We start from the raw sequence: 113,692 nt of genomic DNA, 5'->3' as shown, positions 1-113,692 counted from the left end.
TCAGCCTGGGGCGCGACAGCAGCGCCGCGGAACTGCGTCGTTTCGTCGAAACGCTGGCCGCACAGGCGCAGGAACTCAGGAATCTGGCCGCGCTGGCGGCCTGAAGCAACAACACGAACGATCTGCGGAGAAACGCAATGCTCAAGTTCCCCATCTACCTCGACTACTCGGCGACCACGCCGGTCGATCCGCGTGTGGCGGCGAAGATGATCCCCTGGCTGACCGAGCATTTCGGCAATCCGGCGAGCCGCTCGCATGCCTATGGCTGGGAGGCCGAAAAGGCCGTCGAGGAGGCGCGCGAGCAGGTTGCCGCGCTGGTCAATGCCGACCCCAAGGAGATCATCTGGACCTCCGGCGCCACCGAGTCGAACAACCTCGCCATCAAGGGCGCGGCGCAGTTCTACAAGGGCAAGGGCAAGCACATCATCACCCTCAAGACCGAACACAAGGCGGTACTCGACACCGTGCGCGAACTCGAGCGCCAGGGCTTCGAGGCCACCTATCTCGACGTCCAGGAAAACGGCCTGGTCGATCTGCAGGTGCTGAAGGCGGCGATCCGGCCCGACACCATCGTCATCTCGGTGATGTACGTGAACAACGAGGTCGGCGTCATCCAGCCGATCGCCGAGATCGGCGAGCTGTGCCGCGAGAAGGGCATCGTCTTCCACGTCGACGCGGCCCAGGCCACCGGCAAGGTGGAGATCGATCTGGCCACGCTGAAGGTGGACCTGATGTCCTTCTCGGCGCACAAGACCTACGGGCCCAAGGGCATCGGTGCGCTCTACGTGCGGCGCAAACCGCGGGTGCGCCTGGAGGCGCAGATGCACGGCGGCGGCCATGAGCGCGGCCTGCGCTCGGGCACCCTGGCCACCCACCAGATCATCGGCATGGGCGAGGCCTTCCGTATCGCCCGCGAGGAGATGGCGGCGGAGAACGGCCGCATCCGTGCGCTGCGCGACAAGCTGCTGAAGGGCCTGCAGGACATCGAGGCGACCTATGTGAACGGCGACGTCGAGCAGCGCGTGCCGCACAACCTCAACATCTCCTTCGCCTACGTCGAAGGCGAATCGCTGATCATGGCGATCAAGGATGTCGCCGTCTCCAGCGGTTCGGCATGCACCTCGGCGAGCCTGGAACCGTCCTACGTGCTGCGCGCGCTGGGGCGCAACGATGAGCTCGCCCACAGTTCGATCCGTTTCACCATCGGGCGCTTCACCACCGAGGAAGAGATCGATTACACCATCGCCCTGCTGCACAGGAAGATCGGCAAGCTGCGCGAACTGTCGCCGCTGTGGGAAATGGTGCAGGAAGGCGTCGATCTGGATACCGTGCAGTGGGCCGCGCACTGAGCGCCCAGTAACAGGAGCAAGCAAAAATGGCATACAGCGAAAAGGTCCTCGACCACTACGAGAATCCCCGCAACGTCGGTTCCTTCGCCAAGGAAGAGGAAGGCGTCGCCACCGGCATGGTGGGCGCCCCTGCCTGTGGCGACGTGATGAAGCTGCAGATCAAGGTTGGCAAGGACGGCGTCATCGAGGACGCCAAGTTCAAGACCTACGGCTGCGGCTCGGCGATCGCTTCCAGCTCGCTGGTCACCGAATGGGTGAAGGGCAAGACCATCGATCAGGCGCTGGAGATCAAGAACACCCAGATCGCCGAGGAACTGGCACTGCCGCCGGTGAAGATCCACTGCTCGATCCTCGCCGAAGACGCGATCAAGGCGGCGGTGGCCGATTACAAGAAGAAGCACGAAGGCTGACAACGGAGGTCTGCATCATGGCTGTGACGCTGAGCGAAAGCGCTGCCCGCCACGTCTCCAACTTCATTGCCAAGCGTGGCAAGGGCTACGGCATCCGTCTCGGGGTGCGTACCTCGGGTTGTTCGGGAATGGCCTACAAGCTCGAGTTCGTCGACGCCACCGAAGACCAGGACCTGGTCTTCGAGAGCCATGGCGTGAAGGTAGTGGTGGATCCCAAGAGCCTGCCCTACATCGACGGCACCGAGCTCGACTTCGTCCGCGAAGGGCTCAACGAGGGCTTCAAGTTCAACAACCCCAACGTCAAGGATGCCTGCGGCTGCGGCGAGAGCTTCAACGTCTGAGCCCGGCCTGCACAACACCTTATGAGCATTGACCTGCAGCAGGACTACTTCGCCCTGTTTGGCCTGCCGCGCCGCTTCGACATCGACGAGGGGGCGCTGGAGGCGGCTTTCCACGCCCTGCAGGGTGAGGTGCACCCGGATCGCCACGCCCACCTGCCCGACGCCGACCGCCGCCGCGCGATGCAGTGGGCGACGCGGGTCAACGAAGCCTTCCGTACCCTGCGCAAGCCGCTTGCGCGTGCCCTCTACCTGCTTGAAGTGCGCGGTGTGGACAGCGGCCTGGAGACCAATACCGCGATGTCGGCGGCCTTCCTGATGGAACAGATGGAATGGCGCGAGGCGGTGGAGGAGGCGCGCGCCGGTGGCGAAGTCGGCGAGCTCGAGCACCTTCACCAGCGCCTGCGCCAGCATGGTCGCAGCGTGCTCGCCGAACTGCAGGCGCAGTTCGCTGCCGACGACCTGCAGGCCGCGGCCGATACGGCGCGGCGGATGATGTTCATCGAAAAACTGCAGAACGACATTGACGAGGCCCTGGAGGCACTGGAAAGCTGATGGCACTGTTGCAGATCGCCGAACCCGGCATGTCCGCCGAACCGCACAAGCATCGTCTTGCCGCCGGTATCGACCTGGGTACGACGAATTCCCTGGTGGCCACCGTGCGCAACGGCATCGCCGTCTGCCTCGCCGACGAGGAAGGGCGCACCATGCTGCCCTCTGTGGTCCGTTACCATGCCGACGGCCGTATCGAATGCGGGTGTGCCGCCATGCAGGCGCAGGCACGCGACCCCAAGAACACCATCGTCTCGGTGAAGCGTTTCATGGGCCGCGGGCTGAAGGACGTCGCCCACGTCGAATCCAGCCCCTATGACTTCATCGACGCTCCGGGCATGGTGCGCCTGCGCACGGTGCAGGGGGTGAAGAGTCCGGTGGAAGTCTCGGCGGAGATCCTCAGGGCCTTGCGCCGGCGAGCCGAAGCCTCGCTGGGCGGCGAGCTCACCGGGGTGGTGATCACCGTGCCGGCCTATTTCGACGATGCCCAGCGGCAGGCCACCAAGGATGCGGCCACCCTTGCCGGGCTGAATGTCCTGCGGCTGCTCAACGAACCCACCGCGGCAGCGGTGGCCTATGGCCTCGACAATGCCTCCGAGGGTGTCTATGCGGTGTATGACCTCGGCGGCGGCACCTTCGATCTTTCCATCCTCAAGCTCTCGCGCGGCATCTTCGAGGTGCTGGCCACCAACGGCGATGCCGCCCTCGGTGGGGACGACTTCGATCATCGCCTGTTCTGCTGGATCCTCGATCAGGCCTGCATCGAGCCGCCGTCCTCGGAGGACGCCCGCCTGCTGCAGATGAAGGCCCGCGAAACCAAGGAGCTGCTCACCTCCTGTGCCGAGGCGCCGATTCACGTGCGTCTGGGCAGCGGTGAGGAGATCAGCCTCAGCATCAGCCGTGAGCAGTTCGAGGACATCACCGCACATCTGGTACGCAAGACCCTGGCGCCGATGCGCAAGGCGCTGCGCGATGCCGGACTCGACGCCGAAGCGGTGAAGGGCGTGGTGATGGTCGGCGGCGCCACCCGCATGCCGCAGATCCAGCGCTCGGTGGCGGAGTTCTTCGGCCAGGAGCCGCTCACCAACCTCGACCCCGACAAGGTGGTGGCGCTCGGCGCGGCCATCCAGGCCAACGTGCTGGCCGGCAACCGCAAGGACGAGGACGACTGGCTGCTGCTCGACGTCATCCCGCTGTCGCTCGGTCTGGAAACCATGGGCGGGCTGACCGAGAAGCTGGTGCCGCGCAATTCCACCCTGCCGATCGCCCGTGCGCAGGAGTTCACCACCTTCAAGGATGGGCAGACGGCGATGGCCTTCCATGTCGTCCAGGGCGAGCGCGAGCTGGTGTCCGACTGCCGCTCGCTGGCGCGCTTCGAACTGCGCGGCATCCCGCCGATGGTGGCCGGCGCGGCGCGCATCCGGGTGACCTTCCAGGTCGATGCCGATGGCCTGCTGTCGGTGTCGGCGCGCGAGATGTCCTCGGGCGTGGAGGCCAGCGTACTGGTCAAGCCGTCCTACGGTCTCACCGACGACGAGATTGCCGGCATGCTGCGTGCTGGCGTGGATCATGCCAACGACGACATGCGCGCCCGTGCGCTGCGCGAACAGCAGGTCGAAGGTCAGCGCCTGATCGAGGCCACCGAACACGCGCTGGGCGAGGACGGCGACCTCCTCGACGGCGAGGAGCGCGCGGCGATTGCCGCCGCCATCAACGAACTGCGCGCGGCCTGCGGTGCCAGCGATCACCACCGCATCCGCCGCCTGATCGACGAGCTCGCGCGCGCTACTGCAGATTTCGCCGCGCGGCGCATGGACCGCAGCGTGCGGGCCGCACTGGCCGGCCACAAGGTAGACGAGATTCCGCTATGACCCAGGTTATCGTGCTTCCCCACGTCGAACTGTGCCCGGAAGGCACGGTGATCGACGCCCGTCCCGGCGACTCGCTGTGCGACGCGCTGCTCGCCAGCGGCATCGAGATCGAGCATGCGTGCGAGAAGTCGTGCGCGTGCACGACCTGCCACGTCATCGTCCGCGAGGGTTTCGACAGTCTTGGCGAGGCCAGCGAGGACGAGGAAGACCTTCTCGACAAGGCCTGGGGCCTGGAGCCGCAGTCACGTCTGTCCTGTCAGACGGTGGTCGGCAGCACGCCGCTGGTGGTCGAGATTCCGCGCTACACCATCAACATGGCCCGGGAGGGCAAGCACTGATGAAGTGGACAGAAGTCGAGGAGATCGCCATCCAGCTCAGCGACGCCCACCCGGACGTTGACCCGCTGAAGGTCAATTTCGTCGATCTGATGCGCTGGGTGATGGCCTTGCCGGAATTCGACGACGACCCTGCGCGCTGCGGCGAGCGCATCCTCGAAGCCATCCAGCAGGCCTGGATCGACGAGGTCGCCTGAGCCCGCGCTCAGTAGCCGTAGGCGCCGTGCTCCGCGGCTTCGTTGAGCGACAGCCAGTACACGCCGAGCTGGCCGACCGCTTCGATGAAGCGTTCGAAATCCACCGGTTTGCGGATGTAGCTGTTGGCGCCGAGGCGGTAGGCCTCGCGGATGTCCTGCACCTCGCGTGAAGTGGTCAGCACCACCACGGGAATCAGCTCGGTACGTTCGTCGGCGCGGATGCGACGCAAGACCTCAAGGCCATCGATGCGCGGCAGCTTGAGATCGAGCAGGATCACAGCCGGCATCTGCGAGGTGTCGCGGCCCTGGTGGCCACCGGTGCCGAACAGGTAGTCGATCGCTTCCACGCCGTCGTGCGCCACGACGACGCGATTCTGGATGTGATTCTTGCCGAAGGCCCGCAGGGTGAGGGCTTCATCGTCGGGATTGTCCTCGACGAGCAGGATCGGGCGACCGTCTGCCATGCGCTCAGCTCCTTCAGTTGAGATCTTCCCGGCGCACCACGAAGACCATGTCCTCACCGCCGCGGGTGGACAGCCAGGTCAGTGGCAGGTTGGGGAAGGCTTCTTCGACCAGGGCACGGTTGTGCCCCACCTCTACGGCCAGTATACCGCCAGGATTGAGATGTTCGCGCGCTTCGGCGAGCAGCCTGCGCACCACGTCGAGGCCGTCTTCACCGGCACCCAGGGCCATCTGCGGCTCGTGGAGGTATTCGGCGGGCAGGGCGGCCACCGCCGCCGCGGTGACATAGGGCGGGTTGCTGATGATGAGGTCGAAGCGTCGCCCCGCGAGACCTCCGAAGACGTCGCTGCGCACCAGCTCGATGCGCTCGTCGAGGCCGTAGTCGGCGACGTTGCGAGCAGCCACCTCAAGGGCATCGGTGGAGAGGTCGGCGGCGACGATTCCGGCCTGCGGGAAGGCATGGGCCATCAGCACTGCCAGGCAGCCCGATCCGGTACACAGGTCGAGCGCGCTGCCGACGGCTTCGGGATCATCGACCCAGGGGGCAAAGCCGTCTTCGAGCAGTTCGGCGAAGAAGGAGCGCGGTACGATGACGCGCTCGTCGACATAGAAGCGGAATTCGCCCAGCCAGGCCTCATTGACCAGGTAGGCGGTGGGGACGCGTTCATCGACGCGGCGGTTGATGCGGGCGAAGAGCTCGTCGCGCTCCTCGGAGGTGATGCAGGCGTCGAGGAAGGGTTCGAGACGCTCCAGGGGCAGCGCCAGGGTGGCCATCAGCAGCCAGGCGGCCTCGTCGTAGGCGTCCGTGCAACCATGGCCGAAGAACACGCCGCCGCGGTTGAAGCGCGTCACCGCGTAGCGCAGCCAGTCGCGCAGGGTGACCAGCTCGGCGAGCGGGCCGTGCTCGTGTTCATGCTCATCGTGGTGTTCGTTGACGTCGTTCATCGTGGGCTCAGGCGGGCGTGTCCAGCAGAAGGTTTTCCAGGGTGCGGCGGTAGATTTCGGCGAGCGCTTCGACGGCATCCACCGCGACGCACTCGTTGACCTTGTGGATGGTGGCATTGACCGGCCCGCATTCGACCACTTCGGCGCAGATGTCGGCGATGAAGCGGCCATCGGAGGTGCCCCCGGTGGTCGACAGCTCGGTGTCCACGCCCGTGGTGCTGCGGATCGCCGCGCTCACCGCGGCGACCAGACGGCCGCGCCCGGTGATGAAGGGCTTGCCGGAGAGCTGCCAGTCGAGCTGGTAGTCGAGGCCGTGGCGGTCGAGCACGGCATGGGTACGCGCCTTCAGCTCGTCGGCAGTGCTCGCCGAGGAGAAGCGGAAGTTGAACAGCACCTCGCACTCGCCGGGGATGATGTTGGTGGCCCCGGTGCCGCCGCGGATGTTGGAGACCTGCAAGGTGGTGGGCGGGAAGAACTCGTTGCCCTCGTCCCAGCGCGTGGCGGCCAGTTCGGCGAGGGCCGGGGCGAGCTCATGAATGGGGTTGCGCGCCAGCTGCGGATAGGCGACATGGCCCTGTATGCCGCGCACCCGCAGGGTGCCGGAAAGCGAGCCGCGGCGGCCGTTCTTGATCATGTCGCCAAGGGTGTTGACCGAGGTCGGCTCGCCGACCACGCACCAGTCGAGGCGCTCGCCGCGTGCGGCGAGGGTTTCGACTACCTTCACGGTGCCATCGGTGGCCGGGCCTTCCTCGTCGGAGGTCAGCAGCACGGCGATGGAGCCGGGATGGTCGGGGTGGGCGGCGACGAAGGTCTCGATGGCGGTGACGAAGGCGGCCAGTGAGGTCTTCATGTCGGCGGCGCCGCGACCGTAGAGGAAGCCGTCGCGCAGCGCGGGAATGAAGGGCTGGCTGTTCCAGGCCTCCAGCGGTCCGGTGGGGACGACGTCGGTGTGGCCGGCGAAGCACAGCACCGGGGCGCTGCGCCCGCGGCGCGCCCACAGGTTGCTGACGCCCTTGCTGTCGATGCGTTCGAGCTCGAAGCCGAGCGGGGCGAGGCGTGCGCCGATCAGCTCAAGGCAGCCGGCATCTTCGGGGGTCACGGAGGGGCGGGCGATGAGCTCGCTCGCCAGCGCCAGGGTGGGGGTGGTGCTGGGGGTCGACATGAAAATCCGGTGAAAGGTGGTGCCCAGGGCGCGCCGGCGGCTCAGTTGCCGCTGTCGTCGTCCATGTGCAGGGTGAATTCGCGGAACGAGGTGCCGTCGGGCTGGGTGCGTTCGAAGTCGATGACCGGATCGGGGCCTTTCTGGCGTGCCTGTTGCGCGGGCGTGCTTTCGAACTGGGCGTTGTTGATCATCCAGTGCAGGTTGGTCGGCGAGTCGGCGTTGGCCAGTGCCTCGTCGAGGGTGATGACCTTCTCGTGATAGAGGCGGAAGAGGTCATGCTCGAAGGTCTGCGAGCCGGGCGCGAGGCTCTGCTCCATGGCCTCCTTGACCGCGTTGAGTTCGCCGCGCTCGACCAGTTCGGCGACGTGGCGGGTGTTCATAAGCATTTCCACCGCCGGGATGCGCTTGCCGTCGGGCTTGCGCACCAGACGCTGGGAAATGACGCACCTGAGCGCCACCGCCAGATCGAGATAGAGCAGCGGGCGGTTTTCCAGCGGGAAGAAGTTAACGATGCGGTTCAGCGCATGGTAGGCGTTGTTGGCGTGCAGCGTGGCCAGGCACAGGTGGCCGGTCTGCGAATAGGCCAGCGCGGCCTGCATGGTCTCGCGGTCGCGGATCTCGCCGATCAGGATGCAGTCCGGCGCCTGTCGCATGGCGTTGCGCAGCGCTTCGTGCCAGCTGTGGGTGTCGATGCCCACTTCACGCTGGTTGACGACCGACTTGCGGTGCTTGAAGAGATACTCGATGGGGTCTTCGACGGTGAGGATGTGCCCGGACTTGTTGCGGTTGCGGTGGTCGATCATCGACGCCAGCGTGGTCGACTTGCCCGAACCGGTGGCGCCGACGACGAGGATCAGGCCACGTTTCTCCATCACCACGTCGGCCAGCGTATTGGGCAGGCCGAGCAGATCGAGGGTGGGGATGTCGCCCTGGATGTAGCGCACCACGATGCCGACGCTGTTGCGCTGCCAGAACACGTTGACGCGGAAGTTGCCCAGATCGCGGCGTCCGAAGGAGAGGTTGAGCTCCTTGTCGCGCTCGAAGCGTTCGATCTGCTCCGGGTTCATCATCTCGTACACCATGCGCTTGATCATGGGTGGCTCCATGACCTGCTGGTTGATCGGCATGGTGTGGCCCTGGATCTTGATGTGGATGGGCGCACCCGCCGAGATGAAGATGTCTGAGGCCTGCTTGTCGGCCATCAGCTGAAACAGCTTGTCGAACATCATCGGCGGGGGCTCCGGTTCAGGGCAGGGCAGGGGCGGGGCAGCGCTCAGGCGCCGCGCAGCAGGTCGTTGATGGCGGTCTTGGCGCGCGTCTGGGCGTCCACCTTCTTGACGATCACCGCGCAGTACAGGCTGTACTTGCCGTCGGCCGAGGGCAGGCTGCCCGGCACCACCACCGAGCCGGCGGGTACGCGGCCGTAGTGGACCTCGCCGGTCTCGCGGTCGTAGATCTTGGTGCTCATGCCGATGTACACGCCCATCGACAGCACCGCGTTCTCTTCGATGATGACGCCTTCCACGACTTCCGAGCGCGCACCGACGAAGACGTTGTCCTCGATGATCACCGGACCGGCCTGCACCGGCTCCAGCACGCCACCGATGCCCACGCCACCGGAGAGGTGCACGTTCTTGCCGATCTGCGCGCAGGAGCCCACGGTGGCCCAGGTGTCGACCATGCTGCCTTCATCCACATAGGCGCCGATGTTCACGTAGGACGGCATCAGCACCACGTTCCTGGCGATGAAGCTGCCCTTGCGCGCCACCGCCGGCGGCACCACGCGGAAGCCACCCTGCTGGAACTGCTCCGGGGTGTAGTCGCCGAACTTGGTCGGCACCTTGTCGAAGAAGTTCAGGCTGCCGGCGTTCATCACCTCGTTGTCGCGCAGGCGGAAGGAGATCAGCACCGCCTTCTTGATCCATTGATTGACCACCCACTGGCCGTCCTTCTTCTCGGCCACCCGCAGGGTGCCGGCGTCCAGCCCGGCGATCACCTCGGCGACCGCGTCGCGCACCTCGGCAGGGGCGGCGGCGGGCGACAGGCTGGCACGGTTTTCGAAGGCGTCGTCGATGATCTTTTGCAATGCGTGCATGGGGAGGTATCCGTTGTTCAGAGTTTTTGACAGAAGGCGGCGATGCGCTCGGCCGCTTCCAGGCATTCACCGGGTTCGGCCACCAGCGCGATGCGCACGTAGCGCTCGCCGGGGTTGATGCCGGCGGCCTCGCGGGCGAGGAAGCTGCCGGGCAGGACGGTCACATTATATTCAGCCTGCAGCCGGCGGGCGAACTCGGTGTCGGCGATGGGCGTGCGTGCCCACAGGTAGAAGCCCGCGTCGGGGCGTTCGACTTCCAGCCAGGGGGCGAGCAGCGGGGTGATGCGGGCAAACTTCTCGCGGTACAGGCGGCGGTTTTCCAGCACGTGCGCTTCATCGTTCCACGCCGCCACCGAAGCGGCCTGCACCGCCGGACTCATCGCGCAACCGTGGTAGGTGCGGTAGCGCAGGAAGTCCTTCAGCACCGCCGCATCGCCGGCGACGAAGCCCGAGCGCATGCCCGGCACGTTGGAACGCTTGGACAGGCTGGAGAACATCACGATGTTGCGGAAGTCGCCGCGCCCCAACTGCTGCGCAGCCTGCAGGGCGCCGAGCGGCGGGGCGGTCTCGTCGAAGTAGATCTCCGAATAGCACTCGTCGGCGGCGATCACGAAGCCGTGGCGGTCGGACAGATCGAAGAGCTGGCGCCACTCCTCCAGGGTCAGTACGCGGCCGGTGGGATTGCCCGGCGAACACACGAACACCAGTTGCACGTCGCGCCACACGGATTCCGGCAGGCTGTCGAAGTTCGGTCCGAAGCGGTCGCCGGCAGCGGTGTTGTTGAGGAACACCGGTTCGGCACCGCCCAGCAGGGCGGCCCCTTCATAGATCTGGTAGAAGGGGTTGGGCGACACCACCTTTGCGCCCGGCTTGCTGCCATCGAGCACGCACTGGGCGAAGGCGAACAGCGCCTCGCGCGAACCATTCACCGGCAGCACCTGGCTGGCTGCATCGATCGCCGGCAGGGCGTAGCGGCGCATCAGCCAGCCGGCGATGGCCTCGCGCAGCGCATCGCTGCCCTGCGTGGTGGGGTAGGTGGCCATGCCGCCGAGATTGTCGGCGAGCGCCTGCAGGATGAAGGCCGGGGTGGTGTGCTGCGGCTCGCCGATCGACAGGCGGATCGGCTTCAGCCCGGCGGGCGCCTCGATGCCCTGGAAGAGGGTGCGCAGTTTTTCGAACGGGTAGGGATGCAGACGGGAGAGATTCGGATTCACGGCGATGTTCGCTTGCGATGCTGATCGGGCGCCAGGGGCAGGCAGGGCGTCGGCGGAGCCGGCATTCCGCGCAGGGCGGAAGGGCGAAGATGTTATCATGGCGCGCCCTTGGCCGATGCCCGGCACCACCTCCGCAACGCCTGCTGCAGCCGTAACCGACCCTGACCCGACGTGCGTCTTTCCAAGCTCAAACTCTCCGGTTTCAAGACCTTCGTCGATCCGACCACCGTGCTCACCCCGGGCAATCTGGTCGGCGTGGTCGGCCCCAACGGCTGCGGCAAGTCCAACATCATCGATGCGGTGCGCTGGGTGCTGGGCGAGACGCGTGCATCCGCCTTGCGCGGCGAGTCGATGCAGGACGTCATCTTCAACGGCTCCACCACCCGCAAGGCGGTATCGCGCGCCAGCGTCGAACTGGTCTTCGACAACGCCGAGGGCAAGGCCGCCGGCCAGTGGTCGCGCTACGCGGAGATCTCGGTCAAGCGCGTGCTTGACCGCAGCGGCGAGTCCACCTACTACCTCAACAACGTCCATGTGCGCCGCAAGGACGTCATCGACCTCTTCCTCGGCACCGGCCTGGGGCCACGCGCCTACGCGATCATCGAGCAGGGCATGATCTCGCGCATCATCGAGGCACGCCCCGAGGAGGTGCGCGGCTTTCTCGAAGAGGCCGCGGGGGTTACCAAGTACCGCGAGCGCCGCAAGGAAACCGAGGGACGTCTGGCCGACGCGCGCGACAACCTTACCCGTCTCGAAGACATCCGCATGGAGCTGGGCGAGCGCATCGAGCGCCTGCGCGTGCAGGCCGAGATCGCTGAGCGCTACCGCGCCCTGAATGCCGCCCATGTGCAGAAGCAGCAACTGCTGTGGCTGCTCAAGCGCAACGAGGCGCGTGCCGAGCACGCGCGCGTGGGCGAGGCGCTCAACGAAGCGAGTCGCCGCATCGAATCCGACAGCGCCCGCCTGCAGGAGCTGGAAAGCGCCGTGGAGGACGCCCGCACGGCGCAGTCGGCAGCTTCCGAAGCCGTTCATCAGGCGCAGACCGACCTTTTCACGGTGAGTGCGGAGGTCAGCCGCCTGGAAGCGGAACTGCAGCATCTGGGCGACACCCGCAAGCGTCTTGAGGCGCGTCTCGTCCAGCTCGACAGCGATCACGCCCACTGGCTGCAGCGCCGCGAAGCGCTTGCCGCGGAGCGCGAGCGCTGGTCGGAATTGCAGGACAATGCCGCGATGCGTGCGGAGCAGGCCGAGGCGCGCCACGAAGAGGTTGCCGGGCGCCTGCCGGAGGCCGAGTCCGCCCGTCAGGCGGCGGACGCCACGGTATCCGCGGTGCGCCGCGAGCTCGCCCAGGCCGAGCAGCAGTTGCGCGTCCAGGAAGCCAACCGCAGCAGCGCCAACCGCGCCCTCGAAGGTCTGGCGCAGCGCCGGGTCCGCCTCGAAGGGGAGGGCGCCGCCATCCAGGGCCCCGACGAGGGCGCGCTGGCCGAAGGCGAGGCGCGCCTCGAGACCCTGCGCGAAGCCCTCGCCGCCCTCGAACAGGAGCTGCATGCCGTACAAGCGGCGCAGCCTGCGGCGCAGGCCGCGCTGAAGGCCGCACTCGATCACGAACGCCAGACCCAGCGCCAGCTTACCGAACTGCGCGCGCGCCGCGACGCCCTTGTTCAGTTGCAGGCGCGGGTGCAGTCGCAGGGTGAGCTCGGCGACTGGCTGCGTCGCCATGGCCTTGCCGATGCGGCGCCGCTGTGGCGCGCCCTGCGCGTCGACGCGGGCTGGGAGACTGCCGTCGAAGCAGTGCTGCGCGAGCGGCTGGCTGCCCTCGGCGGCCTCTCTGCCACCGACGCCCGCATCATGCTGGATACACCACCGCCGGGCTCGCTCGCGATGGTGCTCGCGGCACCGCCGGCAGCCAGCGCCGCCGCCGCACTGCCTGCCGGGCTGGTTGCGCTCGCCACCCATGTCGAACTTGTCGATCCGGCGCTGGCCGCCATTGTCGGCGAGTGGCTGGGCGGCTGCGCCGCCGTTGATGATCTTGCCGCATGGTTGCCGCGTCACGCCGAACTGCCCGCGGGGGTGATGCTGGTGTCGCGCGACGGGCAAGTGCTGAGCCGTGACTGCCTGACCCATTACAGCCCGGACAACCGCACCCACGGGGTAATGGAGCGCCAGCGCGAGATCGACGAACTGAGTGCGCGCCAGCAGACGCTCGACGACGATGCGCGGATGGCCCACGATGCCTTGCTGACCGCCGAGGCGCGCGCCGCGGAACTGCACGAGCGCAGCGGCCACCTGCGCCGCGAGGTGCAGAACCTGCAGAACCAGGTTCACGGCGTGCAGGTCGAGGTTCTCAAGCTCACCCAGGCGCGCAGTCGTGCCGAGGAGCGGCGCCAGCAGATCGAGCGCGATCTGGCCGACGTGCTGCGCCTGGAAGAGAGCGAGCGCGAACACCTCGCCCGTGCCGATCTCGAATATGGCCGTGCCGCCGAACTCGCTGAACTGCAGCACCAGCGCCTCGATGCGGCCATGGAGGTGCTCGACGAGCGCGACCAGAGCCTGCGCAATACCCGTGCGCTGGAGCAGGCCACCGCACGCGAACTGCAGGAGGCGCGTTTCTCCGCGCGCGAGTGTGTCGGCAAGCTCGATGACCTGGCGCGCAACCTGCAACTCGCCGCCGAACAGCTCGAACGCATCGCCGCCGAACAGCAGCAGCGCACGCAGGAGCTCGAAGCCACCGCCACCGTCCGCAGTGCCGCCGCACTGCAGGATGCGCTGGCGCTGCGCAGCGCCCGCGAGACCGCACTGGGCGGGCGTCGCGATGCCCTCGAAGAGGCCAGTGCGGTGCTGCGCCAGCGCGAGGAGATGCGTCTGCGCACCGAACAGGAGGCGGCGCCGCTGCGCGAGCGGGTCGCCGAGCTGCGCCTGGCGGTGCAGGCCGCGGAGCTGGCCTGCGCGCAGTTCGACGAACGCCTGCGCGAGGCCGCTGCCGACGAGGATGCGCTGGCCCCGCTGCTCACCGCCGAGCTGCGCGAGACCGCGCTGCAGCGTGAAGTGGCGCGACTGGCGCGCGAGATCGCCGAGCTTGGCGCGGTCAACCTCGCCGCGCTCGACGAACTCCGCAGCGCAGACGAACGCAAGGGCTATCTCGACGCCCAGGCCGACGACCTCAATCAGGCCATTGACACGCTCGAGGATGCCATCCGGCGCATCGACCGCGAGACCCGCGAGCAGCTGCAGGACACCTACAACACCGTCAACGGGCATTTCGGCACGCTTTTTCCGCAGCTCTTCGGCGGAGGACAGGCACGCCTCGAACTCACCGGCGAGGAAATCCTCGATGCCGGCATCCAGATCGTCGCCCAGCCACCGGGCAAGAAGAACAGCTCCATCCACCTGCTTTCCGGCGGCGAGAAGGCGCTCACCGCGATCGCGCTGGTGTTCTCCATGTTCCAGCTCAACCCGGCACCGTTCTGCATGCTTGACGAGGTTGATGCGCCGCTTGACGATACCAACACCGAACGTTACGGTCGGATGGTCAAACGCATGTCATCGCAGACGCAGTTCATCTTCATCACCCACAGCAAGATCACCATGGAGATCGCCCAGCAGCTGGTGGGGGTGACGATGCAGGAACAGGGCGCCTCGCGCGTGGTCGAGGTGGATATCGACGAAGCCATGCGCATGGCCGAGAGCGTGGTGGCCTGAGTCGTATACAGTATTGGACGGCGTGCCGCTGCCGGCACACCCAGCTCTACAACGGGACGGTTTATGGACAGCGAACTTCAGATCGGATTGATTGCCGCGGGTGCCGCGGTGGTGGTGCTCATCCTCGCCTACAACAAATGGCAGGAGCGCAAGCACAGCAGCAAGGTCGACAAGGCCTTCCGTTCCGAGCACCGCGACGTCCTGCTGGAGCCCCGCGACGGCTCCGCGAGCACGGATGACGAGCCCGCCGAACTGCCCGAGACCCTGACCCCGCCCCCTGAACCGGTGCCGGCTGCGCGCGCGGTCAGCGAGGGCGCCAGCCGTCGCGCCACCCCCGAGGCACCCGATACGGTCGATGCGCGGGCCGACTGCATCGTGCGCATCGAGTCCTTCGAGCTGCTCGACGTGCCGCGCCTGTGGAGCGCCCAGCACGCCATCCTGCAGGACTTCGGGCGCAGCGTGCGCTGGTTTGCCTTCGACGACGGCCGCAACCTGTGGCGGGAAATCGGCCCCAACAGCGCCGGCGCCCACCACTGGTTCTGCGCCGCGCTGCAGCTGGTGGATCGCCGCGGCCCCATCGGCGAGGCCGACTACAGCCGCTTCGCCGACGGTGTGCAGCAGGTTGCCGAACAGTTCCTCGCCGTCCCCGCCGGCCTTCCCGCACGCGCCGAAACCCTGGCCCGGGCGGCCGAACTCGACCGCTTCTGCGCCGAGGTGGACGTGCAGATCGGCGTCAACGTGATCAGCCAGAACCAGCCCTTTGTCGGCACCAAGCTGCGCGGCCTGGCCGAAGCCCAGGGCCTGGTGCTTGGCGACGATGGCAGCTTCCATGCCCAGGACGATGATGGCAACACGCTGTTTACGCTGGGTAATCTGGAACCGACGCTGTTCTCCGCGGAGTCCCTGCGCAGCCTGCAGAGTGCCGGCATCACCCTGGTCATCGACGTCCCGCGCGTGCTCAACGGTGCGCAGGCCTTTGATCGCATGATGCAGTGTGCCAACCTGCTTGCCGATGCCCTCGGTGGGGTGGTCGTGGACGACAACCGTCACCCCTTTGGCAGCGAGGCGGCGAGCATGATCCGCAGCCAGATTGCCCAGTTCCATGCCCACATGGGCAAACATGAGATTCCTGCCGGCGGTGCGCTGGCACTGCGCCTGTTCTCCGCCTGATGACTGCACAGCAAGACCCCGCCGGGCGCATTGCCCGGCTGCAGGCGGAAATCCGCCGCCACGATCACGCCTACTACGTTCTCGACGCCCCCACCGTACCGGATGCCGAGTACGACCGTCTGTTCCGCGAACTGCAGGCCCTCGAAGCCGCCCATCCCGAACTCGCCAGCGCCGATTCGCCGACGCGCCGTGTCGGCGGTGCTGCACTGCCCGAGCTCGCCGCGGTACGCCACGCGGTGCCAATGCTGTCCATCCGCACCGAAACTGACACCACCACGCAGGGCGTGCGCAACTTCGATGCACGGGTGCGCAACGCGCTCGGCCTGGATCTCGCCGATGCGCCGGTGGAGTACCTCGGCGAACTGAAGTTCGACGGCCTGGCGATCAGCCTGCGCTATGAGCACGGCGCGCTGGTGCGCGCCGCGACGCGCGGCGACGGTGAAACCGGCGAGGACGTCACCCACAACGTGCGCACCATCCGCCAGATTCCCCTGCAGCTCACCGGCGCTGCACCCGCGGTGCTGGAAGTGCGCGGCGAGATCTACATGCGCCGCGACGACTTCGAGGCCCTAAACGCCCGCCAGCGCGCAGCAGCCGAGAAAGTCTTCGTCAATCCGCGCAATGCCGCGGCCGGCGCGGTGCGCCAGCTCGACCCGCGCATCGCCGCCCGCCGTCCGCTGTCCTTCTTCGCCTACGGCATCGGCGAGCATGTGGGTTTCGCGCTGCCGGAGACCCAGGCCGGCCTGCTCGAGTGCCTCGCCGCCTTCGGCGTGCCGGTGTGCGAGCACCGTTGCGTGTCGGCCGGCCCGGACGGCCTGATCGCCTTCCATGCGCACATCGCCGCCTTGCGCGACACGCTGCCCTACGACATCGACGGCGTGGTGTACAAGGTCAATCGCGCGGATCTGCAGCGCGAACTGGGCTTCGTCACCCGCGAGCCGCGCTGGGCGGTGGCGCACAAGTACCCCGCGCAGGAGGAAATCACCCGCCTGCTGGCCATCGACGTGCAGGTTGGCCGTACCGGTGCGCTGACTCCGGTGGCCCGCCTGGAGCCAGTGTTCGTCGGCGGCGTCACGGTGACCAACGCCACCCTGCACAACCAGGACGAGATCGACCGCAAGGACGTGCGCATCGGCGACTGGGTCATCGTGCGCAGGGCAGGGGACGTGATCCCCGAGGTGGTCGGCCCGGTGCTCGAACGTCGCGAGGGCGAGCTGCCGCGCTACGACCTGCTGGCGGCCTACCCCAGCTGTCCGGTGTGCGGCTCGCATGTGGTGCGCGGTGAGGACGAGGCGGTGGCGCGCTGCACCGGCGGGCTGTTCTGCCCGGCGCAGCGCAAGCAGGCCCTGCTGCATTTCGCCGGCCGCCGGGCGATGGACATCGAGGGCCTGGGCGACAAACTGGTCGATCAGCTGGTCGATGCGGCCATCGTCAAGAGCCCGGTGGATCTCTACCGTCTCGGTCTGCTCGCGCTCGCCAATCTGGAGCGCATGGGCGAGAAGTCGGCGCAGAACCTGCTGGCGGCGATCGACAAGAGCCGTAACACCACGCTGGCACGCTTCATCTTTGCGCTCGGCATCCGCAACGTCGGCGAGGCCACTGCACGCGATCTGGCACGCCACTTCGGCCAGCTCGACGCGCTGCTGGCTGCCGACCTGGAGGCCCTGCAGCAGGTGCCGGACGTCGGTCCGGTGGTGGCGCAGTGCATCGTCGACTTCCTCGCCGAGCCGCATAACCGCGAGGTCATCGAACAGCTGCGCGCAGCCGGCGTGCGCTGGGAGGAGGGCGAGCCAGCCGCACCCGCGGGCCATCTGCTCGGCAAGACCTTCGTGCTCACCGGCACCTTGCCGAACCTGAGCCGTGATGAAGCGAAGGCGCTGATCGAGGCGGCCGGCGGCAAGGTCAGCGGCTCGGTATCGAAGAAGACCGACTGGGTGGTGGCCGGCGCCGAGGCCGGTTCGAAGCTCGACAAGGCCCAGGCGCTGGGCGTGGACATCGTCGACGAGGAAGGCCTGCGTCGGCTGCTGGAACAGGGGCAGGGCCCCGCAATGGATACAGGAGAGGAACAGGCATGAAGAAGGTCACCAAGGCAGTATTCCCGGTCGCCGGCATGGGCACCCGTTTCCTGCCCGCCACCAAGGCGAGCCCGAAGGAGATGCTGCCCATCGTGGACAAGCCCTTGATCCAGTATGCGGTGGAAGAGGCGGTGGCCGCCGGCGTCACCGACCTGATCTTCATCACCGGGCGCACCAAGCGCTCGATCGAGGACCACTTCGACAAGGCCTACGAGCTGGAAACCGAGCTTGAGGCACGCGGCAAGACTGCCTTGCTGGAGCTGGTGCGCAAGACTGTGCCCCAGGGCGTGAACTGCGTCTATATCCGCCAGCCCGAGGCGTTGGGCCTGGGACATGCGGTGCTGTGCGCCTCGCATGTGATCGGCGACGAGGCCTTTGCGGTGATGCTCGCCGACGACCTGCTCGACAACCCGGGGGCGACCCCGGTGATGAAGCAGATGGTGGATGTGTTCAATTATCATCGCTGCTCGGTGCTCGGCACCATGAACGTGCCGCGCGAGGAAACCCGCAGCTACGGTATCGTCAGCACCGAGGGCGACTCCGGCAAGGTGCAGCGCATGACCGGCATCGTCGAAAAGCCCAGGCCCGAGGATGCACCGTCCACCCAGGCGGTGGTCGGGCGTTACATCCTCACTCCGCGCATCTTCGACCACATCCGCGCGCTCAGGCCCGGCGCCGGTGGCGAGCTGCAACTGACCGACGCCATTGCCTCGCTGCTCAAGGAGGAAGCGGTACTGTCCTACCAGTACGACGGCGTGCGCTTCGATTGCGGCTCCAAGCTCGGCTATCTGAAGGCCACGGTGGAGCTCGCCCTGCGCCATCCGGAAGTGGCCGAGGAGTTCTCCGCCTGGCTGGCCGGGCGCAACGGATAAGCGCGAGTGAGTGTGTCCATGCTTGGAAAACCTGTTGCACCCGCCCCGAAGAGGCGTGGCAAGAAGGCAGGCACAGCACGCCTGTCGCCCCGCAGGGTGCCGGAAGGCATGCAAGCCGAGGAATGGCAACGCCAGCTGCGGCGCCAGTTCGGGCGCGAACAGGACTTTGCACTGGAAAACCTGGGGGACGACCCCCTGTTTTCCGAGTTCAGGGTCGCCAATGCGGCATCGGGACGCGCCTATCGAGTGCTGATCCGCGGCACCGCGCCGGGCGACAACCGCTGCACCTGCCCGGATTTCGCCACCAACGAGTTGGGAACCTGCAAGCACATCGAGTTCGTGCTCGCCAGGCTGGAGCGCAAACGCGGCGCGAAGGCGGCTCTCAGGCGCGGTTTTCAGCCCGCCGGCAGCGAGCTCGTCCTTCACCCGGGCAATCCGCGCACCCTGCGCTTTCGGCCGGGCAGCGACGCCCCGGAGGGAGTGATCGACCTCGCGCGCGGGATCTTCCGCGTCGAGACCGACAAGGACGGGACGCGCTACGTCCTCAAACCGCACAAGTTCGGACGCATCGAGACCCTGATCAAGGGCTGCGCCCACTTCGACCACCCCTTGCATATCGACGACGCCGCGCGCGACCACCTGGCGAGCCTGCGCGATGCCGAGCGCCGCCGCGAGACCCTCGAGAAAGCGTTTCCCGACGGTGCAAGCAGCCCGACCCTGGCCCAACTCGTCAAGGTTCCTCTCTACCCCTATCAGGCGGAAGGGGCCTTGTTTGCAGTGCATGCCGGCCGTGCCTTGATCGGCGACGACATGGGGCTCGGCAAGACCATCCAGGCGATTACCGCGGCCGAGATCTTCGCCCGATACTTCGGCGTGAGGCGGGTGCTGGTGATTTGCCCGACCTCGCTCAAGTATCAATGGCAGCGCGAGATCGCGCGCTTCGCCGGGCGCGAGGCACGGGTGGTCGAGGGCGGGCGCCCCGCGCGGCGCGACATCTTCGCCGCCGACGACTTCTGCAAGATCACCAACTACGAGAAGCTGCGTAGCGACCTCGACCTGATCCAGGAGTGGGCGCCGGAGCTGGTCATCGTCGATGAGGCCCAGCGCGTCAAGAACTGGAACACCATTGCCGCGCGCGCCATCAAGCGCATCGACAGCCCTTACGCCATCGTGCTCACCGGCACGCCGCTGGAGAACAAGCTTGAGGAGCTCATCTCCATCGTCCAGTTCGTAGACCAGCACCGCCTGGGGCCCACCTGGAAGCTGCTGCACGAGCACAGCCAGCGCGACGACAGCGGGCGGGTCACCGGCTACGTCGGCCTCGACCGTATCGGACAAACGCTCGCGCCCATCCTGATCCGGCGCCGCAAGGCGCAGGTGCTGACCCAGTTGCCGGCGCGCACCGACCAGCAGGTGCTGGTGCCGATGACAGAGCTGCAGGCCGCGCTGCACGAAGACAACGCCCAGGTCGCCGCGCGCATCGTGCAGCGCTGGCGGGCGAGCGGCTTTTTGTCCGACACCGACCAGCGGCGGCTCACCTGCGCACTGCAGAACATGCGCATGGCCTGCGACAGCAGCTACCTGCTCGACCAGGAGAGCGACCACGGCGTGAAGGCGGACGAACTCGCCGCCCTGCTCGACGAACTGTTCGCCGATCCTGACGAGAAGGTGGTGATCTTCAGCCAGTGGCTGCGCATGCACGAAGTGCTGATCCGGCGTTTCGAGGCGCGCGGCTGGGGCTACGTGCTGTTCCACGGCAGCGTGCCCTCGAACAAGCGCCAGGCGCTGGTCGACCGCTTCCGCGACGACCCGGCGTGTCGGCTCTTTCTTGCCACCGACGCCGGCAGCACCGGCCTCAACCTGCAGCACGCCGCCACGCTGGTGAACATGGACCTGCCGTGGAACCCCGCGGTGCTCGAGCAACGCGTCGCGCGCATCCACCGCCTCGGCCAGCAGCGTCCGATCCGGGTGGTGAACTTCGTCGCCCGCGGCACCATCGAGGAGGGCATGCTGTCAGTGCTGGCGTTCAAGCGCTCGCTCGCGGCGGGCATTCTCGACGGCGGCGGCGCCGACATCTCGCTCGAGGGCACCCGTCTGTCGCGCTTCATGAAGGAGGTCGAGGCAGTTACTGGCGCAGTCGCACCGGGCGAACCGATCACCCCCACCGAAGAGGCACCGGCCACCCAGACCGACGATCCCGAGCGCGATACGGAGAGCCCCCCACGGGAAGACGGTGAGGCCCAAGGCGAGCCCGCCGGGCGCGCACCGGCTTCATCCAGTCCCGCTCACGACGGCGATCGGGATGGCGACCCGTGGGCCGCACTGCTCGGCGTCGGCACCCAGCTCGTCGAGGCACTGGCGGTTGCCAGCCAGCCCCAGGGCACCGGGGCAAAGCACCCGTGGGTAGTACGCGACGAAACCACCGGGCAGTCCCACCTCAAGCTGCCGCTGCCGGAACCCGAGACGGTTGGCCGCATCGCCGGCGTGCTCGCCGGCCTGGCCAGCGCGCTCGCCAAGCGCCGCTGAGCATCACCGATGGCGCTCGACTACGCCACCGCGCCGTCACCATCCGGCGTGGCTGCTGCTGCTCGCCGACTCCGCGCCGCTGGTGGCGAGCTTTCTCGCCCGCGTGTTCGTGCGTCATGGCGCAGGTCGACCTGGTCGAGGCGCTGGAAGGCGAGGGATACCGCGAGGAAAAGCGCGCCTATACACAGGCGGCGACGATGGGTGCGTGAAAGCGCCGGGCTTGACTTTTCCTGTCGGCGGGCTAGCATACGCCGTATGACAACCCTTGCCGCAGGAGTGCACCATGCGGATCAACGCCCGACTCGACGATAGCTACGCCGAAAAGCTGGAGTTCCTGCAGTCGGCCACCCGTTTGTCGCTCTCCGACATCGTGCGCGACTCGGTCGACCGCTATTACGAAGCCGTGCTCGCCGAGCAAAAGCGCAAGCGCGCCAGCCTCGACAAACTCGTCGGCGCCTTTTCCGGCGGCCCGCCCGACGGCTCGACCCGCTACAAGCAAGACGTGCTCGACCACGTCGCTGGCAAGCACGCGTGATCATTGCCGACGCGGGCTTCTGGATCGCCTTGCTGCATCGCGACGACCGCTGGCACCCCCGCGCCCGCACGTGCTACGAGGCGCTGACCGAGCGCCTGATCACCACCTGGCCGGTGCTCACCGAAGCCTGTCACTTTCTCCAGCGCCGCGTTGGTGAAGCCGCCAAGCAGGGGCTACTCGATGCGCTGGGCGACGGCGCCTACGAGGTCTTCCAGCTCGAAGCCCGGCACGCGCCACACGTGGTGGAGTTGATGCGCCGCTACACCGCCTTGCCGATGGATCTGGCCGATGCTTCGCTGGTGGTGCTGGCCGAACACCTTGGACACGGCCGCATCCTGTCCACCGACCTGCGCGACTTCGGTACCTACCGCTGGAAGAACCGCGAACCCTTCAGCAATCTCCTGATGCCGGAGTGAGAATCGGGGGCCAAGGCCTGCTTGAAGCTGCAGGATCAAACATCTGAATTGGCGCATGGGGGAACTCAGCCGTACGGGAGCGCTGTGTCAAGTGGGCAAGCAGCTGACTGCGAGACGCGGCTCCCAGGAGTCAAGTAGATGCGACCGCCAAAAGCCAGATGGCGCCCCTGAGGGCGCCATCTGCATTGATCAACCGGGCACAAACAGGGGGCGGGGCGGCGATCAGGCCGCGTCGGCCTTGGCCGCGCGCTTGCGGTCGGTTTCCTTCAGGTGACGCTTGCGCAGGCGGATGTTCTTCGGGGTGATCTCCACCAGCTCGTCGTCGGCGATGAACTCGATGGCGGATTCCAGGGTGAGCTGGATCGGCGGGGTGAGGCGGACCGCCTCGTCGGTACCGGAAGCGCGCACGTTGGTGAGCTGCTTGCCCTTGATCGGGTTCACCACCAGATCGTTGTCGCGGGTGTGGATGCCGATGATCATGCCTTCGTACAGCGCTTCGCCCGGGCTGACGAACATGCGGCCGCGGTCCTGCAGGTTCCACAGCGCGTAGGCCACGGCCTCGCCGTCGTTCTGCGAGATCAGCACGCCGTTGCGGCGTTCGGCCATCGTGCCGGCCATCGGGCCGTAGTCGTCGAACACGTGGGAGGCCAGGCCGGTCCCGCGGGTCATGGTGAGGAACTCGCCCTGGAAGCCGATCAGGCCACGCGCCGGAATGCGGTATTCCAGGCGCACGCGGCCCTTGCCGTCGGGCTGCATGTCCTGCAGCTCGCCGCGGCGGCGGCCGAGTTCTTCCATCACGCCGCCCTGGTGGTCTTCCTCGACGTCCACGGTGAGCATTTCGTAGGGCTCGCACTTCACCCCGTCGATTTCCTTGAACACCACGCGCGGACGGCCGACGGCCAGCTCATAGCCTTCGCGACGCATGTTTTCCAGCAGGATGGTGAGGTGCAGTTCGCCACGGCCGGAGACTTCGAAAGTGTCCGAGTCGCTGGTGAAGTTCACCCGCAGGGCGACGTTCTTCAGCAGTTCCTTTTCCAGGCGCTCGCGGATCTGGCGGCTGGTGACGAACTTGCCTTCGCGCCCGGCCAGCGGGGAGGTGTTGACCATGAAGTTCATGGTCAGCGTCGGTTCGTCCACGGCGATCGGCTTCATGCCCTCGAGGCATTCCGGGTCGCACAGGGTGACGCCGATGTTGACCTGCTGGATGCCGGCGATCAGCACGATGTCGCCCGCTTCCGCGAACTCGGCGGGGGAGCGCTCGAGGCCCTTGAAGGTCAGCACCTGGCTGACCTTGCCCTTGCCACGGTTCTCTTCGCCGTACATCACCACCACTTCCTGGTTGGGCTTGACGCGACCGCGCTTGATGCGGCCGATGCCCATCTGGCCCATGTAGGTGGAGTAGTCGAGCGAGCAGACCTGCATCTGCAGCGGGCCGTCGGCATCCACTTCGGGCGCCGGCACGTGCTTGAGGATGGCTTCGAACAGCGGGCGCATGTCCTTGCGCTCGTCTTCCAGGTTTTCCATCGCGAAGCCGTTCAGGCCGGAGGCGTAGATCACCGGGAAATCGAGCTGCTCGTCGGTGGCGCCGAGCTTGTCGAAGAGGTCGAAGGTGTGGTTGATCACCCAGTCCGGACGGGCGCCGGGGCGGTCGATCTTGTTCACCACCACGATGGGCTTCAGGCCCAGGGCCAGCGCCTTGCGGGTGACGAAGCGGGTCTGCGGCATCGGGCCTTCCTGCGCATCGACCAGCAGCAGCACGCTGTCGACCATGGACAGTACGCGCTCGACCTCGCCGCCGAAGTCGGCGTGTCCCGGGGTGTCCACGATGTTGATGTGGGTGTCGCCGTACTGAATCGCACAGTTCTTCGACAGGATGGTGATGCCGCGTTCCTTCTCGATGTCGCCCGAGTCCATGATGCGTTCGGCAACCTGCTGGTTTTCGCGGAAGGTGCCGGACTGGCGGAGAAGTTGGTCAACCAGGGTGGTCTTGCCGTGGTCGACGTGGGCGATGATGGCGATGTTGCGGATGGCGCGGGACATGGGGAGGCCGGAAGTCTTTGAAAAGGCGCGGATTCTAACACGCACTGCGGCGGCGCAGCATGAAAAACTGCAGGGCAGGGTGGTGGTGGGGCACGGCGCCGGGGGGCTGCGGGGCTGCATGCTAGAATCGGCGCCGATTCACAAAGGAGAAAGGCAGCATGCTGGCAATCATCGGCGGTAGCGGACTCACTCAGTTGTCCACCCTGGAGATCGTGCGCAGGGAGGTCGCCCGCACCCCGTACGGCGAACCGTCGGGGGCGCTGACCTTTGGCGAACTGTGCGGCACGCCGGTGGTTTTCCTTGCCCGTCACGGTTACGGCCATACCATTGCGCCGCACCAGGTCAATTACCGCGCCAACCTCTGGGCGCTCAAGCAGGCACGCGCCAGCGCGGTGATTTCCGTGGCCTCGGTCGGCGGCATACGTGCGGACTTCGCGCCAGGCACGCTGGTCGTACCCGATCAGATCATCGATTACACCTGGGGGCGCAAGAGCACCTTCTTCGAGGGGGCCGACGAAGTGGTGCATCACATCGATTTCACCGAACCCTACGATCAGGCCTTGCGGGAGCGCTTGCTGGCGGCCGCGAAGGCGGCCGGCCATGCAGTGTTCGATGGTGGTGTCTACGCCGCCACGCAGGGGCCGAGGCTGGAAACCGCTGCCGAGGTGCTGCGCATGGAACGTGACGGCGCCGACCTCGTCGGCATGACCGGCATGCCTGAGGCTGCGCTGGCCCGCGAACTCGATCTGCCGTACGCAGCCATCAACGTCGTCGCCAACCACGCCGCCGGCAAGGCATCGAGTGCGCGCAGCATCCGCTTCGACAGCATAGAGGAAGTACTTCAGGAGGCGATGATCCGCGTGAGGGGTGTCCTGGAGCAGTTGTGCAGGCAGACCGGAGCGTAAGCCACCTTGGGCTTGAGAGCCGCGCAGGTCAGGAAGGGGCCGATGGGGCCCCTTCATCTTCATCGTAGAAATAGCCATAATTTGTATTATGTAAACATCGATACTCATGCATGCGTCCGGATACCCCGCTCAGCGCGGATCCATCTCTGCACACGCCAGTTCCGACAGCCTCGCCTTGGTGTTGCGCCGTTGTTCCGTGAGGCTGGCGGTCGAGCGCAGGCGGGCCTGGGCATCGATGTGGCGGATGCGTTGGCGCAGGCCCGCGCATGAAGGGTGTTCGCGCGCCGGTGCGGGCTCCGCGGCGCGTGATGCGGGCGTAACGCCCCTTGCCGTGGGGGCCGGCGGTTGCTTCCCTGCATAAACCGATACCCGGTCCTCGATTGCCCGGGACTGGGCGGGATCGCTGCACGGACGCTGCTGATAGATGGTCCTGCCCTCATGCTCGCAGCGATACACCTGGGCTTGGGCTGCGCCGATGGCTGCGGCGCACAGGCAGGTGGCGGCAAGAGCCTGTTTCATCCGTCGAGCTCACGCACGCGGTCGAGGGCCTCCTCGATGCGGTCCACGGCGATCACCTGCAGGCCGTCGATGTCTTGCCGCGGTGCGTTGGCGCGCGGCACGATGGCCACCGTGAAGCCGAGCTTGGCGGCTTCCTTGAGGCGCTCCTGGCCGCGCGGTGCCGGACGGATCTCGCCGGCGAGACCGACTTCGCCGAAGACGGCGAGTTCGCGCGGCAGTGCCCTGCTGCGCAGCGATGAGACGATGGCGAGCAGGACGGCCAGGTCGGCGGCCGGTTCGGTGATCTTGACGCCGCCGACGGCATTGACGAAAACGTCCTGATCGAAGCAGGCGACGCCGGCATGGCGGTGGGCGACCGCCAGCAGCATCGCCAGGCGGTTCTGTTCCAGGCCTACCGAAAGGCGCCGGGGATTGGGACTGTGGCTGCTGTCCACCAGGGCCTGGATCTCCACCAGCAACGGCCGCGTGCCTTCCTGGGTGACCAGCACGCAACTGCCGGAAACCTGCTGGGGGTGCTGGGAGAGGAAGATCGCCGAGGGGTTGCTGACGCCCTTCAGCCCGCGGTCGGTCATTGCGAACACGCCAAGTTCATTGACGGCGCCGAAGCGGTTCTTGAAGGCGCGCACGAGGCGGAAGCTGGAATGCGTGTCGCCCTCGAAATAGAGGACGGTGTCGACGATGTGTTCGAGCACGCGTGGCCCGGCCAGGGTGCCGTCCTTGGTGACGTGGCCGACGACGATCAGCGCCGTACCGCTCTGCTTGGCGTAGCGCGTGAGCTGCGCGGCGCATTCGCGCACCTGGGCGACCGAACCGGGGGCCGACTGCAGGGCTTCGGAGTACACCGTCTGGATGGAGTCGATGACGACGATCTTCGGCTGTGCGTCCTTGAGAGTGGCGAGGATGCGTTCGAGATTGATCTCGGCGAGCAGTTGCAGCGGCGTGCTGCCCAGTTGCAGGCGCTGCGCACGCAATGCCACCTGTTCGCCGGACTCTTCGCCGCTGACATAGACCGCGGCATGGCTGACCGCGAGCTGGGAGAGGGCCTGCAGCAGCAAGGTGGATTTGCCGATGCCGGGGTCGCCGCCGATCAGCACCACGCCACCGGCAACCAGGCCGCCACCCAGCACGCGGTCGAACTCGCCCATGCCGGTGGGGATGCGCGGCTGCTCGCGCGCTTCCAGCGCCGCCAACGGTTGCAGACGGCTGCTCTGCCCGGCCAGTGCGGCAAAACGGCTGGTGGCCGCCCCGCCCTGCTCCACGACCGTTTCGACCAGCGTGTTCCACGCCGAGCATTGCGGGCACTGGCCCTGCCAGCGCAGGCTTTGCGCACCGCATTCGGTGCAGATGTAGGCGGTCCTGGTCTTGGCCATCAGTGCTGTCTGAGCGGTGTGGTAGCCATGCGCGCAAGCGCATCGGTGGCGAAATCGGCGAAGGTGGTGATCAGGCGCGAGCGGAACTTGTCACGCGGCAGGATCACTTCCAGCGGGGTGTATAGCGGCGGATCGAGCGGCACGCCGACCAGCCGCCCTTCGCGCAGGTCGCGACGGATCGCGGCGCTGGAGGCAATGGCGTAACCCAGCCCTTCGGCGGCGAGATGCTTGACGGTGGCCAGGCTGCCCAGCTCCGCACATACTGGAATCTCGTCGAGTCCGACGCCGCCGGCATGCAGGAACTGGTCGGCGAGGACGCGGATGGCGTTGCCGGGATCACGGGTGATGAAGGGGTGGCCGGCGAGATCCTGGGCTTTCAGCGCCTTGGCCCGGGCCAGCGGGTGCGCAGGGTGACAGATCACCAGCAGCTCGTCGCGGGCGGCGCTGCGCCGCTCGATGGCCGGCTGGTCGGAGACGATCTCGATCAATGCGACATCGAGTTCGCGGGCGACGACGCGGTCTTCGGTGAGCTGGGAGTTGCCCACCACTACCCGCGGCACCACCCGCGGATAGCGGCGCTTGAACCCTTCCAGAAGCTGCGGCAGCCAGTAGGCGGCGATGGTGGTGCTGGTGCCGATGCTGATCACCCCGGTGAGTTCGTCGGTGAGCTCGGCGACGCGTGCTTCGAGTTCGTCGCTGAGCCCGAGGATGCGCTCGGCGTAGGCGAAGACGATCTCTCCTGCCGCCGTCAGTGCAACCTTGCCGTGGCCGCGATCGAGCAGACGGGTGTTGAAGTGCTCCTCAAGCTGCTTGATCTGGAAGGTCACCGCTGGCTGCGTCATGAACAGATGTTCGGCAGCGCGGGTGAACGAGCCGTGACGGGCTACGGCGTGAAAGACCTGGAGTCTGCGGTCGGCCATGATTCCGATAAATAATACTTATCTGGGCAATTACAGCACAAATTTCCTCTGCCGGGTGGTGCCGGCGACTGCCCGCTGGGGACTCTGTAACGAAAGTCTTCGCTTCGTGATATAAACCGCACTCCTCCCTGTCGCGATGGCGCCCCGTACGATGCCGCTCGGCTTCTACATCATCATGGCGGCGCAGTTCTTTTCTGCGCTGGCCGACAATGCCCTGCTCATCATCGCCATCGCGCTGCTGCGCGACATGTCCGCCCCGCCGGAATTCGAGCCGCTGCTGAAGCTGGTATTCACCGTGTCCTACGTGGCGCTGGCGGCCTTCGTCGGCGCCTTTGCCGACTCCATGCCGAAATGGCGGGTGATGCTGATCAGCAACACCATCAAGATCGGCGGCTGCCTGATGCTCTTCCTCGGCAGTCATCCCCTGCTCGCCTACGCGGTGATCGGACTCGGCGCCGCGGCCTACTCGCCGGCCAAGTACGGCATCCTCACCGAGTACCTGCCGCACCGCCTGCTGGTGGTGGCCAATGGCTGGATCGAAGGCCTCACCGTCGGCGCAATCATCCTCGGCACCCTCATCGGCGGCCTGCTGATCCGCCCCGACGTTGCCGGCTGGTTCATCGACCTCGGTGTTCCGGCGGTCGATACCGCGCTCGAGGCCACCATCCTGGTGGTCGGCACCCTCTACCTGCTGGCGGCGCTGTTCAACCTCTACATCCCCGATACCGGGGTCGACCACAAGCCGCTGAAGAACAACCCGCTCTACCTCTTTCACGACTTCAACCACTGTCTGAAGCTGCTCTGGCGCGACAAGCTGGGGCAGATCTCGCTGGCGGTGACCACGCTGTTCTGGGGGGCGGGTGCCACCCTCCAGTTCATCGTCATCAAGTGGGCGGAGTACAACCTCGGCTTCGATCTCTCGCAGGCTTCGATGCTTCAGGGGGTGGTGGCGATCGGCATCGCCGCCGGCTCGGTGATGGCCGCACGGATGGTCACCCTGCGCGGCTCGGTGCGGGTGATTCCGCTGGGCATTGCGATGGGGCTGGTGGTGCTGCTGATGACCGTCGTGCGCGAAACCTGGGTGGCGATGGTGCTGATGGTGCTGGTGGGCGGACTGGCGGGTTTCTTCGTCGTGCCGATGAACGCCCTCCTCCAGCACCGCGGTCACATCCTGATGGGCGCAGGCCACTCCATAGCGGTGCAGAACTTCAACGAGAACCTCTCCATCCTGGTGATGACCGGACTCTACGCCCTGCTGATCATGAGTGGCATGTCGATCAACACGGTGATCATGCTGTTCGGACTATTCGTCGCGGTCACCATGGTCTTCGTGCGCATCCGCCACCAGCAGAACCAGCGCGAGTTCGACAACGTCGCGCTCCTTGATGACCGCCGCCACTGAGCGCAGCAGCAGTCCTCAGTCGTTTCCGCTGCGGCTCTCGAGGGCGCGTTGCGCCAGGCAGAGGTCTTCCCAGGCCTTGGCCTTGTCGGCGAGGTTGCGCAGCAGGTAGGCGGGGTGGTAGGTGACCACGACAGGCAACTCGCCATGTGCGTGCAGGCGGCCGCGTGCCGCGCCGATGCGCACTTCGCCGCCGAGCAGGGCCTGCGCCGCCGGGCGGCCAAGGGCTACCGCCAGGCGGGGTTGCAGGAGGGCGATCTGGCGTTCGAGAAAGGGCAGGCAGGCGGCGATCTCGTCCGCTTCGGGGGTGCGGTTGTGCGGTGGCCGGCATTTCACCGCATTGGCGATGTAGACCCCTTCGCCACGCTTCAGGCCGATGGCCGCCAGCATGTTGTCGAGCAGACGTCCGGCGGCACCGACGAAAGGTTCGCCGCGCTGGTCTTCTTCTGCCCCCGGACCTTCGCCGACGAACAGCCACTGCGCGCGGCGGTCGCCGACCCCGGGTACCGCCTGCTTGCGTTTCTCGCACAGGCGGCAGGCCCGGCAGCTGCGGATTTCAGCTTCCAGCGCGTCCCAGTCCAGCGTGGCGATGCGTGCCAGGCGCGCAGGATCGACCGCTTGCGGTGAGGCGCTGTGCGCCGGGGGCGCCGGTGGCACGGGCGGAGCGGGCTCGGTCGTGCGTGGGGAGGGCACGGTGGCAGTGGCTGGCGGGCGTCGTTCAGGACGAGAGGTGACGGGGGCGGTGGACGCAGAGGGCGGCTGCGCAGCGGGCAGCGGTGCCCGATCGAGGACGGCTGCGCCACCCTCTTCTTCCCGGGATTGCGTGCGTGCACGGGCTCGCAGCTGCCACAACGGCCCCAGGCCCATTTCGCGCAGGATGGCGTCGCGGCGGGTATCGATCACAGCGGCAGGCTCATTACGATGGCGTCCTCGCGCCCTTCGAGTGCGGGGTAGTAGCCTTTGCGGCGGCCGATCTCGGCAAAGCCGGCACGGCGGTACAAGGCCAGCGCAGCGGTGTTGGAGGGGCGCACTTCGAGGAACATCTGCGTCGCTCCTGCGGCGCGTGCGCGCTCGCACAGGTGATCGAGCAGCGCCCGCCCGCAGCCACGGTTCTGCGCGCTGCGTACGACGCTGAGATCGAGCAGGTGGGCTTCATCGACGACCAGCAGCATCAGCGCGTAGGCGCAGGGCTGCTCGCCGTCGTACTGCAGCCAGGCGGAGTACCCGGCCTGCAGGGCGTCGCTGAAGTTGCCCGCGGTCCACGGAAAAAGGTGCAGCTCGCGTTCCTGCTCTGCCACCCAGGCGATGTCACCCTCGCGCATCGGCCGATAGGCGAGCCCCGACACCGTTGCGGCGCCAGCGGCGCTCATGCGCGCCCGCCACGCGCCAGGCGCTCTGCAGTGGTCAGGGCGACCTTGTCGCGCACGTACAGGGGGGCGGCGAGCTCGGCAGGCAGCAGTCGCCCCGCGCGGACCTGGTGGCGTGCCAGCAGGGCGACCTGAGCAGCGCGTGGCACGGCATCGGCATCCCAGCCGGCAAGCTTGGGAGCGAAGCGCTCGATGAGTGCGGGATACGCCCTCAGCGCAGAACCGAGGACCCGCCAGGGGCCGCCCGCGACTGGCAGCTCGAGGGCTTCCGGGGGAACGCAGTGCGGTGCGGCGACTTCCACCAGGGCGTTCTCGGTACGCCGGTAGGCTGCGCCATAGACTTCGCCCATGCGCGCGTCGGTGGCCGCCAGCAGCCATTCGCCCTCCCCTTGCTCGGCGAGAGCGGCAAGGCTGCATACCGGCGCCACACCGAGGCCACTGCCGAGCGCCAGCCCCTGGGCCACGGCGCAGGCCAGGCGCAGGCCGGTGAAGGCGCCCGGACCGCTGCCGAAGGCGATCGCATCGAGTCCGCGCAGCTTCATGCCGCCTTCGGCAAGCAGGGCGCGAATCTCGCCGAGCAGACGTTCGGAATGGGCGCCCTGCCCTTCGAGGGTGCGCTGACGCACACATTCGTCGGCCAGCAGCGCCACACTGGCGTGTTCGCAGGAGGTTTCGATGGCGAGGATCTTCATGGCCGCACCATTTTACCGGCTGCGGCGGCCGCACAGGAAATCGCCGCGTCAGTGCGGGGCGTCGCCGTCGCTGCCGTAGGCACTGCGCAGGGCGCGGCGCAACTCCAGATGCAATGCCGAACGCTCCTCGGCGCTGAGCTGGCGGCGTTGCGGGCGGCTGTCGAAAAGGTCGTCGTCGGCGAGCAGTGCGCGCCTGACTTCAAGCTGCCGCGGAGGTGCCGGTGTCTGGGGGTACTCGAGCACCACTTCCTCTTCCTGAAGCGGAATCTCGGCGCTCTCCTCCTCCGCCCACGCCGGCATCGCCAGCACTGCGCACAGCGCCGCTGCGGCGCAACTGCGCAGCACGGAGAGCCTGGCGGAGAAAGTACAGGGCTGGAGCGTCATGGACGGAATTATATTTGGCGAAGCGGATCGCAGGGCACGCCTGCATGCTCAAGATAGCCCCTAATCGCCTTCTTGCGTGGATTGCGTCACGCTTCCGGGAACCGTTTTGTAAGGGGATATTGCCCCGGCGGGGGTGCCTTACGAAGCGTTACCGGGGCCGTCGTCGATGCACCGCCGGGTGCTGGCTTTCGGCCTATGCCTCGCGTTAGGATGCCGCACATGAATACCAAGATCCGATACCGTGTGTTGCTGGTGGACGACGATGCGCGCCTGCGCGAACTGTTGTCCCGTTACCTGCAGGAACAGGGGTTCACCGTCAAGGCGGTGGTCGATGCGGCGGCGATGGATCGCGCGCTGCACCGCGAGCATTTCGATCTCATGGTGCTCGACCTGATGCTGCCGGGCGAGGATGGCCTGTCGATCTGCCGCCGCCTGCGTGCGGCCGACAACGCCATGCCCATCATCATGCTCACCGCCAAGGGCGATGACGTCGATCGCATCGTCGGCCTGGAAATGGGGGCCGACGACTACCTGCCCAAGCCCTTCAATCCGCGCGAACTGGTCGCCCGCATCCATGCGGTGATGCGGCGGCGCCCGCCGGCGCTGCCCGGTGCGCCGACGACCGAGGACGAAGTGGTGAGCTGCGGCCGCGTGCGGGTGAATCTTGGCACCCGCACCCTGACCCGCGACGGTGAGGAGATACCCCTTACCACTGGCGAATTCTCGCTGCTCAAGGTGCTCCTCCAGCATCCGCGCCAGCCGCTGTCGCGCGACAAGCTGATGGAGCTGGCGCGCGGACGTGAGTACGGTGTCTTCGACCGCGCCATTGATGTGCAGGTCTCGCGCCTGCGCAAGCTGGTCGAGGACGACCCCACCAAGCCGCGCTACATCCAGACCGTGTGGGGCTTCGGCTACGTCTTCGTACCCGACGAACCAAAGGCCGCAGCCGAGGCCTGAGGCGCGCGTGACGCGCTCCACGCTCCGTCTGCTCGCGCGCATGCTGGCACGCTGGCGGCCACGCACGCTGCTATGGCAGACCTTCCTGCTGGTGGCCATGCTGCTCAGCCTGTCGCTGGCGGCGTGGTCGCAGATCTTCCGCTACTTCGAGGAGCCTGCGCGTGCCCGCGACCTGGCGCAGATGGTCGCCAGCGTGGTCAATCTCACCCGCACCGCGCTGCTCAATGCCGAACCGCGCCTGCGCACCGAGATGCTCATCGATCTCGCCGCCCTTGAAGGCATCCGCATCTATCCGGCCGAGCGCAGCGATCCGCTGCTCGATCTTCCCGATACCCGTCCGATGCGCCTGCTGATGCACGAGACCCGCCGCCAGCTTGGCGATCACACCCGCTTTGCGATGCGCTGGAAGACCCTCGACGGCTTCTGGGTGAGCTTCCGCCTGCATCCCGACGACGAGGACGAGTACTGGGTGATGCTGCCGCGCGAGCGCCTGCAGAAGCACCAGGCCCTCGAATGGCTGGCCTGGGGCAGTGCAGCGATGATCGCCGCACTGCTCGGGGCCTTTCTCATCGTCTCGCGCATCAGCGCGCCACTGCGCAGCCTGGCGCGTGCCGCGCGCATGGTGGGCAGCGGTCAGAGCCCGCCGCGACAGGAGGAAAGCGGCCCGCTGGAAATCGCCCTGGTGTCCCACGCCTTCAACCAGATGGCCGGCGACCTGGCGCGTGCCGATGCCGACCGGGCGCTGATCCTCGCCGGCGTCTCGCACGACCTGCGCACGCCGCTGGCCCGTCTGCGCCTCGGAGTGGAGATGTCCGGCGCACCCGACGACGAGGTCACCGCGATGGTCGCCGACATCGAGGAGATGGACCGCATCATCGGCCAGTTCCTCGACTTCGGACGTGGCGACCCGCAGGAGCCCATGCACGACGTCGATGTCGTCGAGCTGGTGGTCGGCCTTGCGGAACCCTACCGCCTGCGCGGCGTCCCAATCGAGTTCGCCCTGCCCGAGAAGCTCGCCGTGCCTGCCCGCGCCCTGCCCCTGCGCCGCGCCATTGCCAATCTCATCGACAATGCCATCCGTTACGCCGGCAGCACCCAGCCCATCCTCATCGCTGCGCGCAGCAATGGCCCGATGGTGGAGATCGAGGTCGCCGATCGCGGTCCGGGCATCCCCGAGAGCGAAACCGAGCGCTTGCGCCGTCCATTTACCCGCCTGGAGAACGCGCGCAGCAACACCAAGGGCGCCGGTCTTGGGCTGGCCATCGTCGACCGCGTGCTGCGCGCCCACAATGGCGCTCTCGAACTGCTGCCGCGCGAGGGAGGCGGCCTGCGCGCCCTGCTGCGCCTGCCGCGTGCGCAGCCGCGCTGAGCAAGGAAGCCGAAGCCGTCATGCCAATTACGTTGTCGTGCTCTAGAATCTGCCCGATTGTCCGTCGGAGAACCGCATGAACATCGTCTTTCGCCAACTGTTCGATGAGCACAGTGCCACCCTCACCTACCTGCTTGCCGATCCGGTGAGCGGCGATGCCGTACTCATCGACACCGTGCGCGAGCATACCGGGCGCTACCTGACCGAACTGCAGGAAATGAACCTGCAACTGCTGTGGGTGCTGGAAACGCACGTCCACGCCGACCACATCACTGGTGCTGCAGGGCTCAGGGAGGTCACCGGCGCGCGCACCGTGACCAGTGCCGCGGCCGGCGCCAGTTGTGCCGACGTGCAGGTCGGCGATGGCGACACCATCGTCTTCGGCAGCGAAGTCATCCGCGTCATTCCCACCCCCGGGCACACCCCGGGTTGCGTCACCTATCAGTGGCGCGACCGCCTGTTTACCGGTGACGCACTGCTCATCGGTGCATGCGGGCGTACCGACTTCCAGGGCGGCGATGCCGGCCGGCTCTACGACAGCGTGACCAGCCGCCTGTTCACGCTGCATGACGAGACCCTGGTCTACCCCGGTCACGACTACAATGGCCGGCGTGTTTCCTGCATCGGCCAGGAGCGTGCCACCAATACCCGCCTGGCGGGGCGCACGCGCGAGGAGTTCATCGCCCTCATGAACAGCCTCGAACTGCCGCCGCCGCGGCGCATCGACGAAGCCCTGCCCGCCAACATGCAATGCGGGCGCGACCCCATCACGGACATCCATGCAGCCTGACGACAACACCCTGCCGGTCCTCACCCCCTATCAGCAGATCGGCGGCGAAGAGGCCGTGCGCGCCCTGGTGCGCCGCTTCTATGCCCTGATGGATAACCTGCCCGAGGCCTGGGACGTGCGCCGCATGCACGGCGAGGATCTCTCCGGTTCGGAAGAGAAACTCTTCCTCTTCCTCTCCGGCTGGTTCGGCGGCCCCAATCTCTACGTCGAGCGCTTCGGACCGCCCTTCCTGCGCGCCCGCCACCTGCCCTTCGCGATTGGCTCGGCCGAACGCGACCAGTGGCTGCTGTGCATGCGCCAGGCGCTCGACGAGCAGGTTGCCGACGAGGACCTGCGCGGCCGCCTGCTGCAGTCCTTTTCCGCACTCGCCGACCACATGCGCAACCGCGCCGATGTGGCCAGCCCAGCCGCCTCCGTTCAACAGCTATAATTCCCGCGCATGAAATTCCTTTTCGATCTCCTTCCGGTCATCCTCTTCTTCGGCGTCTACAAGTTTGCCGGCGCGGACGAGGCCTCCGCCCATGCCTTCGCCTCGCAGTGGCTCGGCGACGGCATCATGCCTTCCCAGGCGCCCATCCTCCTTGCCACCGCAGTGGCCATTCTGGCCACCTTCGGGCAGATCGCCTGGGTTTGGCTGCGCCACCGCAAGGTAGACAGGATGCTGTGGGTCAGCCTGATCATCATCGTGCTCTTCGGTGGTGCCACGCTGGTGTTCCACAACCCCACCTTCATCAAGTGGAAACCCACTGCGCTGTACTGGCTGTTCGCCGCCGTGCTGGCGCTGTCGGCGCTGGTCTTTGGCAAGAACCTGATCCGCAAGATGCTCGAAGCGCAGATCCAGCTTCCCGGTCCGGTGTGGGAGCGCCTCAACCTGGCCTGGGCGGCCTTCTTCGTCCTCATGGGCGTGCTCAACATCTATGTTGCCTACAGCTTCTCCGAAGAGACCTGGGTGAATTTCAAGCTCTTCGGTGGCATGGGCTTGATGCTCGCCTTCGTGCTCGGTCAGGGTTTCTACCTCTCCCGCCACCTCGAAGAGGATCCCCAGCAATGATGTTCTACGCCATGATCGGCGAAGATGCCCCCGATACGCTGGCCGCGCGCATGGCGGCACGGCCGGCCCACCTCGCCCGCCTCGAGGCCCTGCGCGATGCCGGACGTCTGCTGATCGCCGGTCCGATGCCGGCCATCGATGCCCCCGACCCCGGCCCCGCCGGCTTTGCCGGCAGCCTGGTGGTGGCCGAGTTCCCCTCCCTTGCCGACGCCGAGCAGTGGCTGAGCGAAGACCCGTACGTCAAGCAGGGCGTGTTCGCACGTACCACGGTGCACCCCTTCCGCAAGGTTCTGCCGTGAACACTGTCGAGCGCATCCGTACACGCCTGGACGACGCCTTCGCCCCCCTCCGCCTGGACATCGCCGATGACAGCGCGCAGCACGCCGGCCACGCCGGCGCACGCAGCGGCGGTGGGCACTACCGCCTCGACATCGTTGCCGAGGCCTTTGCCGGAAAACCCACGGTGGCCCGCCACCGGATGATTTATGCAGCATTGGACGAGATGATGCGGGGCGAGATCCACGCCCTCGCGATTCGCGCCCGAACGGCCGCCGAGGCCAGTCAACAACCCACCCCTAAGGAAACTCGATGAAAGCATTTCCCAGCCGCCTCGCCCTTTGCCTGATGGCCGGCCTGGCCAGCTTTTCGGTGCACGCCAGCGGCACCACCGCCACCGTCAATGGCAAGGCCATCCCCTCCGCCCGCATGGAGGTGATGATGGCCGAGCAGCGCGCCCAGGGTGCGCCGGAGAGCCCGCAGCTGCGCGAAGCGGTGCGTGAGGAGCTGATCCGCCGCGAGATCCTCGCCCAGGAAGCCGGCAAGCGCGGCCTTGAGCGGCAGGCCGAAGTACAGGCGCAGATGGATCTTGCCCGCCAGGCGATCCTCATCCGTGCCTACCTGCAGGACTGGGTGAAGAGCAACCCGATCAGCGAGGCCGATGTCCGCAAGCAGTACGACGAAATCGTTGCCGGCATGGGTGGCAAGGAATACAACCCCCGCCACATCCTGGTCGAGACCGAGGACGCCGCCAAGGCCATCATCGCCAAGCTGCGCGGTGGTGCGAGCTTCGAATCGCTCGCCAGCGAGTCGCTCGACCCTGGTTCCCGCGACCGTGGCGGCGACCTTGGCTGGAGCAACCCGGGCATGTTCGTGCAGCCTTTCGCCGAAGCCATGGTGAAGCTCGAGAAAGGTCAGTACACCGCTGCCCCGGTGAAGAGCGACTTCGGCTACCACGTCATCCAGATGCAGGATATCCGTCCGCTCACCCCGCCGCCCTTTGCCGAGGTGAAGCCGCAGCTCGAACAGCGCATCCAGCAGGAGCGCGTCGAGGCGCACATCATGGAACTGCGTGGCAAGGCCCGCGTGCAGTAAGCGCCGGCGGACCACAAGACAAAGCCGACCCGCGGGTCGGCTTTGTCGTTCACGCCATCGCTTGCGGACTTTGCGCCCGCAAGCGATGGGGGTCAGAACTGCTCTTCGCTCAGCGCCAGCGCACCCGCCGCACCATTGACCACGGTGTAGGCAAGTCCGGGGGCCTGCGGCAGGACGTGGTCGGCGTAGAAGCGTGCGCTGACGATCTTGCTGCGATAGAAGACCTCGTCGCCACCGCCTTCGCCGAGGCGCTGGCGGGCGATCAGCGCCGCGCGCGCCATCTGCCAGCCGCCTGCGACGATGCCGAAGAGCCTCAGGAAGGGCACCGAGCCGACGTGGGCGGCCTTGATGTCCTGTCCATAGGTAGCGACGATGTACTCCGCGCCTTCCTCCAGCGCCTTGATGCCGCTGTCCAGGCTGCGCGCGATGGCGGCGAAGGCTTCATCCTGCACGCCGCCGACCTCGGCCAGCACCGCACGCATTTCGGCAATCACCGCCTTGATGGTGGCGCCACCTTCGCGGGCGATCTTGCGGCCGATCAGGTCGTTGGCCTGGATCGCCGTGGTGCCCTCGTAGATCGGCGTGATGCGGGCGTCACGCAGATGCTGGGCGGCGCCGGTTTCCTCGATGAAGCCCATGCCGCCGTGCACCTGCACGCCGGTGGAGGCGATGTCCACCGAGTTTTCCGTGCACCAGCCCTTGACCACCGGAATCATCAGATCGACAAAGGCCTGGTTGCGCGCACGCACGGCGTCGTCCGGGTGCAGGTGGGCCATGTCGGTCGCCGCGCCGACGACGTAGGCCAGCGCGCGCATGGCTTCGGTCTGGCTCCTCATGGACATCAGCATGCGACGCACGTCGGGGTGGTGAAGGATGTTCACCTTGGGGCCGCCGCGCACGCCCAGCTCCGTACCCTGGATGCGGTCCTTGGCGTACTGCAGGGCGTGCTGATAGGCACGTTCGGAGAGCGCCAGGCCTTCCATGCCGACGGCGAAGCGGGCCTCGTTCATCATGATGAACATGTACTCGAGGCCGCGGTTCGGTTCGCCGACCAGGGTGCCGATGGCGCCGCCATGGTCACCGAAGGCGAGTACCGCGGTGGGGCTGGCATGGATGCCGAGCTTGTGCTCGATGGACACGCAATGCACGTCGTTGCGCGCGCCCGGGGTGCCGTCGGCGTTGAGAAGGAACTTCGGCACCACGAACAGCGAGATGCCCTTCACCCCTTCCGGCGCGTCCGGCAGGCGGGCCAGCACGAGGTGGATGATGTTGTCGGTGAGGTCGTGCTCGCCATAGGTGATGAAAATCTTCTGGCCGAAGATCCTGTAGGTGCCATCGCCCACCGGTTCGGCGCGCGTGCGCACCGCGGCGAGGTCGGAGCCGGCCTGCGGCTCGGTGAGGTTCATGGTGCCGGTCCATTCGCCGCTCACCATCTTCGGCAGGTACATGTCCTTCTGTTCGTCGGTGCCGCGCAGCATCAGTGCCTCGATGGCACCGGTGGTCAGCATCGGGCACAGCGAGAAGGCCATGTTGGCCGACTTCCACATCTCCATCACCGCGGTGGAGATCAGCTTCGGCAGGCCCTGGCCGCCATACTGCGGATCGCAGGCCAGCGCCGTCCAGCCCGATTCGGCGAACTGGTTGTATGCCTCCTTCCAGCCGCTGGCGGTCGTCACCTCGCCGTTGTTCCACTTCGCCCCTTCCTGGTCGCCCGACCAGTTCAGCGGTGCCAGCACGCCGCCGGCGAACTTGCCGGCTTCTTCGAGGATGGCATCGACGAGGTCGGCGGAAACCTCCTCGCACCCCGGCAGGGCGGCAACGGCGTCGAGACCGGCCAGTTCGCGCATGACGAACTGCATGTCACGGATCGGTGCAATGTATTGACTCATCGGTTTGTTCGCTCCACTTCTTCAGTTGGTTATCACTGCGGCCCCCTGCAGCCGCAGCCGTGCGCCCGGACCACGGACGCCTTCACTTCTTGCCCAGGTAACGGCGGTCGTCGAACCCCATCACCCATTCGGGCCGGTACACCACCATCAAGGTGATCGTTCCCCCGCTGATCCAGCCTTCGGAAAAACCCAGCAGGAGAAAGTACGGCAGATAGTCGCTGGCCAGGTAGGCGGGTTCGTAGGCACCCGCTGCGGCCATCGCCGCAGAGGCCAGCAGCCCTTGCAGCATTACCGTGAACGCCGCACCGAAGAAGCCGGCGACGAACACGAAGACGAAGAAATGCGCCGGCAGCAGGCGCTCGATGAGGCGCTGGATGCGGTGCGCGATGAGCACCGGGACCACCGCCATGAGAATCAGATTGATCGGCCAGGCCTGCCATTCGATGGTGCCGTTGATCATGATGCCGGTGAGCGCGAGGGCCATCGCGATGATCGCGAACTGCGGCCCCAGCGCCAGCGTGGCGGCCATTGCGCCGAGCATGTGGAGGGTGAGGCCGGGCTTGATCCCGGCCTTCAGGCTCCACATCAGCATCAGGCCCACGGCAAAGCCCAGCATCACGTTCAGATGCGGGCCCTCGCGCAGGCGCGCCCATGGCGCGCTGCGCACCACCCAGGCCGCAACGAGCACGCACAGCACCACCGCCAGCCAGTGCCATGACAGGGGAAACAGCGCCGCCGACAGGTTCATCGTGCGCGCCCGGCGTGCTCAGCGGTCCCGTCTCATCCCAGCGCCGCGGTCAGTTCCGGCACGACCTGGAAGAGGTCGGCAACCAGCCCGTAGTCGGCAACCTGGAAGATCGGTGCCTCCGGATCCTTGTTGATCGCCACGATCACCTTGGAGTCCTTCATCCCGGCGAGGTGCTGGATGGCCCCGGAAATGCCCACCGCGATGTAGAGCTGCGGCGCGACGATCTTGCCGGTCTGACCGACCTGGTAGTCGTTGGGCACATAGCCGGCATCCACTGCCGCGCGGCTGGCGCCGAGCGCGGCGCCGAGCTTGTCGGCGAGCGGTTCGAGCAGGGCATGGTAGTTCTCGCCGCTGCCGAGGCCGCGGCCACCGGAGACGATGACCTTGGCGGCGCCCAGTTCGGGACGCTCGGACTTGGTCAGCTCGCGTCCGACCAGCTTGGAGAGGCCCAGATCCGCCGCCGCGGCGATCGCCTCGACCGGCGCGCTGCCACCGCTGCCGACAGCCTCGAAGGCAGTGGTACGCACGGTGATGACCTTCACCGCGTCGGCGCTCTTGACCTTTGCCATGGCGTTGCCGGCATAGATCGGCCGCACGAAGGTATCCGCCGCCTCGACAGCGACGATGTCGGAGATCTGTGCCACGTCGAGCAGCGCGGCGACGCGCGGGAGCACGTTCTTGCCCAGCGAGGTGGCGGGGGCAAGGATGTGGGTGTAGCCGGCGGCGTGGGCCACCACCAGCGCGGCGAGATTCTCCGCGAGCTGGGCTTCATAGTGCGGCGCCGCGGCGCACAGCACCTTGCTGACCCCGGTCAGCGCGGCTGCTGCTGCACAAGCTGCATCGCAGCCGTTGCCGGCAACCAGCACATGGATGTCACCGCCAATCTTCTGCGCGGCGGCAACGGTATTGAGGGTGGCAGCCTTGAGGCTGGCGTTGTCGTGTTCGGCAAGTACCAGGATCGCCATCTCAGATCACCTTTGCAACGTTCTTGAGCTTGTCCATCAGCTGGGCGACGTCCGCCACCCGCTCCCCTGCGCTGCGCTTGGGCGGCTCGGCCACCGAAAGCGTGGTCAGGCGCGGTGCCACATCGACGCCGAGGGCGTCGGGAGTGAGGGTATCGAGCGGCTTCTTCTTCGCCTTCATGATGTTCGGCAGGGTGGCGTAGCGCGGCTCGTTGAGGCGCAGGTCGGTGGTGATCACCGCCGGCAGGCTGAGTTCGAGGGTCTCCAGACCGCCGTCGATCTCGCGCGTCACCGTTGCCTTGCCGTCAGCCAGCGCAACCTTGGAGGCGAAGGTGGCCTGCGGCCAGCCCATCAGCGCGGCGAGCATCTGGCCCGTCTGGTTGGCGTCGTCGTCGATCGCCTGTTTGCCGCAGATCACCGCCTGCGGGCCTTCCTTCTCGCACAGCGCCTTGAGCAGCTTGGCCACCGCCAGCGGCTGCAGCTCGGCATCGGTGTCCACCAGGATGCCGCGGTCGGCACCGATGGCCATCGCCGCGCGCAGGGTTTCCTGGCAGGCCGCAACGCCGCAGCTCACCGCCACCACCTCGGTGGCCACTCCGGCTTCCTTGAGGCGCACGGCCTCTTCCACGGCGATTTCGTCAAAGGGGTTCATCGACATCTTGACGTTGGCGATATCCACCCCGGTACCGTCGCTCTTGACCCGCACCTTGACGTTGTAATCGACCACACGCTTGACTGGCACCAGTATCTTCAAAGCCGCGCTCCTCTCTCGTGCATCGTTGTTTGAACTGCCTTTTCGCGAACGCCCATTATGTCACCGTCGAAAACCGTTTGACACCTGCTGCGCCCGTCCGGAGAATCGTTTCCATACGCTCCGGTATGGTGGCGTACGGTAGCGTATGGTCGGACATTCGTCAATACTACGGCGTATGGAGAAGGAAGCTTTGAAACAACGCGTGCAACTCGACCGCGAAGCCTGGGTGCAATCCGCCATTGAGGTCCTTGCCGAAGAAGGTGTGGCGGGCCTGCGCGTGGAAGTGCTGGCCAAACGCCTGAAGGTCACCAAGGGCAGTTTCTACTGGCACTTCCAGGACCGCCGCGACCTTCTGCTGGCGGTGCTGCATTACTGGAAGGAAGGGCGCATCCGCGACATCGTCAAGCAGACCCGGGCGCAGCCTGGCGAGGAACTGGCGCAGATCTACCACGTCATCGACGTCTATTCCACCACGCGCAGCCGCCGCGGCATGATGATCGAACTGGCGGTGCGCGACTGGGCGCGTCGCGACCCGGAATGCGCTGCCATCGTCGCCGAGGTGGACGACACCCGCCTGCGCTGCGCGCGCGAGCTCTTCCTCGCCTGCGGCGTGCCGATGGAGGAAGCCTCCAGCCGCTGCATGCTGTTGTATGCCTACGTCTTCGGGCTGTCGCTGATGGTGTACGACCGTTTCGACAGCGACACCGCGCGCATCAAGCGCGATATCGCCGAACTCATCGCCCGCTCGGCGGCGATGAAGAGCCAGGCCCCGCCGCCCGCCTGATCCCCCCGGCGCGGCCCTGCCCGGCTATCATCACGCCTTCGCGGCCGCGTGGCCGGACCTCCATTCACCCACGATGAACCTGCTCCGGGCACTCGCCACCGTCAGCGGCATGACGCTCCTGTCGCGCATCCTCGGCTTCGTGCGCGACTTCGTCATTGCCCGCACTTTCGGTGCCGGGATGATGACCGACGCCTTCTTCGTCGCCTTCCGTCTGCCCAACCTGTTGCGCCGCATGTTCGCCGAGGGCGCCTTCTCGCAGGCCTTCGTGCCCATCCTGGCGGAGTACAAGAACCGTCAGGGCGAAGACGCCACCCGCACCCTGATCAACCGCACCGCCACCCTGCTGGCGCTCGCCGTGGCCGTGGTGGCACTGCTGGGCATCATCGCCGCCCCGCTGATCATCTACATCTCGGCCCCCGGCTTCTCGGCGGACGCCGACAAGTTCGCGCTCACCGTCGAACTCACCCGTATCACCTTCCCCTACATCCTCTTCATGGCGCTGGTGGCGCTCGCCGGCGGCATCCTCAACACCTGGAGCCGCTTCGCCATCCCCGCCTTCACCCCGGTGCTGCTCAACCTCAGCTTCATCGGCATGGCGCTGTTCGCCGCACCCTGGTTCGACCCGCCGGTGCTGGCACTGGCCTGGGCGGTGTTTCTCGGCGGCATCCTGCAACTGGCACTGCAACTGCGCCCGCTGAAGAAGCTCGGCATGCTGCCGCGCTTCGACCTCAACCTGCAGGACCCCGGCGTACGGCGCATCCTGAAGCTGATGGCGCCCGCCCTGCTGGGCGTGTCGGTGAGCCAGATCTCGCTGCTGATCAACACCATCTTCGCCTCCTTCCTGCAAAGCGGCAGCGTCTCCTGGCTGTACTACGCCGACCGCCTGATGGAATTCCCCGCCGGCCTGCTCGGCGTGGCGCTGGGCACCATCCTGCTGCCCAGCCTTGCCAAGCTGCACGCCGACGAACGCCGCGAGGACTTCTCCAGCCTGCTCGACTGGGGCCTGCGGCTGACCCTGCTGCTCACCCTGCCCGCCGCGCTGGCGCTGATGCTGCTGGCCGTGCCGCTGGTCGCCACGCTGTTCAACTACGGCGCCTTCACCGCCTCAGACGTGATGCACACCCGCCAGGCCCTGGTGGCCTACAGCGTCGGCCTCACCGGGCTGATCCTGGTGAAGGTGCTCGCACCGGCTTTCTACGCCCGCCAGGACATCCGCACCCCGGTGAAGATCGCCCTCATCACCCTGGCCGCCACCCAGTTGATGAACCTCGCCTTCATCGTGCCGCTCAAGCATGCCGGCCTGGCGCTCTCCATCGGCCTCGCCGCACTGCTCAACGCCGCCCTGCTCTACCGCGGCCTGCGCCGCCGCGGCGTGTACATGCCGCAACCGGGTTGGGCGCGCTTCTTCGTCAAGCTGCTGGTGGCCATGGCGGTGATGGGTGCGGTGCTGTGGTTCGCCGCCGGCAGCGACGCGCTGTGGGTGGAGGAAGGCGGCATCGCCCGCGTGCTGCGCCTGAGCGGCGTGGTCGCCGCTGGCGGCCTGGCCTACTTCGCCACCCTGTTTGCGCTCGGCTTCCGCATCAAGGACTTCCGCCGCCGCGCAGCGGGCTGACGCAGGCTAGAATCTCCTTTCCATACCGATAAAAGGAGACCCGCCGATGAAACTCACCAGCCAGAGCTTTGCCGACGGCGCCCGCATCCCGGGCGAATTCGCCTTCTGCATCCCGGCTGCCGAAGGCCACGTCTGCCTCGGCGCCAACCACAACCCGCATCTGGCCTGGAGCAAGGTGCCGGCCGGCACCAAGTCGTTCGCACTGATCTGCCACGACCCCGACGTCCCCAGCCGCGGCGACGACGTCAACCAGGAAGGCCGCAGCGTGCCGGCCAGTCTGCCGCGGGTGGATTTCTTCCACTGGGTGATGGTGGACCTGCCCGCCGGACTGCGCGAAATCCCCGCGGGCAGCTTCTCGCAGGAAGTGGTGCCGGCCGGCAAGCCCGGGCCCGACACCCTGCACGGCGCCCGCCACGGCATCAACGACTACACCGCCTGGTTTGCCGGCGACGACTCCATGGGCGGCGACTACCACGGCTACGACGGCCCCTGCCCGCCGTGGAACGACGAACTGCTGCACCACTACGTGTTCACGCTGTACGCGCTGGACGTCGAGCGCTGCGCGGTCGAGGGCAAGTTCGGCGGCGCCGACGTGCGCCGCGCCATCGCAGACCATGTGCTGGCGCAGGCCTGCATCACCGCTACCTATACGCTGAATCCGGCGCTCGGCGGCTGAGCGCGGGCAGCAAGGCAGGCTGCCCGGCGCTGCCGGGCAGCGTACCCGCCAGCCCGATACGGTTTACAACCTGAAGCCCGACAGCAGGCGTTCGGTGTTGTCGGCAACCCTGCTCATTTCCAGCAGTGCTGCACGCGCACTCTGCAGGGCCGAGTCGGCGGCATAGAGTCGGGCATTCATCTGTTCGGTGCTTTGTGCCATCACCGTGGTTGCATTGGTCTGTTCGCGGGTCGACAGCGCAATCTCGCCGACACGCTCTATCACCGTGGCGAGTTCGCTCTGGATGCCCCTGATCTGCGCCGCTGCGGCGCGGCTGAGGTCGACGCTGGTGCGCACCTCGGCGGTGGTGGCGCCCATGCCGCGCGCGGCGTTGCCGGTCTCCTCGCGCACTTCGTTGATCGTTCCGGCAATCTCCAGTGTTGCCGAGGAGGTCCGCTCGGCAAGCTTGCGCACTTCGTCGGCAACAACCGCGAAGCCGCGCCCCTGTTCGCCGGCGCGGGCGGCCTCGATGGCCGCATTGAGTGCGAGCAGGTTGGTCTGATCGGCGATTTCCTTGATTACATTGACCACGCCGCTGATCCGTGAGGAGTTCGCCTCCAGGCGTTCGAGAATGGAGGATAGCGCTTCGACCTCGCTCATGGTGCGCTCGGCATTGCTTGCGGCGTTGCCGACACGTGCGGCGCCGTCTTCGGAAAGACGGCCGATCTCGTGCATGAGACGGTCGGCGTCGCCAGCGTTTTCGGCAATATGTGCCACGGCGACGGTAATCTGCTCGATGGTGGCGGCGTTGGCGCTGGAAGTGTCGGACAGTTGTTCCGACTCCGCGGCGATGGTCTGCATCGTACCCTCAAGTTCGCGCACCCCGCCGGCAAGGCGTGCCGCTTCGGCATTCAATGAGCTGAACATCGTGTGCAGGCGCTCGATGAAGGTGTTGAAGGCGCTGGCGACCTGGCCGATCTCGTCTTCGCGGCCGACCGGCAGGCGACTGCTCAGGTCGCCCTTGCCGGCGGCGATCTCGCGCAGGGCGTCGCGCACCCGCATCAGCCCCTGCAGCATGCGCGACAGTACGGCGGAGGCCAGCGTGGCTGCAACGACGATGATCACCGCGATCCCCGCCAGCAGTGCGAGCAGGAGGCTGCGCAGCGGAGCCATCACCACGTCGCGCTGCATCGCCGTGGCAAAGATCCACTCGCTGTCCGCCACCGCACTGGCGACGACGAAGTAGCCTGTGCCATCGATCTCGACCTCGATCATCCTGTTGCCGGCCTCCAGCAGCGTGGTCGCCGCCAGGCCGCTGGAGAGTTCGGTGACCGGCTTGAAGACGAAGCGGCTGTCGGGGTGGGCGAGGATGGTGCCGTCGCGGTGAAGCAGGAAGGCCACACCGTCTCCGGGCACTTGCGCGCGCAGCAGTTCGTCGATGAGCTTGCTCATTGACACGTCGCTGCCGATGACCGCCATCACCCTGCCGCCCTGACGGACTGCCGCGGCCAGGGAGACCACCAGTTCGCCGGAGCCGACATCGACATAGGGTTTGGTGACGAAGGCTCGATCCCCCGCTGCAACCGCGCCTTCGTACCAGGGACGGCGGGTCGGATCGTAATCGGCGGGCAGATTGATCGGCGTGCTGGAGATGAAGCGTCGGTCGGGGTAGCCGATGAACACCAGATCGAAGCCTCCGCCTTCGGCCGCGACCTGCAGCCAGGGCACGACTTCCTCTTCCAGGGCGACGGGCCGCAGCGCCGCGGTCTGGCGCATGCGGGTGCCAAGCCATTCGGCGACCGTCTGCGCATAGCCTTGGACCCGGCCCTTGGCCTCGGCGTGCAGTCCTTCGAGCAGGAGGCTCTTGAGCTGTACGTAGGCCACCCCGCCACAGATGATCGCGGTCAGTACGATGGCCGCCGAGACCAGTGCAATCAGACGTGACTTCAGGCTCTTCATGGCGTCTGCCTCCGTGACGAAGGAAACCTGCGGAGCCGGACAGCCTCGGCCAGGTCAGGCGCGAGGTGCCGTGGCCGAAGCCGGCAAGTTCTTCATTTATAGTACGAAGGAGATATCTTCCAAGAACAACATTACAGCACTTGGCGGGGGTCTCAGTACCCCGCTGCAACGCCCTCGCGGCGCGGATCGGCGGCACCGGTCCAGCCGCCCTGCCCGCTGCGCACGATGAGCGCGAGGCCGCTGGTGAGGTCGCGCAGCACCACATCGTGGCCGAACATCTGCAGACGGCGGGCGAGGTCGTGGCCGGCGGCGGTGTCTTCCACCTCGGTCGGGCCATTGCGGCTGCCGGCGTGGGGGCGGGCAAGGACAAGGTCCGGCGGCAGCTGCCAGTCGAGCACGCCGATCAGGGTGGCGGCAACGTAGTTGATGATTGCACTGCCGCCCGGGGAGCCGAGCACTGCGTGCAGGCTGCCGTCGGCGGCGAACACCAGCGTGGGCGCCATCGAGCTGCGCGGGCGCTTGCCGGGGCCGGCGCGGTTGGGGTGGTGGCCGTGCGCATCCTGCGGCTGGAAGGAGAAATCGGTGAGCTGGTTGTTGAGCAGGAAGCCATGCACCATGCGGCGGCTGCCGAAGGCGTCCTCGATCGACGCGGTGAGCGCGACGGCGTTGCCGGCAGCGTCGACGATGGAGATGTGGGTGGTGGCCGCGCGTTCCGGGTGTTGCGCTGCGACGTGGCTGAGGCTGTCCGCCGGCGTGCCCGCTTCGGCACGGGTCATGCTGCGGCGCAGGTCGATCTGTGCGGCACGCCCGGCCAGATAGTCGCGGCCGAGCAGTTGCTGCGGGGTCAGCGGCATGGCGCGCGGGTCGGCATACCAGGCGTCGCGGTCGGCAAAGGCAAGGCGGCCGGCCTCGGCGAAGAGATGGGTGGCGAAGGCCGAATCCGTGGCCACTTCGGGTAGCGGAAAACCCTGCAGGATACCCAGCATGGCCAGCACCGTGCCGCCCCCCGAACTTGGCGGCGGCATGCCGCAGACGGTCCATTGCCGGTAAGGGGCGCACAAGGCTTCGCGCTTGAGCGGGCGCCAGTCGGCAAGGTCGCGCAGCGACAGGGTGCCCGGATTGGGCGCGCGGGCCACCGCGGCGACGATGTCGGCGGCCAGCGCGCCATGGTAGAAGACCTCTGCGCCCTCCTCCGCGACCGCGCGCAACACGGCGGCCAGGGCCGGGTTGGTGAACCTGGAGCCGACGGCGAGCGCTTCACCGGCGGCGTCGTAGAACAGTGCGCGGGCCGCGGGGTCGGTGTACAGGAAACGGTCGCGGGCAATCAGTGCGTGCAGGCGGGGCGACACGGCAAATCCGCCCTCGGCCAGGTCGATGGCGGGCTGCAGCAGTTGCGCCCATGGCAGGCGGCCGTGCTCGGCATGGACGGCCGCGAGCAGGCGCAGCAAGCCCGGCGCGCCGACCGCGCGACCGCCGACGGCGGCGTCGTGAAAACCCATGCGCTCGCCGTCCTCTTTCAGGAAGAGCGTTTCATCGACCGCCGCCGGCGCGCTTTCGCGTCCGTCCCAGGCCTGCAGGCTGCCCTCGTCCGCGCGGTAGTGGAGCAGGAAGGCGCCTCCACCGATGCCGGAGGATTGCGGCTCGACGACATTGAGCACCAGCACCGCAGCGATGGCCGCGTCACTGGCCGAGCCGCCGGCGCGCAGGATGGCAAGCGCTGCCGCCGTGGCGTGCGGGTTGGCGCTCACCACCATGGCGGTGGGCGCATCAACCGCGGGGCGGGCGACGAAGCCGCTGGCGGCCTCGGGCTGGTGCGGGGTCTGTGCGCTGGCCGGCAGCAGCCAGCAGGCACACAGCAATGCGGCGAAGCGCAGGGAGGCGGACAGGGCGATGACCGGGAGCTGCGTCATGAGGCTGGTGCCTTGCTTGTGGGCATGCCCGCAGTGCTCACTGTGCAGGCAGCTTGCGCGCCAGCGCCGGCAACTGCGGTGTCGGGTAGTAAGGCAGGCCGTTGCGGTAGGGGCGGATCACCTCGCCTTCGACCAGCGGGCGCAGGTAGTCAAGCGCGGCCGGGGTTACGTGGAGGCCGTCGGCGCGGATGAAGTGAGCCGGCACGACACGTTCCAGATTGGCGATCGCATGCACGTCGACGGCGTCCACCGACCAGCGGTAGGGGGCGTCGCCGTCACGGCGGATGGCTGGCATCACCGCGTCGCGCCCGCCGAGGGCGAACTCCACCGCGGCCTGGCCGACAGCGCGTGCCTGGGCAAGATCGGTGGCGGAAACGAGATGGCCGGCAGCACGCTGCAGGTAGTCGGGGATCGCCCAGTGGTGCTTGTAGCCCAGGCGCTCGTGTACCAGACGGGCGATGAACTGCCCTGCCCCGCCAAGCTGCACATGCCCGCGCGCATCGTGATGCTGCTCCATGACCAGGCTGCCGTCGGGACGGCGGATGCCCTCGGAGACGGTGACGGTGCAGTAGCCGAGGCGGTCGACGACAGCCCGCACGCGTTCGAGGAAGGGCTCTTCGACGAAAGGCACCTCGGGCAGCAGGATGAGGTGCGGGGGCTCGTCCTCGCCCTCGCCCGCCAGCGCGGTGGCGGCAGCCAGCCAGCCGGCGTTGCGGCCCATCACCTCCATGACGAAGATGCGCCCGGTACGCCCGGACATGGCGATGAGGTCGAGGCTGGTTTCCAGCATCGCAGTAGCGACGTACTTGGCTGCCGAACCGAAGCCGGGTGAGCAGTCTGTGCCCTCAAGATCGTTGTCCACGGTCTTCGGCACGCCAATGCAGACCAGCGGGTAGCCACGCTGGCGGGCGGCCTGGGAGAGCTTGGCCACCGTGTCCATCGAGCCGTTGCCGCCGTTGTAGAGGAAGTAGCCGATGTCGTGGGCGGCGAAGACGGCGAACAGGCGGTCGTACTGTGCGGGGTTGTCGGCCGGGGCGTCGATGTCGAAACGGCAGGAACCGAAGGCGCCGCCGGGGGTCAGCGCCAGACTGGTGAGCGCGGCGGCATCGAGCGCGGCGGTATCGACGAGGTCCTCGGCAAGAACGCCGAGGATGCCGTGACGGGCACCGTACACCGCGCCAATGCGTTCCGGGTGACGGCGTGCGGTCTCGATGACGGCGGCGGCGGAAGCATTGATGACTGCGGTCACGCCGCCGGATTGTGCGTAGAGCAGATTGCGCCGCGTCATGTGAGCTCCTGATCAAACTGCAAGCGGCCGGTGCCGGGCAATGCCGGCAGCGGCCGCAGGATGATGCCGACGCTGTGTTACTTGAGCGCGTCGAAGGCGCGCGCGGTGATCTCGTTTACGGCACCGAGGCCGGTGATCTTGCGCACCTTGGGGGCGGCGGCGTCGCCGGAGGCTGCCCAGTCAGTGTAGTACTTGACCAGCGGCTTGGTCTGCGAATGATAGACGTCGAGACGCTTCTTGACCGTCTCTTCCTTGTCGTCGTCACGCTGGACGAGGTCTTCGCCGGTGACGTCGTCCTTGCCCGCGACCTTCGGCGGGTTGTACTTGACGTGGTAGGTGCGCCCGGAGGGCAGATGGGCGCGGCGCCCGCTCATGCGTTCGACGATCTCGCTGTCGGGAACGTCGATCTCGAGCACGAAGTCGATCGGTACGCCGGCATCCTTCATCGCGTCCGCCTGCGGGATGGTGCGCGGGAAACCGTCGAACATGTAGCCGGCCTTGCAGTCGTCCTGCTGCAGGCGATCCTTGACCAGGCCGATGATGATCTCGTCGGAGACCAGGCCGCCGGCGTCCATCACCTTCTTCGCTTCCAGACCCAGCGGGGTGCCGGCCTTCACCGCGGCACGCAGCATGTCGCCGGTGGAAATCTGCGGAATGCCGAACTTCTCCTTGATGAAGTTGGCCTGGGTTCCCTTGCCCGCTCCCGGCGGTCCCAACAGAATGAGTCGCATACACCCTCTCCGGTTATCGGCCTGAACGCAGCCGACTAGTTATGAAAAGATCGAACTTACTTGAGCATCCCGGGCGGCGCAAGCCGCCTCAATCGGGCCCGCCGCGGGCGAAGACCTGGCGCACGCGGGCGAGATCTTCCTCGGTATCGACACCGGCCGGCGGCGCTGCGGTGACCTCCAGGACCTGGATGCGATAGCCGTGCCACAGCGCGCGCAGCTGTTCGAGCGCCTCCCAGTGCTCCAGCGGCGAAGGCGCGAGCGCGGCGTAACGGCGCAGGAAGGACACCCGGTAGGCGTAGATGCCGACGTGGCGCAGCACCGGCAGGCCGGCCGGCAGGCTGTCACGGCTGCTGGCAAAGGCGTCGCGTGCCCACGGCAGCGGCGCGCGGGAGAAGTACAGCGCCTGCCCGGCGGCGTTGCACACCACCTTGACGACGTTGGGGTTGAACATCTCCACCGCACTGTGCAGCGCATGCGCCGCAGTGGCGATGGCGGCCTGCGGGTCCTCGCGCAGGGCGTGGGCAACGGCGGAGATCAGCGCGGGGTCGATGAGGGGCTCGTCGCCCTGCACGTTGACGACGATGTCGCTGTCGTCCCAGCCCAGACGCTCGACCACTTCGGCAAGGCGGTCGGTGCCGCTGGGGTGGTCGCTGCGCGTCATCAGCGCCTGGCCGCCGGCAGCGCGCACGGCGTCGAAGACTTCCTGATGGTCGGTGGCGACCCAGATCTCCGGCGCCCCGGCGAGCTCGGCGCGCTCGATCACGCGCACCACCATGGGCTTGCCGCAGATGTCGGCGAGCGGCTTGCCGGGCAGGCGGGTGGAGGCGAAACGGGCGGGAATGACGACTCTGAAGGGATGCATCGTGGATGGTGCCCGCTTCAGCGCAGGGCGTCGGCTTCTTCGGCGCTCAGAGCGGCCGCTTCCTCTTCGAGCATCACCGGGATGCCGTCACGGATCGGAAAGGCCAGCCGGTCGGCCTTGCAGACCAGATCCTGCTTGTCCTTGCGGTAGTCGAGCGGGCCCTTGCACAGCGGGCAGACGAGGATGTCAAGCAGTCGGGCGTCCATGCCTCAGTTTCTCCATGATGTGGGCGGCGGCGGCATCGTCGATGCGCGCCGTCACCGGCAGTTCCCAGAACTCGGCCGATGCGAAAGGCGCGCATTTTACCGCATCCTTGCTGGTCAACAGGCAGGGGGCGTCGCCGGCGACGGAAAAGTCGGCGGCGCTGAAGCGGTGGTGGTCGGCAAAGGGATGACCGACGACGTCCAGCCCGAGCGCGCGCAGGTGGTCGAAGAAGCGCTGCGGGCGGCCGATGCCGGCAAAGGCATGGACCTTGCGCCCGCGCAGCTCGGCGGCGTCGATGCGCCCCCCGGCACCGCCGAGTTGGCGCAGCTCACGCCCTTCGAGCGTCATCGAGTACACCGGGGTGCTGCCCAGCGCCGCGTCCAGTGCCGGCGACAGCGGGCCGTGGGCGAGAACGAGATCGACCTGGCGCAGGCGGCCCAGCCCCTCGCGCAGGGGGCCGGCAGGCAGCAACAGGCGGTTGCCGAGCACACTCTCATCGACCACGGCAACCTCCACCGTGCGCCCCAGGCGGTAGTGCTGGAGGCCGTCGTCACTGATCAGCACGTCGCATTCGGGATGGGCATCCAGCAGTGCCCGGCCAGCCGCCGGGCGGTCCCTGCCGATCGCCAGCGGGCAGCCGGTGAGACGCGCCAGCAGCACCGGTTCGTCGCCGTGGCGGGCGGGGTCGCCGTCGCCGGCGATGACTTCGACGCCTTCCACCCGGCCGCCATAGCCGCGGCTGACTATGCCTGGCCGATGCCCGGCGGCACGCAGCGCATCGGCCAGCCAGGCAACCACCGGTGTCTTGCCGCTGCCGCCGACGGCGATGTTGCCGACCACCACCACCGGCACCGGCAGGGTCTGGCAACGCAGCAGGCGATGGCGGTAAAGCAGGCGGCGTACGCCGGCGACGATGCCGAAGAGCAGCGCCAGCGGCAGCAGGCAGAGGGCGAGCGCCCCGCGCCGGTGCCAGTGTCCGGGCGCCTGCCGGCTCATCGGCGCTGCGGCGAGGCCCCGCCGTTCAATCAGGGCTCCTGCGACTGGATGGCGAAGGTGATGTGGGCGAGGCCGACACGCTGCGCGGCCTGCATGACGTCCACCACGCTCTGGTGTGCGGCGCGCGCGTCGGCGTTGATGATCACCACGCGCTGGCTGCCGTCGGCCGGCGCAGCCTTGCCCAGCGCGGCAGCAATCGCATCCACTTCGCGGGCACCCACCGGCTGACGGTTGACAAGGATGTCGCCGGCGGCGGTGACGGCAACGACGATCTCTTCGGTCTTGCTCTCGGTGGCTCCGCCGGCAGCGGTGGGCAGATTGATCTCCAGTCCGGAAACCTTGGAGAAGGTGGTGGTGAGCATCAGGAAGATGATGATCACCAGCACCACGTCGATCAGCGGGATGAGACTGACTTCGGGCTCCTGCTGGCTGCGGCTGCTGCGGCGGAAATCCATCTCCGCGGCCTCAGGCGACGCGCTCGCCGTGCACCACCTCGACCAGCTCGATGGCCTGCTGCTCCATGTCGATCACGAAACTGTCGATGAGGGCGCGGAAATGGCGCCAGAAAATGGTCGCCGGAATGGCGATGATCAACCCCAGGCCGGTGGTGTACAAGGCAATCGAAATGCCCTGTGCGAGCTGTTGCGGATTGGCGCCGTGGACGCCCTGGGAGGCGAAGATGTCGATCATGCCGATGATGGTGCCGAACAATCCCAGCAGCGGCGAGATCGCGGCAATGGTGCCGAGGGTGGTAAGAAAGCGTTCGAGTTCGTGCAGGACCGCGCGACCGGCGTCCTCGATCGACTCCTTCATCACCTCGCGTGAGCTGGCGACGTTGCGCAGCCCGGCCGCAAGCACACGGCCAAGCGGGGAATGACGGGCGACGCGGGTGATCATTTCGGGCGCTGCACCGTGCGCACGGTAGTCGGCAATGACCTTCTCGAGCAGATCGTAGGGCACCACGCGCGCACGGCGCAGGCTCAGCGAGCGTTCGATGATCAGCGCGACGGCGATGACGGATGCCAGCAACAAAGGCCAGATCGGCCAGCCCACGGCCTGGATGATCGCAAACACGCGCCCGTACTCCCGAATGCTGAAAGGCGTGACTCTAGCGCCCGCGGCCGGTGAGGGCAAGCCATCGCCGCTACCCGCTGTGCATTGCCAGCAGGCACAAGGGCTTGCGCGGAGAATCCACAAAAGCTGTGGATAACTTTGTGGACGAAATGCAGATACGGCGCGCAAGTGGCGTCACTACAGGCGTTGAGGCACTCTGATTAAAAAATGTGCAACAAAATAGTCTCGTAAAAACAATGCTTTGCAAAAGACCATGCATAGACCATGGATAATGCGACAAACCCTTGACAAGCCCGTAAAGCTGTGGATTTCCGCTACAATCCGCGCCCATGAACAGCACCTCAATGCCCTCCTCCGGCGCTGCCGCCCAGGTCGTGCCGGTGTCGGCTCTCAACCGGCTGGCCCGCGAAACCCTGGAACGCAGCTTTCCGCTGATGTGGATAGGCGGAGAGATCTCCAACCTGGTGCGGGCGCCGTCCGGCCATATCTATTTCACCCTCAAGGATGACAGCGCCCAGGTACGCTGCACGATGTGGCGCAACCGTGCTCAGGCACTGGGTTTCCTGCCGGCCAACGGCATGCACGTGGACGTCCGCGCGCTGGTTACGCTGTACGAAGCCAGGGGCGACTTCCAGCTCAACGTCGAGGCCATGCGCGAAGGTGGCGCCGGGCGGCTGTACGAAGCCTTCATGCGACTGCGCGAACGCCTGGCCGCCGAAGGCCTCTTCGATGCCACCGCCAAGCGCCCCCTGCCCCGCTATCCGCGCGCCATCGCGGTGGTTACCTCAACCGCCGCGGCCGCGCTCGGCGACGTGCTGGCGGCCTTGCGTCGGCGCGCGCCTGGCGTGCCGGTGGTGATCTATCCGGCTGCCGTGCAGGGCGCCGAGGCTGCGGCGGCGCTGTGCGCGGCGATCGACACCGCCGCGCGGCGGCAGCAGCAGGACGGTAGCGATCTGCTTCTGCTGGTACGTGGCGGGGGCAGCATGGAAGATCTCTGGCCCTTCAACGACGAGACTCTCGCCCGGCGCATCCGTGCCTGCCCGATTCCTGTGGTCAGCGGCGTCGGCCACGAGACCGACGTCACCATCGCCGATTTCGCCGCCGACGTGCGTGCCGCCACCCCCACCGCCGCAGCCGAACTGGCCAGTGCCGGCTATCATGCGGCCAGCGAGGCCCTCGCAGGCAGCGCCTTGCGCCTGCAGCGCGCCATGGCGCAGATGCACGGGGCCTGGACGCAGCGCGTGGATCGCGCCGCGCTGCGCCTGGTACACCCCCGTCAGCGCCTGGCGACGGCAGGCGAGCAGCTCGGCGTCCGAGGCCAGCGCCTGCAGGGCGCGTGGCAAAAGCAACTGGAGCGCCATCAGCAGCAGCTGGAAAAGCTTGCGCTGCGCCTGCACGCCGCCCGCCCCGCGCTGCGTCCGGCCCGTGAGCGTGTCGATGGCACTGCTCACGCCCTGCAACGCGCCATGCACGCCCAACTGCAGCGCTGTGGAGACCGCCTCGACACCCTTGGCGGCCACCTGCGCCATCTGGACCCGCAGGCCGTGCTGCAGCGCGGTTACGGCATCGTCCGCGATGCCCGCGGGCAGATCCTGCGCGACAGCGTCCAGGCTCCTGCCGGCAGCGCCATCGTCGTGCAACTCGCCCGTGGTACGCTGAGCGCCGAGGTCACCGCTGCCGACAGCGGCGCTCCGCCGTTGCGCGGGCCGGCCATTCCCGACTAGAATAGTCGGGCTTTGTTCCCCAACATTATATCTGCCATCAGCAAGGAGAGACACATGGAACACACCCTGCCGCAACTGCCGTACGCCAAGGACGCCCTCGCCCCGCACATCTCCGCCGAGACGCTGGAGTTCCACCACGGCAAGCACCACCAGGCCTACGTCACCAACCTCAACAACCTGATCAAGGGCACCGAGTTCGAGAATCTCGACCTCGAAGCCATCGTCAAGAAGGCGCCGGCCGGCGGCGTGTACAACAACGCTGCGCAGGTGTGGAACCACACCTTCTTCTGGAGCAGCATGAAGCCCAACGGTGGCGGCGAGCCGAATGGCACCCTGGGTGAGGCGATCAAGGCCAAGTGGGGATCCTTCGAGGACTTCAAGAAGGCCTTTCAGGCTTCCGCCGTGGGCAACTTCGGTTCGGGCTGGACCTGGCTGGTGAAGAAGGCCGACGGCAGCGTCGACATCGTCAACATGGGCGCCGCAGGCACCCCGCTGACCACCGGCGACACCGCCCTGCTCTGTGTCGACGTGTGGGAGCACGCCTATTACATCGACTACCGCAACCGTCGTCCGGACTTCGTTGCCACCTTCCTCGACAAGCTGGCCAACTGGGACTTCGCTGCAGCCAATTTTGCGGCCTGAACCCTGGCGGCGCTGAGCCGCGCGTGAGTTTAAAAGGCACCTGCGGGTGCCTTTTTTCATTGCCATCGCCAACCATCCGGCACTTTCCGCAAGACTGCCGCTCTCATACTGCTAAAGTCTGAGTCAGCATTTCCGTTGAAGAACGAGTGTCCCGTGCGCGGGACAGCAGTCAGAGATGGACCAACCGGGGGGTAGGAAGATGGGTATCGTCGATAATCTGAGCATGCGGGCCAAGCTGTTCTGTTTCTCGGCCCTGTCGGGTGGCGTGCTGCTGCTGGCGGTGGCCTATACCCTCTACGAGGTCCGGGTGATCGGCAACGACGCCGCCTTCATGGCCGAGCAAGGTCTTCCGGGGGTCAAGGCAGCGGCGGCGATCAGCCAGTTGCGGCTGCGTTACCGGGTACGCAGTCTGGAGTATCTGCTCCCCGATCCGCCGGAAAACGCGGCCCGCATCGAGCGCTCGCTGGATAGCCTGAATGGCGAACTGATGCAGGCCATCGAAGCCTACCGCCCGCTCGCCGACACCCCTGCGGAGCAGGCCATGCTGGGTGAGATCAGCAAGGCGATCGAGGCCTACCATGCGGTGGTCGGCCAGGCTCGCGAACGCCTGCGCAACGGCGACGAAGACGGTGCCCAGGAGCTGCGCCGCACGGTCTGGGTGGAACGCGCCAATGCCGTGCGCGACGCCGTCGATGCGCTGGTTGACTACAACACCGAAGCGTCGAGGGCCGCCGCCCAGCACGCCGAGGAGGAAGTGCAGATCACGCTGCGCGCCGGACTCATTGCCGCCGCGCTCGCACTGGTGTTGACGGTAGTGCTGACGCTGGCTTTTGCGGCCCGCATTGGACAGCGCCTGCAAGCTGCGGTGCACGCCCTGCGGGCGATTGCCGGCGGCGACCTGAAGGCGCCGTTGCCCGAACCCAGCGCTGACGAGATCGGGGCGCTGGCGGTCGCCATGGCGGACATGCAGGGGGCACTGCGTGAGGCCATGACCTCAACCCGTGAAAGTGCCACCCAGGTTGCTTCCGCCTCCGCCCAGCTGAAGGAGAGTGCCGCCCAGGTGGGTCTCAGCACCGCAGCGCAGAGCAATGCCGCCTCCGCCATCGCAGCCAGCGTGGAGGAACTCACGGTGTCGATCTCGCACGTCTCCGAGCGCACTGCCGATGCCGCCCGTGTCGCCGGAGAATCGGATACCCAGGCGCGTTCGGGACGGCAGACCGTCGATCAGTTGATCGGCAACATGAGTCAGGTGGGCAGCGTGGTCGGTGAGGCTGCGCAGCAGATCGCCGGGCTGGAGGCGCAGTCGGAGAGCATCTCGCAGATCGTCGGGGTGATTCGCGACATTGCCGAGCAGACCAACCTGCTCGCCCTCAATGCCGCCATCGAAGCGGCCCGTGCCGGCGACACCGGGCGTGGCTTTGCCGTGGTTGCCGACGAGGTGCGCAAGCTCTCCGAGCGCACCGCCAAGGCAACCGGCGAAATCGCCGAGGTCGTCGCCAAGGTGCAGGCTTCCACGCGTGACGTGGTGCTGGGTATCGAGCGCGGCGTAAAGGCGGTGCATGACAGCAGCGCGCAGGCAAGCTCCGCCGGCGCGGTGATCGGCAGCCTGCAGGAGATGTCCCAGCAGGTCGCGGTGATCGTCGCCGAGCTCAACGACGCCTTGCGCGAGCAGTCGATGGCCTCTTCCGAAGTCGCCCGCCGTATCGAGGAAATCGCCCAGCAGGCTGAAGAGACCAACAGCGCCACCGACCAGTCGGCGGCCGCCGCTGAATCGCTCAACGGTGTGGCCGGCGAGATGCTCGCGGCGGTGCAACGCTTCCGCGTCTGAGGGCTGTGCTCAGCCGGGCAGGCCCGGCAGTGCCAGGCGTGCGTTGGCGGCGGTGGCGGCGATCAGATCGGCCACCGCCATGCCGCGCAGTTCGGCCAGTATCGCCGCGTAGGCCGGCAGTGCGGCGGGCGTGTTGCGGGTGCGTGGAGCCCAGGCCGGCGCCATGTCGGGGGCGTCGGTTTCCAGCACGAGGGCGTCCAGCGGCAGGGTAGCGGCCAGTTCGCGGATGCGCCGTGAGCCCGGGTAGCTCATCGCTCCACCAAAACCAAGCTTGAAACCGAGGGCGATGAAGGCCTCTGCCTGCTGTCGGCTGCCGTTGAAGGCGTGGGCAATGCCGCCACGTACCGGCAGGCGGCGGAGGTGCTTGAGGATGTCGTCCTGGGCGCGGCGGATGTGCAGGATCACCGGCAGGTCGTGGCGCCGCGCCAGGCGCAGCTGGGCGGTGAACAGCCCGGTCTGACGGTTGCGATCGACACCGTCGACATAGTAATCGAGGCCGATCTCCCCTACCGCCAGCGCATCGCCCGCAGCCAGGCGGGCGTCGAGCACGGCGAGGTCGTCATCCGTGGCGCCGTCGACGTACAGCGGGTGGATGCCCCAGGCCACATGGATGTCGTCGTGGGCGCGGCGCAGCGCGTCGATACGCGCGAAGCCCGCACGCTCCACCGCCGGCACGACGAAGGCGGCGACGCCGGCGCGGCGTGCGCCGGCCAGCACTGCCTCGCGGTCGCCGTCGAACTCGGCGGCGTCGAGATGGCAGTGGGTGTCGATCAGCATGCCGTGAAGCGCTTCAGCGCCCCTTCCACTCCGGCTTGCGTTTGGCGATGAAGGCGTCGATGCCTTCGGCGGCGTCCTCGCACATGGCGTTGCAGGCCATGGTCTCCGCGGCGAGCTGGTAGGCGGCGTCGAGACCCATTTCGAGCTGGCGGTAGAACATCTGCTTGCCCATGGCGATGGCTGCGGGCGATTTGGCGACGATGGCGGCCGCCAGGCGGTCCACCTCCTCGTCGAGGTCCTGCGCAGCGACGACACGATTGACCAGACCGCGCCGGCAGGCCTCGTGGGCGTCGATGAAGTCGCCGGTGACCAGCATCTCGAAGGCCTCCTTGCGCCCCATGTTGCGCGACAGGCCGACGCTCGGGGTGGCGCAGAAGAGGCCGACGTTGATCCCCGAAACGGCGAAGCGGGCGACATCGGCGGCGACGGCAAGGTCGCACATCGACACCAGCTGGCAGCCCGCGGCGGTGGCAATGCCATGCACGCGCGCGATCACCGGCTGCGGCATCTCGGTGAGGCGGGTCATGAAGCGGCCGCAGAGGCGGAAGAGCTCCTGCTGGAAGGCCAGGGTGTGGTTGGCACGCATCTCCTTGAGATCGTGCCCGGCGCAGAAGGCCTTGCCCTCCCCGGCCAGCACCACCACGCGCACTGACGGATCGGCGGCGATGTCATCGATGGCGGCGATCAGCGTTTCCAGCATCGCCTGGGAGAGCGCGTTGAACTGCAGCGGCCGGTTGAGCGTCAGGCGGGTGACGCCGCCAGCGTCGGCGCGCAGCAGCATGGCTTGGTCGGTAGTGGCGGGTACGGCACTCATCGGGGCTCCTCCGGTGGGGTGTTGTTGTCAGGTGACACCATACAAGGATCGGCGCCTTCTTGCAGCGCCTCGCCCCTATGGATTCCGGCAGGCGGCGCCGTTGGCGGCGCTGAGCTGCAGCCATGCAGCCAGTTCCTCGCTGAGGTGGACCACCAGTTCACGCCAGGCGGCGACCCCGGCGCGCGCATCGGCACCGTCTGCGGGGGTCTCGAGAACCAGGGCGTGAGCAGCGAGCGCGCGTTCGCTGCGCGGCGGCATCAGGCTGGCGCGTGCGGCGAGGAGGACGCGGCTGTCGGCGCCGTTGTCGAAGACCTGCACCATCTCGTCGATCTCCACCCGCAGCCGGCAGCCGCCTTCGTCGGCGGCGGCACCGCGCAGACTGCGCTCCAGGGCCAGCCGCAACATCTCCGCGGGCTGGGCCGCCCAGCGGCTCTCGGCAAACAGATGGCGGCGCTGCGGATCGTCGTAGGCCAGACGGTACTGCATGGCCGGAGTGGCCAGCCAGGATGGCGTGCGCACCTCGATGGCCGCCGGACGCAGGCTGGCATCGAGGCTGCCGACGGCGGGCAGGCCGAGGTCGTACACGGCGAGGTTGGGCGGCGGATTGCCCAGTCCGGCGCAGCCTCCCAGGGCGGCGGCAAGAAGGGCGATGAGGGTGCTGGTGCGCAAGGTCGGCATCGTCGGGTTCCTGTGCTCAGTGGGCCGGGGGCTGCTGGAAGCCCTTCTCGCCGGGGCCGGGTTGCTGGTTGCGGCGCCCGGTGAGAAGGATCTGCGGTGCGGCCTCGACCTCATCGACAAGGCGGCCGAGGCGGCGCGACACCGAGACGAGTTCGCCGAGCAGTTCGTTGAGCTGCGGCAGGGTGTCGTCAAGCAGACCGTCGCTGGCGGCGCCGGCGGCATCGTCGAGGCGCTCGGCCATGCCCGACAGGCGCGCCATCAGGGTGCGCATCTCGACCACCGCCGGGGTGGCCTCGCCGCTGGCCGCCTCGAGGTTCTCCAGTACCGTGGAGAAGCGCTGCATGTTCTGCGGGCTGAGGGTGTCGCGGATGGCAGTAAAGGCCTCCGGGGCGACGCTGAAGGTGCGGTCGACGCCTTCGGCGGCGGATTCCAGGCGCTGCAGGGTATTGCGGAAGCGCTCCAGGTTGGCCTCATCGAAGAACACCGCGCTGCGTTCGGCGAACTCGCGGAAACGGCTCATGGCTTCCATCGCGGCATCGGTGAGCTGGTCCATCAGACCTGCCTCGAGGGCGATGCGGGGCAGGTTGCCGGGTTCGCCGGCAAGCGGCACGGGATCCTCGCCGCGGTCGTCAAGCTGTACGAAGGCCAGCCCGGTGACGCCCTGGTAGCCCAGCGTGGCGCGCGTGCCACGGGTGACCGGAAGGTTCTCGCGGATGCGGATGGTGACCAGAATGTTACGCACGTCGGCGGGATCGACGCGGATGTCGGTGACCTTGCCGGCAGCTATGCCGCGGTAGCGTACCTGGGCCTGGACATTGAGCCCGGTAACGCTGCCGGTGGACACCAGCAGATAGTCGCGGGTCGGTTCGCGGCCGTCCGAGAACCACCACAGCGCGGCGATCAGGGCGGTGCCCAGAAAGAGCGCGAACAGTCCCGCGGCGAGGGCGTGGGCGCGATTTTCCATCTCAGGGTTCTCCGTTGGCGCGGGCCAGGGCCCGGCGCCCGTGTTCGCCGTGGAAGAAGCGGCGGATGAAGGGGTGCTCGACTGCCAGGGTGTCCTGCAGGCTGGCGTAGCTGAGGATGCGGCGTTCGCCGAGCACGGCGACGCGGGTGGCCAGTGCGGCAAGGGTGTCGACGTCGTGGGTGACCAGCACCACGGTGAGGCCGAGGCGGCGCTGCAGGGTGCGGATGAGCTGCACGAAGGCCGCGCTGCGGTCGGGGTCGAGCCCCGCGGTGGGTTCGTCGAGCAGCAGCAGTTCGGGCTCCAGCGCCAGCGCGCGGGCAAGCGCGACGCGCTTGACCATGCCGCCGGAGAGCTCGGCCGGCATCAGCAGGGCGTGTTCCGGTTCGAGCTCCACCATCGCCAGCTTGAGCGCGACCAGATCGCGGATCTCCGCCGCGTTCGCCACCCGGCTCTCGCGCAGCGGAAAGGCGATGTTGTCGGCGACGTTGAAGGCCGAGAACAGCGCGCCCTGCTGGAAGAGCACGCCGAAGCGGCGTTGCAGTGCGGCGCGCCGGGCGCCGTCGGCGGCCAGAAGATCCTCGCCGAACAGCGCCACACTGCCCGCTGCCGGACGGGTGAGGCCAATGATGTGGCGCAGCAGGGTGGTCTTGCCGCTGCCCGAGCCGCCGACCAGGGCAACGATCTCGCCAGCGGCAATGGCAAGATCGATGCCGTCGTGCACCAGATTGCTGCCGAAGCGCGTGACGATGCCGCGCATGTCCACCACCGGCGTGCTCACAGCGGCACCCCGATGGAGCGGGTGGCGATGGCGAACACCGCATCGACGAGGATCACCAGGGTGATCGCGGTGACCACCGAGGCGGTGGTGTTGGCCGACAGGCTCTCGGTGTTGGGGGCCACGCGCAGGCCGAAGTGGCAGGCCACCAGCGCGATCAGCAGGCCGAACACCGCCCCCTTGGCGAGGCCGATGTAGACGTTGGCGATGGGCACCACACGCGGCAGGGTCTCAAGGAAGAAGCCGAAGGAGAGATCGAGCTGCAGCCAGGCCGAGACCATGCCGCCAAACAACGCCACCGATGAAGTCCACAGCACCAGCAGTGGCATCGCCAGGGTCAGCGCAACCACTTTCGGCAGCACCAGGCGCAGGCTGCGCGAGACCCCCATGGCAGAAAGTGCGTCGACCTCTTCGGTGACGCGCATGACACCGAGCTGGGCGGTCATCGCCGAGCCCGAGCGCCCTGCCACCAGCACCGAGACCAGCACCGGACCGAGCTCGCGGATGATGCCGAGACCGAGGATGTTGACGATGAAGATGTCGGCGCCGAAGGCCTTCAGCTGCAGCGCCGAGAGGTAGGACAGCACCACGCCGATGAGAAAGCCGACCAGCGCGGTGACCGGCATCGCCTTCACCCCCACCTTGTGGAGGTTGGCGGAGATCTCCAGCAGCGGCCAGCTCCGCGGCTGGCGCAGGACGGTGTACAGATCGCCCACCAGGGTCCCCAGCAGGCGGACGAAGTCAGTCAGGTGGCGGAGGAAGAGGAGCAGCGTGCCGCCCAGCAGGGCGATCAGATCGAGCACGCCGAAGGGGCGTGGCCGTGGCAGCGGGCGGGCGCCGGCACGCGCCAGTTCGTCAATGATCTGCCGGTGTTCGGCGGCGATGTCGAGGTGCTGCGGCCAGCGCTGCCCCCAGGCATGCCAGAGCAGTGCGGCACCGAAGCTGTCCAGACGCTCTACGGCCGCCAGCGTCCACTGCGCTGCCGGTGGCACTGCTGCCAGCCGGCTGCGCAGCACGGCGGCGTCGGTGCTGAGATCGCGCAGGGTCCACGACCCACTCAGCACCGCCCTGCCCTCACCGGCCTGTTCGAAGACGAGTGCGGGCGCTGTTGCCATGCTCTCAGGCGCGCGCCGCGGCCTTGCGCGTGCGCACTGCCAGCGCACGCCCCACCGACAGCCACTGGCGTTGCTCTTCTTCCAGGGCGGCAGCGGTGAGGGGATGGGCATGCAGCCATTCGTGGGCGGCCACCAGCACCAGACTGCGGCCCTCGCGGGTCACCGTCAGCGGTGGAATGCCGCGTGCGTCGCGCGCCCGATGCACGACCACGGCCAGCCGCAGACAGGCGATCAGCAGCCAGTCCGGGCTCGCCGGATCGAGCCCGGCAACGCGTTCGAGCTTGCCGCGATGGGCCAGCACGATGCGCGCGAGGCGACCCTGGTCCATGCGCGAGTAGCCCGGCATGTCGGCGTTGGCGAGGATGTAGGCGCTGTGCTTGTGATAGCTCGAATGGGCCACCGAGATGCCGATCTCGTGCAGCATCGCCGCCCAGCGCAGGAAGCGGCGGTCGAGGTTGTCCTCGACAGCGGCTTCGGGTTGCAGCTGTTCGAGCAGGTGGCAGGCAGTGTCGGCAACCTGCACCGCCTGCCGGCGGTCGACGCCATAACGGGTGGAGAAGGCCGCCACGGTGGCATCGCGCAGATCGTGGTGATGGTAGCGCCCGAGCAGGTCGTAGAGCACACCGAGGCGCAAGGCGCCCTCGGAGAACACCATGCGCTGGAGACCGAACTCCTTGAACACCGCGCTCATGATCGAGAAGCCGCCAAGCAGCACCGGCAGGCGGTCGCCACGCAGGCCGGCGAGATCGAGGCGATCGATGTTGCCGGCGCGCAGCAGCGCGCTGCGCAGCCGGTCGAGGCCTTCGAGGGTGATGCCGCCGTCGGCAAAGCCATTCTGCTGAAGAATCTCGACGAGCGCCTTGGCCGAGCCGCTGGAACCCACCGCAAGCTCCCAGCCGGCTTCACGGTAGGGTGTGGCGATGGCCTGCAGCTCGCGCCGGGCGGCCATCTCGGCCTCCTTGAGGTTGCGCCGGTCGATGCGCCCGTCGGGGAAATAGTTCAGGCTGTAACTCACGCAGCCCATGTAGAGCGATTCGAGCAGGATGGGCTCAAAGCTCTCGCCGATGATGAACTCGGTGGAACCGCCGCCGATGTCGACCACCAGCTGGCGGCGGTGGGGGTCCGGCAGGGTGTGGGCGACGCCGACATAGATCAGGCGGGCCTCCTCGCGCCCGGCGATGACCTCGATCGGAAAACCGAGGGTTTCTTCGGCCTGGCGGAGGAACTCGGGGGCGTTCTTCGCCACCCGCAGGGTGTTGGTGGCCACCGCACGCACCGCATCGGGGGCGAAGCCCTTCAGACGTTCGTTGAAACGCCCCAGCGCTGCCAGCCCGCGCCCTTGCGCGGCGTCGTCGAGCATCTTGCCGGGGCCGAGCCCGGCAGCCAGGCGTACGGCCTCCTTGAGGCCGTCGAGCGGATAGATCTGGTCGTTGACGATGCGCCCGACCTGCAGGCGGAAGCTGTTGGAACCCAGGTCGATCGCGGCGATCAGTTCTTGCATGCTGTTTGCGGCCCACTGGCCGCCTGCGTAGGAGTCGGCGCATTCTACCGCATGGGCGCGGCGCACTGAGGGCGATCGAATGGTGGCAATCTGCTTTGCCACAACGCTGCGCCGCGTCATCCAATTGCAAAGCGTTTGTCACATAATCAGGATATCGAACCCCCGGGCAGACGAGGCATGCATACGTTTTCCAGCAAGAAGAACTATCCCACCGAACATTTTTTCAACCGCGAACTGTCGCTGCTGCGCTTCCAGCGCCGGGTGCTGGCGCAGGCCGCCGATGACGAAGTGCCGCTGCTCGAGCGCCTGCGCTTCCTGTGCATCGTGTCGAGCAACCTCGACGAGTTCTTCGAGATCCGCGTCTCCGGCATCAAGGAACAGATCCGCCTCGGCAGCCGGGTGGCCGGCAACGACGGCCTGCCACCGGCGGAGCTGCTCGAACTGGTCAGCCAGGAGGTGCACGAGATCATCGCCGAGCAGTACGCCCTGCTCAACGACGACATCCTGCCCGCACTGGAAGCCGAAGGGGTAACCTTCCTGCGCCGCAGCCTGTGGACAGAGGCGCAGCGCGACTGGATCCGCGAGTACTTCCATCGGGAGGTAATGCCGGTCCTCACCCCCATCGGTCTTGACCCCGCCCACCCCTTCCCGCGCGTGCTCAACAAGAGCCTCAACTTCGCTGTCGAACTGGAAGGGCGCGACGCCTTCGGGCGCAGTTCCGGGGCCGCCATCGTGCAGGCGCCGCGTGCGCTGCCGCGGGTGATCCGCCTGCCGCGCGAGATCTGCGAACAGGAATACACCTTCGTCTTCCTCTCCTCCATCCTCCACGACCACGTCGGCGAGCTGTTTTCCGGCATGGAGGTGAAGGGCTGCTATCAGTTCCGCGTCACGCGCAATTCCGACCTCTTCGTCGACGAGGAAGAGGTCAAGGATCTGCGCGCCTCGCTGAAGGGCGAACTGCAGCAGCGCCACTTCGGCGACGCGGTGCGCCTGGAGGTGGCCGACAACTGCTCCGAGGAGATGGCTGACTTCCTGCTGCAGCACTTCCGCCTCGGTCGCAGCGATCTCTACCAGACCCCGGGCATCGTCAATCTGGTGCGCCTGATGCAGGTGCCCGACTGGGTGGACCGCCCGGCGCTGAAATACGCCCCTTTCCTGCCGGCGCTGCCCAAGGTGCTCGACAAGCGCCGCGACGTCTTCGCTGCCATCCGCAGCGGCGACATCCTCCTCCACCATCCCTTCCAGAGCTTCAATCCGGTCATCGACCTGCTGCGCGCGGCGGCCGATGATCCGCAGGTGCTGGCGATCAAGATGACGGTGTATCGCACCGGCACCGATTCGGTGCTGATGGAACACCTCGCCCGCGCCTCGCAGAAGGGCAAGGAGGTCACCGTAGTGCTGGAACTGATGGCGCGCTTCGACGAGGAGGCCAACATCACCTGGGCAAACCGCCTCGAAGAGGTCGGCGTGCATGTGGTGTATGGCGTGTTCGGCTACAAGACCCATGCCAAGCTGCTCATGCTGGTGCGTCGCGAGGAAGGCGGGCTGCGCCGCTATGTGCATCTGGGAACCGGCAACTATCACCCGCGCACGACGCGCTTCTATACCGATTTCGGCCTGCTGACTTGCAATGCCGAGATCGGCGACGACGTTGCCGAGGTCTTCAAGCAGATCACCGGCCTGGGCAAGGCGAGTGCCCTCAAGCACCTCTGGCAGGCGCCGTTCGCATTGCAGCCCAACGTCGTCGCGGCGATCCAGGCCGAAGCGGAAAACGCCCGCCAGGGCGGCAAGGGCCGCATCATCGCCAAGATGAACGCCCTGCTCGAACCGGAAACCATCGAGGCGCTCTACGAGGCCTCGCAGGCCGGCGTCGAGATCGACCTCATCGTGCGCGGTCCCTGCGCCCTCAAGCCGCGCGTGCCCGGCCTCTCCGACAACATCCGGGTGCGTTCGGTGGTCGGCCGCTTCCTCGAACACCACCGCATCTTCTACTTCCACGCCGGCGGCAAGGAGAAGATGTATCTGTCGAGCGCCGACTGGATGGACCGCAACTTCTTCCGCCGCATCGAGATTGCCTTCCCGGTGCTCGATGCGCGCCTGAAGCGCAGGGTGATGAAGGAAGGTCTGCGTGCCTACCTGCTCGACAACTGCCAGGCCTGGGAGATGCAGCCCGACGGCGGCTACCGCCGCAAGCATCCGCGCGGCACCCGCCGCACGGCGCAGATGATCCTGCTCTCCGAACTCGCCGGGGTGAGCTGAAAAGCCATGATGCCGGCGCGCAGCGCGCGCCGGCTCAGCGCCGGCGGGCCTCGAAGACCCCCGGCACCTCGCTGATCAGCTTCACCACGCGCTGCAGCAGTGCCACGCTGCCCACCTCCATGGTGAAGCGCATGTGGGCGATGCCCTTCTTGGTCAGCGTGTTGACGCCGGTGACATTGAGCTTCTCGCGCGACAGCACCTCGGAGATGTCGCGCAGCAGGCCCTGGCGATCACTGGCCTGCACCGCGATGTCCACCGGAAAGACCGCCTGACGGTTGTTGTAGGCCTGATCGCCCCACTCCGCCTGGATGATGCGCTCGGGGTGCTGGCGCACCAGTTGCTGGAAGTCCGGGCAGTCGACGCGGTGGATGGAAATGCCGTGGCCGCGGGTGACGAAGCCTTCGATGGCATCCGGCGGCGCCGGCTTGCAGCAGCGCGACAGCGAGGTCAGCAGTTTGCCGACACCGACGATCAGCACCTTGTCGCTGTTGTCGCCGCTGCGGCTGCGGCCGACGACGATCTGCGGTTCGGCATCCACGGCCGCCGCGGGTTCGGCCTCGCGCAGCGCCATGTGCACCGAACGCGGCCCCACCTCGCCGCGCCCGGCGGCCATGTAGAGGGCGTCGGCATTCTTGAAGCCGAGCTTGCCGGCCAGTTCGTCGATGTTGGCCTGCGGGTGGCCGTCACGGTGCATCTCGCGGGTGACGAAGCTGCGCCCGCGGGCGAGCAGCTCCTCTTCTTCGAGCTGGCTGAAGTACTGCTTGATCTTGTTGCGCGCGCGGCTGGTGGCGACATATCCCTGGCGCGGGTCGAGCCAGTCGCGCGACGGCGCGCCCTCCTTGGCGGCGCTGATCTCCACCGTCTGGCCGTTCTTCAGCGGCGTGTTGAGCGGCACCAGCTGGCCGTCGATCTTGGCGCCGCGGCAGCGGTGGCCGAGATCGGTATGCACGCGGTAGGCGAAGTCCAGCGCGGTGGCGCCGTTGGGCAGATCCACCACGCGGCCCTGCGGGGTCAGCACATAGAGGGTGTCGTCGAGCGAGGCGCGTTTGAAGCGCTCCACCCAGTCGGCCGAGTCGGCCACCTCGTCGCGCCACGACAGCAGGCTGCGCAGCAGGGCGATCTTCTCGTCGTAGTCGCCGGCATTCTTGCTGCCTTCCTTGTAGCGCCAGTGCGCGGCCACACCCAGCTCGGCGTGGCGGTGCATCTCGTGGGTGCGGATCTGCACCTCCAGCGCCCGTCCGTCGCCGGCGAGCACGGCGGTATGCAGGGACTGGTAGTTGTTGCCCTTGGGCTTGGAGATGTAGTCGTCGTATTCCTTGGCGATCGGCTGCCACATCTGGTGCACGATGCCGAGCACGGTGTAGCAGTCGCGGACCTCGGCAACCAGCACGCGCAGCGCCCGGATGTCGTAGACCTGCGAGAAGTCGAGGTCCTTCTTGCGCATCTTGTTGTAGATGCTGTAGATGTGCTTGGGCCGTCCGCTGATCTCGGCATCGACGATGCCCACCGCGGCGATCTCGGCGCGCAGGCGTTCGATGGCATTGCGGATGAAGTCCTCGCGCTCCACCCGCCGCTCGTCGAGCATCCGGGCAATGCGCTTGTAGGTCTCCGGTTCGAGGAAACGGAAGGAGAGATCCTCGAGTTCCCATTTCAGCTGCCAGACGCCCAGACGGTTGGCCAGCGGCGCGTAGATGTCGAGACTCTCGCGGGCGACATCGAGGCGCGCATCGACCGGGTGCTCGGTGAAAAAGCGCAGGGTCTGCGTGCGCGAAGCCAGGCGCAGCAGGACGACGCGAATATCCTGCACCATGGCGAGCAGCATCTTGCGCAGCACCTCGGCCTGGGTGCGCACCTCCGGTGCGCTGGCGCTGGCGGTCATGCGGGTGATCAGGCGCAGGCCGTTGAGACGGCGCAGGCCATCGACCAGCGCGGCCACCGGTTCGCCGAACTGTACCGCCAGCGGCGCCACCCCATCGGCGAGATCATCGGCAGCGGCGAACAGCAGCGCAGCGCAGCGGGTTTCGGCATCCAGGCGCAGCGCGGCGCAGATCAACGCCATGCCGAGGGCGTGAGGCCACACCGCCTCGCCGGTGCCGAGCAGGCGGTCGCGGTAGAGTTCGCGGGCCTGCGCCGCGGCGGCGGCCACCTGGGCCTGCTCGGCAGCACCCAGCCCCTCGCAGAGCGTTTCGAGGGGCAGCGCGGCATCGTTCTTGGGGAGGGCGTGGGTGACGGAAACCATGGCGCGGATTATCCCATATCGAAGGCCCGGCAAGCGCGCATGGCGCGCGTCCATGGGCGTTTTCCCCCACCCCAAAGGAGGCGGCGCTGTGCCATCATCGCCCCTCGCCACAGATCCCCGCGCACGCAATGAAGCGACTGTATGCCTACCCCTATCTGCTGCTCACCCTGACCGCACTGTTCTGGTCCGGCAACATGGTCATCGGTCGCGGCCTGCGCGAAGCCGTGCCGCCCATCTCGCTGGCCTTCTGGCGCTGGGTGATCGCGCTGCTGCTGGTGCTGCCCTTCGCCCTCCCCCATCTGCGTGCGCAATGGCCCATCCTGCGCCGCCACTGGGCGGCGATGCTGGCGCTCGGGCTGCTCGGCGTGGGCTGCTACAACACCTTCGCCTACATCGCCCTGCAGTACACCACGGCGACCAATGCCACGCTGCTCAATTCCTTCATTCCCATCGCCACCATCGCCCTCGCCTTCATGCTGCTGGGCAAGCGCCTGAGCGGCGCCGAGGCACTTGGCGTACTGGTCTCGCTGCTCGGTGTGACGATCATCGTCGGTCGTGGCGACATCGACGTCCTGCTTGCCTTCAGCCTCAACACCGGTGATCTGTGGATGCTCGCCGCAGTGGCGGTGTGGGGCCTGTATACCGTCGGGCTGCACTGGCGTCCGCAGGGCCTCGACCCGATGGTGATGCTGTTCGCGTTCACCGTCGTCGGTGTCAGCGCACTGGCGCCCTTCTATGCCTGGGAGGCACTGGTCGCCGGGCGCCAGATCGATCTCCATGGCGCTGCGCTCGCCGGCATCCTGTACACCGGCATCTTTCCGGGTTTCCTCGGCTATGTGTTCTACAACGCCGGCGTTGCCGCGGTGGGCCCCAGCCGCGGTGCCCTGTTCATCCACCTGATGCCGGTGTTCGGCACCCTGCTGGCGGCGATCTTCCTCGGCGAACGGCCCTATGGCTACCACTTCGCCGGCATCGCGCTGGTATTCGCCGGCATCTACCTGACCATGCGTCGGCGCAGCAACTGATGCTCGCCTGGCTGCACGCTCTGCTCGGCTCCCGCCACCGGACGCCGCAAGTCGATGGGGCGACCTGGCAGGCGGTGGAGCAGCGCCTGCCCTTTCTCGACTTCCTCGACGACGGGCAGCGCCGCCGCCTGCGCGCGATGGCCCTCGACTTCCTCGCCGACAAGCAGTTCCACGGCGCCCACGGGCTGGTGCTGCACGACCGCATGATGCTCGCCATTGCCCTGCAGGCCTGCCTGCCGGTGCTCAACATCGGCCTGCAGGCCTACCGCGGCTGGGTTGGCATCGTGGTCTATCCGGGCGATTTCATCATCCCGCGCCAGATCGTCGACGACGACGGCGTGGTCCATGAATACGACGAGGAGGTGCTCGGCGAAGCCTGGGATGGCGGCCCGGTGCTGGTGTCGTGGTTCGAGGAGGACGAGGCCCCCGAAGGCGTGAATGTGGTGATCCACGAGTTCGCCCACAAGCTCGACATGGAGAACGGCGGCGCCGACGGCTTTCCGCCGCTGCCGGCGCAGATGTCGCGCAAGGGCTGGGCGGAGGCCTTCGGCAGCGCCTACGAGGACTTCTGTACCCGCGTCGATGGCGGCGACGAGGATCTCGCCATCGATCCCTACGGCGCCGAGCATCCGGCGGAGTTCTTCGCCGTCAGCGCGGAGAGCTTCTTCCTCGACCCCGAGGGACTGGCCGCGCTGTATCCCGAAGTCTATCGCCAGTTGGCCAGCTACTTCGGTCTGGATCCGCGCCGGCGCTGCGTGCGCGGGGATCGCTGAAACCCGTTTTCACTGGGCGCAACAAGCCGTCCTTGGCAAGCGGAGAAGGGGCTGTCTAAGCTGGAATGGCCGTTCCGGCAAACCCGTTCATCCCAACCTCGGAGGGTGTCACATGGCCATCACCTGGATTCTTGTTGCCAACGCCAGCCTGTGCAAGCTGTACGCCAATCTCGGTCCCAACAAGGGCCTCAGGCTGGTCAAGGAACTGATCCACCCGGAAAGCAGGCAGAAGAACTCCGATCTGGTCACCGACCGCCCGGGCAGCATGGCAGGCAGTGGCAGTGGCGCCGGCTCCAAGCAGCCGCAGACTCTGCCGAAGGAACACGAAGCACACGTCTTTGCCCAGGAAATCGCTCAGGAACTCTACCTCGGCCGCGCCAAGAACGCCTTCCGGCGCGCCATTCTGGTCGCCCCGCCGGCCTTCATGGGGATGCTTAACGCCGTCATCGACCGCCCCACCGCTCAACTGGTCTCCGACCGCTTCGAGAAGGACTACACCAAGACGCCCGAACCGCTGCTGGCGCAACGCCTGGCCGGCTGCATCTATCTCTGACGCCTCTCTTCAGGAGGTGACGGGCGGATCCGCCGTGATCCGCCCCGAGAGCCGCGGGGCGCTTGGCGCCCCGCTTTTCATTGGGCCGCGAGGAAGGGCAGCACACGTTCCAGCAGGGCCTCCGGCGCTTCCTCGGCGATGTAGTGGCCACAACGCAGGGGGCCGCCCTCGACCACACGGGCAACGCGCTGCCAGGCCTCCAGCGGGCGGAAGCAGCGATGCACCGCGCCCTGCTCCCCCCACAGCGCCAGTACGGGCATCTCCAGCATGCGGCCGGCTGCACGGTCGGCGCGATCATGATCGAGATCGATGCCTGCAGCAGCGCGGTAATCCTCGCACAGTGCGTGGGCGCTGCCCGGCTGCGCCAGGCAGCGCTGATACTCGGCCAGCGCAAGGGGGTGGAAGGGGGCCAGCCCGGCACTGCGCCGCCCCATCACGTCGCGCACATAGGCGGCTGGATCGGCCTCGATGAGGCGCTCGGGCAGTGGCGCCGGCTGGATGAGGAAGAACCAGTGCCAGTAGGCGCGCGCGAAGGCCTCGCCGGTGTGCTCGTACATTTCCAGTGTTGGCGCGACGTCGAGCAGCACCAGCCGGCGCACGGCCTGCGGGTGATCGGCGGCAAGGCGGTGGGCGACACGCGCGCCGCGATCGTGGGCGATGATGTCGAAGCGCGCGTGACCAAGCGCCTCCATCACCGCGAGCATGTCCGCGGCCATCGTGCGCTTGGCGTAGCTGGCATGATCGACTCCGCCCGCCGGCTTGGCGGAGTCACCGTAGCCGCGCAGGTCGCACAGCACCAGGGTATGGCTGAGTGCCAGTTGCGGCGCGACCTTGTGCCAGATGGCGTGGGTCTGGGGGTGGCCGTGGAGCATCAGCAGCGGCGGGCCGCTGCCGCCGACGCGCAAGTTGATGTGCACCCCGGCGGCGACCTGCCGCCGTTCATGGCGAAAGCCCGGAAAGAGCGTCGCCGTGGCGCTGTCGCTCACCGCGCGTTGCGCACCAGGCGGACCAGCACGGTATCGCGACGGTTGCCGACGCCGGTAACGCCGCTGGTGAAGGCCACGCCCCAGGCGGCGAAGGACTGCGAAGCCGGGGTGCCGGTCCAGAACTTGTCCTGCGGGGTGGCGGGGAAGACCTCGGCGAGGATGGGGGGGCGGCGGAAGTCGCCGGCGCAGGCCCCGCCCGAGCCTTCCGGGTCGGTGTCGTAGCGCTGCCCGGAAGAACACCAGACCAGTCCGAAGAGTTCGTCGCGGGTGGGCAGGCGCCAGTCACGGTAGCCGCCGAGATCGGCGTTCGCCGCCAGCTCGCCAGCGCGCTCCCAGTTGTAGCGTGCCGCCGTTCCCGCGCAGGTGCCGTCGCGCCACTCCTGGCCGGCGCTGCAGCGCATCCACATCAGTCCGCTGACGGTATCGGTGACGGTGCCGGGAAACTCCTCCACGAAGCGTGCCACGGCCACCCGCTCGCGCTCGGCGAGAACGGCCTGACGGGCTTCGTGGCGGGTCTCGCCGGCTGCGGTGAAACGCGGGCGCAGCTCCAGCACCAGCGTCGGCAAGGGCTGCTCGCCCACCGCGAGGCCATCGTGACGGGCAAAGAGCTCGGTGAATTCGTCCACCTCCAGCACTGCCTCAATGGTGTGGGTGCCGGGCGGCAGCGGGATCGCCAGCACTTCACCAGTACCCGCAGGGGTGTTGCCATGGGGTTCGCCATTGACGCTCACGCGGGCGCCGCCGGGAACGCTGGCGAGCAGCAGCTCACCGGCACGGCCACTCTGCGGCAACGGCGGCGGACGGTCATCAGGGGCGCAGGCGGCAAGCACGATGGCACTGCCGAGCACGGCGAGAAAGCGGCGAAGACGGTCTGCAGACATGAATCGTTCCGGTACGGTCATCTGGGGCGGCCATTCTGGCCCCTTTTCGCGCCGGCGCAAACCCGCAGCGCGAGCGCCGGCATTCAGGGACGCCACAGCAGGGCACTGACCTGGGCGGCGATGCCCTCGCCGCGCCCGGTAAAGCCCAGTCGTTCGGTGGTCTTGCCCTTGATGTTGATGAGTTCGGCAGCAACGCCGAGGTCGGCGGCGATGTTGGCAATCATCGCCGGAGCATGCGGGAGTATCTTCGGCGCCCGGCAGATCAGCGTGGCATCGACGTTGCCGAGTTGCCAGCCGGCGGCCTCCACGCGCTGCCACGCAGTGCGCAGCAGCACACGGCTGTCGGCGCCGGCGTGTGCGGGGTCAGTGTCGGGAAACAGCCGGCCGATGTCGCCCAGGCCGGCAGCGCCGAGGAGCGCATCGGTGAGCGCGTGGAGCAGCACGTCGGCGTCGGAATGGCCGAGCAGACCGCGCTCGAACGGAATGCGCACGCCGCCCAGGATCAGCGCGCGGCCGGGCACCAGGGCATGGACGTCAAAGCCCTGGCCGATGCGGAAGGGAGGGTTCATCGCCGCTGCTCCATTCATTGGTTGCGGTTCTTCAGTATCCACTCGGCCAGATGCAGGTCGAGCGGATAGGTGACCTTGAGGTTGGTGGCATCGCCTTCGATGAGGCGCGGATGCAGGCCGGCCGCTTCGATGGCGCTGGCCTCGTCGGTGACGCCGTGGGCGCTTTCCAGCGCGCGGCGCAGCATCACGTAGCGGAACATCTGCGGCGTCTGCGCCTGCCACAGGCTGTCGCGCGGCACCGTGCGGTGCACGCGGCGGTGGCCATCGGCATGCTTGAGGGTGTCGGCCACCGGCACGGCGAGCAGGCCTCCGACCTCGTCATGGGCCAGCTCGCGGATCAGCCTGTCCACGTGCCAGGGCGCCAGGCATGGGCGCGCCGCATCATGCACCAGCACCCAGTCGCTCTGCGCCACCTCGCCCGAGATCGCCCGCAGCCCGCCCAGCACGCTGTCGGCGCGGGTGGCGCCACCGCAGAACAGCGGTACCAGCTTGGGGCCGAGATCCTGCCAGTCGTGACGAGCCCATTCGGCGTCGCCGACGGAGAGCACGACGAAGACCTTGTCGATCTCGGGAGCGGCGCACAGCACCGCAAGGGCGTGATGAATCAATGGACGGCCGAGCAGCGGCAGATACTGCTTGGGCGTCTCGGCAGCCATGCGGCTGCCGCTGCCGGCGGCCGGCACGATGGCGAAATGGCGGGGATGAAAGGTCTGCATGGCGGCGGATTCTAGCAGCCTGGCGCTGCCGTTCATTGCGCAGTGCATGATCGACGTGCCGCGATCCATGCAATACAGTATTACGCACTCCTTCTGACGTCCTGCGACCGGAGCCCGCGCATGCCCTTCTCAGTGCCCTTCGATACCGCTCACGGCGAGGCCTTCCTGATCGCCATCGGCATCGGCCTGCTGATCGGCCTCGAACGCGAACGCGTGGCCTCGGCGCGCGCCGGCCTGCGCACCTTCGGCCTGGTGGCGATGTTCGGTGCGCTGGCTGCCCTGCTTGGCCAGCACCTCGACAGCATCGCGCCGCTGGCGGTGGGCATGGCGGTGATCGGGACGATGATCATTGCCGCCTATCTGCGCCACCCCGACCCCACCGATCCGGGCACCACCTCGGTGGCCGCACTGCTGGTGTGCTTCTGCCTCGGTGCAGCGGTGTGGTACGGCTACGCCAAACTGGCGGTGATGCTGGCGGTGGGAACCACGGTGCTGCTGTACTTCAAGGCCCAGCTGCGCGGCATCGCCAATCGCCTCGGCCCGCGCGACTGGATCTCCATCCTCCAGTTCGGCGTGCTCTCGCTTGTCATCCTGCCCATCCTGCCCAACCAGGAGTTCGGCCCCTACGACGCCCTCAACCCTTACCAGGTGTGGTGGATGGTGGTGCTCATCTCCGGGGTCAGCCTGGCCGGTTACGCTGCGCTGCAGATCGTCGGCGCACGCTATGGGGCCGCCTTCGTCGGTGTTTTCGGCGGTCTTGCGTCGAGTACCGCAACCACCATGGTGTACGCACGCAACGCCCGCGCCGCACCGGCGATGTCGTCGATGGCGGCACTGGTGATCGTGCTTGCCAACCTGGTAATGGTGCTGCGGGTGACGGTGATCGCTGCGGTGGTCGCTCCCGGGGTGGTCGCCCAGCTGCTCTTCGTCGTCGTGCCGGCGCTGGCACTGGGCGCTGTGGCGATGCTGTGGAACTGGCGACGCCTGAGCACGGGCGGTGAAGTGGTGCTGCCGGAGACCAGCAATCCGACGGAACTGAAGACCGCGCTGGGCTTCGGCGCACTTTACGCAGTGGTGCTGTTCATTGCCGCATGGATGTCGGAAGTCGTCGGCCACAGCGGTCTCTACGTGCTGGCGGTGGTTTCCGGGCTGACCGACATCGATGCCATTGCGCTGTCCAGCCTGCGCCTGTTCTCCCTCGACAAGCTCGCCCTGCAGCCCACGGTGATCGTCATCGGACTGGGGATGATTGCCAACCTCGCCTTCAAGACCACACTGGCTGTGGTCATCGGCGGGCGCGCGCTGGGTCTCAAGGTGCTCAGCGGCATGGGCGCGGTAGCCATCGGCCTGGCCGCCGGCATGGCGTGGAGCGCCCTGGCTGCGACCGGTCTATACTGATTACCGGATGTCCTCTCCGGAGCCCCCGCCAATGGCAAGCGCTGCGCCCAGACCTCCCGCCGTGGCCGGGCAGTTCTACCCCGCCGACCCCTTGGTGCTGCGTGCGCAGATCGACGAACTGCTCGCCTGCGCCCTCGGCGTGGACGAGGTGGTGGCGCCCAAGGCGCTCATCGTGCCTCACGCCGGCTACATCTATTCCGGCGCGGTGGCGGCCTGCGCCTATGCCACCCTGACCGCATGTGCACCGCGCATCCGGCGGGTGATCATGCTGGGACCGACCCACCGCGTGGCGGTGAACGGCTTTGCCCTCCCCGCCGCACGCGGCTTCGCCACACCGCTGGGCACGGTGGCGGTGGCCCACGATGACTGGCTGGCCGTGCAGCGGCGCGGCGACGTCATCGTCGACGACCGCCCGCATGCCGCGGAACACTGCCTGGAGGTCCAGCTGCCCTTTCTGCAGCGCCTGCTGGGCGCGTTCGAGGTGTTGCCGCTGCTCGTCGGCAATGCGCAGAGCGAGGCCGTGGCCGAGGTGCTCGACGCGCTGTGGGGCGGCGACGAGACCCTGGTGGTGGTCAGTTCAGACCTTTCCCACTACCTCAGCTATCCGCAGTCCTGCCGCTACGACCGCGCCACCGTCGACGAGATCCTCCACCTCCACGCCACCCTCGACCACCACCAGGCCTGCGGCGCGACGCCGATCAACGGCCTGCTGCGGGTCGCCGCACGGCGCGGACTGCAAGCCCACCTGCTCGATCTGCGCAACTCCGGCGATACCGCCGGCGACCGCAACCGCGTGGTTGGCTATGCCGCGCTGGCATTCTGCAAGGGCAACGCTCATGAACGCTTCTGCCACTGAAGAGGAAGCTCTCGGCACCTTGTTGCTGGCGCGCGCCCGCGCCGCGCTGCGGCGTGCGCTGTGCGCGGACCCCGCCCCCCTGCCCGACGGCGAGGCCCTCGCAGGGCGTGGCGCGACCTTCGTCACCCTGCACCGCCAGGGACGGCTGCGCGGCTGCATCGGCAGCCTGCGCCCGCAGCGCAGCCTGGCCGAGGACGTTGCCGCCAACGCCGTTGCCGCGGCCACCCGCGATCCGCGTTTTGCCCCGCTGCAGTGCGACGAGCTCGACAGCGTGGACATCGAGGTCTCGCTGCTTTCGCCCGCCGAGTTCATCGACTTCGCTGACGAGGACGCACTGCTGCGCCAGTTGCGCCCTCACACGGACGGCCTGATGCTCTTCGCCGGTTGCCGCAGCGCCACCTTCCTGCCCCAGGTGTGGGACGAACTGCCGGCGCCGGCGGATTTTCTCGCTGCCCTCAGAAACAAGGCCGGACTGCCTCCCGGACGCAGCGTGGACGGCCTCATGGCGGCCCGTTACACCGTGCGCAAGTGGCACGAAGAGCGCCCCTGAAACCATGAGCGGGACCGACTGGCCTGCGCGCTACTGGCACCGTCTCGACGACGGACGCCTGCAGTGCGATCTCTGTCCGCGCTATTGCCACCTCCATGAAGGCCAGCGCGGCGCCTGCTTCGTGCGCCAGCGCGTCGGCGACATCCTGGTGCTGACCACCTACGGGCGCAGCTCGGGGTTCTGCATCGACCCCATCGAGAAGAAGCCGCTCAACCACTTCCATCCCGGCTCGGCGGTGTTCTCCTTCGGTACTGCGGGCTGCAATCTGGCCTGCAAGTTCTGCCAGAACTGGGACATCTCCAAGTCGCGCGACATGGACCGCCTGATGGATGCCGCAGCGCCCGCGGAGATTGCCGCAACGGCGGCGCACTGGGGCTGTCGCAGCGTTGCCTTCACCTACAACGACCCGGTGATCTTCGCCGAGTACGCCATCGACACCGCGGCGGCCTGTCACGCCTGCGGGCTGCACACCGTGGCGGTCACCGCCGGCTACATCGATGCCGGCGCGCGCGCCGAGTTCTTCGCTGCCATGGACGCCGCCAATGTCGATCTGAAGGCCTTCAGCGACGACTTCTACCGCGAACTGTGCGGTGCCCGTCTGCAGCCCGTGCTCGACACCCTGCAGTGGCTGGTTCACGAGAGCAAGGTGTGGGTGGAACTGACCACCCTGCTGATTCCCGGGCGCAACGACAGCGATGCCGAACTCACCGCACTGGCGCGCTGGGTGGCGACCGAGCTGCGCCCCGACGTACCGCTGCACTTCACCGCCTTCCACCCCGACTTCAAGCTCACCGAACTGCCGCCCACTCCGCTCGCCACCCTCCAGCGCGCCCGCAACATCGCCCGTGCGGCCGGTCTGCACCACGTCTACACCGGCAACGTCCACGATCGCGCCGGCGGCACCACATGCTGCAGCGCCTGCGGCGCGACGCTTATCGTCCGCGACTGGTACGAAATCCTCGACTACCGTGTCGACGCCGACGGACGCTGCCCGGCCTGCGCCACCCCGCTGGCCGGGCGTTTCGGCACTTTCGAAACACCCTTTGGCGCCCGCCGCATCCCGGTCGCCATCCATCGCCATTCGTGACGCAGGCGACTTGTCGCACTCCCACCCGTGTGCGATGCTCGCCCAACCCCGTCCAGCGAGTGCATCGTGTTCCTCCGCCATACCCTGATCGGCATCCCCACCGCCGAAACCTGGCTCGACGCCCTGCTTTGCCACGCCCCCGACGTGCACAGCCTGGTGATCATCCTGCACCCGACGTCCACGCCTGCCGAAGCCAGCCGCGAGGATGCGCTGAGTGCCGCACTGCATGCGGCCGGCCATGCCACGCTCGCCGTTGACCTGCTCACCGCCCACGAAGCCGCGCGCGATCCGGATACCGCCTTCAACATGGCCGCACTTGCCAACCGCATCGCCGGTGTGCGCGACTGGATCGCCCACCAGCCCTTCCTGCGCACCCACCCGGTGGCGGCCATTGCCCTTGGCACCGCCTGTGGTGCCGCCGTGCGTGCGCTTGCTCGCGATGCGCAGGGGTGGTCAGCGCTGACCTGCGCCGGCGGACGCCCCGACCTCGCCGGCGCCGCCCCCCTGCGTGCGTTGCGCGTACCCACCCGCTTCATCGCCGCCAGCGGCGCCGGACTGCTCGCCATGCAGCGCCAGGCCCACGCCATGCTGCAAGGCGAGGATCACGACTGGCAGGAGATCGCCGGCGATGAAGAGGTGTTTGCCACCGTGCAGGGCCTTGCCCTGGTCGGCGAACATGCGCTCGCCTGGATGGCACGCCACCCCGAAGCTCCACCGCCGCCGGTGGAGGACGACCCCGAGCGATGAACGTCTCACCGGCAAGCGCCGCCTATCCCTCAGCGCTGCGCCCGGAGGGCACAGCGGCGCTGCGCGGGCGCGAGCAGGAGGACAGCCCACGGCCCGCCGCGCGCGTGGTGAATGGCCAGGAACTGAGCGCCGAGCAGTTGCGCCTGCTCGACGAACTGCAACGCCGCGACCGCGAAGTGCGGGCCCACGAGGCCGCCCATGTCGCTGCCGGCGCAGGACTGGTGCGCGGCGGCGCGAGCTATACCTATCAGGTCGGCCCCGATGGCCGGCGCTATGCAGTGGGCGGCGAAGTGCGCATTGACACCTCCGCGGGCGCCACACCCGCGGAAACCCTCGCCAAGGCCGAACGCATCCGCGCTGCTGCGCTGGCACCCGCCAACCCGTCGGCGCAGGACTACGCCGTCGCTGCCGAAGCCGCGCGTCTGGCGCAGGAGGCGCGGGCCGAACTTGCCGCCGCTCGCCAGGGCGACGGCGAAGAGCGCACGGAGGGCAGGAACCGCCTCATCGGCGCCTACGACGACGCGGCCCTGCAACCGGCGCGCGCGGGCCGGCTGATCGATACGCAGGCTTGAGTTCGCCCGAAGCGCAGTCTTTCCAGGATAATTGCCCCCCGGTCGCCGTTTGGCGACGCTGCCGTTTACTGCCGCATGTCCGCTTCAGAATCCCCTCCCCTGCCCGCCCTGCTCGCCGAACTCCCGGTGTTGAGCGCCGTCCGTCCCGGTCAGCGCATCGAACTGGCACCCCTGCACGGCTCCGCCGACGCCCTCGCGCTGGCCCAGCTGGCGCAGCCGGGGCGTACGCTGGCGGTGGTCAGCGCCGACCCGCTGGACGCCCAGCGCCTGCACGAGGAGCTCGCCTGGCTGGCCCCGGCGTTGCGCGTGCATGTGCTGCCGGACTGGGAAACCCTGCCCTACGACGCCTTCTCGCCGCATCAGGATCTGGTCTCCGAACGCCTGTCCACGCTCTACGCGATCAGCCGCGGTGAAGCCGACGTGGTGCTGGTACCGGCCACCACCGCGCTCTACCGCATGGCGCCGCCGGCCTTCCTGGCCGCCTACACCTTCTTCCTCAAGCAGGGCGAACGCCTCGACGTCGACCAGCTGCGCGCGCAGATGGCGCTTGCCGGCTACGCCCATGTCACCCAGGTGGTCAGCCCGGGGGAGTTCTCGGTGCGCGGCGGCCTGGTCGACCTCTACCCGATGGGTTCCGCACTGCCTTACCGCATCGATCTCTTCGACGACGAGATCGAGAGCATCAAGACCTTCGATCCCGACACCCAGCGCACCGTCTATCCGGTCAACGAAATCCGTCTCCTGCCGGCACGCGAGTTTCCGTTCGACGACAAGGCCCGCGCGCGTTTCCGCAGCCGCTTCCGCGAGAGCTTCGAAGGCGACCCGACGCGTTGCGCGGTGTACAAGGACGTCTCCAACGGCATTGCCCCGGCCGGCATCGAGTACTACCTGCCGCTGTTCTTCGACGACACTGCAAGCCTCTTCGACTATCTGCCCGCCGACGCCGCGGTGCTCCTGCACCGCGACGTGCCCGCAGCCATCGCCGAGTTCTGGCGTGACACACATTCCCGCCACGATCTCCTCAAGGGCGACCGCAGCCGCCCGGTAATGAGCCCGGAGAGCCTCTTCCTCAGTGCGGAGGCCTTCTTCATCGCTCTCAAGGAGCGCCCCCGCCTGCAGTTTCCCGGCAGTGCCGCCGCCACCGTCGCCCAGCCCCTGCCGGCGGTCAGCGTGGATGGCAAGGCAAGCGATCCGCTGCACCGCTTGAAGGCCTTCTGCGCCGGCTTCGACGGGCGGGTACTGATCCTCGCCGACTCGGCCGGACGGCGCGAGACCATGGCCGAGTACTTCGCCGAATACGCGCTCGCCTTTGCCCCGAGCACCGACCTCGCCGCCTTCGTCGCCGGCGATGCCGTGCTGGGGCTGGCGGTGGGGCCGCTGGCGGCGGGCTTCATGCTGCCCGCCGCGCGGCTCGCAGTGGTCACCGAAGCGGAACTCTACGCCGCCACCGCGCGTACCCGCGGGCGCCGCGACAATCGCCGCGCCTCGACCATGGAGGGCTGGCTGCGCGATCTCTCCGAGCTCAAGCCGGGCGATCCGGTGGTGCACGTCTCGCACGGCATCGGCCGCTACATCGGTCTGATACACATGGATCTCGGCGAAGGCGACACCGAGTTCCTGCATCTCGAATACAACGGCGGCGACAAGCTCTACGTACCGGTGGCCCAGCTGCACGTCATCACGCGCTACGCCGGTGCCGACCCCGAGGCCGTTGATCTCCACCGCCTCGGCTCCGGGCAATGGGAAAAGGCCAAGCGCAAGGCCGCCCAGCAGGTCCGCGACACGGCCGCGGAACTGCTTGCGCTCTATGCCCAGCGTGCCGCGCGCGCCGGCCACCGCTTCGACTTCAAGCAGCATGACCTCGACGCCTTCGCCGAAGGCTTCGGCTTCGAGACCACCCCCGACCAGCAGGCCGCCATCGACGCGGTGATCGCCGACATGCGCTCGGGCCGTCCGATGGATCGCCTGGTGTGCGGCGACGTCGGCTTCGGCAAGACCGAAGTGGCGCTGCGCGCGGCCTTCGTCGCGGTCGCCGACGGCAAGCAGGTGGCGGTACTGTGCCCCACCACCCTGCTCGCCGAGCAGCACTGGCAGACCTTCTCCGACCGCTTCGCCGACTGGCCGGTCAAGGTCGCCGAACTGTCGCGCTTCCGCAGCGCCAAGGAGCAGGGCGAGGCCCTCGCGCAGCTCGCCGAGGGCAAGGTGGACATCCTCATCGGCACCCACCGCCTGCTGCAGAAGGACGTCAGCTTCAAGCGCCTCGGGCTGGTCATCATCGACGAGGAGCACCGCTTCGGGGTTCGCCAGAAGGAGGCGCTGAAGGCGCTCCGCAGCGAGGTGGACATCCTCACCCTGACCGCTACGCCGATCCCGCGCACGCTGGGGCTGGCCCTCGAAGGCATGCGCGAGTTCTCCGTCATCGCCACCGCGCCCTCGCGCCGCCTGGCGATCAAGACCTTCGTGCAGCGCTGGTCGAAAGGCATCGTGCGCGAGGCCGTGCTGCGCGAGTTCAAGCGCGGCGGCCAGGTGTACTTCCTCCACAACGAGGTCGATACCATCGAGAACATGCGCAACAGCCTCACCGAGCTGCTCCCCGAGGCGCGCATCGTCGTCGGCCACGGACAGATGCCCGAACGCGAGCTGGAGCGGGTGATGCGCGACTTCACGCAGAAGCGCGCCAACCTGCTGCTGTGCACCACCATCATCGAGACCGGCATCGACAACCCCAGCGCCAACACCATCATCATCAACCGTGCCGACCGCTTCGGCCTCGCCCAGCTCCACCAGCTGCGCGGCCGCGTCGGGCGCAGCCACCACCAGGCCTACGCCTACCTGCTCACCGACGCCGACGCCAAGCCCAGCGCGCAGGCGCAGAAGCGCCTGGAGGCCATCACCATGATGGAAGACCTCGGTTCCGGCTTCTATCTGGCGATGCATGACCTGGAGATCCGCGGCGCCGGCGAGGTGCTCGGCGAAAACCAGTCCGGCGAGATCCAGCAGGTCGGCTTCAGCCTGTACACCGAGATGCTCAAGCGCGCCGTGCGCGACCTGCAGGAAGGCCGCGAACCCGACCTTTCGCAGCCGCTGGAGGTGGTCTCCGAGATCAACCTGCACACCCCGGCACTGCTGCCCTCCGACTACTGCCCGGACGTGCAGGAGCGTCTGACGCTCTACAAGCGCCTCGCCAACTGCGACAACGACGACGATCTGCGCGCCCTGCAGGAAGAGCTCATCGACCGCTTCGGCGAACTGCCGCCGCAGACCCAGGCACTGCTCGAAACACACCGCCTGCGCCTGCTGGTGAAGCCCTACGGGGTGGCCAAGCTCGACGCCTCGGAGGCGCAGATCAGCGTGCATTTCGGCCCCAATCCGGCGATCGACCCCGGCAAGGTCATCCTGCTCATCCAGAAGGATCGCAACACCCGCATGGCCGGGCCCGACCGCCTGATCCGCAAGGTCGCGCTGCCCGGGCTCAGGCAGCGCGCGCAGGCGGTCAAGGAGTTGCTGGAGGCGGTACGCGCCTGACGCTGGTGCGACACAGAAATTTAAGCGCCGCGCCTGTGCGCATCACCCGTGCAGCGGCTATGCTGCGGTCACGGCATGCCGCCGGCAACCGCATGGGGCGGACGCACGGATGCGGCAGCCAACTCTGCGGGAGTGGGATGATGGCGAACTACAAGATCGAGGACATCGAAGGCATCGGCGAAGTGATCGGCACCAAGCTGCGCGAGGCCGGCGTCAAGGACACCGACAGCCTGCTGGCAGCCTGTGGCACCGTCAAGCAGCGTGCGGAGCTGGCGGAAAAGTCCGGGCTCAGCACCAAGCAGGTGCTCAAGTTCGCCAACATGGCGGACCTCTACCGCATCAGCGGCGTCGGTTCCGAGTACGCCGAACTCCTCGAAGCCGCCGGCGTCGATACCGTGCCGGAACTGGCCCAGCGCAACGCTGCCAACCTCACCAAGGCGATGGCGGAAGTCAATGAACAGCGCAAGCTCACCCGCCGCCTCCCCACCGAAACCGAGGTGGCGAAATGGGTCGAGCAGGCCAAGACCCTGCCGCGCGCCCTGCACTACTGAGCCACACCCGCGCCAGCCCGTCCTTGCGCGGGTTGGCGCAAAGCGCGAAAAAATCACCACGGCACGAAAAAACCGTGTATCTTGCGCCTGCAGTCGATTCAAGCAGTATGTTCAGGTGGTTTTCTGGCAGTACGTTCCCTAGCGGACGGTTTCGGTTCGAATTCCCTCGCACGTTTCTTGATCGTTCCTGCATCCGGGCGCTTTTGCCCAACAATCTTCATTTATGGAACGCACAACTCATGAGCACCAAGACCGGTACCGTCAAGTGGTTCAACGACTCCAAGGGCTTCGGCTTCATCACCCCGGAAGGCGGCGGTGACGACCTGTTCGCCCACTTCAGCGAAATTCAAGGTTCGGGTTTCAAGACCCTGGCCGAAAACCAGCGCGTCGAATTCGAAGTCAAGACCGGCCCGAAGGGCCTGCAGGCTGCGAACATCCGCGCCCTCTGAGCCTTCGCGCTCCGGCAAAAACGCGGCTTCGGCCGCGTTTTTGTTTTTCTGCCCCCCATTCCCGCCAGCCCGCCCGAACTCGCGCTTTCGCTCGACCGCGGCACTTGCCATACTGAAACCCTGACCGTTCTGCAGTCCTTCGCCCATGACCACCACGCCCGCCAGTTTCAGCGACCTCGACCTGCCCGCCGCGCTGCTCACCGCGCTCACGGAAGTCGGCTACGAGAACCCGTCGCCCATCCAGGCTGCCTGCATTCCGCCGCTGCTGGCCGGGCATGACCTCCTCGGCGAAGCCCAGACCGGCACCGGCAAGACCGCCGCCTTTGCGCTCCCGGCGCTGGCCCGTCTCGACCTGGCGCAGTGCCGTCCGCAGGTGCTGGTGCTCACCCCCACCCGCGAACTCGCCATCCAGGTCGCCGAAGCCTTCCAGAAGTACGCCCACCACCTGCCCGGTTTCCATGTTCTGCCGGTGTATGGCGGCCAGAGCATGGTGGTGCAGCTGCGCCAGTTGAAGCGCGGCGCCCACATCATCGTCGGCACGCCGGGGCGGGTCATGGACCACCTCGAACGGGGCAGCCTGGTGCTCGACGGCCTGCGCACCCTGGTGCTCGATGAAGCCGACGAAATGCTGCGCATGGGCTTCATCGACGACGTCGAGTGGATCCTCGAACACACCCCGGCGGAACGCCAGACGGCGCTCTTCTCCGCCACCATGCCGGAACCCATCCGCCGCGTCGCCCACCGCCACCTGCGCGAACCGCAGGAAGTCAAGATTCGTGCGGCGACCAGCACCGTGGCGACGATCCGCCAGCGCTACTGGCTGGTGCGCGGGGTAGACAAGCTCGACGCACTGACCCGCATTCTCGAAGTCGAGGACGATTTCGACGCCGCCATCGTCTTCGTGCGCACCAAGACCGCCACCGTCGAACTCGCCGAACGCCTCGAGGCCCGCGGCCATGCAGCGGCCGCGCTCAACGGCGACATGACCCAGGGGCTGCGCGAACAGGTCATCGAGCGCCTCAAGAACGGCGCCCTCGACATCGTCGTGGCCACCGACGTTGCCGCGCGCGGCATCGACGTGCCGCGCATCAGTCACGTCATCAACTACGACATTCCCTACGACACCGAAGCCTACGTGCACCGCATTGGCCGCACCGGCCGCGCCGGTCGCCAGGGCACCGCCATCCTCTTCGTCGCACCGCGCGAGACGCGCATGCTGAAGGCCATCGAGCGCGCCACCCGCCAGCCCATCGAGTCGATTGCACTGCCCAGTCGCGACGCTGTCGCCGATCGCCGCATCGCCCAGTTCCGCCTGCAGGTAGTGGAAACCCTGAAGAACGAGGATCTGGGCTTCTTCATGGACGTGGTGAACCGCATCGAAGAGGAAGAGTCCTTCAGCACCCACGAGATCGCCGCCGCGCTGGCCTTCCTGGCCCAACGCGAGCGCCCCCTGCAGATCGAGGAAAGCGGCCGTGGCTGGGACATCGCCACCGCCGCCGCGGCGGCCCCCGGCGCCAAGGCCGAACGCGCGCCGCGTGAGAACCGCGACGAGATCCTTGCCCGTCGCCGCGCCTTTTCAGAGGGGATGCTGATGCGCTACCGCATCGAGGTCGGCCGCGAGCATGGCGCCAACCCGAAGGAGATCGTCGGGGCCATCGCCAACGAGGGCGGCATCGAAGGCCGCTACATCGGCCAGATTCACCTCTTCGACGACTACAGCACGGTGGAGCTGCCGCGCGACCTGCCCGCCGATCTGCTCGGCGCCATGAAACGCATCCGCGTGCGCCAGCGTGCGCTGCAGATCCGTCCGCTCAGCGAGGCCGAAGCCGCCGCCCTGCCCCAGCGCCGTCCGCCTGCGGCGCGCGACACCCGTCCGCGCAACGATGAGCGCGCGGCACCGCGCAAGCACGGCAAAGCCCCGGCAGGCAAAGGCTTTGGCGACCGCAAGGCCGCCGGCCAGTTTCCGCCGCGGAGGAAGCGCGGGGAGTGACCGCCGCCAGACGACCCACCTGTCGCGGAATCAGCGCCTTGGCGCACTCAGGCGCAGCAATGCAGAGCCTTCACGCGGCGGCATGACAATCAGGGGCCTGACGAGCGGTCGACGGCTGCTTGCCGGGGAAACGCTCAGCGGCGGTCGTCACCCCAGCGGCCGTCATGCCCGCCGTGCTCGAACTGCGGATAGTTGAAGTCGTGCTCCATGAGCAGCTTCATGATGGTCATCGCGTGCTCGGGTGGAAAGCCCTGACGGCCGCCGCCGCGGGTATCGGTCATCAGCGCGAAGATGAAGTTGCGGCATTCACGCGAGCCCCACAGCAGCTCAATCTTGCGTAAATGCGGAAAACGCTGAAAAAGCGCAGAAGTATCGGTTTCCGTGGGGCAACCGGGCGTCATGGCGTTCATGTCATTGGTTTTGAAGTATTTGATGTTTATTTGATTTTATAGCCAAAGGAATAGTTCCGGGCAAGTCGTGTAACTACTTACTGCAGTGCTCGGCAAGCACTGGGGTACCCCTTCAGGGCGACTTGCCGGCACTGGGCCGGGTGCCCATAATCGCTCCCATCCCCTCGCGCTCCATCCCCGCCCATGAAAGTCATCCCCATCCGCAGCACAGGCCTTCCGGCGCCAGGGCGCACGCTGGCACCGGGCGAGGCGCTGGTCGATGCGCGCGGACGGGCAGTGCGCGACCTGCGCATCTCGGTGACCGACCGCTGCAACTTCCGCTGCATCTACTGCATGCCGCGTGCGGTGTTCGGCAAGGACTACCCCTTCCTGCCGCGTCGCGAGCTGCTCAGCTTCGAGGAGATCGTCCGCGTCGCGCGCCTCTTCGTTGCCCGCGGGGTGCGCAAGATCCGCATCACCGGGGGCGAGCCGTTGCTGCGCAAGAACATCGAGCGTCTGGTCGGCATGCTCGCCGGACTCGACGGCGTGGAGCTGACCCTGACCACCAACGGCGTACTCCTCCCCCGTCTGGCGCGACCGCTGGCGGAGGCCGGACTGCACCGGGTGACGGTAAGCCTGGATGGGCTCGACGACGCCACCTTCCGGCGCATGAACGACGTCGATTTCCCGGTCAGCAGCGTGCTCGACGGTATCGCCGCGGCCGAAGCCGCCGGGCTGCCGCTGAAGGTGAACATGGTGGTCAAGCGCGGCACCAACGACCACGGCATCATCGACATGGCCCGCCACTTCCGCGGCAGCGGCCACATCCTGCGCTTCATCGAGTTCATGGACGTGGGCAGCTCGAACGGCTGGAAGATGGACGAGGTGCTGCCCTCGCGCGAGGTGGTGGAACGCATCAACGCGGTCTTTCCGCTCGCCCCGGTCGATCCGAACTACACCGGCGAGGTCGCCGAGCGCTGGCGCTATGTGGACGGCGGCGGCGAGATCGGCGTCATCTCCTCGGTCACCCAGGCCTTCTGCAGCACCTGTACGCGGATGCGCCTGTCCACCGAGGGGCGGCTATACACCTGCCTGTTCGCCCAGCACGGCCACGACCTGCGTGAGCTGCTGCGCAGCGATGGCGGAGATGCCGCCATCGGCGCGGCGATCGACGGCGTGTGGATGGCGCGCGAGGACCGCTATTCGGAAATCCGCAGCGCCCACACGGCCGCCCGGCGCAAGATCGAGATGTCCTACATCGGCGGCTGAGGCGCCGGCGGCAGTTCATCGACGCGCGCCGCTTCGATCTTCTCGAACTGGGCGCTGATGCGCCGGCTCGAGGTATGCACCTCCTGCACGTCGCGACCGGCCTGCTCGATGTGACGGGCAAGCGCCGCCATGCGTTCGTCGAAGCGATGAAAGTCCTTCGCCAGGCGGCCGAGGGCATCCTTGATGACATGGATCTGCTGGCGCGTCTCGACGTCCTTGAGCACCGCCCGCGCGGTATTGAGCACCGCCATCAGGGTCGTCGGCGAGACGATCCAGACGCGCCGCACCTGCGCATGAGCGACCACCTCGGGATGGTAGGCGTGGACTTCGGCAAACACCGCCTCGGCCGGCAGGAACATCAGCGCGCCATCGGCGGTGACGCCGGGCAGGATGTACTTGTCGGCAATGGCGTCAACGTGACGGCGGATGTCGGCGCGGAAAGCGCTGCGCGCGCTGCGGCGGTCGCCTTCGGCGAGCTCGCGGTCGAACATGCGGTGGTAGTTCTCCAGCGGAAACTTGGCATCCACAGCCACCGTGCCGGTAGGCGGCGGCAGGCGCAGCAGGCAGTCGGCACGGCTGCCGTTGGGCAAGGTGGCCTGGAACTCGCAGGCCGTGGCGGGCATCAGGTTGCGCACCAGGGCTTCGAGCTGCACCTCGCCAAAGGCGCCGCGGGCACGTTTGTCGCCGAGCAGTTCCTGCAGGCTGACGACATTGGTGGTGAGGCCATCGATCTTCTTCTGCGCTTCGTCGATGGTCGCCAGTCGCGCCATGACGCTGGCGAAGGTCTCGTTGGTCTTGCGGAAGCCTTCGTCCAGGCGCATGCCGACCTGACTGCCGATGCGTTCGAGACGCTCATCGACGCTGCGGCCGAGGGCCTCGACGCTGCCGGCGAGCTGGGTGCCGGCATGGCGCATGCTCGTTTCGAGCAGTTCACGGTCGGCGCGCGCGTGTTCGCCAAGTGCCTTCAAGGTGTGGCCAAGCAGGTCGCTGCGCAGGCGCTCCTGGGCCAGCGCCTGCGCAGCGCCGTGCTCGGCGAGGCGCAGGGCGAGATCCTCGCGTTGCAGCGCCAGGCGCTCGCGGATTTCCTGCTGCACCGCATGGCGGGCCTCGTCCTCGGCGGCGGCAATGGCCGCCGGCAGCTCGCGCTGCAGACGGCGCACGGACCACCCCAGCCAGAGCACCGCGAGGACCAGCACGACGAGCGGGAGATGCTGCAGATAGGCTTCCATACCCCTTCCACGGGCGAAAATCATGCGCAAGTATAGCGTTTGGGGTATCGTTTCCGCCCTGCAGCATCCGTTTTCCCCGCCGCCTTCCCCCCCGCCGTCGCGATGCCCGATTTTCCTTCCCCTGCCCTCTCAGGCCGTCCCATCGGCGATTTTGCCACCATCGATGCTGCACTGCAGCGCGACGGCGGGCCGCTGACCCTGGCCTGGGCGGAGTTCTCGCTGCGCAGCCACCTGCAACCCATCGTCAGTTTCAGCCACCGCAGCGTGGTCGGCCACGAGGGCCTGGTGCGCGCGCGTCTTGCCGACGGCACCGCGGTGGCTCCGTACACCCTGCTGCGCGAGGCCGACAGCGCGGCCGAACTGATCGAACTCGACCGCTGCTGCCGTCTGCTGCACATTGCCCAGACGGCGGCCTGGGGGTGCGACGGCTATCTGTTCCTGAACATGCATCCGCTGGCCTTCGCCAGTCTTGCCGCCACCGATTGCGCCACCTTCATGCGCGAAGCCTGCGCGACACTGGGCCTGCCGGCCGAACGCATCGTCATCGAGATCACCGAGGATGTGCTCACCGACGATTCGGCCTTCGAATCCAGCGTCGCCTACCTGCGCGAACTGGGCTGCCGCATCGCCCTCGACGACTTCGGCGCCGGCCATTCCAACTTCGACCGCGTGTGGCGGCTGAAGCCCGACATCGTCAAGCTCGACCGCGACTTCGCCACCCGCGCAGCCAGCGACGAGGCCGCCCGGCGGCTGTTGCCGCAGATCGTCGAACTGCTCCACGAAGCGGGTTCGCTGGTGCTGTTGGAAGGCATCGAGAACGCCGAGCAGGCGCGCATCGCGATGGCCGCCGACGTCGATTTCGCCCAGGGCTTCTACTTCGGCCACCCTTCCGGGGAGGCACCGCAGGCGGAGCTGGTGGTAGCGGCCATCGACCGGGTGTGGACGGACTACGACACCACCCAGGCCGATGACGCGCGGCGCTACCGCGAGCGCATCGGCGACTACGTCAACGCCATCGGCCACGCCGCCACCCTGCTCGCCGACCGGCGCAGCATGGACGAGGCGCTGGCGCTGTTCCTCAGCCAGCCCGGCGCGCTGCGCTGCTTCCTGCTCGACGAGCAGGGTTTCCAGATCAGCCGCAACATCCCCGCCCACGGTGAACGCCTGGCCCACGGCATCACTCCTGAGGTAGACGCCGCACGCTCGCGCTGGTCACGGCGGCCCTACTTCCGCCGCGCCCTCGACACCCCCGGACGGGTCTGCGTCACCCGCCCCTATCTGTGCATTTCCAGCGCCGTGCTGTGCGTCACCGTGTCGATCAGCTTCATGCTCGCCGGGCAGCGCCGCGTGCTCTGCGGCGACGTGGCCTGGGGCTGAGCGCTTTCTCATGAAGCGCCTGCTGCTTGCCCTTGCGCTGCTGTGGACGGCTTCGCTGGCGGCGGGTGCGCACGGCAACAGCTTCGAGCTTGCCGCCGGCAGCCGCTTCGGCCAGGCCCTCGATGCCCATGTCGAGATACTCGCCGATCCCTCGCGCAACCTCGACATCGAGGCCGTGGCGGCCGCTGACGCGGCCTTCGAGCCCAGCTCCGGCAAGCTCGCCTTCGGCTTCGTCAACGAGGCGCGCTGGATACGTGCCACCGTACGCCGCCCCGCCGGCGCGCCGCACGACTGGCTGCTGGAGATACCCTTCCCTTCCCTCGACGACGTACGCGTGTATGTGCCCGATAGCAGCGGAGGCTGGCACGAATACGTCACCGGCGACCACTACCCCTTCGCCCAGCGCCCGCTGCCCTATCGCCACTTCGTCTTCCCGCTCGTGCTCGCCGACGAGGCACCGCTGAGCTTCTACGTGCGCGTCGATACCGCCGACAGCATGGCGATACCCCTGCGCATGTGGAGCGGTGAAGCCTTCTTCGCCCACCTCGCGCAGGCCGAGATCGTCCTCGCCCTGTACTACGGCGTGATCATCGCCATGGTGATCTACAACGCCTTCCTCGGCATCGCGCTGCGCGACCGTACCTACATCTATTACATCGGCGCGGCACTGGCGATCCTGCTCACGGTGATGGAACTCAACGGCCACGCCTTCCAGTGGCTGTGGCCAAACTGGCAGTGGATGGCCGACAACCAGCATGTGCTGCTGCCCGCGCTGCACTTCTGTGCCGCGGCGCTATGGACCCGCGCCTTCCTGCAGACCCGCGTCCACACCCCGCGCGCCGACCGCGCCCTGAGCCTGCTGATCGGCCTCTGCGCCGTGCTGGTGGCACTCAGTCTGGCCGGCCATTACCCGCTCGCCAACCAGCTGGTGATGGTGGTCGGCATGCTCGGCGTGGTGATCTACCTGAGCTGCGGTATTGGCGCCATCCGTGCCGGCTACGCGCCGGCGCGCATCTTCCTGCTCGCCCAGCTTGCCCTGCTCGCCGGCGGGCTGGCGGTGGTGCTGCGCGGCCTCGGCCTGATGGCACCCAACCTGCTCTCCGAATACGGCCTGCAGGCCGGCGCCGCGGCGGAGGTGATCCTCTTCTCCATCGCCCTCGCACAGCGCGTCGATCTGCTCCGTGGCGAACGCGCCGCAGCCCTGCACATGGCCCACAACGACGCCCTCACCGGGCTCGGCAACCGCCTCGGCCTCGATCTGCGTCTCGCCGAGCTGCTCCGCCAGCATGCCGTAAGCCGCCAGCCTTTTGCACTGCTGGTGGTCGATCTGGACGAGTTCAAGCCGGTCAACGACAGCTGGGGGCACGCAGTGGGCGATGCCCTGCTGGTGGAGGTCGGCCGCCGCCTGCAGTCCTGCGTGCGCGCCAGCGATCTGGTTGCCCGCCGTGGCGGCGACGAGTTCGTCGTCCTCATGCCGGGAATGGGGCGCAGCGCAGCGCTGGAAGAATGCGCCGCCAAGATCGTCGCCGCACTGGCCGCACCCTGCGTCATCGAAGGCCACACCCTGCGCGTCAGTGCCAGCGTCGGTGTCGCCAGCTGTCCCGACGACGGCGCCGATCCGCTGGAGCTGTTCAAGCGCGCCGACCGCGCGATGTATGTTGCCAAGGCGCACGGGCGCAACCGCTACGAACTTGCCGCCAGGACCCCGGCTTCAGCGTAGTGGCGGCGGGAAGAACAGGCCGCCGTCGCGCCACAGGCGGTTGTGGCCGCGCTCCAGGCGCAGCGGGCTGTCGCGACCGACGGTGCGCTCGAAGATCTGTGCGTAGTTACCAACCTGGCTGACGACATTGAACGCCCAGCGCGGGCTCAGTCCGGGCAGGCTGCTGTCGTCCTCGCTGCGCCCGCCCAGCAGGCGGACTTCGGCCGGAGCACCGTCACCGACCTGGCCCACGCGCGCGGCGGTGAGCCCATGCACCTCGGCCACCAGGGTGGCGTTGATCACCCAGCGCACGATGGTGAACCACTGCTCGTCAGCAGCAGCCACGTAGGGCCCCAGCGGTTCACGCGACAGCGTTTCGTCAAGAATGCGCCAGCGCGCCGGATCGGGCGTGCGGGTAGCGCGCAGCGAGGCCAGTTCGGCGCGGTCGCCACTGATCAGCTCGCACTCGCGGCGCAGGAAGCGGTTCAGACGCTCCTCGGAACTGCCGGTGGCCACCAGCGTGAGTTCCAGGTCGTACTGGCGGGAGACGTCGTCGAGATTGTCCGCTGAAGTGGTGCCACCCTGCACGCAGACCCGCCGTCCACGGGCATCGCCAAGACGGTTGATGGCGCTGTCGGCCCACACCATCAGGGCCTGGCCGTCATGGAAGATCGGCGTGACGAAACGTACCCCCATGGTGGCGTCGCGCCGCAAGGTTCCGGTGGCCATGCCGAAAGCGATATCGATCTCGCCACGCGCGAGGGCGCCGAACTTGTTCGCGGTGTTGATGCGCTCGAGCTCCACCGCATCCGCATCGCCCAGCGTCGCAGCAGCCACTGCACGGCAGAATTCGACATCGAGCCCGCTCGGCCGGCCGTCCTGGCCCAAGCCGCCGAAGCCGGCGGTGCCGTCGATGGCGCAACGCACGCTGCCGCGTGCGCGAACCTCGTCGAGCGTTGCCGCGGCGGCCAGACCAGGCAACAGCATGCACCCAAGGGCGATCCCCGCCATCAGCTTTCTCATCGCAGCAACTCCCTCACCAGTCTGGGTGGCGCAAGCACCCGGAATACTGGCAAGCATAGCTCCAAAGGCATAGCATGTGAGAACATCGGCAGCTGTTCCATCAAGCCATTCCCCTCCCCCTTTCGAGCAAGCATGTCCGCCAGTCGGCCCGCGCAGGCCCCCGTCGCCACCATACGCAGGCGCTTCCTGCGTTTTTCCTCCCTGCTGACGGCGATCATCGTCGCCCTGCTGGCGGCCCTGCTGGCCCTGCAGGTCAGCGCGCAGCGCCAGGTGCGTGAACTTGAGCGCACGGTGCTGCCAAGCTGGCGTGCTGCCCTGCAGCTGAGTGCCGACGTGCGCACCGTCAACGTCCAGGCCGCGCGCCTGCCGCTGGCACTGAGCGAAGGCGAACTGTACACCGTGCGCAGCCTCGTCGATGCCGCCAAGGCGCTGCTGCTGGACAGCTTCGAGGCCAGTGCGCCCGGCCTCTCGCCCACCGACGAACAGTCCTTGCGGCGTACCCTGGAAGAGATCGGTACTGCAGTCGATCTGGCCACTGACCTGGCTGTCCGTCGCATTGGCCTCGCCGCCCAGGAAGGCAGTGCGCCAGGCGTTGGCGAGCAGGTACTGTCTCTCGAGCGGCGGGTCCTGCTGCGCCAGGAACGCGATCTTTCACGTCGTATCGACGACCTCCACCTGACGCTGGCCAGCCACATCGCCATCGTCGCCGCCGACAACGAGCGCCAGCTCGATGAGCAACGTACGCGCATCACCCGCCTGCGCGAGCTCCAGACCGTGCTGCTGGTCGTCGCCGGGGTGTTGATGGCGGCGGTGATGTTCGCCCAGTTCCGCCTCGTCGACCGCCATCTGCTGCGTCGCCTGGAAAACCTGCGGCGCAGCATGGCCGAAGGCATGGTGGCACCGCAGCTGATCAGCCGCGGTCCGCCGCGTGACGAGCTCGACGCCATGCTGGTCGAACTCGCCGCACTGCTCGAACGCCTCGCCGACCAGGCCCAGGAGCTGCAGAAGCTCGCCACCAGCGATCCTCTCACCACACAGGCCAACCGTCGCAGCCTGTTCGAAAGACTGGCCCATGAAGTGGAACGCGCGCGCCGTTACCGGCGCCCGCTGTCGGCGCTGATGATCGACATCGATCACTTCAAGCCGATCAACGACACCTGGGGCCATGCCGCCGGCGACCGCGTCCTGCGCAGCGTCGCCGACGTGCTCGCCGCCACCGTGCGCCAGAGCGATCTGCTGGCGCGTTACGGCGGCGAGGAGTTCGTCGTGCTGCTGCCCGAAACCGATGCCGTGGACGCCAGCCGGCTTGGTGAGCTGATGCGCTCGCGGGTCGCCGAAACGGTGCAGCAGGTCGGCGGCGGGCACACCGCGCAGGTCACCGTGTCGATAGGCTGTGCCACCCTGCGCGGCGACGAGAGCGCCGACGCCTTCATCGAGCGCGCCGATGAGGCGGTCTATCGTGCCAAGGGGCGCGGACGCAACTGCGTGGAATGCGCGCCCTGAGGGGAAGGAGTCACCCCAGTGCGTGCAGAGGTCCGCGACTTGTAGGGCCATTCAACGCGATGTCCGAGCTTCCAGCATTTGAATGATTGCCGTCCGACCGGCGTCGGGGTACTCCTGCTGGACCTTGCGCGCACGATCCAGCGGAGTCATGCCGCTCGCATCAATCGCATCGGGATCGGCGCCATGCTCAAGCAGCAGTTCCACCTGCCACAGCGTCGCATCCATGGCAGCGAGATGCAGCGGCGTAAAGCGCGCTGACGAGTCCTGATCAACGGCGTTTACATCTACTCCGTGACTGACGAGGATGCGCAGCATCTCCCTTCCCGCAACCTCATTGCTCAGCATGACCGGAAAACGCGCCGCGCCGTGCTTGTTCAGCAACGCGACGTTCTCGGCTGAACGCAGCTTGACGACAAGAACCTTTTTGCACATCCACGCAATCGGGGTCTGCGCCGAACCGTAACAGCTGATCAGGCCATTGACTGTGTCCTGGCTCAACTCATGAACCAGCTTGCCGCCGGCGCCGACGACGACCAGCGCGGCAAGGCCAACAGCCAGCCCGATCTTTGACTTCCTGCTCATGCGCTCACCGGGCTGTTCAGGTGGATCAACCGAATCTGCCGGGCAAGAGGCAGTCCGTTTGCGACCTCCCAGAAACGTTCGCGCAAGCTTCCGGCCAGCTCGATACGAACCACCTCATAGATCTCGACATCCTCAAGATCACGGCTTCTGGCATGTTTGAAATGGTGCCGCAGTGCTCCTTGAGCGAACTTTCTGGCGATGAGCTTGATGGCGGCATTGGGGCGAGCGCTGGCCAAGAATATCGACTTGACGAACCCCATCGCGTAACTCCCGTCGATTGCGGCAATCAATGCGCTCTGGGCAAGCCGCCGTGCATCGTGATTCATTTCCATCGAGTGAATTCTGCTTGATGAGTGGGGCCAGAAGAACCGGAGGACAAGTCTTGATTCGTTCTCGTCCATCATCAGTTCTTCGTTACTGAACCACTTGACGGATAGCAGCAGTTGGGAACTCATCGTAACTCCTCCGCTCTTCATGCAAAACGGGAATCATAGATGAACTCAATTCCAAATGCATTACCTCGGTCGCTTGCGGCGCCGCTCGGCTCGACCTCTGAATGTTATGAACATCGCCGCTTTGCAGAGCGAATGGGCTGACCCATCAACGCCACGGGACTTCAGGCGAGCAGCAGCTCTTACAGAGCCCGCAGGCTGGCCAGCGGCGGGCGCGCCAGCAGCCCGCGCACGCCCAGCCAGCCGCCGCCGAGCACGGCCAGCATGCCGGCCAGCACGGCACCCAGCACCGGCAACAGCGCGGGGACATAGCTGATGTTGAAGACCTGCCCGGCAAGCACCCAGCCGATGGCGCTGGCGCCGATGCCGGCGAGCAGGCCGGCAACCGCACCGAGGGCGAGGAACTCGGCGAGCAGCGCGTGGCGCACCTGATGGTTGCGCGCGCCCAGGGTGCGCAGCATGGCCAGTTCGTATTCGCGCTCGTCGTGGGTGGCCTGCAGCGCGGCATACAGCACCACCAGACCGGCGGCGAGCGAGAAGCCGAAGACGAACTGCACGACGACGATGAGCTTCTCCATCATGCCCTGTACCTGCGCCAGCACTGCGGCGATGTCGATCACCGTAACGTTGGGGAAGGCGTTCACCAGCCGGGTGATCACCGCCTGCTCGCCGGGCGGCAGGTGGAAGCTGGTGATCAGGCTGGCGGGATGGTCGGCGAGCGTCGCCGGCGTGCCGATGAAGAAGAAGTTGACCCGCATCGAATCCCACTCGAGGCGGCGCACGCTGCTGACTTCGCCACTCACCGCGTTGCCGGCGACGATGAAGCTGACTTCGTCGCCGACGGCGATGCCGAAGGTCTGCGCCAGCCCCTCCTCGATGGAGAACTGCGGGCGCGCCTCATCGCCGTGCCAGCGTCCGCCGACGATGCTGTTGCCGGCGGGCAGGCGGGTGCCGTAGGAAAGGTTGAATTCGCGCTCGGCGAGCCGCCGGCTGCGGTCGTCGGTGTACTCGGCGACCTTGATCGGTGCGCCGTTGATGTGGCTCAGGCGGCCGCGGATCATCGGTTGCAGGTCGGGCTCGGCGAGACCGGCAGCGCCGAACAGCGCACGCACGCCATCGGCCTGATGCGGCTGGATGTTGATGACGAAGCGGTTGGGGGCATCAGCCGGGGTGCTCTGGCGCCAGTTGTCGAGCAGGTCAGCGCGGATGAGGGTCAGCAGCAGCAGGGCAGTGAGGCCGATGCCCAGCGCGCTGGCCTGGATCACGCTGCCCCCCATGCGCCGCGCCAGTGCCGCAAGGCCGTAGCGCCAGCCCCCCGCCGGGCTGCCGGCGCGCAGACGCGCCGCGGCCCCCAGCAGGACGCGCGCGGCGAGCGCGAAGAGGCCCAGCGCCAGTGCGAAGCCGCCGGCGACCATGGCGCCGAGGCGCAGATCGGCGGCAATCCAGAAGATCACCGCGAGCAGCGCCAGCGCTCCCGCACCCCAGGCAAGACCGGCGACGGGCTCCACCGCACCGAGTTCGCGGCGCAGCACACGCAGCGTCGGTACCCGCCCGAGGCGCAGCAGTTGCGGCAGGGAAAAGCCCACCAGCAGCACCAGCCCGACGGCCAGGCCGTGCGCCAGAGGCAGTAGCGAGGGGGCCGGCAGCGAGGTCGCGACGACGTCGGCGACGATGGCGGCCAGCGCGAACTGGGTGAGCCAGCCCAGCGCGGCGCCGGCCAGCGCGGCGAGGCTGGCGAAGATGACGAACTCGCTGATGAACAGGCGCAGCACCTGCCCCTGGGCCGCCCCCAGGCAGCGCATCACGGCGCAACCATCGAGATGGCGCTGCATGAAGCGGCGCGACGACAGCCCCACGGCGACGGCGGCAAGAATCACTGCGAGCAGTGCGGCAAGGCGCAGGAAGCGCTGCGCCTGGTCGAGTGCCGCACGCACCTCGGGACGGGCGTTGGCGATGGTTTCCACGGCCTGCCCGCGCCCCAGGCGCGTGCGCGCCCAGCGCTCGTAGTCGTCCACCGCAGCAGGGCTGCCCGCGAGGTGCAGGCGCCAGGTGGCGCGACTGCCCTCGACAAGGAGGCCGGTGGCGTCGAGGTCGGCGGTGTTGAACAGGGCGCGCGGCAGCACGCTGAAGAAGTTGGCCCCGCGATCGGCCTCGAAGCTGATCATGGCGCCGACGCGGAATTCGACCAGGCCAAGGCCGACGAGGTCGCCAACCTGCACGCCCAGTTCGGCGAACAGGCGCTCGTCCAGCCACAGTTCGCCGCGCTCGGGCACCCGCCCGGCTTCGGCGTCGGGCTGGTTGGGGCCAGGGGCAATACGGATCGCACCGCGCAGGGGGTAACCGGCATCGACAGCCTTGACCCCGGCCAGTGCAGCACCCTCCTCGGTGCTAGCCATGCTGGTGAACAGCACCGTACGTGCACTGCTCAGTCCACGGCGCTGCGCCTCGGCGGTGAATTCGTCGGCCCACGGGTGGTCGGCACGCAGCAGCAGATCGCCGCCAAGCAGTTGGTTGGCCTCGCGATCGAGGCCGCGGGCGACGCGATCGGCAAGAAAGCCGACGCTGGTGAGGCTGGCCACCGCAATCAGGATGGCCAGCCCGAGCAGGTGCAGCTCGCCGGCGCGCAGGTCGCGCAGCATCATGCGCAGGGCGAGTCGGAAAAAGGCGGGCATGGCTCAGTCCTGTTGTCGGCGGTGCGATTCCGAGTCGTCGCGCGTCGCGATGGTTCCTGCGGTAGTGTTCAGCGCGGCGCGCGTCCGAGTATCTCGCGCACCAGCTCCACCCAGTAGCTGACGCCGAGCGGGATGGCTTCGTCGTTGAAGTCGTAGGCCGGGTTGTGCAGCGTGCATCCTCCCTCCCCCGGGCCGTTGCCGATCCACACATAGCAGCCCGGCTTCTTCTGCAGGAAATAGGCGAAATCCTCGGCGCCCATGCTGGCGCGCGCGGCGGTGTCCACTGCCTCCTCGCCGGCCACCCGGCGCGCCACTGCGGCGCACAGCGCGGCTTCGGCAACGCTGTTGATGGTCGGCGGATAGCCGCGGCGGTAGCTGAGCTCGATGTGTACGCCGAAGGCAGCGGCGATGCCGGCGGTCAGTTCGCCCAGGCGGCGCTCGACGCAGTCCTGCACGGAGGTGGAAAAGGCGCGCACGGTACCGCTCAGCTGCGCACGCTCGGGAATGACGTTGTAGGCATCGCCGGCGTGGAACTGGGTCACCGAGACCACTGCGGCATCGAGCGGGTCGAGGGTGCGCGCGACGATGGTCTGCACCGCCTGCACCAGCGCGGCGCCGGCGGCCACCGGGTCGCGCCCGAGGTGGGGCATGGCGGCATGACCGCCGTGGCCGACGATGTCAATGTCAAAGCGGTCGGCGCTGGCCATCACCGGGCCGGCGTGTACGGCAAAGCGCCCCAGCGCCATCCCCGGCCAGTTGTGCATGCCGAACACCGCCTCCATCGGGAAGCGCTCGAAAAGGCCATCCTCGATCATCGCCCGCGCTCCGCCCTCGCCTTCCTCGGCGGGCTGGAAGATCAGGTATACGGTGCCGTCGAAGTCGTCGCTGGCCGCGAGCAGCTCGGCGGCACCGAGCAGCATGGTGGTGTGGCCGTCATGCCCGCAGGCGTGCATGCAGCCGGCGTGGCGCGACCTGTGGGCGAAGTCGTTGCGCTCCTGGATGGGCAGCGCGTCCATGTCGGCACGCAGGCCGATGGCGCGCAGGCCCTTGCCACGACGGATGACACCGACCACACCGGTGCGGCCGATGCCGCGATGCGTTTCGATACCCAGCGCCTGCAGGTGATCGGCAACCAGCGCGGCGGTGCGGTGCTCGGCAAAGGCGAGCTCGGGGTGGGCGTGGATGTCGCGGCGGATGGCGGTCAGCTTCTGGTGGCTGGCGCGCGCACGGTCGATGACGCTCATGTTCTTCTACCTGTTGTAATGTTGCTCTGCTGGAGTGCCTTATTACACCACGGCAGGCAGGGCGCGCACAGGCCATCCTGGTGCGCACCAGTGCGGGGCATGCACGCTTGCGGTGCGCGCCATCGCCGGCCGCGTACGGATCCCGTTGGCAATGAGCCGTGCCACGGCATGGCGCGGGAATTGCTGATCAGCGCACAACCCTTTCCGCAAAGGAAGCATCCATGTCGATCCATGTAGCCCTGCATCACCTCACCCGCTACCGCTACGACCGCCCGATCAATCTTGGCCCGCAGATCGTCCGCCTGCGTCCGGCGCCGCACAGCCGCACGCGCATCCTGTCGTACTCGCTGAAGGTGCAGCCCGCAGGGCACTTCATCAACTGGCAGCAGGACCCGCAGTCCAACTATCTGGCCCGCCTGGTGTTTCCGGAGCAGACCACGCATTTCGACATCGAGGTCGATCTGGTTGCCGAAATGGCGGTGATCAACCCCTTTGATTTCTTCCTCGAACCGCATGCGGAGAACTTTCCCTTCGAGTACGAGGCCTGGCAGCGCGAGGAGCTCGCACCCTACTTCAAGACCCTGCCGCTGACCCCGAAGTTCAAGGCCTACCTCGATGCCGTGCCGCGCAACAAGAAGCAGAGCGTGAACTTCCTGGTCGATCTGAACCGCGAACTCTACGAGCACATCCGTTACCTGATCCGTCTCGAACCGGGCGTGCAGACGCCCGAGGAGACGCTGGACAAGCAGTCCGGCTCCTGCCGCGACTCTGCCTGGCTGCTGGTGCAGCTGGCGCGCCATCTGGGCCTGGCCGCACGCTTCGTGTCCGGCTATCTGATCCAGCTCACCGCGGACGTCAAATCGCTCGACGGTCCCTCCGGCCCGGAGGCCGACTTCACCGACCTGCATGCCTGGTGCGAGGTGTATCTGCCCGGGGCGGGCTGGATCGGCCTCGACCCCACCTCCGGTCTGTTCGCCGGCGAAGGACACATTCCCTTGTCGTGCACCCCCGAGCCCGGTTCGGCGGCGCCGGTCACCGGGGTGCTCGACGAATGCGAGGTCGAGTTCGAGCACCACATGAAGGTCACCCGCATCTGGGAGGCGCCGCGCGTCACCAAGCCCTACACCGAGGCGCAGTGGATGGAGATCGAGGCCCTCGGCCACGCCATCGACGCCGAACTGCAGGTCAATGACGTACGCCTCACCCAGGGTGGCGAGCCGACCTTCGTGTCGGTGGACGACCCCGACGGCGCGGAATGGAACACCGCGGCCCTCGGCCCCGACAAGAAACGCCTTTCCGCCGAGCTTTTCCACCGCCTGCGGCAGAAGTACGCGCCGCGCGGGCTGGTGCATTTCGGCCAGGGCAAGTGGTACCCCGGCGAACAGCTGCCACGCTGGTCGCTGAACTGCTTCTGGCGCAAGGACGGTGAACCGCTCTGGGAGGACGCCCTGCTGATCGCCGACGAACATGGCAGCGGCGGCGCCGACGAGAAGATCGCCGGGCAGTTCCTGCGCACGCTCGCCCAGCGCCTACAGGTGGATGCCCAGCATGTCTTCCCGGCCTATGAGGATGCCTTCTACTACCTCTGGCGCGAGCGCCGCCTGCCGGTCAACGTCGACCCCTTCGACGCCCGCCTCGACGACCCGCTGGAGCGCGCCCGGCTGGCGCAGGTGTTCAGCCGCGGGCTGGACAGCGTCATCGGCCACGTCCTGCCGCTGGCCCGCAGCGCCGACGGCGCGGCCTGGCAGAGCGGGGCATGGTTCCTGCGCAGCGAGCGCTGCTACCTGATACCGGGCGACTCGGCGCTGGGCTACCGCCTGCCGCTCGACTCGCAGCCCTGGGTGGCCGAGGGCGATTACCCGTGGATCCATCAACCCGATCCCTTCGACCACTACCCCGCGCTGGCTCCGCATGCCGCGCTGCGCCGCCAGTTCGCCACCGGCGAGGTACGCGCCCCGGCGGTGAGCACCGCCGCCGCGCGTGGCGGACGGGGGCAGACAGCCGCCACCACAGCCGCACAGGCGCCACTCAGCAAGCAGTCGGCGGCGTCGATCACCCGCACGGCGCTGTGCGCCGAGGCACGCGAGGGCACCCTGTACCTGTTCATGCCGCCGCTGGCACGCCTGGAGGACTACCTCGAACTGGTCGCCGCCATCGAGGCCACCGCCGCCGAGTTCGGCCAGCCGGTGCTGCTGGAAGGCTACGAGCCGCCGCGTGATCCGCGCCTGGCGCACTTCCGCATCACCCCCGACCCCGGGGTCGTCGAGGTGAACATCCATCCGGCGTCGTCGTGGGACGAACTCGTCGACCAGACCACCCATCTGTATGACGCGGCCCATTATTCGCGCCTGAGCACCGAGAAGTTCATGCTCGACGGCCGCCACACCGGCACCGGCGGCGGCAACCACTTCGTGCTCGGCGGCGCCACGCCGGCCGATTCGCCTTTCCTGCGCCGCCCCGACCTGCTGAAGAGCCTGATCGCCTACTGGCACAACCACCCCTCCTTGTCCTACCTGTTCTCGGGGATGTTCATCGGCCCTACCTCGCAGGCCCCGCGCATCGATGAGGCACGCAACGATTCGGTGTACGAGATCGAGCTGGCCTTCCGCGAGATGGAGCGCATCTGCGCCCAGGGGACGAACGGCTGCCCGCCGTGGATGGTGGACCGTCTGCTGCGCAACCTGCTCATCGACGTCACCGGCAATACCCATCGTGCCGAATTCTGCGTCGACAAGCTGTATTCGCCCGACGGACCCACCGGGCGTCTTGGCCTGCTCGAACTGCGCGCCTTCGAGATGCCCCCGCACGCACGCATGAGCCTCACCCAGCAGCTGCTGCTGCGCGCGCTGGTGGCACGCTTCTGGAAGACACCCTACGAGCCGCCACAACTGGTGCGCTGGGGCACCGAACTGCACGACCGCTTCCTGCTGCCGCACTTCGTCTGGCAGGACTTCTGCGACGTCATCGACGACCTGCAGCGCGCCGGCTACCCGCTGCGCGCCGAATGGTTCGCCCCGCACCAGGAATTCCGCTTCCCCAAGTACGGCGACTTCGCCGTCAAGGGCATGACCCTGGAGCTGCGCGCCGCGCTTGAACCCTGGCATGTGATGGGCGAGGAAGGCGCCATCGGCGGCACCGTGCGCTATGTCGATTCCTCCGTCGAGCGCCTGCAGGTCAAGCTCAGCGGGGCGCCGCCGGCGCGCTACCGCGTCACCTGCAACGGCGAGACCGTACCGCTGGTATCCACCGGCACAGTCGGCGAGTTCGTCGCCGGGGTACGCTACCGCGCCTGGCAGCCGCCGTCCTGCCTGCATCCGACCATCGGCGTGGACAGCCCGCTGGTGTTCGACCTCGTCGACACCTGGAACGACCGCAGCCTGGGTGGCTGCCAGTACCATGTGGCGCACCCCGGAGGGCGCAACTTCGACACCTTCCCGGTGAACGCCTTCGAGGCCGAAAGCCGCCGCCTGGCGCGCTTCTTCCGCATGGGGCACACCCCCGGCGGGCTGCACGCAGGGGAAGCCCGGATAAACCCCGAGTTTCCGTTCACGCTAGACTTGCGGCAGTCCTGACGCCGTTCCGCCGCTCCGCGGAGCGGCATTACTTTTGGTGGATCCCGCCCGCTCATGCCTCCCGGCCTCATCGCAAGCTATCCGCACGCCGCCGACCGCTACGACGAAATGCTCGCCGCGCCCGGCCAGCCGCGGCCGCACTGGCAGCCCTTCGCCGAGCGTCTGGCGCGCTTCCCGGAATCCATCCTCGGCCACCGCGCGGATTTCGTGCGCGGCGCCATCGAAGCCGACGGCGTCACCTACAACGTGTACACCGACCCCAAGGGCACCAAGCGCCCATGGGAACTCGACATGCTGCCGCTCATCGTCGGCAGCGAGGAATGGGAGGAGCTGGGCAGCGCTGTCGCGCAGCGCGCGCGCCTGCTCAACGCCATTCTCGCCGACCTCTACGGCGCCCGCAGCCTGCTCACCGAGGGCCTGCTGCCGCCGGCGCTGGTATTCGGCCAGCACGGCTACAAGTGGCCATGCCAGGGCGTGCTGCCGCCGGCGGGAATCTGGCTGCACAGCTACGCGGTGGATCTCGCCCGCGCCCCGGACGGCAAGTGGTGGGCGATCGCCGACCGCACCCAGGGCCCGTCGGGGGCCGGCTACGCGCTGCAGAACCGCATCATCGTCTCGCGTACCTTTCCCGATGCCTTCCGCGAGCTGCACGTGCAGCCGCTGGCGAGCTTCTTCCGTGCCATCCAGGACAGCCTCGCGCGCCTGGCACCGCACGACGGCGAAGCCCCTCTGGCGGTACTGCTCACCCCCGGACCATACAACGAGACCTACTTCGAGCACGCCTTTCTTGCCCGCTACCTCGGTTTCCCGCTCGTCGAGGGGCAGGATCTCACCGTCCGCGACGACACCGTCTATCTCAAGACCCTGCGCGGTCTGCGCCGCGTTCACGCGATCCTGCGCCGCCTCGACGACGACTTCTGCGATCCGCTGGAGCTGCGTGCCGATTCGGCCCTGGGCATTCCCGGGCTGATGGGGGCGATCCGTGCCGGGCGCGTGCTGATGGCCAACCAGCTCGGCAGCGGCGTGCTCGAATCGGCCGCCCTGCTCGGTTTCCTGCCGGCAATCTGCGAGCGCCTGCTCGGCGAAACGCTGCTGATGCCGTCGGTGGCAACGTGGTGGTGCGGCGAGGAGCCGGCGCTCGAATACGTCCTCGAACACCTCGACGACCTGGTGATCAAGCCGGCTTTCTCGTCGATGCGCATGGAGGCGGTATTCGGCCACGAGCTGAAGGGTGACTCGCGCCGTCGCATGATCGAGCGCATCGTCGCCCAGCCCCATGCCTACGTTGGCCAGGAATGGGTGCGCCTGTCGCAGGCGCCGGTGTGGAACCGCAAGCTGATGCCGCGCTCGGTCGGCATGCGGGTGTTTGCCGCGGCCACTCCCGACGGCTACACGGTGATGCCCGGCGCCCTCGGCCGTGTGGCGCCGCGCGCCGGCATGGAGGTAATCTCCATGCAGCGCGGCGGCCTCTCCAAGGACACCTGGGTGCGTGCCGAAGCACCGGTGGTGCGCACCAGCCTGCTGAAGCGCCGCCTGGGGGTGATCGACCTGGTCTGCGGCGGCGCCGACATCCCCTCCCGCGTCGGCGAGAACCTGTTCTGGATGGGGCGTTACGCCGAGCGCTGCGAAGCCAGTGCACGCCTGCTGCGCGCCGCGCTGGTGCGTGTGTCGAGTTCCGACCCGGAAACGGAGCTGCGTCTCTCCGGGCTCCTCGACGCTGCCCGCCGCAGCGGCGTGCTGCCGCCCGACGAGGACGGCAAGGAAGACCCGCGTCCGCTCGAAGAGGCCCTTACCGCCGCCCTCGTCGACGCCGATCAGCCCGGTTCTGTGGCCGCCAACCTGCGTGCATTGGCCTATGCTGCCGGGCACGTCAAGGAGCGCCTGTCCTCGGACAACTGGCACGCCCTCAACCACCTCGAGCAACTGCTCTCACGCCCGGTGGCAACGGTGGACCAGGCCCTTTCGGCGCTCGATCAGGTGATGCTGTCGTGCATCTCGCTGGCCGGCTTCGCCTTCGACGACATGACCCGTGACGAGGGCTGGCGCTTCCTCATCCTCGGCCGCCGCATCGAACGCCTGTACGGCCTGTCCACGCTGATCATGCGCCCGCTGGCGGAGGGCGTGCGCGAGCGCGAGCGGATGTTCGAATGGCTGCTCGAAGCGGCCAACTCCATCGTCACCTACCGTGCGCGCTACCGCCGCGTACCGGAACTGCTGCCCCTCGCCCACCTGCTCGTGTTCGACGGCAGCAACCCGCATTCGGTGGCTTTCCAGGTCGAAGCCCTGCAGAACGAACTGGCCCGCACCGCGCGCGATCTCGGCCACCCCTACCCTTCACTGATGATAGACCCGCTCGCCCGCCGCCTCGCCGACTTCGACCTCACCCGTTTCGAAGCCGAGGACTGCGAACTGGCCGTGCGCACCCTGCGCACCCTGCTGGCCGAAGCCGAGGATGCCGCCGGCAACCTCTCCGAAGAGGTGCACCGGCGCTTCTTCATCCATACCGTGCGTCCCATGCATCTGCGGAGGGTGGCGTGAACCAGGCCGTACCTGCCATCGTGCGCTATCACATCCGTCACGACACCCGTTACCGCTACGACCAGCCGGTCGGCGAATCGCGCCAGCTGCTGCGCCTCACCCCGCGCGAGCTGCCCTGGCAGCACACCTGCGCGCATCGCCTCGACATCGCCCCCGAACCGGCACGCCGGCAGGCCTTCGTCGACGGCCTCGGCAACCTCGTCGAGACCCTGCACTTCGAACGCGACCACGACGCCCTCTTCATCCGCGCCGAGAGCTGGGTCGAGCTCAGGCAGCGCGACCTCCCCGCACTGGCCGATTCGCCACCCTGGGAGACAGTCCGCGAGATGCTCGAGTACCGTGCCGGACGCGGTTTCGACGAAGCCCGGCTGGAGGCCTGCGGCTATCTCTTCGAATCCCGCCACGTCCGCGTCAAGCGCGAGTTCGCCGACTACGCCGCCGCCGACTTTGCCGCCGGCGCGCCGCTGCTGGTGGGGGTGAACCGCCTGATGCGGCGCATCTTCGACGAATTCACCTTCGACCCCGAAGCCACCGACGTGTCCACGCCGGTCACCGAAGTCTTCGAGCACCGCCGCGGGGTGTGCCAGGACTTTGCCCACTTCATGCTCTCCTGCCTGCGCTCGCTGGGGCTGCCGGCGCGCTACGTCAGCGGCTATCTGCTCACCCGGCCGCCGCCGGGCAAGGCCCGCCTGATCGGCGCCGATGCCACCCACGCCTGGGTGGCGGTGTATTGCCCCGGCCATGGCTGGGTGGATTTCGATCCCACCAATGCGCTGATGCCCGACCTCGAACACATCACCATCGGCTGGGGGCACGATTTCGCCGACGTCTCGCCGCTGCGCGGCGTCATTCTCGGTGGCGGCGAGCATGAGCCGGAGATCGCCGTCACGGTGGTTCCCGAGGACGAGTTCCACACCCTCTACGGCAGTGCCGAACTGCCCGGCCTGCAGCCGGCCTGAAGACCCCTGACGGCAACGCCCGCGTGGCGATGAAGCTCTTCCACACCGACCATTTCGCCCTCCCGCTGCCGCCCGGGCATCGCTTCCCGATGGAGAAGTACGCCCGCCTGCGCATGCGCATCGCCAGCAGTCCGATGTTTGCCCCTGAGGCCCTGCGCGAACCGGCGGCGGCCGACGATATCGCCCTGCTGCGTGCCCACGACGCCAGCTATGTGAGGCAGGTGTGCGAGGGCAGCCTCGACGCTGCGGCACTGCGGCGCATCGGTTTCCCGTGGTCGGCGGCGATGGTCGAGCGTTCGCGGCGCTCCGCCGGCGCCACCCTGGCAGCCTGCCGGGCCGCGCTGGAGGATGGCTGTGCAGCCAGCCTGGCCGGTGGCACCCATCACGCCCATCGCGATTTCGGCTCCGGCTTCTGCGTCTTCAACGACGCCGCAGTCGCAGCACTGGCGATGCTCGCCGAAGGGCGCGCGCAACGCGTCGCGGTGGTCGATTGCGATGTTCACCAGGGTGACGGTACCGCCACCATCCTCGCCGGCCATCCGGCGACCTTCACCTTCAGCATCCACGGCGCGAAGAACTTCCCTTTCCGCAAGGCGCACAGCGACCTCGACATCGAGCTGCCCGACGGCACCACCGACGCACCCTACCTCGCCGCCCTCGACCGCGGCCTGGAGGCGGTCTTCGACGGCTTCGCCCCCGATCTGGTGATCTATCTCGCCGGCGCCGACCCCTATGCCGACGACCGTCTCGGGCGGCTGGCGCTCAGCATGGCGGGACTTGCCGAACGCGACCGCCGCGTGCTCGACGCCTGCCGCAGGCGCGGCAGCGCCCTGGCCATCGCGATGGCCGGCGGCTACGCCCGCAACATCGACGACACCGTCGCCATCCACGCCGCCACCCTCGAACTGGCGGCGCACCAGCGCTGAGCTCCGGAACCACGGGCGCGGCTGCTCCGTCAATACGACCACGGTCCAGTGCGCCAGGCCTCTTTGTTAGGCTATCGTGAACCAGTGCTCGGGCCGGGCAGACGTTCCCATGCACGCCGGCAAAGCTTCCAGTACTATTACTATCGAAATAGCCACACAACGCCGCGGCAGTTCCGTCTGCGGCATGCTTCAGCGAGTCCCAAACTGCGCGCCTCAGCCTTCCTGTCCGCCCTGCGTCTGCCCACCCCCGCCGCCCGCGCCCGCCTGCTCGTCCTCGCCGGCGTGCTGACCTTTACCGCAGTGTTGACCGCCTCCGCTGCGCTGGCGCGCAAGGACCTGCTCTCCAGCCTGTTCCTTCAGCACACCGCGGTGATGCTGTTCATCGATCCGGCCAGCGGCCGCATCATCGACGCCAACGCCGCTGCCGGGCGCTTCTACGGCCTCCCCGGTGGTGAGCTGATCGGGCGCAGCATCGATGAGTTCAATACCCTGGGCGCCGACGAGGTCGCTGCCGAGCGCGCCCGCGCACAGCGCGAGGAACGCAACTACTTCATCTTCCCGCACCGTGTCGCGGGGGGCGGGATCCGCACCGTAGAGGTGTACTCCTCACCGGTGCGGCTGGAGGATGGCCGCCAGGTGCTGTTCTCCATCATCCATGACGTCACCGACAAGAGCATCGGCGAAGCCGAGTTGCTGGCCTACAAGGACAGGCTGGAGGAGCTCGTGGACCAGCGCACCCGCGAGGTCGGAGCAGCCGAAGAGCGCGTGCGCACTCTGATGATCGCTGCCCTCCTCGTGCAATTGCTGCTCATCGTGCTGCTGGTCGCCAACGTTCTCAGCCGCCGGCGTACCAACAACCGCCTCGCCCATCGCGAAGAGGAGCTCGCCACCCTGCTCGACGCCCTCCCCGACATTGTCCGCTTCAAGGATGGCCAGGGACGCTGGCAGCAGGCCAACCGCTACACCGTCGAGCTGTTCGGTCTGCAGGGGGTGGATTTCCGCGGCTGCAGCGATGCCGAACTGGCCTTCAGCCAGGGCGCCTCGCGACGTGCCCTGCTCGGCCACGAGCAGCCCGACGAACCGGCGTGGGCGCAGCGCGGCGCGCTGCGCACCGAGGAGCACATCCCTACCGTCAACGGCCAGACCATGGTGGTCGATACCATCAAGGTACCCCTGTTCAATCCCGACGGCAGCCGCAAGGGTCTGGTAAGCATCGGCCGCGACGTCACCGACCGCCGCCACGCAGAATCCGAGATCGCCCGCCTGGCCTACTTCGACTCGCTGACCGGGCTGCCCAACCGCCGCCTGCTCCTCGACCGCCTCGAACACGCTCTGGCAGTGGCGCGCCGCTCAGGCCACTTCGGCGCCTTGTTGCTGATCGATCTGGATTACTTCAAGACCCTCAACGACGCCCGCGGGCACGAGATGGGCGACCGCCTGCTGAAGGCCATCGCCGAACGCCTGCAGCGCGACCTGCGCGAGAGCGACACCCTGTCGCGCTTCGGTGGCGACGAGTTTGTCCTCCTGCTGCCGGAAATCTCCCCACTCGAACAGCTCGCGGCCGACATGGCGCGCAGCGTTGCCGAGAAACTGCGTGAAGGGCTCGCCCAGCCCTTCGTGCTCGCCGGCGAGTCACTCTCCATCGGCGCCAGCATCGGCGTGGCGATCTTCCCGCCCAGCGGTGGCGGCAGTGTTTCCGAGTTGCTCAAGCAGGCCGATACGGCGATGTACCAGGCCAAGGCCGCAGGCCGCAACGTGGTGCGCTTCTTCGAACCGGAGATGCAGGCCCGCGCGGAAATGCGCTTCATGCTCGAAAGCGAGCTGCGGCGCGCCGTCGAGCAGGAAGAACTGCGCCTCTTCCTGCAGGCCCAGGTCGATGCACGCGGCGCCATCCGCGGGGCCGAGGTGCTGTTGCGCTGGCACCACCCGCGACGCGGCCTGGTACCACCGGCAAGCTTCATTCCCATCGCCGAGGAAACCGGCCTGATCGTCGAACTCGGCGACTGGGTGCTGCGCCGCGGCTGTGCCCTGCTCACCCATCCGGAGATCGCCGCAAACTCACTGCGCATCTCCATCAACGTCAGCCCGCGCCAGTTCCACCATGCCGGCTTCGTCGGCAGAGTGCGCGACATCCTCACCGAAACCGGTGCCGATCCCAGCCGCCTGACCCTGGAGGTTACCGAAGGGCTGGTGATCGACAAGGTGCACCAGACCGCCGCGACGATGTCCGAACTGAGTGCGCTGGGCATTCACTTCTCCATCGACGATTTCGGCACCGGCTACTCGTCGCTGGCCTATCTGAAGCGCCTGCCCATCAACGAGCTGAAGATCGACCGCAGCTTCATTCAGGACGCTCCCGAGGATCCCAGCGACGCTGCGCTGGTGGACACCATTCTGGCAATGGCCGCGCACCTGCGCCTCAGCGTCGTTGCCGAAGGGGTGGAAACGCAGGCCCATGCCGACTTCCTCGCCGCGCGTGCGGAGATGCTCTACCAGGGCTATCTGTACGGGCGCCCGGCACCGGCAGAAGTATTCATCGCCTCGCTGGCGCAGCACCGCGACTGATCCGGAGTCCGGCGAATTTGCTGCAATGCAGCAGCGTTGTTACAATCGACACCCTCTGCCAAACAACCGCAGCCAGTCCCTTGTAAGCCAGCGCTCTCTATCGTGCCGACTGCAGGCACTCTTTTCATGCCGTAGCGCGACAACGTCACCCCCAGCGCGGGGGACGTCGTTGCTCCATCCGCCCCCCCAGCCAGCGCGCATCCTCAAGACGCGGAACGGCCTCAGAGAGCTGTAGCACAAGAAATGAAGAACATCCGTCAGGACTGGCTTTCCAACGTCCGCAACGACCTGCTGGCCGGCCTCGTGGTCGCGCTGGCGCTGATCCCCGAGGCGATCGCCTTCTCCATCATTGCCGGCGTCGATCCCAAGGTCGGCCTCTACGCCTCGTTCTCCATCGCCACCATCATCGCCTTCACCGGCGGGCGACCCGGCATGATCTCGGCCGCCACCGGCGCCATGGCGCTGGTCATGGTCACGCTGGTCAAGGAACACGGACTGGAGTACCTGCTCGCCGCCACCGTGCTCACCGGCGTCCTGCAGATCATCGCCGGCTGGGTGCGCCTGGGGGTGCTGATGCGCTTCGTCTCGCGCTCGGTGGTCACCGGCTTCGTCAATGCGCTGGCGATCCTGATCTTCATGGCGCAGCTGCCCGAGCTGACCAACGTCAGCTGGCATGTGTACGCGATGACCGCGGCCGGCCTCGGCATCATCTATCTCCTGCCCCGGCTCACCAAGGCGGTGCCCTCGCCGCTGGTCACCATCGTGGTACTCACCGCGGTGGCGATCGCGCTCGATCTGGACATCCGTACCGTCGGCGACATGGGTGAGCTGCCCAACAGCCTGCCGGTGTTCCTGATCCCGGACGTGCCGCTCAACCTGGAAACGCTGGCGATCATCCTGCCCTACTCGCTCACGCTGATGGTGGTCGGCCTGCTGGAGTCGCTGATGACCGCCACCATCGTGGACGACCTCACCGACACCAGGAGCGACAAGAACCGCGAATGCGTCGGCCAGGGCGTCGCCAACGTGGCTACCGGCTTCATCGGCGGCATGGCCGGCTGCGCGATGATCGGCCAGTCGGTGATCAACGTGAAGTCCGGCGGCCGTGGGCGGCTGTCCACCCTGACCGCAGGCGTGGTGCTGCTGATCCTGGTGGTCTTCCTCGGCGACTGGGTGAGCCGCATCCCGATGGCCGCGCTGGTGGCGGTGATGATCATGGTCTCCATCGGTACCTTCAACTGGGGCTCGATCCGCAACCTGCGCGAGCACCCGAAGAGCTCCAGCGTGGTGATGCTGGCCACCGTGGCGGTCACCGTGCTCACCCACGACCTGGCCAAGGGCGTGCTGGTCGGCGTGCTGCTCTCCGGTTTCTTCTTCGCCCACAAGGTGGGCATGGTGCTGCACATCGGCTCCAAGGCGGAGAACGAAGGCCGCACCCGTCGCTACCGCGTCTTCGGCCAGGTGTTCTTCGCCTCGGCGGACCGCTTCGTCGCCGCCTTCGACTTCAAGGAAGTGATCGAGAAGGTGGTCATCGACGTCTCGCGCGCGCACTTCTGGGACATCACCGCGATCAGCGCACTCGACAAGGTGGTGGTGAAATTCCGCCGCGAAGGCACCGAGGTGGAGATCATCGGCCTCAACGAAGCCAGCGCAACCATGATCGACCGCTTCGCGGTGCACGACAAACCCGACGCCGTCGAACGGCTGATGGGCCACTGAGCGGAGAAGCGAAATGAACAGCAAGATCAACGCCGACAACAAGGTGCTGGCCTGCGTGGACCGCTCCCACTTTGCCGACTACGTCACCGACTACGCTGCCTGGGCCGCCCAGCGCATGAGCGCACCGCTTGAACTGCTGCACGTCATCGACCGCCATCCTGAAATCGGCTCCGGCGAGGATCACAGCGGCGCGATCGGCTTCGACGCTCAGGAGTTGTTGCTCACCCAGCTCTCCGAACGCGACGCCGAACGCGCCCGCGATGCGCGCGAGGCCGGTCGCGTCTTCCTCAACCGCCTGCGCCAGCGCGCCATCGACGCCGGCGTACCCGCCCCGGACATGCGCCAGCGCCACGGCGAACTGGGCGAAACCCTGGCCGAGCACGAGGCCGGCGTGCGCCTCTTCGTCCTCGGCAGGCGCGGCGAAGCGGCCGAAACCACCCAGCGCGACCTCGGGCGCAACGTGGAACACGTCGTGCGCGCGCTGCACAAGCCCATCCTCACGGTTACCGAAGGCTTCCGGGAACCCAGACGCGTGCTGATCGCCTACGATGGCAGCGCCGTCACCCGGCGCGGTGTCGAGATGGTCGCCGCCAGCCCGTTGTTCCGCGGCCTGCCGGTGCACCTGCTGATGTCCGGCAAGGTCCCCCAGGACGGCCCCAAGCAGATCGGATGGGCACAGAAGACGCTACAGGACGCCGGCTTCGAGGCTACCGCGCAGATCATCCCGGGCGACCCGGAGAGCGTCATCGCGCGTACGGTCAAGGACCAGGAAATCGACATCCTGGTGATGGGCGCCTACGCCCACTCAGCGCTGCGCAGCCTGCTGTTCGGCAGCAAGACCACCGACCTGCTGCGCTCGTCGAAGATTCCCACACTGCTGTTGCGTTGAAGCCGGCCAGTTACTTCGCTGCCGGGTCAATGAAGTGCGACACTGCACTGGCAGCGCGAATTCAGATCATCCCCAGCGTGTCGTTGAGGATGTTGAAGCTCCACGCCACCGCCATGAAGGCCTCCTCGCCGCTGGCGCGCGCTGAGAGCCCGCCGGCGCCGGGCACCGCGACAATGGTGCGCTGGCCGTCGTCATAGCGATAGACGCCGGCGATGTGGATGGCTTCCTTGTCGCTGACGAAGCTGTAGCAGGTATTGGCGATGATCGGTTCAGGGTTCACCGCCCGCCCGGCAAAATGCGCCGCAATGGCCGCCGCGCAGACCTTGGCCTGCTGGTTGGCCATGTGCGCCGACTTGGGCGTGCCGGGGGCGGAGGCAATGGCATCGCCGATCACATGCACGGCGGGCACGAGGCGCGACTCGTAGGAGAGGAAATCGACCTCGCACCATCCCTGACCACCGCCGAGACCGGCCTGCAGGGCGAGTTCGCCGGCACGCTGCGGGGGGATGACGTTCCAGACGTCGGCGCGTACCTTGCCGTGCACGTCGAAGCTCAGCTCTCCGCTGGCAGCGTCGATGGCTTCGAAGCCGGCATTGGGGACGTACTCGATCATGCCCTTGTAGCGGTTGGCAAAGGCGTCGGCGAACAGTTCGCGCTTGGCGAGGATACCCGGATTGGCATCGAACACCAGCACCTTGGCGGTGGGGTTGCTGCGCCGCAGCGCACTGGCGACCAGGCAGGCGCGCTCGTAAGGCC

103 protein-coding genes (2 of these 103 running past the window's edge) are annotated in these 113,692 nt (G+C 67.6%); 56 read left to right on the top strand and 47 right to left on the bottom strand.

The features are described 5' to 3' along the window. The 8 genes in view from C8261_RS01040 to iscX are tightly spaced (at most 33 nt apart) and all read left to right on the top strand, a layout consistent with a single transcriptional unit that may run on beyond the window. A protein-coding gene (locus tag C8261_RS01040; RefSeq protein WP_107491794.1) for a cysteine desulfurase family protein crosses the window boundary here: on the top strand, positions 1 to 104 show its 3' end. Its footprint begins 1,045 nt before the window's first position; the window shows 104 of its 1,149 coding nt (coding positions 1,046–1,149); the start codon falls outside the window, past its left edge; its stop codon occupies positions 102 to 104. 33 nt (positions 105 to 137) lie between these two features. Then, positions 138 to 1,349 carry an IscS subfamily cysteine desulfurase gene (locus C8261_RS01035; protein WP_107491793.1) on the top strand — a complete coding sequence of 404 codons (1,212 nt, stop codon included), beginning with the start codon at positions 138 to 140 and terminating at the stop codon, positions 1,347 to 1,349. A 26-nt stretch (positions 1,350 to 1,375) separates the two neighbouring features. Then, positions 1,376 to 1,759 (top strand): Fe-S cluster assembly scaffold IscU, encoded by a 384-nt coding sequence (iscU, locus tag C8261_RS01030; protein ID WP_107491792.1) that lies wholly within the window; start codon positions 1,376 to 1,378, stop codon positions 1,757 to 1,759. Positions 1,760 to 1,776: 17 nt separating this feature from the next. Then, positions 1,777 to 2,100 carry an iron-sulfur cluster assembly protein IscA gene (iscA, locus tag C8261_RS01025; protein WP_107491791.1) on the top strand — a complete coding sequence of 108 codons (324 nt, stop codon included), beginning with the start codon at positions 1,777 to 1,779 and terminating at the stop codon, positions 2,098 to 2,100. A gap of 21 nt (positions 2,101 to 2,121) precedes the next feature. Beyond that, on the top strand, positions 2,122 to 2,652 hold the full coding sequence (hscB, locus tag C8261_RS01020) for a Fe-S protein assembly co-chaperone HscB (protein WP_107491790.1): 531 nt from the start codon (positions 2,122 to 2,124) through the stop codon (positions 2,650 to 2,652). Further along, complete coding sequence (gene hscA / locus C8261_RS01015; protein ID WP_107491789.1) at positions 2,652 to 4,520, top strand: Fe-S protein assembly chaperone HscA; 1,869 nt, start codon at positions 2,652 to 2,654, stop codon at positions 4,518 to 4,520. The genes hscB and hscA overlap by 1 nt, the downstream gene beginning before the upstream one ends. Continuing rightward, positions 4,517 to 4,858, top strand: coding sequence for an ISC system 2Fe-2S type ferredoxin (gene fdx, locus C8261_RS01010; protein ID WP_107491788.1), 342 nt, complete (start codon positions 4,517 to 4,519; stop codon positions 4,856 to 4,858). The genes hscA and fdx overlap by 4 nt, the downstream gene beginning before the upstream one ends. After that, positions 4,858 to 5,052, top strand: coding sequence for a Fe-S cluster assembly protein IscX (iscX, locus tag C8261_RS01005; protein WP_107491787.1), 195 nt, complete (start codon positions 4,858 to 4,860; stop codon positions 5,050 to 5,052). Before fdx ends, iscX begins: the two co-directional genes overlap by 1 nt. A gap of 8 nt (positions 5,053 to 5,060) precedes the next feature. On the opposite strand, the gene C8261_RS01000 is transcribed toward iscX, so the two are convergent. Genes C8261_RS01000 through dapC form a run of 6 tightly spaced genes read right to left on the bottom strand, consistent with a single transcriptional unit; the run spans position 5,061 to position 10,930 of the window. Continuing rightward, positions 5,061 to 5,516, bottom strand: a complete 456-nt coding sequence (locus C8261_RS01000) for a response regulator (RefSeq protein ID WP_107491786.1) — start codon at positions 5,514 to 5,516, stop codon at positions 5,061 to 5,063. Positions 5,517 to 5,529: 13 nt separating this feature from the next. Next, positions 5,530 to 6,459, bottom strand: coding sequence for a 50S ribosomal protein L3 N(5)-glutamine methyltransferase (gene prmB / locus C8261_RS00995; RefSeq protein WP_107491785.1), 930 nt, complete (start codon positions 6,457 to 6,459; stop codon positions 5,530 to 5,532). A 7-nt stretch (positions 6,460 to 6,466) separates the two neighbouring features. Next, complete coding sequence (gene dapE, locus C8261_RS00990) at positions 6,467 to 7,621, bottom strand: succinyl-diaminopimelate desuccinylase (protein ID WP_107491784.1); 1,155 nt, start codon at positions 7,619 to 7,621, stop codon at positions 6,467 to 6,469. Positions 7,622 to 7,662: 41 nt separating this feature from the next. Continuing rightward, positions 7,663 to 8,850 (bottom strand): PilT/PilU family type 4a pilus ATPase, encoded by a 1,188-nt coding sequence (locus C8261_RS00985; RefSeq protein ID WP_107491783.1) that lies wholly within the window; start codon positions 8,848 to 8,850, stop codon positions 7,663 to 7,665. A gap of 44 nt (positions 8,851 to 8,894) precedes the next feature. Then, on the bottom strand, positions 8,895 to 9,716 hold the full coding sequence (gene dapD / locus C8261_RS00980; RefSeq protein WP_107491782.1) for a 2,3,4,5-tetrahydropyridine-2,6-dicarboxylate N-succinyltransferase: 822 nt from the start codon (positions 9,714 to 9,716) through the stop codon (positions 8,895 to 8,897). Positions 9,717 to 9,733: 17 nt separating this feature from the next. Beyond that, the gene (dapC, locus tag C8261_RS00975; RefSeq protein ID WP_107491781.1) at positions 9,734 to 10,930 is read right to left on the bottom strand and encodes a succinyldiaminopimelate transaminase; all 1,197 of its coding nucleotides are present in this window, start codon (positions 10,928 to 10,930) and stop codon (positions 9,734 to 9,736) included. 171 nt (positions 10,931 to 11,101) lie between these two features. Between dapC and smc the strand changes: the two genes are divergently transcribed. The 7 genes from smc (at position 11,102) to C8261_RS00935 (ending at position 22,223) form a co-directional block, all read left to right on the top strand. Next, a complete protein-coding gene (smc, locus tag C8261_RS00970) occupies positions 11,102 to 14,629 on the top strand; it encodes a chromosome segregation protein SMC (protein ID WP_107491780.1) in 3,528 nt (1,175 codons plus the stop codon). A 63-nt stretch (positions 14,630 to 14,692) separates the two neighbouring features. Continuing rightward, on the top strand, positions 14,693 to 15,799 hold the full coding sequence (locus C8261_RS00965) for a cell division protein ZipA (RefSeq protein WP_107491779.1): 1,107 nt from the start codon (positions 14,693 to 14,695) through the stop codon (positions 15,797 to 15,799). Beyond that, a complete protein-coding gene (gene ligA / locus C8261_RS00960) occupies positions 15,799 to 17,874 on the top strand; it encodes an NAD-dependent DNA ligase LigA (RefSeq protein ID WP_107491778.1) in 2,076 nt (691 codons plus the stop codon). Before C8261_RS00965 ends, ligA begins: the two co-directional genes overlap by 1 nt. Continuing rightward, on the top strand, positions 17,871 to 18,746 hold the full coding sequence (galU, locus tag C8261_RS00955) for a UTP--glucose-1-phosphate uridylyltransferase GalU (RefSeq protein ID WP_107491777.1): 876 nt from the start codon (positions 17,871 to 17,873) through the stop codon (positions 18,744 to 18,746). Before ligA ends, galU begins: the two co-directional genes overlap by 4 nt. A 108-nt stretch (positions 18,747 to 18,854) precedes the next feature. Then, positions 18,855 to 21,272: a DEAD/DEAH box helicase gene (locus tag C8261_RS00950; RefSeq protein ID WP_107491776.1), complete on the top strand. Its 2,418-nt coding sequence runs from the start codon at positions 18,855 to 18,857 to the stop codon at positions 21,270 to 21,272. 283 nt (positions 21,273 to 21,555) lie between these two features. Next, positions 21,556 to 21,807 (top strand): ribbon-helix-helix protein, CopG family, encoded by a 252-nt coding sequence (locus C8261_RS00940; protein WP_107491775.1) that lies wholly within the window; start codon positions 21,556 to 21,558, stop codon positions 21,805 to 21,807. Beyond that, a complete protein-coding gene (locus tag C8261_RS00935; protein ID WP_107491774.1) occupies positions 21,804 to 22,223 on the top strand; it encodes a type II toxin-antitoxin system VapC family toxin in 420 nt (139 codons plus the stop codon). The genes C8261_RS00940 and C8261_RS00935 overlap by 4 nt, the downstream gene beginning before the upstream one ends. A gap of 222 nt (positions 22,224 to 22,445) precedes the next feature. Here the strand turns inward: C8261_RS00935 and typA are convergent, their stop codons facing one another. After that, on the bottom strand, positions 22,446 to 24,263 hold the full coding sequence (gene typA, locus C8261_RS00930) for a translational GTPase TypA (RefSeq protein ID WP_107491773.1): 1,818 nt from the start codon (positions 24,261 to 24,263) through the stop codon (positions 22,446 to 22,448). Between the two features lie 158 nt (positions 24,264 to 24,421). Between typA and C8261_RS00925 the strand changes: the two genes are divergently transcribed. Then, entirely contained in the window at positions 24,422 to 25,168 is a 747-nt protein-coding gene (locus C8261_RS00925) for an S-methyl-5'-thioinosine phosphorylase (RefSeq protein ID WP_107491772.1), read from the top strand. A 129-nt stretch (positions 25,169 to 25,297) separates the two neighbouring features. Here the strand turns inward: C8261_RS00925 and C8261_RS17120 are convergent, their stop codons facing one another. Genes C8261_RS17120 through C8261_RS00915 form a run of 3 tightly spaced genes read right to left on the bottom strand, consistent with a single transcriptional unit; the run spans position 25,298 to position 27,977 of the window. Beyond that, complete coding sequence (locus C8261_RS17120) at positions 25,298 to 25,687, bottom strand: DUF4124 domain-containing protein (protein ID WP_146161623.1); 390 nt, start codon at positions 25,685 to 25,687, stop codon at positions 25,298 to 25,300. Then, the gene (radA, locus tag C8261_RS00920) at positions 25,684 to 27,057 is read right to left on the bottom strand and encodes a DNA repair protein RadA (protein ID WP_107491771.1); all 1,374 of its coding nucleotides are present in this window, start codon (positions 27,055 to 27,057) and stop codon (positions 25,684 to 25,686) included. Before radA ends, C8261_RS17120 begins: the two co-directional genes overlap by 4 nt. After that, positions 27,057 to 27,977, bottom strand: coding sequence for a LysR family transcriptional regulator (locus C8261_RS00915; protein WP_107491770.1), 921 nt, complete (start codon positions 27,975 to 27,977; stop codon positions 27,057 to 27,059). Before C8261_RS00915 ends, radA begins: the two co-directional genes overlap by 1 nt. A 151-nt stretch (positions 27,978 to 28,128) precedes the next feature. Between C8261_RS00915 and lplT the strand changes: the two genes are divergently transcribed. Further along, a complete protein-coding gene (lplT, locus tag C8261_RS00910) occupies positions 28,129 to 29,379 on the top strand; it encodes a lysophospholipid transporter LplT (protein WP_107491769.1) in 1,251 nt (416 codons plus the stop codon). A 15-nt stretch (positions 29,380 to 29,394) separates the two neighbouring features. On the opposite strand, the gene C8261_RS00905 is transcribed toward lplT, so the two are convergent. The 4 genes from C8261_RS00905 to C8261_RS00890 are packed head-to-tail and all read right to left on the bottom strand — an operon-like array spanning position 29,395 to position 31,819. Further along, positions 29,395 to 30,243, bottom strand: a complete 849-nt coding sequence (locus tag C8261_RS00905; RefSeq protein ID WP_107491992.1) for a uracil-DNA glycosylase — start codon at positions 30,241 to 30,243, stop codon at positions 29,395 to 29,397. Positions 30,244 to 30,275: 32 nt separating this feature from the next. Then, positions 30,276 to 30,746: a ribosomal protein S18-alanine N-acetyltransferase gene (rimI, locus tag C8261_RS00900; protein WP_181358789.1), complete on the bottom strand. Its 471-nt coding sequence runs from the start codon at positions 30,744 to 30,746 to the stop codon at positions 30,276 to 30,278. Beyond that, a complete protein-coding gene (gene tsaB, locus C8261_RS00895) occupies positions 30,743 to 31,435 on the bottom strand; it encodes a tRNA (adenosine(37)-N6)-threonylcarbamoyltransferase complex dimerization subunit type 1 TsaB (RefSeq protein WP_107491768.1) in 693 nt (230 codons plus the stop codon). Before tsaB ends, rimI begins: the two co-directional genes overlap by 4 nt. A 48-nt stretch (positions 31,436 to 31,483) precedes the next feature. Beyond that, a complete protein-coding gene (locus C8261_RS00890) occupies positions 31,484 to 31,819 on the bottom strand; it encodes a hypothetical protein (RefSeq protein WP_146161622.1) in 336 nt (111 codons plus the stop codon). A 219-nt stretch (positions 31,820 to 32,038) separates the two neighbouring features. Between C8261_RS00890 and ompR the strand changes: the two genes are divergently transcribed. From ompR to C8261_RS00850, 8 genes are all read left to right on the top strand, one after another. Next, positions 32,039 to 32,776: an osmolarity response regulator transcription factor OmpR gene (gene ompR / locus C8261_RS00885; protein WP_107491766.1), complete on the top strand. Its 738-nt coding sequence runs from the start codon at positions 32,039 to 32,041 to the stop codon at positions 32,774 to 32,776. Positions 32,777 to 32,816: 40 nt separating this feature from the next. Beyond that, a complete protein-coding gene (locus C8261_RS00880) occupies positions 32,817 to 34,145 on the top strand; it encodes an ATP-binding protein (protein WP_107491990.1) in 1,329 nt (442 codons plus the stop codon). A 76-nt stretch (positions 34,146 to 34,221) separates the two neighbouring features. Further along, the gene (locus C8261_RS00875) at positions 34,222 to 34,935 is read left to right on the top strand and encodes an MBL fold metallo-hydrolase (protein ID WP_107491765.1); all 714 of its coding nucleotides are present in this window, start codon (positions 34,222 to 34,224) and stop codon (positions 34,933 to 34,935) included. After that, positions 34,925 to 35,365, top strand: coding sequence for a group II truncated hemoglobin (locus C8261_RS00870; protein WP_107491764.1), 441 nt, complete (start codon positions 34,925 to 34,927; stop codon positions 35,363 to 35,365). Before C8261_RS00875 ends, C8261_RS00870 begins: the two co-directional genes overlap by 11 nt. Positions 35,366 to 35,374: 9 nt before the next feature. Continuing rightward, entirely contained in the window at positions 35,375 to 35,986 is a 612-nt protein-coding gene (locus C8261_RS00865; protein ID WP_107491763.1) for a septation protein A, read from the top strand. Further along, entirely contained in the window at positions 35,986 to 36,285 is a 300-nt protein-coding gene (locus tag C8261_RS00860; RefSeq protein ID WP_107491989.1) for a YciI family protein, read from the top strand. The genes C8261_RS00865 and C8261_RS00860 overlap by 1 nt, the downstream gene beginning before the upstream one ends. Then, positions 36,282 to 36,578, top strand: coding sequence for a BolA family protein (locus C8261_RS00855; RefSeq protein ID WP_107491762.1), 297 nt, complete (start codon positions 36,282 to 36,284; stop codon positions 36,576 to 36,578). Before C8261_RS00860 ends, C8261_RS00855 begins: the two co-directional genes overlap by 4 nt. Next, on the top strand, positions 36,575 to 37,357 hold the full coding sequence (locus C8261_RS00850) for a peptidylprolyl isomerase (protein WP_107491761.1): 783 nt from the start codon (positions 36,575 to 36,577) through the stop codon (positions 37,355 to 37,357). Before C8261_RS00855 ends, C8261_RS00850 begins: the two co-directional genes overlap by 4 nt. Before the next feature lie 92 nt (positions 37,358 to 37,449). On the opposite strand, the gene C8261_RS00845 is transcribed toward C8261_RS00850, so the two are convergent. The 4 genes from C8261_RS00845 to C8261_RS00830 all read right to left on the bottom strand — a co-directional run bounded on the left by C8261_RS00845 (position 37,450) and on the right by C8261_RS00830 (position 41,710). Then, positions 37,450 to 39,246, bottom strand: a complete 1,797-nt coding sequence (locus C8261_RS00845; RefSeq protein WP_107491760.1) for an acyl-CoA dehydrogenase — start codon at positions 39,244 to 39,246, stop codon at positions 37,450 to 37,452. Positions 39,247 to 39,328: 82 nt separating this feature from the next. Next, a complete protein-coding gene (locus tag C8261_RS00840; RefSeq protein WP_107491759.1) occupies positions 39,329 to 39,994 on the bottom strand; it encodes an energy-coupling factor ABC transporter permease in 666 nt (221 codons plus the stop codon). Between the two features lie 32 nt (positions 39,995 to 40,026). Further along, the gene (locus C8261_RS00835) at positions 40,027 to 40,959 is read right to left on the bottom strand and encodes an electron transfer flavoprotein subunit alpha/FixB family protein (RefSeq protein WP_107491758.1); all 933 of its coding nucleotides are present in this window, start codon (positions 40,957 to 40,959) and stop codon (positions 40,027 to 40,029) included. A gap of 1 nt (position 40,960) precedes the next feature. Next, positions 40,961 to 41,710, bottom strand: a complete 750-nt coding sequence (locus C8261_RS00830; RefSeq protein WP_107491757.1) for an electron transfer flavoprotein subunit beta/FixA family protein — start codon at positions 41,708 to 41,710, stop codon at positions 40,961 to 40,963. A gap of 175 nt (positions 41,711 to 41,885) precedes the next feature. On the opposite strand from C8261_RS00830, the gene C8261_RS00825 reads away from it, so the two are divergent. From C8261_RS00825 to C8261_RS00815, 3 genes are all read left to right on the top strand, one after another. After that, positions 41,886 to 42,494 carry a TetR/AcrR family transcriptional regulator gene (locus C8261_RS00825; protein ID WP_107491756.1) on the top strand — a complete coding sequence of 203 codons (609 nt, stop codon included), beginning with the start codon at positions 41,886 to 41,888 and terminating at the stop codon, positions 42,492 to 42,494. A gap of 73 nt (positions 42,495 to 42,567) precedes the next feature. Continuing rightward, positions 42,568 to 44,106, top strand: a complete 1,539-nt coding sequence (gene murJ / locus C8261_RS00820; protein ID WP_107491755.1) for a murein biosynthesis integral membrane protein MurJ — start codon at positions 42,568 to 42,570, stop codon at positions 44,104 to 44,106. Positions 44,107 to 44,152: 46 nt separating this feature from the next. After that, complete coding sequence (locus C8261_RS00815) at positions 44,153 to 44,782, top strand: YbhB/YbcL family Raf kinase inhibitor-like protein (protein WP_107491754.1); 630 nt, start codon at positions 44,153 to 44,155, stop codon at positions 44,780 to 44,782. A gap of 63 nt (positions 44,783 to 44,845) precedes the next feature. On the opposite strand, the gene C8261_RS00810 is transcribed toward C8261_RS00815, so the two are convergent. The 9 genes from C8261_RS00810 to C8261_RS00770 form a co-directional block, all read right to left on the bottom strand. Beyond that, a complete protein-coding gene (locus C8261_RS00810) occupies positions 44,846 to 46,720 on the bottom strand; it encodes a methyl-accepting chemotaxis protein (RefSeq protein WP_107491753.1) in 1,875 nt (624 codons plus the stop codon). Between the two features lie 152 nt (positions 46,721 to 46,872). After that, complete coding sequence (gene ggt, locus C8261_RS00805) at positions 46,873 to 48,630, bottom strand: gamma-glutamyltransferase (protein WP_107491752.1); 1,758 nt, start codon at positions 48,628 to 48,630, stop codon at positions 46,873 to 46,875. 37 nt (positions 48,631 to 48,667) lie between these two features. Further along, positions 48,668 to 49,918: a 6-phosphofructokinase gene (locus C8261_RS00800; RefSeq protein ID WP_107491751.1), complete on the bottom strand. Its 1,251-nt coding sequence runs from the start codon at positions 49,916 to 49,918 to the stop codon at positions 48,668 to 48,670. A 77-nt stretch (positions 49,919 to 49,995) separates the two neighbouring features. Then, positions 49,996 to 50,649: an adenylate kinase gene (gene adk / locus C8261_RS00795; protein WP_107491750.1), complete on the bottom strand. Its 654-nt coding sequence runs from the start codon at positions 50,647 to 50,649 to the stop codon at positions 49,996 to 49,998. Positions 50,650 to 50,737: 88 nt separating this feature from the next. Then, positions 50,738 to 51,511: a 3-deoxy-manno-octulosonate cytidylyltransferase gene (kdsB, locus tag C8261_RS00790; RefSeq protein WP_107491749.1), complete on the bottom strand. Its 774-nt coding sequence runs from the start codon at positions 51,509 to 51,511 to the stop codon at positions 50,738 to 50,740. 17 nt (positions 51,512 to 51,528) lie between these two features. Continuing rightward, a complete protein-coding gene (locus tag C8261_RS00785; RefSeq protein WP_107491748.1) occupies positions 51,529 to 51,717 on the bottom strand; it encodes a Trm112 family protein in 189 nt (62 codons plus the stop codon). Then, a complete protein-coding gene (lpxK, locus tag C8261_RS00780) occupies positions 51,698 to 52,711 on the bottom strand; it encodes a tetraacyldisaccharide 4'-kinase (RefSeq protein ID WP_107491747.1) in 1,014 nt (337 codons plus the stop codon). Before lpxK ends, C8261_RS00785 begins: the two co-directional genes overlap by 20 nt. A 29-nt stretch (positions 52,712 to 52,740) precedes the next feature. Next, the gene (locus tag C8261_RS00775) at positions 52,741 to 53,166 is read right to left on the bottom strand and encodes an ExbD/TolR family protein (RefSeq protein ID WP_107491746.1); all 426 of its coding nucleotides are present in this window, start codon (positions 53,164 to 53,166) and stop codon (positions 52,741 to 52,743) included. Positions 53,167 to 53,176: 10 nt separating this feature from the next. After that, on the bottom strand, positions 53,177 to 53,785 hold the full coding sequence (locus tag C8261_RS00770; protein WP_107491745.1) for a MotA/TolQ/ExbB proton channel family protein: 609 nt from the start codon (positions 53,783 to 53,785) through the stop codon (positions 53,177 to 53,179). A gap of 329 nt (positions 53,786 to 54,114) precedes the next feature. On the opposite strand from C8261_RS00770, the gene xseA reads away from it, so the two are divergent. The 3 genes from xseA (at position 54,115) to C8261_RS00755 (ending at position 57,979) form a co-directional block, all read left to right on the top strand. Further along, on the top strand, positions 54,115 to 55,509 hold the full coding sequence (xseA, locus tag C8261_RS00765) for an exodeoxyribonuclease VII large subunit (RefSeq protein ID WP_181358788.1): 1,395 nt from the start codon (positions 54,115 to 54,117) through the stop codon (positions 55,507 to 55,509). A gap of 54 nt (positions 55,510 to 55,563) precedes the next feature. After that, entirely contained in the window at positions 55,564 to 56,151 is a 588-nt protein-coding gene (locus tag C8261_RS00760; RefSeq protein ID WP_107491743.1) for a superoxide dismutase, read from the top strand. Between the two features lie 223 nt (positions 56,152 to 56,374). Then, positions 56,375 to 57,979 (top strand): methyl-accepting chemotaxis protein, encoded by a 1,605-nt coding sequence (locus C8261_RS00755; protein WP_235864789.1) that lies wholly within the window; start codon positions 56,375 to 56,377, stop codon positions 57,977 to 57,979. Positions 57,980 to 57,988: 9 nt separating this feature from the next. Here C8261_RS00755 and C8261_RS00750 read toward each other — a convergent pair whose 3' ends face one another. The 7 genes from C8261_RS00750 to ppx form a co-directional block, all read right to left on the bottom strand. Next, a complete protein-coding gene (locus C8261_RS00750; protein ID WP_107491741.1) occupies positions 57,989 to 58,756 on the bottom strand; it encodes a TatD family hydrolase in 768 nt (255 codons plus the stop codon). Positions 58,757 to 58,769: 13 nt separating this feature from the next. Then, on the bottom strand, positions 58,770 to 59,570 hold the full coding sequence (locus C8261_RS00745) for an enoyl-CoA hydratase (RefSeq protein ID WP_107491740.1): 801 nt from the start codon (positions 59,568 to 59,570) through the stop codon (positions 58,770 to 58,772). 75 nt (positions 59,571 to 59,645) lie between these two features. Continuing rightward, positions 59,646 to 60,248: an ABC-type transport auxiliary lipoprotein family protein gene (locus tag C8261_RS00740; protein WP_181358787.1), complete on the bottom strand. Its 603-nt coding sequence runs from the start codon at positions 60,246 to 60,248 to the stop codon at positions 59,646 to 59,648. Positions 60,249 to 60,264: 16 nt separating this feature from the next. Beyond that, the gene (locus tag C8261_RS00735; RefSeq protein ID WP_107491738.1) at positions 60,265 to 61,212 is read right to left on the bottom strand and encodes an MlaD family protein; all 948 of its coding nucleotides are present in this window, start codon (positions 61,210 to 61,212) and stop codon (positions 60,265 to 60,267) included. 1 nt (position 61,213) lies between these two features. Further along, entirely contained in the window at positions 61,214 to 61,969 is a 756-nt protein-coding gene (locus C8261_RS00730; protein WP_107491988.1) for an ABC transporter ATP-binding protein, read from the bottom strand. A 17-nt stretch (positions 61,970 to 61,986) separates the two neighbouring features. Then, positions 61,987 to 63,102, bottom strand: a complete 1,116-nt coding sequence (locus C8261_RS00725; RefSeq protein ID WP_107491737.1) for an MlaE family ABC transporter permease — start codon at positions 63,100 to 63,102, stop codon at positions 61,987 to 61,989. 4 nt (positions 63,103 to 63,106) lie between these two features. Next, positions 63,107 to 64,603: an exopolyphosphatase gene (ppx, locus tag C8261_RS00720; protein ID WP_107491987.1), complete on the bottom strand. Its 1,497-nt coding sequence runs from the start codon at positions 64,601 to 64,603 to the stop codon at positions 63,107 to 63,109. A 177-nt stretch (positions 64,604 to 64,780) separates the two neighbouring features. On the opposite strand from ppx, the gene ppk1 reads away from it, so the two are divergent. After that, complete coding sequence (gene ppk1, locus C8261_RS00715) at positions 64,781 to 66,862, top strand: polyphosphate kinase 1 (RefSeq protein WP_107491736.1); 2,082 nt, start codon at positions 64,781 to 64,783, stop codon at positions 66,860 to 66,862. A gap of 34 nt (positions 66,863 to 66,896) precedes the next feature. Here the strand turns inward: ppk1 and C8261_RS00710 are convergent, their stop codons facing one another. Next, positions 66,897 to 69,101 (bottom strand): RelA/SpoT family protein, encoded by a 2,205-nt coding sequence (locus tag C8261_RS00710; RefSeq protein ID WP_107491735.1) that lies wholly within the window; start codon positions 69,099 to 69,101, stop codon positions 66,897 to 66,899. Between the two features lie 128 nt (positions 69,102 to 69,229). Here C8261_RS00710 and C8261_RS00705 point away from each other — a divergent pair, with 128 nt between their 5' ends. The 3 genes from C8261_RS00705 to C8261_RS00695 all read left to right on the top strand — a co-directional run bounded on the left by C8261_RS00705 (position 69,230) and on the right by C8261_RS00695 (position 71,452). After that, on the top strand, positions 69,230 to 70,126 hold the full coding sequence (locus C8261_RS00705; protein ID WP_107491734.1) for a DMT family transporter: 897 nt from the start codon (positions 69,230 to 69,232) through the stop codon (positions 70,124 to 70,126). Then, complete coding sequence (locus C8261_RS00700; RefSeq protein ID WP_107491733.1) at positions 70,126 to 70,899, top strand: M90 family metallopeptidase; 774 nt, start codon at positions 70,126 to 70,128, stop codon at positions 70,897 to 70,899. The genes C8261_RS00705 and C8261_RS00700 overlap by 1 nt, the downstream gene beginning before the upstream one ends. A gap of 112 nt (positions 70,900 to 71,011) precedes the next feature. Beyond that, positions 71,012 to 71,452: a host attachment protein gene (locus C8261_RS00695; RefSeq protein WP_107491732.1), complete on the top strand. Its 441-nt coding sequence runs from the start codon at positions 71,012 to 71,014 to the stop codon at positions 71,450 to 71,452. A 77-nt stretch (positions 71,453 to 71,529) separates the two neighbouring features. On the opposite strand, the gene C8261_RS00690 is transcribed toward C8261_RS00695, so the two are convergent. The 4 genes from C8261_RS00690 to ispD all read right to left on the bottom strand — a co-directional run bounded on the left by C8261_RS00690 (position 71,530) and on the right by ispD (position 74,604). Next, the gene (locus C8261_RS00690) at positions 71,530 to 72,438 is read right to left on the bottom strand and encodes an alpha/beta fold hydrolase (protein WP_219905102.1); all 909 of its coding nucleotides are present in this window, start codon (positions 72,436 to 72,438) and stop codon (positions 71,530 to 71,532) included. Next, positions 72,435 to 73,319, bottom strand: coding sequence for an Lcl domain-containing protein (locus C8261_RS00685; protein ID WP_181358786.1), 885 nt, complete (start codon positions 73,317 to 73,319; stop codon positions 72,435 to 72,437). Before C8261_RS00685 ends, C8261_RS00690 begins: the two co-directional genes overlap by 4 nt. An 83-nt stretch (positions 73,320 to 73,402) precedes the next feature. Then, positions 73,403 to 73,888 (bottom strand): 2-C-methyl-D-erythritol 2,4-cyclodiphosphate synthase, encoded by a 486-nt coding sequence (gene ispF / locus C8261_RS00680; protein ID WP_107491730.1) that lies wholly within the window; start codon positions 73,886 to 73,888, stop codon positions 73,403 to 73,405. Positions 73,889 to 73,902: 14 nt separating this feature from the next. Further along, on the bottom strand, positions 73,903 to 74,604 hold the full coding sequence (ispD, locus tag C8261_RS00675) for a 2-C-methyl-D-erythritol 4-phosphate cytidylyltransferase (RefSeq protein WP_107491729.1): 702 nt from the start codon (positions 74,602 to 74,604) through the stop codon (positions 73,903 to 73,905). Positions 74,605 to 74,724: 120 nt separating this feature from the next. Here ispD and C8261_RS00670 point away from each other — a divergent pair, with 120 nt between their 5' ends. From C8261_RS00670 to C8261_RS00625, 10 genes are all read left to right on the top strand, one after another. Beyond that, positions 74,725 to 76,002: an MgtC/SapB family protein gene (locus C8261_RS00670; RefSeq protein WP_107491728.1), complete on the top strand. Its 1,278-nt coding sequence runs from the start codon at positions 74,725 to 74,727 to the stop codon at positions 76,000 to 76,002. 31 nt (positions 76,003 to 76,033) lie between these two features. After that, positions 76,034 to 76,858, top strand: a complete 825-nt coding sequence (gene amrB / locus C8261_RS00665; protein ID WP_107491727.1) for an AmmeMemoRadiSam system protein B — start codon at positions 76,034 to 76,036, stop codon at positions 76,856 to 76,858. Continuing rightward, positions 76,839 to 77,408 (top strand): AmmeMemoRadiSam system protein A, encoded by a 570-nt coding sequence (gene amrA / locus C8261_RS00660; protein WP_107491726.1) that lies wholly within the window; start codon positions 76,839 to 76,841, stop codon positions 77,406 to 77,408. Before amrB ends, amrA begins: the two co-directional genes overlap by 20 nt. A gap of 4 nt (positions 77,409 to 77,412) precedes the next feature. Further along, positions 77,413 to 78,495, top strand: coding sequence for an AmmeMemoRadiSam system radical SAM enzyme (amrS, locus tag C8261_RS00655; protein WP_107491725.1), 1,083 nt, complete (start codon positions 77,413 to 77,415; stop codon positions 78,493 to 78,495). A 66-nt stretch (positions 78,496 to 78,561) separates the two neighbouring features. Further along, on the top strand, positions 78,562 to 79,242 hold the full coding sequence (locus C8261_RS00650; protein ID WP_107491724.1) for a dienelactone hydrolase family protein: 681 nt from the start codon (positions 78,562 to 78,564) through the stop codon (positions 79,240 to 79,242). Next, positions 79,239 to 79,814: a putative metalloprotease CJM1_0395 family protein gene (locus tag C8261_RS00645; protein WP_107491723.1), complete on the top strand. Its 576-nt coding sequence runs from the start codon at positions 79,239 to 79,241 to the stop codon at positions 79,812 to 79,814. The genes C8261_RS00650 and C8261_RS00645 overlap by 4 nt, the downstream gene beginning before the upstream one ends. Before the next feature lie 75 nt (positions 79,815 to 79,889). Further along, on the top strand, positions 79,890 to 83,339 hold the full coding sequence (gene mfd, locus C8261_RS00640; RefSeq protein ID WP_107491722.1) for a transcription-repair coupling factor: 3,450 nt from the start codon (positions 79,890 to 79,892) through the stop codon (positions 83,337 to 83,339). A 140-nt stretch (positions 83,340 to 83,479) separates the two neighbouring features. Beyond that, positions 83,480 to 83,890, top strand: coding sequence for a DUF4332 domain-containing protein (locus C8261_RS00635; protein WP_107491985.1), 411 nt, complete (start codon positions 83,480 to 83,482; stop codon positions 83,888 to 83,890). 239 nt (positions 83,891 to 84,129) lie between these two features. After that, positions 84,130 to 84,339, top strand: a complete 210-nt coding sequence (gene cspE / locus C8261_RS00630; RefSeq protein ID WP_107491721.1) for a transcription antiterminator/RNA stability regulator CspE — start codon at positions 84,130 to 84,132, stop codon at positions 84,337 to 84,339. Positions 84,340 to 84,484: 145 nt separating this feature from the next. Continuing rightward, positions 84,485 to 86,329, top strand: coding sequence for a DEAD/DEAH box helicase (locus C8261_RS00625; RefSeq protein ID WP_107491720.1), 1,845 nt, complete (start codon positions 84,485 to 84,487; stop codon positions 86,327 to 86,329). Between the two features lie 134 nt (positions 86,330 to 86,463). On the opposite strand, the gene C8261_RS00620 is transcribed toward C8261_RS00625, so the two are convergent. Further along, complete coding sequence (locus C8261_RS00620) at positions 86,464 to 86,739, bottom strand: hypothetical protein (protein WP_235864788.1); 276 nt, start codon at positions 86,737 to 86,739, stop codon at positions 86,464 to 86,466. Between the two features lie 183 nt (positions 86,740 to 86,922). On the opposite strand from C8261_RS00620, the gene moaA reads away from it, so the two are divergent. Continuing rightward, on the top strand, positions 86,923 to 87,987 hold the full coding sequence (gene moaA, locus C8261_RS00615) for a GTP 3',8-cyclase MoaA (protein ID WP_107491719.1): 1,065 nt from the start codon (positions 86,923 to 86,925) through the stop codon (positions 87,985 to 87,987). Here moaA and C8261_RS00610 read toward each other — a convergent pair. Then, complete coding sequence (locus C8261_RS00610; RefSeq protein WP_107491718.1) at positions 87,972 to 89,216, bottom strand: DNA recombination protein RmuC; 1,245 nt, start codon at positions 89,214 to 89,216, stop codon at positions 87,972 to 87,974. The genes moaA and C8261_RS00610 overlap by 16 nt on opposite strands. A gap of 102 nt (positions 89,217 to 89,318) precedes the next feature. Here C8261_RS00610 and C8261_RS00605 point away from each other — a divergent pair, with 102 nt between their 5' ends. Further along, positions 89,319 to 90,593 (top strand): EAL domain-containing protein, encoded by a 1,275-nt coding sequence (locus tag C8261_RS00605; protein WP_107491717.1) that lies wholly within the window; start codon positions 89,319 to 89,321, stop codon positions 90,591 to 90,593. Between the two features lie 10 nt (positions 90,594 to 90,603). Beyond that, positions 90,604 to 92,313: a diguanylate cyclase gene (locus C8261_RS00600; RefSeq protein ID WP_107491716.1), complete on the top strand. Its 1,710-nt coding sequence runs from the start codon at positions 90,604 to 90,606 to the stop codon at positions 92,311 to 92,313. On the opposite strand, the gene C8261_RS00595 is transcribed toward C8261_RS00600, so the two are convergent. Continuing rightward, a complete protein-coding gene (locus C8261_RS00595) occupies positions 92,305 to 93,315 on the bottom strand; it encodes a transporter substrate-binding domain-containing protein (protein WP_181358785.1) in 1,011 nt (336 codons plus the stop codon). The genes C8261_RS00600 and C8261_RS00595 overlap by 9 nt on opposite strands. A gap of 132 nt (positions 93,316 to 93,447) precedes the next feature. Here C8261_RS00595 and C8261_RS00590 point away from each other — a divergent pair, with 132 nt between their 5' ends. Continuing rightward, the gene (locus tag C8261_RS00590) at positions 93,448 to 94,818 is read left to right on the top strand and encodes a GGDEF domain-containing protein (RefSeq protein WP_107491714.1); all 1,371 of its coding nucleotides are present in this window, start codon (positions 93,448 to 93,450) and stop codon (positions 94,816 to 94,818) included. A gap of 51 nt (positions 94,819 to 94,869) precedes the next feature. On the opposite strand, the gene C8261_RS00585 is transcribed toward C8261_RS00590, so the two are convergent. The 4 genes from C8261_RS00585 to C8261_RS00570 all read right to left on the bottom strand — a co-directional run bounded on the left by C8261_RS00585 (position 94,870) and on the right by C8261_RS00570 (position 99,768). Next, the gene (locus C8261_RS00585; RefSeq protein ID WP_107491713.1) at positions 94,870 to 95,400 is read right to left on the bottom strand and encodes an ankyrin repeat domain-containing protein; all 531 of its coding nucleotides are present in this window, start codon (positions 95,398 to 95,400) and stop codon (positions 94,870 to 94,872) included. After that, entirely contained in the window at positions 95,397 to 95,855 is a 459-nt protein-coding gene (locus tag C8261_RS00580; RefSeq protein WP_107491712.1) for a hypothetical protein, read from the bottom strand. Before C8261_RS00580 ends, C8261_RS00585 begins: the two co-directional genes overlap by 4 nt. Before the next feature lie 179 nt (positions 95,856 to 96,034). Beyond that, positions 96,035 to 98,524: an ABC transporter permease gene (locus C8261_RS00575; RefSeq protein WP_235864787.1), complete on the bottom strand. Its 2,490-nt coding sequence runs from the start codon at positions 98,522 to 98,524 to the stop codon at positions 96,035 to 96,037. Between the two features lie 68 nt (positions 98,525 to 98,592). After that, a complete protein-coding gene (locus C8261_RS00570; protein ID WP_107491711.1) occupies positions 98,593 to 99,768 on the bottom strand; it encodes a M20 aminoacylase family protein in 1,176 nt (391 codons plus the stop codon). 221 nt (positions 99,769 to 99,989) lie between these two features. On the opposite strand from C8261_RS00570, the gene C8261_RS00565 reads away from it, so the two are divergent. The 7 genes from C8261_RS00565 to C8261_RS00535 all read left to right on the top strand — a co-directional run bounded on the left by C8261_RS00565 (position 99,990) and on the right by C8261_RS00535 (position 112,936). Next, on the top strand, positions 99,990 to 103,340 hold the full coding sequence (locus C8261_RS00565) for a transglutaminase family protein (protein WP_107491710.1): 3,351 nt from the start codon (positions 99,990 to 99,992) through the stop codon (positions 103,338 to 103,340). A 54-nt stretch (positions 103,341 to 103,394) separates the two neighbouring features. Further along, positions 103,395 to 105,878 (top strand): circularly permuted type 2 ATP-grasp protein, encoded by a 2,484-nt coding sequence (locus C8261_RS00560; RefSeq protein ID WP_107491709.1) that lies wholly within the window; start codon positions 103,395 to 103,397, stop codon positions 105,876 to 105,878. Further along, positions 105,875 to 106,837, top strand: coding sequence for a transglutaminase family protein (locus tag C8261_RS00555; RefSeq protein ID WP_107491708.1), 963 nt, complete (start codon positions 105,875 to 105,877; stop codon positions 106,835 to 106,837). Before C8261_RS00560 ends, C8261_RS00555 begins: the two co-directional genes overlap by 4 nt. A gap of 29 nt (positions 106,838 to 106,866) precedes the next feature. After that, on the top strand, positions 106,867 to 107,763 hold the full coding sequence (locus C8261_RS00550) for a histone deacetylase family protein (protein ID WP_107491707.1): 897 nt from the start codon (positions 106,867 to 106,869) through the stop codon (positions 107,761 to 107,763). Positions 107,764 to 108,045: 282 nt separating this feature from the next. Then, positions 108,046 to 110,328: a sensor domain-containing protein gene (locus tag C8261_RS00545; protein ID WP_107491706.1), complete on the top strand. Its 2,283-nt coding sequence runs from the start codon at positions 108,046 to 108,048 to the stop codon at positions 110,326 to 110,328. A gap of 243 nt (positions 110,329 to 110,571) precedes the next feature. Beyond that, positions 110,572 to 112,047, top strand: coding sequence for a SulP family inorganic anion transporter (locus tag C8261_RS00540; RefSeq protein ID WP_107491705.1), 1,476 nt, complete (start codon positions 110,572 to 110,574; stop codon positions 112,045 to 112,047). A gap of 13 nt (positions 112,048 to 112,060) precedes the next feature. Beyond that, entirely contained in the window at positions 112,061 to 112,936 is an 876-nt protein-coding gene (locus C8261_RS00535; RefSeq protein ID WP_107491704.1) for a universal stress protein, read from the top strand. A gap of 61 nt (positions 112,937 to 112,997) precedes the next feature. Here the strand turns inward: C8261_RS00535 and C8261_RS00530 are convergent, their stop codons facing one another. Then, positions 112,998 to 113,692 carry the 3' portion of an NAD(P)/FAD-dependent oxidoreductase gene (locus C8261_RS00530; RefSeq protein ID WP_107491703.1) on the bottom strand. Its footprint extends 580 nt past the window's final position, so the window shows 695 of its 1,275 coding nt (coding positions 581–1,275); its start codon lies off the right edge, out of view; the stop codon is at positions 112,998 to 113,000.

The organism is Pseudothauera lacus (genome assembly GCF_003034845.1).
Classification (GTDB): Bacteria; Pseudomonadota; Gammaproteobacteria; order Burkholderiales; family Rhodocyclaceae; genus Pseudothauera; species Pseudothauera lacus.
Note: the sequence above shows the minus strand (reverse complement) of the source record. Positions and strands in the feature narration are given on the sequence as shown.

Bases quoted from the DNA above. Each gene is read 5' to 3' on its own strand.
- C8261_RS01035 (WP_107491793.1), top strand. From the start codon at position 138: ATGCTCAAGTTCCCCATCTACCTCGACTACTCGGCGACCACGCCGGTC.
- iscU (WP_107491792.1), top strand. From the start codon at position 1,376: ATGGCATACAGCGAAAAGGTCCTCGACCACTACGAGAATCCCCGCAAC.
- iscA (WP_107491791.1), top strand. From the start codon at position 1,777: ATGGCTGTGACGCTGAGCGAAAGCGCTGCCCGCCACGTCTCCAACTTC.
- hscB (WP_107491790.1), top strand. From the start codon at position 2,122: ATGAGCATTGACCTGCAGCAGGACTACTTCGCCCTGTTTGGCCTGCCG.
- hscA (WP_107491789.1), top strand. From the start codon at position 2,652: ATGGCACTGTTGCAGATCGCCGAACCCGGCATGTCCGCCGAACCGCAC.
- fdx (WP_107491788.1), top strand. From the start codon at position 4,517: ATGACCCAGGTTATCGTGCTTCCCCACGTCGAACTGTGCCCGGAAGGC.
- iscX (WP_107491787.1), top strand. From the start codon at position 4,858: ATGAAGTGGACAGAAGTCGAGGAGATCGCCATCCAGCTCAGCGACGCC.
- C8261_RS01000 (WP_107491786.1), bottom strand. From the start codon at position 5,516: ATGGCAGACGGTCGCCCGATCCTGCTCGTCGAGGACAATCCCGACGAT.
- prmB (WP_107491785.1), bottom strand. From the start codon at position 6,459: ATGAACGACGTCAACGAACACCACGATGAGCATGAACACGAGCACGGC.
- dapE (WP_107491784.1), bottom strand. From the start codon at position 7,621: ATGTCGACCCCCAGCACCACCCCCACCCTGGCGCTGGCGAGCGAGCTC.
- C8261_RS00985 (WP_107491783.1), bottom strand. From the start codon at position 8,850: ATGATGTTCGACAAGCTGTTTCAGCTGATGGCCGACAAGCAGGCCTCA.
- dapD (WP_107491782.1), bottom strand. From the start codon at position 9,716: ATGCACGCATTGCAAAAGATCATCGACGACGCCTTCGAAAACCGTGCC.
- C8261_RS00965 (WP_107491779.1), top strand. From the start codon at position 14,693: ATGGACAGCGAACTTCAGATCGGATTGATTGCCGCGGGTGCCGCGGTG.
- ligA (WP_107491778.1), top strand. From the start codon at position 15,799: ATGACTGCACAGCAAGACCCCGCCGGGCGCATTGCCCGGCTGCAGGCG.
- galU (WP_107491777.1), top strand. From the start codon at position 17,871: ATGAAGAAGGTCACCAAGGCAGTATTCCCGGTCGCCGGCATGGGCACC.
- C8261_RS00950 (WP_107491776.1), top strand. From the start codon at position 18,855: ATGCAAGCCGAGGAATGGCAACGCCAGCTGCGGCGCCAGTTCGGGCGC.
- C8261_RS00940 (WP_107491775.1), top strand. From the start codon at position 21,556: ATGCGGATCAACGCCCGACTCGACGATAGCTACGCCGAAAAGCTGGAG.
- typA (WP_107491773.1), bottom strand. From the start codon at position 24,263: ATGTCCCGCGCCATCCGCAACATCGCCATCATCGCCCACGTCGACCAC.
- C8261_RS00925 (WP_107491772.1), top strand. From the start codon at position 24,422: ATGCTGGCAATCATCGGCGGTAGCGGACTCACTCAGTTGTCCACCCTG.
- C8261_RS17120 (WP_146161623.1), bottom strand. From the start codon at position 25,687: ATGAAACAGGCTCTTGCCGCCACCTGCCTGTGCGCCGCAGCCATCGGC.
- radA (WP_107491771.1), bottom strand. From the start codon at position 27,057: ATGGCCAAGACCAGGACCGCCTACATCTGCACCGAATGCGGTGCGCAA.
- C8261_RS00915 (WP_107491770.1), bottom strand. From the start codon at position 27,977: ATGGCCGACCGCAGACTCCAGGTCTTTCACGCCGTAGCCCGTCACGGC.
- lplT (WP_107491769.1), top strand. From the start codon at position 28,129: ATGCCGCTCGGCTTCTACATCATCATGGCGGCGCAGTTCTTTTCTGCG.
- C8261_RS00905 (WP_107491992.1), bottom strand. From the start codon at position 30,243: ATGGGCCTGGGGCCGTTGTGGCAGCTGCGAGCCCGTGCACGCACGCAA.
- rimI (WP_181358789.1), bottom strand. From the start codon at position 30,746: ATGAGCGCCGCTGGCGCCGCAACGGTGTCGGGGCTCGCCTATCGGCCG.
- tsaB (WP_107491768.1), bottom strand. From the start codon at position 31,435: ATGAAGATCCTCGCCATCGAAACCTCCTGCGAACACGCCAGTGTGGCG.
- C8261_RS00890 (WP_146161622.1), bottom strand. From the start codon at position 31,819: ATGACGCTCCAGCCCTGTACTTTCTCCGCCAGGCTCTCCGTGCTGCGC.
- ompR (WP_107491766.1), top strand. From the start codon at position 32,039: ATGAATACCAAGATCCGATACCGTGTGTTGCTGGTGGACGACGATGCG.
- C8261_RS00880 (WP_107491990.1), top strand. From the start codon at position 32,817: ATGCTGGCACGCTGGCGGCCACGCACGCTGCTATGGCAGACCTTCCTG.
- C8261_RS00875 (WP_107491765.1), top strand. From the start codon at position 34,222: ATGAACATCGTCTTTCGCCAACTGTTCGATGAGCACAGTGCCACCCTC.
- C8261_RS00870 (WP_107491764.1), top strand. From the start codon at position 34,925: ATGCAGCCTGACGACAACACCCTGCCGGTCCTCACCCCCTATCAGCAG.
- C8261_RS00865 (WP_107491763.1), top strand. From the start codon at position 35,375: ATGAAATTCCTTTTCGATCTCCTTCCGGTCATCCTCTTCTTCGGCGTC.
- C8261_RS00860 (WP_107491989.1), top strand. From the start codon at position 35,986: ATGTTCTACGCCATGATCGGCGAAGATGCCCCCGATACGCTGGCCGCG.
- C8261_RS00850 (WP_107491761.1), top strand. From the start codon at position 36,575: ATGAAAGCATTTCCCAGCCGCCTCGCCCTTTGCCTGATGGCCGGCCTG.
- C8261_RS00845 (WP_107491760.1), bottom strand. From the start codon at position 39,246: ATGAGTCAATACATTGCACCGATCCGTGACATGCAGTTCGTCATGCGC.
- C8261_RS00840 (WP_107491759.1), bottom strand. From the start codon at position 39,994: ATGAACCTGTCGGCGGCGCTGTTTCCCCTGTCATGGCACTGGCTGGCG.
- C8261_RS00835 (WP_107491758.1), bottom strand. From the start codon at position 40,959: ATGGCGATCCTGGTACTTGCCGAACACGACAACGCCAGCCTCAAGGCT.
- C8261_RS00825 (WP_107491756.1), top strand. From the start codon at position 41,886: ATGGAGAAGGAAGCTTTGAAACAACGCGTGCAACTCGACCGCGAAGCC.
- murJ (WP_107491755.1), top strand. From the start codon at position 42,568: ATGAACCTGCTCCGGGCACTCGCCACCGTCAGCGGCATGACGCTCCTG.
- C8261_RS00815 (WP_107491754.1), top strand. From the start codon at position 44,153: ATGAAACTCACCAGCCAGAGCTTTGCCGACGGCGCCCGCATCCCGGGC.
- C8261_RS00810 (WP_107491753.1), bottom strand. From the start codon at position 46,720: ATGAAGAGCCTGAAGTCACGTCTGATTGCACTGGTCTCGGCGGCCATC.
- ggt (WP_107491752.1), bottom strand. From the start codon at position 48,630: ATGACGCAGCTCCCGGTCATCGCCCTGTCCGCCTCCCTGCGCTTCGCC.
- C8261_RS00800 (WP_107491751.1), bottom strand. From the start codon at position 49,918: ATGACGCGGCGCAATCTGCTCTACGCACAATCCGGCGGCGTGACCGCA.
- adk (WP_107491750.1), bottom strand. From the start codon at position 50,649: ATGCGACTCATTCTGTTGGGACCGCCGGGAGCGGGCAAGGGAACCCAG.
- kdsB (WP_107491749.1), bottom strand. From the start codon at position 51,511: ATGCATCCCTTCAGAGTCGTCATTCCCGCCCGTTTCGCCTCCACCCGC.
- C8261_RS00785 (WP_107491748.1), bottom strand. From the start codon at position 51,717: ATGGACGCCCGACTGCTTGACATCCTCGTCTGCCCGCTGTGCAAGGGC.
- lpxK (WP_107491747.1), bottom strand. From the start codon at position 52,711: ATGAGCCGGCAGGCGCCCGGACACTGGCACCGGCGCGGGGCGCTCGCC.
- C8261_RS00775 (WP_107491746.1), bottom strand. From the start codon at position 53,166: ATGGATTTCCGCCGCAGCAGCCGCAGCCAGCAGGAGCCCGAAGTCAGT.
- xseA (WP_181358788.1), top strand. From the start codon at position 54,115: ATGAACAGCACCTCAATGCCCTCCTCCGGCGCTGCCGCCCAGGTCGTG.
- C8261_RS00760 (WP_107491743.1), top strand. From the start codon at position 55,564: ATGGAACACACCCTGCCGCAACTGCCGTACGCCAAGGACGCCCTCGCC.
- C8261_RS00755 (WP_235864789.1), top strand. From the start codon at position 56,375: ATGCGGGCCAAGCTGTTCTGTTTCTCGGCCCTGTCGGGTGGCGTGCTG.
- C8261_RS00750 (WP_107491741.1), bottom strand. From the start codon at position 58,756: ATGCTGATCGACACCCACTGCCATCTCGACGCCGCCGAGTTCGACGGC.
- C8261_RS00745 (WP_107491740.1), bottom strand. From the start codon at position 59,570: ATGAGTGCCGTACCCGCCACTACCGACCAAGCCATGCTGCTGCGCGCC.
- C8261_RS00740 (WP_181358787.1), bottom strand. From the start codon at position 60,248: ATGCCGACCTTGCGCACCAGCACCCTCATCGCCCTTCTTGCCGCCGCC.
- C8261_RS00735 (WP_107491738.1), bottom strand. From the start codon at position 61,212: ATGGAAAATCGCGCCCACGCCCTCGCCGCGGGACTGTTCGCGCTCTTT.
- C8261_RS00730 (WP_107491988.1), bottom strand. From the start codon at position 61,969: ATGCGCGGCATCGTCACGCGCTTCGGCAGCAATCTGGTGCACGACGGC.
- C8261_RS00725 (WP_107491737.1), bottom strand. From the start codon at position 63,102: ATGGCAACAGCGCCCGCACTCGTCTTCGAACAGGCCGGTGAGGGCAGG.
- ppx (WP_107491987.1), bottom strand. From the start codon at position 64,603: ATGCAAGAACTGATCGCCGCGATCGACCTGGGTTCCAACAGCTTCCGC.
- ppk1 (WP_107491736.1), top strand. From the start codon at position 64,781: ATGCATACGTTTTCCAGCAAGAAGAACTATCCCACCGAACATTTTTTC.
- C8261_RS00710 (WP_107491735.1), bottom strand. From the start codon at position 69,101: ATGGTTTCCGTCACCCACGCCCTCCCCAAGAACGATGCCGCGCTGCCC.
- C8261_RS00705 (WP_107491734.1), top strand. From the start codon at position 69,230: ATGAAGCGACTGTATGCCTACCCCTATCTGCTGCTCACCCTGACCGCA.
- C8261_RS00700 (WP_107491733.1), top strand. From the start codon at position 70,126: ATGCTCGCCTGGCTGCACGCTCTGCTCGGCTCCCGCCACCGGACGCCG.
- C8261_RS00695 (WP_107491732.1), top strand. From the start codon at position 71,012: ATGGCCATCACCTGGATTCTTGTTGCCAACGCCAGCCTGTGCAAGCTG.
- C8261_RS00685 (WP_181358786.1), bottom strand. From the start codon at position 73,319: ATGTCTGCAGACCGTCTTCGCCGCTTTCTCGCCGTGCTCGGCAGTGCC.
- ispF (WP_107491730.1), bottom strand. From the start codon at position 73,888: ATGAACCCTCCCTTCCGCATCGGCCAGGGCTTTGACGTCCATGCCCTG.
- ispD (WP_107491729.1), bottom strand. From the start codon at position 74,604: ATGCAGACCTTTCATCCCCGCCATTTCGCCATCGTGCCGGCCGCCGGC.
- C8261_RS00670 (WP_107491728.1), top strand. From the start codon at position 74,725: ATGCCCTTCTCAGTGCCCTTCGATACCGCTCACGGCGAGGCCTTCCTG.
- amrB (WP_107491727.1), top strand. From the start codon at position 76,034: ATGGCAAGCGCTGCGCCCAGACCTCCCGCCGTGGCCGGGCAGTTCTAC.
- amrA (WP_107491726.1), top strand. From the start codon at position 76,839: ATGAACGCTTCTGCCACTGAAGAGGAAGCTCTCGGCACCTTGTTGCTG.
- amrS (WP_107491725.1), top strand. From the start codon at position 77,413: ATGAGCGGGACCGACTGGCCTGCGCGCTACTGGCACCGTCTCGACGAC.
- C8261_RS00645 (WP_107491723.1), top strand. From the start codon at position 79,239: ATGAACGTCTCACCGGCAAGCGCCGCCTATCCCTCAGCGCTGCGCCCG.
- mfd (WP_107491722.1), top strand. From the start codon at position 79,890: ATGTCCGCTTCAGAATCCCCTCCCCTGCCCGCCCTGCTCGCCGAACTC.
- C8261_RS00635 (WP_107491985.1), top strand. From the start codon at position 83,480: ATGGCGAACTACAAGATCGAGGACATCGAAGGCATCGGCGAAGTGATC.
- cspE (WP_107491721.1), top strand. From the start codon at position 84,130: ATGAGCACCAAGACCGGTACCGTCAAGTGGTTCAACGACTCCAAGGGC.
- C8261_RS00625 (WP_107491720.1), top strand. From the start codon at position 84,485: ATGACCACCACGCCCGCCAGTTTCAGCGACCTCGACCTGCCCGCCGCG.
- C8261_RS00620 (WP_235864788.1), bottom strand. From the start codon at position 86,739: ATGAACGCCATGACGCCCGGTTGCCCCACGGAAACCGATACTTCTGCG.
- moaA (WP_107491719.1), top strand. From the start codon at position 86,923: ATGAAAGTCATCCCCATCCGCAGCACAGGCCTTCCGGCGCCAGGGCGC.
- C8261_RS00610 (WP_107491718.1), bottom strand. From the start codon at position 89,216: ATGGAAGCCTATCTGCAGCATCTCCCGCTCGTCGTGCTGGTCCTCGCG.
- C8261_RS00605 (WP_107491717.1), top strand. From the start codon at position 89,319: ATGCCCGATTTTCCTTCCCCTGCCCTCTCAGGCCGTCCCATCGGCGAT.
- C8261_RS00600 (WP_107491716.1), top strand. From the start codon at position 90,604: ATGAAGCGCCTGCTGCTTGCCCTTGCGCTGCTGTGGACGGCTTCGCTG.
- C8261_RS00595 (WP_181358785.1), bottom strand. From the start codon at position 93,315: ATGAGAAAGCTGATGGCGGGGATCGCCCTTGGGTGCATGCTGTTGCCT.
- C8261_RS00590 (WP_107491714.1), top strand. From the start codon at position 93,448: ATGTCCGCCAGTCGGCCCGCGCAGGCCCCCGTCGCCACCATACGCAGG.
- C8261_RS00585 (WP_107491713.1), bottom strand. From the start codon at position 95,400: ATGAGCAGGAAGTCAAAGATCGGGCTGGCTGTTGGCCTTGCCGCGCTG.
- C8261_RS00580 (WP_107491712.1), bottom strand. From the start codon at position 95,855: ATGAGTTCCCAACTGCTGCTATCCGTCAAGTGGTTCAGTAACGAAGAA.
- C8261_RS00575 (WP_235864787.1), bottom strand. From the start codon at position 98,524: ATGCCCGCCTTTTTCCGACTCGCCCTGCGCATGATGCTGCGCGACCTG.
- C8261_RS00570 (WP_107491711.1), bottom strand. From the start codon at position 99,768: ATGAGCGTCATCGACCGTGCGCGCGCCAGCCACCAGAAGCTGACCGCC.
- C8261_RS00565 (WP_107491710.1), top strand. From the start codon at position 99,990: ATGTCGATCCATGTAGCCCTGCATCACCTCACCCGCTACCGCTACGAC.
- C8261_RS00560 (WP_107491709.1), top strand. From the start codon at position 103,395: ATGCCTCCCGGCCTCATCGCAAGCTATCCGCACGCCGCCGACCGCTAC.
- C8261_RS00550 (WP_107491707.1), top strand. From the start codon at position 106,867: ATGAAGCTCTTCCACACCGACCATTTCGCCCTCCCGCTGCCGCCCGGG.
- C8261_RS00540 (WP_107491705.1), top strand. From the start codon at position 110,572: ATGAAGAACATCCGTCAGGACTGGCTTTCCAACGTCCGCAACGACCTG.
- C8261_RS00535 (WP_107491704.1), top strand. From the start codon at position 112,061: ATGAACAGCAAGATCAACGCCGACAACAAGGTGCTGGCCTGCGTGGAC.